107 protein-coding genes (2 of these 107 running past the window's edge) are annotated in these 115,343 nt (G+C 33.3%); 51 read left to right on the forward strand and 56 right to left on the reverse strand.

Annotated elements, in window-relative coordinates; translation table 11 throughout:
* Together CXF54_RS01210 and CXF54_RS01215 are read left to right on the forward strand one after the other, a co-directional pair.
* Positions 1-95: the end of an arsenate reductase family protein gene (locus CXF54_RS01210; protein WP_101202111.1), read on the forward strand. Its footprint begins 262 nt before the window's first position; the window shows 95 of its 357 coding nt (coding positions 263-357); its start codon lies off the left edge, out of view; its stop codon occupies positions 93-95.
* Positions 85-981, forward strand: a complete 897-nt coding sequence (locus CXF54_RS01215; protein WP_101202112.1) for a DMT family transporter — start codon at positions 85-87, stop codon at positions 979-981. The genes CXF54_RS01210 and CXF54_RS01215 overlap by 11 nt, the downstream gene beginning before the upstream one ends.
* On the opposite strand, the gene CXF54_RS01220 is transcribed toward CXF54_RS01215, so the two are convergent.
* Positions 962-1,441, reverse strand: a complete 480-nt coding sequence (locus CXF54_RS01220; protein ID WP_090836772.1) for an acyl-CoA thioesterase — start codon at positions 1,439-1,441, stop codon at positions 962-964. The two genes, CXF54_RS01215 and CXF54_RS01220, sit on opposite strands and share 20 nt — an antisense overlap.
* A gap of 116 nt (positions 1,442-1,557) precedes the next feature.
* Here CXF54_RS01220 and CXF54_RS01225 point away from each other — a divergent pair, with 116 nt between their 5' ends.
* The 13 genes from CXF54_RS01225 to CXF54_RS01285 all read left to right on the forward strand — a co-directional run bounded on the left by CXF54_RS01225 (position 1,558) and on the right by CXF54_RS01285 (position 10,714).
* Positions 1,558-2,418 carry a YicC/YloC family endoribonuclease gene (locus CXF54_RS01225; RefSeq protein ID WP_232782552.1) on the forward strand — a complete coding sequence of 287 codons (861 nt, stop codon included), beginning with the start codon at positions 1,558-1,560 and terminating at the stop codon, positions 2,416-2,418.
* Between the two features lie 11 nt (positions 2,419-2,429).
* The gene (gene gmk / locus CXF54_RS01230) at positions 2,430-3,017 is read left to right on the forward strand and encodes a guanylate kinase (RefSeq protein WP_090836775.1); all 588 of its coding nucleotides are present in this window, start codon (positions 2,430-2,432) and stop codon (positions 3,015-3,017) included.
* 98 nt (positions 3,018-3,115) lie between these two features.
* Positions 3,116-3,694, forward strand: coding sequence for a nicotinate (nicotinamide) nucleotide adenylyltransferase (gene nadD / locus CXF54_RS01235; protein ID WP_090836776.1), 579 nt, complete (start codon positions 3,116-3,118; stop codon positions 3,692-3,694).
* Between the two features lie 286 nt (positions 3,695-3,980).
* Entirely contained in the window at positions 3,981-4,934 is a 954-nt protein-coding gene (locus CXF54_RS01240; protein ID WP_101202113.1) for a Fic family protein, read from the forward strand.
* A gap of 150 nt (positions 4,935-5,084) precedes the next feature.
* Positions 5,085-5,474 carry a hypothetical protein gene (locus CXF54_RS01245; protein ID WP_101202114.1) on the forward strand — a complete coding sequence of 130 codons (390 nt, stop codon included), beginning with the start codon at positions 5,085-5,087 and terminating at the stop codon, positions 5,472-5,474.
* 248 nt (positions 5,475-5,722) lie between these two features.
* A complete protein-coding gene (locus CXF54_RS01250) occupies positions 5,723-6,184 on the forward strand; it encodes a mobile mystery protein A (RefSeq protein WP_101202115.1) in 462 nt (153 codons plus the stop codon).
* A complete protein-coding gene (locus CXF54_RS01255) occupies positions 6,175-6,771 on the forward strand; it encodes a mobile mystery protein B (RefSeq protein ID WP_101202116.1) in 597 nt (198 codons plus the stop codon). Before CXF54_RS01250 ends, CXF54_RS01255 begins: the two co-directional genes overlap by 10 nt.
* Before the next feature lie 154 nt (positions 6,772-6,925).
* Positions 6,926-7,546, forward strand: a complete 621-nt coding sequence (locus CXF54_RS01260) for a hypothetical protein (RefSeq protein WP_101202117.1) — start codon at positions 6,926-6,928, stop codon at positions 7,544-7,546.
* 135 nt (positions 7,547-7,681) lie between these two features.
* Positions 7,682-8,239, forward strand: coding sequence for a hypothetical protein (locus tag CXF54_RS01265; protein WP_157823368.1), 558 nt, complete (start codon positions 7,682-7,684; stop codon positions 8,237-8,239).
* 151 nt (positions 8,240-8,390) lie between these two features.
* Positions 8,391-8,945 (forward strand): hypothetical protein, encoded by a 555-nt coding sequence (locus tag CXF54_RS01270; protein ID WP_101202119.1) that lies wholly within the window; start codon positions 8,391-8,393, stop codon positions 8,943-8,945.
* Between the two features lie 155 nt (positions 8,946-9,100).
* The gene (locus tag CXF54_RS01275) at positions 9,101-9,496 is read left to right on the forward strand and encodes a hypothetical protein (RefSeq protein ID WP_101202120.1); all 396 of its coding nucleotides are present in this window, start codon (positions 9,101-9,103) and stop codon (positions 9,494-9,496) included.
* A 230-nt stretch (positions 9,497-9,726) separates the two neighbouring features.
* Positions 9,727-10,527, forward strand: coding sequence for a hypothetical protein (locus CXF54_RS01280; RefSeq protein WP_101202121.1), 801 nt, complete (start codon positions 9,727-9,729; stop codon positions 10,525-10,527).
* A gap of 4 nt (positions 10,528-10,531) precedes the next feature.
* A complete protein-coding gene (locus CXF54_RS01285) occupies positions 10,532-10,714 on the forward strand; it encodes a hypothetical protein (RefSeq protein WP_101202122.1) in 183 nt (60 codons plus the stop codon).
* Positions 10,715-11,044: 330 nt separating this feature from the next.
* Here CXF54_RS01285 and CXF54_RS01290 read toward each other — a convergent pair whose 3' ends face one another.
* A complete protein-coding gene (locus CXF54_RS01290; RefSeq protein WP_101202123.1) occupies positions 11,045-11,485 on the reverse strand; it encodes a hypothetical protein in 441 nt (146 codons plus the stop codon).
* Positions 11,485-11,919, reverse strand: a complete 435-nt coding sequence (locus CXF54_RS01295; protein WP_101202124.1) for a helix-turn-helix domain-containing protein — start codon at positions 11,917-11,919, stop codon at positions 11,485-11,487. The genes CXF54_RS01290 and CXF54_RS01295 overlap by 1 nt, the downstream gene beginning before the upstream one ends.
* Before the next feature lie 615 nt (positions 11,920-12,534).
* On the opposite strand from CXF54_RS01295, the gene CXF54_RS01305 reads away from it, so the two are divergent.
* Positions 12,535-12,876 carry a hypothetical protein gene (locus CXF54_RS01305; RefSeq protein WP_101202126.1) on the forward strand — a complete coding sequence of 114 codons (342 nt, stop codon included), beginning with the start codon at positions 12,535-12,537 and terminating at the stop codon, positions 12,874-12,876.
* A gap of 113 nt (positions 12,877-12,989) precedes the next feature.
* On the forward strand, positions 12,990-13,490 hold the full coding sequence (locus tag CXF54_RS01310) for a DUF4440 domain-containing protein (protein WP_157823369.1): 501 nt from the start codon (positions 12,990-12,992) through the stop codon (positions 13,488-13,490).
* 133 nt (positions 13,491-13,623) lie between these two features.
* Here CXF54_RS01310 and lysM read toward each other — a convergent pair whose 3' ends face one another.
* Together lysM and CXF54_RS01320 are read right to left on the reverse strand one after the other, a co-directional pair.
* Complete coding sequence (gene lysM, locus CXF54_RS01315) at positions 13,624-14,118, reverse strand: peptidoglycan-binding protein LysM (protein ID WP_101202128.1); 495 nt, start codon at positions 14,116-14,118, stop codon at positions 13,624-13,626.
* A 194-nt stretch (positions 14,119-14,312) separates the two neighbouring features.
* Positions 14,313-15,254: a nicotinic acid mononucleotide adenyltransferase gene (locus CXF54_RS01320; RefSeq protein WP_101202129.1), complete on the reverse strand. Its 942-nt coding sequence runs from the start codon at positions 15,252-15,254 to the stop codon at positions 14,313-14,315.
* A gap of 130 nt (positions 15,255-15,384) precedes the next feature.
* On the opposite strand from CXF54_RS01320, the gene CXF54_RS01325 reads away from it, so the two are divergent.
* Entirely contained in the window at positions 15,385-16,386 is a 1,002-nt protein-coding gene (locus tag CXF54_RS01325) for an NAD(P)H-dependent glycerol-3-phosphate dehydrogenase (RefSeq protein WP_090836800.1), read from the forward strand.
* A 237-nt stretch (positions 16,387-16,623) separates the two neighbouring features.
* On the opposite strand, the gene CXF54_RS01335 is transcribed toward CXF54_RS01325, so the two are convergent.
* The 6 genes from CXF54_RS01335 to CXF54_RS01360 are packed head-to-tail and all read right to left on the reverse strand — an operon-like array spanning position 16,624 to position 22,539.
* The gene (locus tag CXF54_RS01335) at positions 16,624-17,019 is read right to left on the reverse strand and encodes a hypothetical protein (RefSeq protein ID WP_101202131.1); all 396 of its coding nucleotides are present in this window, start codon (positions 17,017-17,019) and stop codon (positions 16,624-16,626) included.
* A 60-nt stretch (positions 17,020-17,079) separates the two neighbouring features.
* On the reverse strand, positions 17,080-17,436 hold the full coding sequence (locus tag CXF54_RS01340; protein ID WP_101202132.1) for a DUF6686 family protein: 357 nt from the start codon (positions 17,434-17,436) through the stop codon (positions 17,080-17,082).
* A gap of 15 nt (positions 17,437-17,451) precedes the next feature.
* Positions 17,452-19,650 (reverse strand): PepSY domain-containing protein, encoded by a 2,199-nt coding sequence (locus CXF54_RS01345; protein ID WP_101202133.1) that lies wholly within the window; start codon positions 19,648-19,650, stop codon positions 17,452-17,454.
* Positions 19,651-19,660: 10 nt separating this feature from the next.
* Positions 19,661-20,146 carry a DUF2271 domain-containing protein gene (locus CXF54_RS01350; protein WP_101202134.1) on the reverse strand — a complete coding sequence of 162 codons (486 nt, stop codon included), beginning with the start codon at positions 20,144-20,146 and terminating at the stop codon, positions 19,661-19,663.
* Positions 20,147-20,155: 9 nt separating this feature from the next.
* On the reverse strand, positions 20,156-21,619 hold the full coding sequence (locus CXF54_RS01355; protein ID WP_101202135.1) for an ankyrin repeat domain-containing protein: 1,464 nt from the start codon (positions 21,617-21,619) through the stop codon (positions 20,156-20,158).
* Between the two features lie 5 nt (positions 21,620-21,624).
* The gene (locus tag CXF54_RS01360) at positions 21,625-22,539 is read right to left on the reverse strand and encodes a DUF6607 family protein (RefSeq protein WP_101202136.1); all 915 of its coding nucleotides are present in this window, start codon (positions 22,537-22,539) and stop codon (positions 21,625-21,627) included.
* 92 nt (positions 22,540-22,631) lie between these two features.
* On the opposite strand from CXF54_RS01360, the gene CXF54_RS01365 reads away from it, so the two are divergent.
* Both CXF54_RS01365 and CXF54_RS01370 read left to right on the forward strand, forming a co-directional pair.
* Positions 22,632-24,773, forward strand: coding sequence for a TonB-dependent receptor plug domain-containing protein (locus CXF54_RS01365; protein ID WP_101202137.1), 2,142 nt, complete (start codon positions 22,632-22,634; stop codon positions 24,771-24,773).
* An 11-nt stretch (positions 24,774-24,784) separates the two neighbouring features.
* A complete protein-coding gene (locus tag CXF54_RS01370) occupies positions 24,785-25,876 on the forward strand; it encodes an HmuY family protein (protein WP_101202138.1) in 1,092 nt (363 codons plus the stop codon).
* Positions 25,877-25,939: 63 nt separating this feature from the next.
* Here CXF54_RS01370 and CXF54_RS01375 read toward each other — a convergent pair whose 3' ends face one another.
* The 7 genes from CXF54_RS01375 to CXF54_RS01405 all read right to left on the reverse strand — a co-directional run bounded on the left by CXF54_RS01375 (position 25,940) and on the right by CXF54_RS01405 (position 34,470).
* On the reverse strand, positions 25,940-26,533 hold the full coding sequence (locus CXF54_RS01375) for a TetR/AcrR family transcriptional regulator (RefSeq protein WP_101202139.1): 594 nt from the start codon (positions 26,531-26,533) through the stop codon (positions 25,940-25,942).
* 11 nt (positions 26,534-26,544) lie between these two features.
* The gene (locus tag CXF54_RS01380) at positions 26,545-27,963 is read right to left on the reverse strand and encodes an efflux transporter outer membrane subunit (RefSeq protein WP_101202140.1); all 1,419 of its coding nucleotides are present in this window, start codon (positions 27,961-27,963) and stop codon (positions 26,545-26,547) included.
* A 5-nt stretch (positions 27,964-27,968) separates the two neighbouring features.
* Entirely contained in the window at positions 27,969-31,106 is a 3,138-nt protein-coding gene (locus CXF54_RS01385; protein ID WP_101202141.1) for an efflux RND transporter permease subunit, read from the reverse strand.
* A gap of 21 nt (positions 31,107-31,127) precedes the next feature.
* Positions 31,128-32,261 carry an efflux RND transporter periplasmic adaptor subunit gene (locus CXF54_RS01390; RefSeq protein WP_101202142.1) on the reverse strand — a complete coding sequence of 378 codons (1,134 nt, stop codon included), beginning with the start codon at positions 32,259-32,261 and terminating at the stop codon, positions 31,128-31,130.
* A 12-nt stretch (positions 32,262-32,273) separates the two neighbouring features.
* Positions 32,274-32,777: a GbsR/MarR family transcriptional regulator gene (locus CXF54_RS01395; RefSeq protein WP_101202143.1), complete on the reverse strand. Its 504-nt coding sequence runs from the start codon at positions 32,775-32,777 to the stop codon at positions 32,274-32,276.
* A 173-nt stretch (positions 32,778-32,950) separates the two neighbouring features.
* Positions 32,951-33,970, reverse strand: coding sequence for a phenylalanine--tRNA ligase subunit alpha (gene pheS / locus CXF54_RS01400; RefSeq protein WP_101202144.1), 1,020 nt, complete (start codon positions 33,968-33,970; stop codon positions 32,951-32,953).
* Between the two features lie 143 nt (positions 33,971-34,113).
* Entirely contained in the window at positions 34,114-34,470 is a 357-nt protein-coding gene (locus CXF54_RS01405; protein WP_101202145.1) for a hypothetical protein, read from the reverse strand.
* 51 nt (positions 34,471-34,521) lie between these two features.
* Between CXF54_RS01405 and CXF54_RS01410 the strand changes: the two genes are divergently transcribed.
* Positions 34,522-35,067: a CvpA family protein gene (locus CXF54_RS01410; RefSeq protein ID WP_101202146.1), complete on the forward strand. Its 546-nt coding sequence runs from the start codon at positions 34,522-34,524 to the stop codon at positions 35,065-35,067.
* Positions 35,068-35,070: 3 nt separating this feature from the next.
* Here the strand turns inward: CXF54_RS01410 and CXF54_RS01415 are convergent, their stop codons facing one another.
* The 15 genes from CXF54_RS01415 to CXF54_RS01485 all read right to left on the reverse strand — a co-directional run bounded on the left by CXF54_RS01415 (position 35,071) and on the right by CXF54_RS01485 (position 51,159).
* Entirely contained in the window at positions 35,071-35,697 is a 627-nt protein-coding gene (locus tag CXF54_RS01415; RefSeq protein WP_101202147.1) for a carbonic anhydrase, read from the reverse strand.
* 11 nt (positions 35,698-35,708) lie between these two features.
* Positions 35,709-37,571, reverse strand: a complete 1,863-nt coding sequence (locus CXF54_RS01420) for a SulP family inorganic anion transporter (protein ID WP_101202148.1) — start codon at positions 37,569-37,571, stop codon at positions 35,709-35,711.
* Between the two features lie 105 nt (positions 37,572-37,676).
* Entirely contained in the window at positions 37,677-38,360 is a 684-nt protein-coding gene (locus CXF54_RS01425; RefSeq protein ID WP_090836836.1) for a DUF2490 domain-containing protein, read from the reverse strand.
* A gap of 15 nt (positions 38,361-38,375) precedes the next feature.
* Entirely contained in the window at positions 38,376-39,002 is a 627-nt protein-coding gene (locus CXF54_RS01430) for a carbonic anhydrase family protein (protein WP_101202149.1), read from the reverse strand.
* A 32-nt stretch (positions 39,003-39,034) separates the two neighbouring features.
* Positions 39,035-39,838 (reverse strand): universal stress protein, encoded by an 804-nt coding sequence (locus CXF54_RS01435; RefSeq protein ID WP_101202150.1) that lies wholly within the window; start codon positions 39,836-39,838, stop codon positions 39,035-39,037.
* 10 nt (positions 39,839-39,848) lie between these two features.
* Positions 39,849-41,426, reverse strand: coding sequence for a SulP family inorganic anion transporter (locus CXF54_RS01440; protein WP_101202151.1), 1,578 nt, complete (start codon positions 41,424-41,426; stop codon positions 39,849-39,851).
* Positions 41,427-41,510: 84 nt separating this feature from the next.
* A complete protein-coding gene (locus CXF54_RS01445) occupies positions 41,511-41,798 on the reverse strand; it encodes a hypothetical protein (protein WP_101202152.1) in 288 nt (95 codons plus the stop codon).
* Positions 41,799-41,858: 60 nt separating this feature from the next.
* The gene (locus tag CXF54_RS01450; RefSeq protein ID WP_101202153.1) at positions 41,859-42,614 is read right to left on the reverse strand and encodes a tetratricopeptide repeat protein; all 756 of its coding nucleotides are present in this window, start codon (positions 42,612-42,614) and stop codon (positions 41,859-41,861) included.
* Positions 42,615-42,653: 39 nt separating this feature from the next.
* Complete coding sequence (locus tag CXF54_RS01455; protein WP_101202154.1) at positions 42,654-44,438, reverse strand: BatD family protein; 1,785 nt, start codon at positions 44,436-44,438, stop codon at positions 42,654-42,656.
* A 25-nt stretch (positions 44,439-44,463) separates the two neighbouring features.
* Positions 44,464-45,309, reverse strand: coding sequence for an aerotolerance regulator BatC (locus CXF54_RS01460; RefSeq protein ID WP_101202155.1), 846 nt, complete (start codon positions 45,307-45,309; stop codon positions 44,464-44,466).
* A 57-nt stretch (positions 45,310-45,366) separates the two neighbouring features.
* Positions 45,367-46,404 (reverse strand): vWA domain-containing protein, encoded by a 1,038-nt coding sequence (locus CXF54_RS01465; RefSeq protein WP_101202156.1) that lies wholly within the window; start codon positions 46,402-46,404, stop codon positions 45,367-45,369.
* 95 nt (positions 46,405-46,499) lie between these two features.
* The gene (locus tag CXF54_RS01470) at positions 46,500-47,504 is read right to left on the reverse strand and encodes a vWA domain-containing protein (RefSeq protein WP_101202157.1); all 1,005 of its coding nucleotides are present in this window, start codon (positions 47,502-47,504) and stop codon (positions 46,500-46,502) included.
* Entirely contained in the window at positions 47,504-49,177 is a 1,674-nt protein-coding gene (locus tag CXF54_RS01475; RefSeq protein WP_232782554.1) for a hypothetical protein, read from the reverse strand. Before CXF54_RS01475 ends, CXF54_RS01470 begins: the two co-directional genes overlap by 1 nt.
* A 14-nt stretch (positions 49,178-49,191) precedes the next feature.
* Positions 49,192-50,058 (reverse strand): DUF58 domain-containing protein, encoded by an 867-nt coding sequence (locus tag CXF54_RS01480; protein ID WP_090836856.1) that lies wholly within the window; start codon positions 50,056-50,058, stop codon positions 49,192-49,194.
* A 99-nt stretch (positions 50,059-50,157) separates the two neighbouring features.
* Complete coding sequence (locus CXF54_RS01485) at positions 50,158-51,159, reverse strand: AAA family ATPase (RefSeq protein ID WP_101202158.1); 1,002 nt, start codon at positions 51,157-51,159, stop codon at positions 50,158-50,160.
* 159 nt (positions 51,160-51,318) lie between these two features.
* Here CXF54_RS01485 and CXF54_RS01490 point away from each other — a divergent pair, with 159 nt between their 5' ends.
* Genes CXF54_RS01490 through CXF54_RS01505 form a run of 4 tightly spaced genes read left to right on the forward strand, consistent with a single transcriptional unit; the run spans position 51,319 to position 54,747 of the window.
* The gene (locus tag CXF54_RS01490; RefSeq protein WP_101202159.1) at positions 51,319-52,194 is read left to right on the forward strand and encodes an aldo/keto reductase family oxidoreductase; all 876 of its coding nucleotides are present in this window, start codon (positions 51,319-51,321) and stop codon (positions 52,192-52,194) included.
* Between the two features lie 13 nt (positions 52,195-52,207).
* Positions 52,208-52,963 (forward strand): SDR family NAD(P)-dependent oxidoreductase, encoded by a 756-nt coding sequence (locus CXF54_RS01495; protein ID WP_090836862.1) that lies wholly within the window; start codon positions 52,208-52,210, stop codon positions 52,961-52,963.
* Between the two features lie 3 nt (positions 52,964-52,966).
* The gene (locus tag CXF54_RS01500) at positions 52,967-53,593 is read left to right on the forward strand and encodes a hypothetical protein (RefSeq protein ID WP_232782557.1); all 627 of its coding nucleotides are present in this window, start codon (positions 52,967-52,969) and stop codon (positions 53,591-53,593) included.
* Positions 53,594-53,616: 23 nt separating this feature from the next.
* Positions 53,617-54,747, forward strand: a complete 1,131-nt coding sequence (locus CXF54_RS01505; RefSeq protein ID WP_090836864.1) for an ATP-binding protein — start codon at positions 53,617-53,619, stop codon at positions 54,745-54,747.
* Positions 54,748-54,890: 143 nt separating this feature from the next.
* On the opposite strand, the gene CXF54_RS01510 is transcribed toward CXF54_RS01505, so the two are convergent.
* The 5 genes from CXF54_RS01510 to CXF54_RS01530 all read right to left on the reverse strand — a co-directional run bounded on the left by CXF54_RS01510 (position 54,891) and on the right by CXF54_RS01530 (position 60,891).
* Entirely contained in the window at positions 54,891-56,081 is a 1,191-nt protein-coding gene (locus CXF54_RS01510) for a DUF1501 domain-containing protein (protein ID WP_101202160.1), read from the reverse strand.
* 2 nt (positions 56,082-56,083) lie between these two features.
* Complete coding sequence (locus CXF54_RS01515) at positions 56,084-57,460, reverse strand: DUF1800 family protein (RefSeq protein ID WP_101202161.1); 1,377 nt, start codon at positions 57,458-57,460, stop codon at positions 56,084-56,086.
* Between the two features lie 86 nt (positions 57,461-57,546).
* Positions 57,547-58,191: a hypothetical protein gene (locus CXF54_RS01520; protein WP_101202162.1), complete on the reverse strand. Its 645-nt coding sequence runs from the start codon at positions 58,189-58,191 to the stop codon at positions 57,547-57,549.
* Positions 58,192-58,205: 14 nt separating this feature from the next.
* On the reverse strand, positions 58,206-59,153 hold the full coding sequence (locus CXF54_RS01525; RefSeq protein ID WP_101202163.1) for an OmpA family protein: 948 nt from the start codon (positions 59,151-59,153) through the stop codon (positions 58,206-58,208).
* Between the two features lie 184 nt (positions 59,154-59,337).
* Entirely contained in the window at positions 59,338-60,891 is a 1,554-nt protein-coding gene (locus tag CXF54_RS01530) for an aldehyde dehydrogenase family protein (protein WP_101202164.1), read from the reverse strand.
* Between the two features lie 270 nt (positions 60,892-61,161).
* Between CXF54_RS01530 and CXF54_RS01535 the strand changes: the two genes are divergently transcribed.
* Positions 61,162-66,735, forward strand: coding sequence for an Ig-like domain-containing alpha-2-macroglobulin family protein (locus CXF54_RS01535; RefSeq protein WP_101202165.1), 5,574 nt, complete (start codon positions 61,162-61,164; stop codon positions 66,733-66,735).
* A gap of 27 nt (positions 66,736-66,762) precedes the next feature.
* On the opposite strand, the gene CXF54_RS01540 is transcribed toward CXF54_RS01535, so the two are convergent.
* Positions 66,763-68,568 carry a T9SS type B sorting domain-containing protein gene (locus CXF54_RS01540; RefSeq protein WP_101202166.1) on the reverse strand — a complete coding sequence of 602 codons (1,806 nt, stop codon included), beginning with the start codon at positions 68,566-68,568 and terminating at the stop codon, positions 66,763-66,765.
* Positions 68,569-68,734: 166 nt separating this feature from the next.
* Here CXF54_RS01540 and pbpC point away from each other — a divergent pair, with 166 nt between their 5' ends.
* Positions 68,735-71,086: a penicillin-binding protein 1C gene (gene pbpC / locus CXF54_RS01545; RefSeq protein ID WP_101202167.1), complete on the forward strand. Its 2,352-nt coding sequence runs from the start codon at positions 68,735-68,737 to the stop codon at positions 71,084-71,086.
* A 14-nt stretch (positions 71,087-71,100) separates the two neighbouring features.
* Here the strand turns inward: pbpC and CXF54_RS01550 are convergent, their stop codons facing one another.
* The gene (locus CXF54_RS01550) at positions 71,101-71,577 is read right to left on the reverse strand and encodes a CYTH domain-containing protein (RefSeq protein WP_101202168.1); all 477 of its coding nucleotides are present in this window, start codon (positions 71,575-71,577) and stop codon (positions 71,101-71,103) included.
* Between the two features lie 96 nt (positions 71,578-71,673).
* Between CXF54_RS01550 and dinB the strand changes: the two genes are divergently transcribed.
* Entirely contained in the window at positions 71,674-72,777 is a 1,104-nt protein-coding gene (dinB, locus tag CXF54_RS01555) for a DNA polymerase IV (protein ID WP_090836877.1), read from the forward strand.
* On the opposite strand, the gene CXF54_RS01560 is transcribed toward dinB, so the two are convergent.
* From CXF54_RS01560 to CXF54_RS01585, 6 genes are all read right to left on the reverse strand, one after another.
* Positions 72,774-73,058 carry a hypothetical protein gene (locus CXF54_RS01560; protein ID WP_090836878.1) on the reverse strand — a complete coding sequence of 95 codons (285 nt, stop codon included), beginning with the start codon at positions 73,056-73,058 and terminating at the stop codon, positions 72,774-72,776. The genes dinB and CXF54_RS01560 overlap by 4 nt on opposite strands.
* A gap of 251 nt (positions 73,059-73,309) precedes the next feature.
* Positions 73,310-74,752 carry a pyruvate kinase gene (gene pyk / locus CXF54_RS01565; RefSeq protein WP_101202169.1) on the reverse strand — a complete coding sequence of 481 codons (1,443 nt, stop codon included), beginning with the start codon at positions 74,750-74,752 and terminating at the stop codon, positions 73,310-73,312.
* A complete protein-coding gene (locus CXF54_RS01570; RefSeq protein WP_090836881.1) occupies positions 74,752-75,237 on the reverse strand; it encodes an IPExxxVDY family protein in 486 nt (161 codons plus the stop codon). Before CXF54_RS01570 ends, pyk begins: the two co-directional genes overlap by 1 nt.
* Before the next feature lie 138 nt (positions 75,238-75,375).
* Positions 75,376-76,122 (reverse strand): ribonuclease III, encoded by a 747-nt coding sequence (gene rnc / locus CXF54_RS01575; protein WP_101202170.1) that lies wholly within the window; start codon positions 76,120-76,122, stop codon positions 75,376-75,378.
* Between the two features lie 8 nt (positions 76,123-76,130).
* A complete protein-coding gene (gene fabF / locus CXF54_RS01580; RefSeq protein ID WP_090836884.1) occupies positions 76,131-77,381 on the reverse strand; it encodes a beta-ketoacyl-ACP synthase II in 1,251 nt (416 codons plus the stop codon).
* 11 nt (positions 77,382-77,392) lie between these two features.
* Positions 77,393-77,626 carry an acyl carrier protein gene (locus CXF54_RS01585; protein ID WP_013869581.1) on the reverse strand — a complete coding sequence of 78 codons (234 nt, stop codon included), beginning with the start codon at positions 77,624-77,626 and terminating at the stop codon, positions 77,393-77,395.
* Positions 77,627-77,808: 182 nt separating this feature from the next.
* Between CXF54_RS01585 and CXF54_RS01590 the strand changes: the two genes are divergently transcribed.
* The 4 genes from CXF54_RS01590 (at position 77,809) to CXF54_RS01605 (ending at position 82,091) form a co-directional block, all read left to right on the forward strand.
* Positions 77,809-78,372: a phosphoribosylglycinamide formyltransferase gene (locus CXF54_RS01590; RefSeq protein ID WP_101202171.1), complete on the forward strand. Its 564-nt coding sequence runs from the start codon at positions 77,809-77,811 to the stop codon at positions 78,370-78,372.
* A 99-nt stretch (positions 78,373-78,471) separates the two neighbouring features.
* A complete protein-coding gene (locus CXF54_RS01595; RefSeq protein ID WP_090836888.1) occupies positions 78,472-79,113 on the forward strand; it encodes a viroplasmin family protein in 642 nt (213 codons plus the stop codon).
* A 78-nt stretch (positions 79,114-79,191) separates the two neighbouring features.
* The gene (locus CXF54_RS01600) at positions 79,192-80,118 is read left to right on the forward strand and encodes a PfkB family carbohydrate kinase (protein ID WP_101202172.1); all 927 of its coding nucleotides are present in this window, start codon (positions 79,192-79,194) and stop codon (positions 80,116-80,118) included.
* 74 nt (positions 80,119-80,192) lie between these two features.
* Positions 80,193-82,091, forward strand: a complete 1,899-nt coding sequence (locus CXF54_RS01605) for a hypothetical protein (RefSeq protein WP_101202173.1) — start codon at positions 80,193-80,195, stop codon at positions 82,089-82,091.
* Between the two features lie 265 nt (positions 82,092-82,356).
* Here CXF54_RS01605 and CXF54_RS01610 read toward each other — a convergent pair whose 3' ends face one another.
* Positions 82,357-82,965, reverse strand: coding sequence for a superoxide dismutase (locus tag CXF54_RS01610; RefSeq protein ID WP_090836898.1), 609 nt, complete (start codon positions 82,963-82,965; stop codon positions 82,357-82,359).
* Between the two features lie 193 nt (positions 82,966-83,158).
* Here CXF54_RS01610 and CXF54_RS01615 point away from each other — a divergent pair, with 193 nt between their 5' ends.
* The 5 genes from CXF54_RS01615 (at position 83,159) to CXF54_RS01635 (ending at position 92,791) form a co-directional block, all read left to right on the forward strand.
* Positions 83,159-86,302: a UvrD-helicase domain-containing protein gene (locus CXF54_RS01615; RefSeq protein WP_101202174.1), complete on the forward strand. Its 3,144-nt coding sequence runs from the start codon at positions 83,159-83,161 to the stop codon at positions 86,300-86,302.
* A gap of 71 nt (positions 86,303-86,373) precedes the next feature.
* On the forward strand, positions 86,374-87,567 hold the full coding sequence (gene kbl, locus CXF54_RS01620) for a glycine C-acetyltransferase (RefSeq protein WP_090836902.1): 1,194 nt from the start codon (positions 86,374-86,376) through the stop codon (positions 87,565-87,567).
* A gap of 125 nt (positions 87,568-87,692) precedes the next feature.
* Positions 87,693-89,126, forward strand: a complete 1,434-nt coding sequence (locus tag CXF54_RS01625; RefSeq protein WP_090836903.1) for an OmpA family protein — start codon at positions 87,693-87,695, stop codon at positions 89,124-89,126.
* Positions 89,127-89,195: 69 nt separating this feature from the next.
* Positions 89,196-91,943, forward strand: a complete 2,748-nt coding sequence (locus CXF54_RS01630) for a PD-(D/E)XK nuclease family protein (protein ID WP_101202175.1) — start codon at positions 89,196-89,198, stop codon at positions 91,941-91,943.
* Positions 91,943-92,791, forward strand: coding sequence for an alpha/beta hydrolase family protein (locus CXF54_RS01635; protein ID WP_101202176.1), 849 nt, complete (start codon positions 91,943-91,945; stop codon positions 92,789-92,791). The genes CXF54_RS01630 and CXF54_RS01635 overlap by 1 nt, the downstream gene beginning before the upstream one ends.
* 35 nt (positions 92,792-92,826) lie before the next feature.
* On the opposite strand, the gene CXF54_RS01640 is transcribed toward CXF54_RS01635, so the two are convergent.
* Complete coding sequence (locus tag CXF54_RS01640) at positions 92,827-93,624, reverse strand: universal stress protein (RefSeq protein ID WP_101202177.1); 798 nt, start codon at positions 93,622-93,624, stop codon at positions 92,827-92,829.
* A gap of 95 nt (positions 93,625-93,719) precedes the next feature.
* On the opposite strand from CXF54_RS01640, the gene CXF54_RS01645 reads away from it, so the two are divergent.
* A complete protein-coding gene (locus CXF54_RS01645; RefSeq protein ID WP_101202178.1) occupies positions 93,720-95,054 on the forward strand; it encodes an MATE family efflux transporter in 1,335 nt (444 codons plus the stop codon).
* A gap of 22 nt (positions 95,055-95,076) precedes the next feature.
* Positions 95,077-95,247: a hypothetical protein gene (locus tag CXF54_RS15760; RefSeq protein WP_177183495.1), complete on the forward strand. Its 171-nt coding sequence runs from the start codon at positions 95,077-95,079 to the stop codon at positions 95,245-95,247.
* Positions 95,248-95,332: 85 nt separating this feature from the next.
* Here the strand turns inward: CXF54_RS15760 and CXF54_RS01650 are convergent, their stop codons facing one another.
* Positions 95,333-95,974, reverse strand: coding sequence for a 2OG-Fe(II) oxygenase (locus tag CXF54_RS01650; RefSeq protein ID WP_101202179.1), 642 nt, complete (start codon positions 95,972-95,974; stop codon positions 95,333-95,335).
* Positions 95,975-96,067: 93 nt separating this feature from the next.
* Between CXF54_RS01650 and CXF54_RS01655 the strand changes: the two genes are divergently transcribed.
* Together CXF54_RS01655 and CXF54_RS01660 are read left to right on the forward strand one after the other, a co-directional pair.
* Positions 96,068-96,520, forward strand: a complete 453-nt coding sequence (locus tag CXF54_RS01655) for a 6-pyruvoyl trahydropterin synthase family protein (protein WP_090836912.1) — start codon at positions 96,068-96,070, stop codon at positions 96,518-96,520.
* A gap of 144 nt (positions 96,521-96,664) precedes the next feature.
* Complete coding sequence (locus CXF54_RS01660; RefSeq protein WP_101202180.1) at positions 96,665-97,420, forward strand: UDP-2,3-diacylglucosamine diphosphatase; 756 nt, start codon at positions 96,665-96,667, stop codon at positions 97,418-97,420.
* On the opposite strand, the gene CXF54_RS01665 is transcribed toward CXF54_RS01660, so the two are convergent.
* From CXF54_RS01665 to CXF54_RS01675, 3 genes are read right to left on the reverse strand one after another with little or no spacing between them, the layout of a single operon-like run.
* Complete coding sequence (locus tag CXF54_RS01665; protein WP_090836915.1) at positions 97,417-98,688, reverse strand: MFS transporter; 1,272 nt, start codon at positions 98,686-98,688, stop codon at positions 97,417-97,419. The two genes, CXF54_RS01660 and CXF54_RS01665, sit on opposite strands and share 4 nt — an antisense overlap.
* 1 nt (position 98,689) lies before the next feature.
* Positions 98,690-100,381 carry a single-stranded-DNA-specific exonuclease RecJ gene (gene recJ / locus CXF54_RS01670; protein WP_101202181.1) on the reverse strand — a complete coding sequence of 564 codons (1,692 nt, stop codon included), beginning with the start codon at positions 100,379-100,381 and terminating at the stop codon, positions 98,690-98,692.
* A 47-nt stretch (positions 100,382-100,428) separates the two neighbouring features.
* Entirely contained in the window at positions 100,429-100,848 is a 420-nt protein-coding gene (locus CXF54_RS01675) for an OsmC family protein (RefSeq protein WP_101202182.1), read from the reverse strand.
* Positions 100,849-100,908: 60 nt separating this feature from the next.
* On the opposite strand from CXF54_RS01675, the gene CXF54_RS01680 reads away from it, so the two are divergent.
* The gene (locus tag CXF54_RS01680; protein WP_090836920.1) at positions 100,909-101,499 is read left to right on the forward strand and encodes a carboxymuconolactone decarboxylase family protein; all 591 of its coding nucleotides are present in this window, start codon (positions 100,909-100,911) and stop codon (positions 101,497-101,499) included.
* 63 nt (positions 101,500-101,562) lie between these two features.
* Here CXF54_RS01680 and CXF54_RS01685 read toward each other — a convergent pair whose 3' ends face one another.
* Genes CXF54_RS01685 through CXF54_RS01700 form a run of 4 tightly spaced genes read right to left on the reverse strand, consistent with a single transcriptional unit; the run spans position 101,563 to position 103,799 of the window.
* Positions 101,563-101,913 (reverse strand): HopJ type III effector protein, encoded by a 351-nt coding sequence (locus tag CXF54_RS01685; protein WP_101202183.1) that lies wholly within the window; start codon positions 101,911-101,913, stop codon positions 101,563-101,565.
* Between the two features lie 21 nt (positions 101,914-101,934).
* Entirely contained in the window at positions 101,935-102,609 is a 675-nt protein-coding gene (gene rsmI / locus CXF54_RS01690) for a 16S rRNA (cytidine(1402)-2'-O)-methyltransferase (protein WP_101202184.1), read from the reverse strand.
* Between the two features lie 24 nt (positions 102,610-102,633).
* On the reverse strand, positions 102,634-103,017 hold the full coding sequence (locus CXF54_RS01695; protein WP_090836927.1) for a DoxX family protein: 384 nt from the start codon (positions 103,015-103,017) through the stop codon (positions 102,634-102,636).
* A gap of 50 nt (positions 103,018-103,067) precedes the next feature.
* On the reverse strand, positions 103,068-103,799 hold the full coding sequence (locus tag CXF54_RS01700; RefSeq protein WP_101202185.1) for a hypothetical protein: 732 nt from the start codon (positions 103,797-103,799) through the stop codon (positions 103,068-103,070).
* 120 nt (positions 103,800-103,919) lie between these two features.
* Between CXF54_RS01700 and CXF54_RS01705 the strand changes: the two genes are divergently transcribed.
* From CXF54_RS01705 to CXF54_RS01745, 9 genes are all read left to right on the forward strand, one after another.
* A complete protein-coding gene (locus tag CXF54_RS01705; protein ID WP_090836931.1) occupies positions 103,920-104,567 on the forward strand; it encodes a thymidine kinase in 648 nt (215 codons plus the stop codon).
* Positions 104,560-105,666 (forward strand): alanine racemase, encoded by a 1,107-nt coding sequence (alr, locus tag CXF54_RS01710; protein WP_101202186.1) that lies wholly within the window; start codon positions 104,560-104,562, stop codon positions 105,664-105,666. The genes CXF54_RS01705 and alr overlap by 8 nt, the downstream gene beginning before the upstream one ends.
* Positions 105,667-105,761: 95 nt before the next feature.
* The gene (gene mscL / locus CXF54_RS01715; RefSeq protein WP_101202187.1) at positions 105,762-106,163 is read left to right on the forward strand and encodes a large conductance mechanosensitive channel protein MscL; all 402 of its coding nucleotides are present in this window, start codon (positions 105,762-105,764) and stop codon (positions 106,161-106,163) included.
* Positions 106,164-106,312: 149 nt separating this feature from the next.
* A complete protein-coding gene (locus CXF54_RS01720) occupies positions 106,313-107,302 on the forward strand; it encodes an aspartate-semialdehyde dehydrogenase (RefSeq protein ID WP_101202188.1) in 990 nt (329 codons plus the stop codon).
* Between the two features lie 127 nt (positions 107,303-107,429).
* Positions 107,430-109,601, forward strand: a complete 2,172-nt coding sequence (locus tag CXF54_RS01725; protein ID WP_101202189.1) for a prolyl oligopeptidase family serine peptidase — start codon at positions 107,430-107,432, stop codon at positions 109,599-109,601.
* A 102-nt stretch (positions 109,602-109,703) separates the two neighbouring features.
* A complete protein-coding gene (locus tag CXF54_RS01730; protein WP_101202190.1) occupies positions 109,704-110,960 on the forward strand; it encodes a hypothetical protein in 1,257 nt (418 codons plus the stop codon).
* A 141-nt stretch (positions 110,961-111,101) separates the two neighbouring features.
* Complete coding sequence (locus tag CXF54_RS01735) at positions 111,102-111,512, forward strand: hypothetical protein (RefSeq protein ID WP_101202191.1); 411 nt, start codon at positions 111,102-111,104, stop codon at positions 111,510-111,512.
* Between the two features lie 149 nt (positions 111,513-111,661).
* Positions 111,662-112,744: an efflux RND transporter periplasmic adaptor subunit gene (locus tag CXF54_RS01740; protein WP_101202192.1), complete on the forward strand. Its 1,083-nt coding sequence runs from the start codon at positions 111,662-111,664 to the stop codon at positions 112,742-112,744.
* 25 nt (positions 112,745-112,769) lie between these two features.
* Positions 112,770-115,343 carry the 5' portion of an efflux RND transporter permease subunit gene (locus CXF54_RS01745; RefSeq protein WP_101202193.1) on the forward strand. 678 nt of this gene lie beyond the right edge of the window, so only the first 2,574 of its 3,252 coding nucleotides appear in the window; the start codon lies at positions 112,770-112,772; its stop codon lies off the right edge, out of view.

A 115,343-nucleotide genomic window follows, 5' to 3' on the forward strand; every position in this document is an offset into this window, starting at 1 on the left:
TAAGTAGACCTGTTATAGTTATTGATGACGCCATCTTTATCGGAAATGCTAAAAAAACAACAGCATCCACAAAACTAGCATTAAATGAAAGCTAGATATTGGGCACTATTAGCAGCATTGTTTGTACAAATATTATACGGCTTAAACTACACATTTGCTAAAGACGTTATGGTTGGAGGTTTTATAAAACCCTCAGGATTTATTGTACTTCGTGTTGGTGGTGCGTCTATTTTATTCTGGCTATTCAGTTTTTTGGGACCCACAGAAAAAATAGAAAAAAAAGACATTCTAACGTTAGTCTACGCAGCCTTTTTTGGAGTAGCTACTAATATGCTTCTGTTTTTTAAAGGATTGGAGTTAACTACACCTATACATGCCTCGGTAATAATGATTATTAGTCCCATAATCGTATTATTACTATCATCATTCTATTTAGAAGAAAAGATTACAAAAATCAAAATACTAGGTGTTATTTTTGGTTTTGCTGGCGCAGCTATATTAACCGTTTACGGTAAATCCGCAAGCCCTGGAGACAATGTGTTTTTGGGTAACATTATGATATTACTTAATGCTATTTCGTATAGTATTTACATTATAATAATCAAGAAATTAACCTATCGTTACCACCCGTTTACATTTATTAGATGGTTGTTTTTAATAGGATTCTTTATGGTACTCCCATTTGGATTTAATGACATACTAGCCATAAACACAGTCACGTTTACACCGTACATTTGGTTTTCTGTTGTGTTTGTAATTGTCGGTGCCACTTTTGGAACCTACTTATTAAACCCACTTGCCTTAAGACATCTTAAAGCCTCTACAGTAACCGTGTTTATATACTTGCAACCATTAATTGCAGGTATTTATGCAGTAATTGCGGGTAGTGATGCTGTAACAGCAGTAAAGCTAACAGCATCATCCCTAATATTTTTTGGTGTGTATTTGGTAACTAAAAAGCCTAAAGCTCTAAATGCTTAGGTAAACGTCCATGCAAGCGCATGTCCTCCTTAGTTAATATTTTATAGTCTTCCGTTTTTGGAAACTTACTGGTCATGTCTAATAAATCTTGTGGTAACCCAATAAGTTTTCTTGTACCAAGGTCAATCCAAGCGCCAACAATTTCGCAAAACGCTAAATTTTGGCCTTTACTGTTATAAAAGTTATGATCAAATTTAAAAAACATACCATCTTCACTTAAACCAGACACTTCAAGACTAACCGTTATTGGTTGTCCTAAAAAAGCCTCTTTAAAGTAATGTACATGTTCATGAAAAACAACAGGACCAACACCAGCTTTACTTAAAGCCATTAAAGAAAACCCATGGTCTTGTAAAAAAGCGGTTCTGGTATGAGACATGTAGTTAATATAAGCCGAGTTTGCTAAATGTCTGTTAGCATCAATATCACTCCATCTAATTTCAAATTCTTTTGTGTACATAGTGTTAGCGTTTGTTACTTCAAAACTACAATAATTACTTCTGCACGCATAATAAAATTTCGATTTCTTAGGCGTTAACATTTTACTTACCTTTGTAGCAATTAATTAGTGTTTATATGATTTATTCAATGACAGGTTATGGCAAATCTGTATTACAATTGCCAACAAAGAAGATAACTATAGAGTTAAAATCGCTTAACAGTAAAAACCTAGATTTGAATGCGCGTATGCCTTCAATTTACAGAGAAAAAGAACTGGACCTACGTAAACTAATGGCTAAGCAGTTAGAACGTGGTAAAGTAGACTTTTCTATCTACGTAGAAACTACTGCAGATGATACCTCAACACAAATAAACGCACCTGTTGTTAAGCAATATATGCAACAACTAAAAGCGGTTTATAATGATGGTAATGATATTGAATTGCTAAAAATGGCGGTTCGTTTTCCTGACGCTTTAAATACTGTCAGAGAAGAAATTGATAATACAGAATGGGCACAGATTGAAACCGAAATCCATACTGCTTTAAATAGCCTAAAAGACTACAGACTAAACGAAGGAAAAGTTTTAGAACAAGACTTTAACGACCGTGTAAAAAATATTGCTGACTTATTAGAGCAAGTTATTACTATGGATCCGGAGCGTGTAGAAGGTGTTAAAGAGCGTTTAAGAAAAGGCGTTGATGACCTTAAAGAAAAGTATGACGAAAACCGTTTTGAACAAGAACTGGTGTATTACATAGAAAAATTTGATATTACTGAAGAAAAAGTACGTTTAAACAATCACTTAAACTACTTTATTGAAAGCATAAACAGTACAGATTCTAACGGAAAAAAATTAGGCTTTATCGCTCAAGAAATTGGTAGAGAAGTTAATACTATTGGATCAAAAAGTAACTACGCACCAATGCAACAATTGGTTGTACAAATGAAGGACGAATTAGAAAAAATTAAGGAACAATTATTAAACGTCCTTTAAACATTAGCACATTGACTGAACACACCAAAACACAAGGTAAACTAATAGTATTTTCAGCACCTTCTGGATCTGGAAAAACAACGATAGTTAGACATTTATTAAAGCAAGAGCACTTAAACTTAGCCTTTTCTATTTCTGCAACTTCTAGAGAAAAACGTGGTACAGAACAGGACGCTAAGGATTATTACTTTTTATCTGCCTCAGACTTTAAACAACACATCAAGGACGACGACTTTTTAGAGTGGGAAGAAGTGTACAGAGATAACTTTTACGGAACTTTAAAAACCGAAGTCGAACGCATTTGGGCATTAGGTAAAAACGTAATTTTTGATATTGACGTCTCTGGCGGATTACGTATAAAACGTAAATTTCCAGAACAGACTATCGCCATTTTTGTTAAGCCACCTAGTATTGACGAGCTTAAAATACGTTTAAAAAAGCGCAAGACAGAAAGTGATGACAAAATAAACATGCGTATTAGTAAAGCTAGTGCAGAGTTGGCAACAGCGCCTTTATTTGATGTTATTATAGAAAATGACAATCTTGACAAAGCATTACTAGAAGCAGAAACCACCGTTAGCGACTTTATAAAAAAATAATAACATACTGTAAATTTTGGTCGTTTCTGAGGTGTAAAAAATGCAGCTTTCAAACACCAAAAGCACTTCGACTGCGCACAGTATGATACTTTTAAAAAATGAAAATAGGCTTATACTTTGGATCCTTTAACCCAATACATATTGGGCATCTTGTAATTGCTAACCAAATGGTGGAAAATAGCGATTTAGATCAAATTTGGTTTGTAGTAACACCACACAACCCATTTAAAAAGAAAAGCACACTGCTAGATAACCACCAACGCTTAGAAATGGTATATCTAGCCACAAAAGACTACGATACGCTTAAAGAGAGCGATATCGAGTTTAACTTACCCCAACCCAATTACACCGTTAATACCTTAGCGTATCTAACCGAGAAGTATCCTGACAAGGATTTTTCTTTAATTATGGGAGAAGACAACTTGAAAAGCTTCCATAAGTGGAAAAACTATCAAGTTATTTTAGACAACCACCATATTTACGTCTATCCAAGAATAAGTACTGGCACAATAGAAACCCAGTTTGACAACCACGCTAAAATACATCATGTTGAAGCACCAATCATGGAAATATCTTCAACCTTAATACGTAATAGTATTAAAGCCGGAAAAAACATTAAACCATTATTACCAGAGCATGTTTGGGCATATTTAGATGACATGAATTTTTATAGATAGTAAAGCTGCTGTAATTAACTTTCTAACAGCTTTTAACCAATTATAATTTATAATAAGAGGCATTAAAACCACCTAATCAGGTGGTTTTTTTTATGCTTTTTTTACAGCCTTACGGAAAGCCTTAAAATTTAATTAGTAGACCATTGTAACTTAGTCCAAGCAAATAAATTTATGCAGTTATACGCATTTTAAACACGTAATAACAATTGTAAGTTTATGGAAGAGTACTAAGGTAAATCAGATTAAATGATTGTATCTTTGGTAGTATCAAATGATAGTATCACAAATGAAACCACCTTACGAAATAACATCTTCTATTTTAAAATTAATAACTTCTATTTCAGAGAAAATAGGAGAAGTAAATGCTAATTTATTAAACAAACCTTCTCCGAAATTAAGAAAACAGAATAGAATTAAAACTATTCATTCTTCGTTAAAAATAGAAGGGAACACACTTACAGAAGAACAAATAACAGCACTTCTTGAAAACAAAAGAGTTATCGGTCCTAAAAAAGATGTTCTTGAAGTTTTAAATGCAATTAAAATATATGAAAAATTAGAAGATTACAATCCTTCAAATGAAAAATCCTTTTTAAAAGTACATGAAAACTTAATGGAAGGTTTAATTGAAAATTCTGGAAAATATAGAAATCAAAGTGTCGGAATTGTAAAAGGCTCAAAAGTTGAGCATTTGGCACCACCTTTTGAAAATGTTCCGTACTTAATGAAAGACCTTTTTGAATATTTGAAAAAGTCTGATGAAATTGAATTAATTAAAAGTTGTGTTTTCCATTACGAAATGGAATTTATACATCCATTTTTAGATGGAAATGGCAGAATGGGAAGATTATGGCAAACTTTAATTTTGATGGAAAAATATCCAATATTTGAATTTCTACCCTTTGAAACGTTAATTAGCAACGACCAAAAAAAATATTATAAAGCCTTAGCTGAAAGTGATAAATCAGGAAAATCTACTAAGTTTATTGAATATATGCTAAACGTGATAGACATTTCAATTAGTGAACTATTAGATTTTAATAATCGAACTTTAAATGAAAAAGACAGATTAGAATATTTTGTTTCATTAAATAAAACTGAATTTACAAGGAAAGATTATATGAATATTTTTAAAGATATTTCTTCAGCAACAGCAAGTAGAGATTTAAAGAAAGGTGCTGAATTAGGTTTATTTGAAAAAATAGGAGAAAAAAATAAAACAATCTACCGTTTAAAATAACTGGGCACAACACCACATATAATTAATTGCTAGATTTAAACCTACTTACAACCATTCCTGCGGAATATCTTATCTGTAATTTATTTGCTAAATTAGTTACTTAAAACACGCAACAAACCATATATAACACGATAGCAATAATTTGACAAAATGAACCGAATAATAATATTGATATTCTTTTTTAGTGTCGTTTCTTGTCAAAATGGACAACGGAAAGAAAATATAAATAACGGAATTGTATCTGACACTATTCAATTTCCTCTGAGAATATTACCTGACAATGGTTGGTTTCTGAAATTATATCCCAACTCAAAATATGATTACGTTTACTTTTCAGGATTTAGCTCTGGTTTTGATACTATTGAAAACGGAACATATAAACTAGTTGAAAAGCAGATTATTTTTAATAGTGGAATAAATAAAAGCGAGTTTGACTCAAAGAATTATTATCTTTTTGAAAACAATGAAAACGGAACTGATAGCACAAAATGTTTAAAAGATAAAACTAAAAAATATTGTCTAATAATAGAAACGGAATAAAAACTACTTACAACACCGTATAAAAACAATTGCGGTTTAGTGCTTAATCAAAGGGCACTATCTGCTTACTAACTCTAAACTTTTTTTGAAAAACCCTCTCAAGCAAACCCGTAATTTTCTATACACAAGCACGCTGTCATTAATTTTACAGAATAACCAAAAGTAAACTCAATTGTTTACTTTTTGTGTTTTTTGTAAACATATGCGATTACTTTTTTATATATTTGTAAACTTAAAGCGTTACAAAAATGAGAAATAAGCAAAAACTGTTAATTGAGCAATTGGACCAAAAACTTCAGCCATTCTCTGAAACCAGAAAGGTCCTGGTCCCAGAACGTGGATGGGTAAATACAATTAGGACATCACTTAATATGACAATGGCACAACTTGGTGCCAAATTAAATATAACAAGACAAGGCGTAAAAAGAATAGAGGAAAGTGAAGCTAATGGTACAATAACACTCAATTCTTTAAAAGATCTAGCCAATGCAATTGACTTAAAATTAGTCTATGCGCTAGTCCCAAAAAATGGTACCATTGATGAGTTAATACAAACTAGAGCAGAAACTCTGGCCCGAAAAATAGTTTTAAGAACCAATCAAAATATGAAATTAGAGGACCAAGGTATTGGAGATGAAAAGCTAGTCAAAACAATAAAAGAGCTTGCTAGCGAAATAAAACGAGAGATGAAAAAATCATTATGGGATTAGATTTCGATTATAAAGATGGACAAACACCTTTGGATGAAGAAGAAAAGGAAGGTCTTAAAATAAAGTCTATCACAACTCAAGGAGAACTAGATGAATTTGAGCAATTAAACATTGAAAAAGCAGTAGAATGGACTATTCATTCAAAATTTAAACTTGAAAAAATTTTAACTGAAAAATTTGTGAAAGGCTTACACAAAAAAATGTATGGTGATGTATGGAAATGGGCAGGCGATTTTAGAAAGACTGAAAAGAACATTGGAATTCCGTGGACAAAAATTGGAATTGAATTAAAAAATTTATTAGACGACACTAAATATTGGATAGATAACAACACTTTTCCACCCGATGAAATAGCTATAAGATTTAAACATCGCATAGTATCCATACATTGCTTTCTAAATGGAAATGGAAGACACTCAAGGATGATGGCTGATATAATTATGGAATCTATATTTAGAACTGAAATTTTTTCTTGGCATCAATCAAATATGGTTAAAGTTAACGAAACAAGGAATAAATATATAAAAGCTTTAAAAGAAGCAGATAAAGGAAATTTTACACCGTTAATTGCATTTGCAAAACACTAATACCAACAACCTCTATAATGCATTGCTAATTCTAGCCTGCTTACGACAATCTTCGCCTCGACTTTATATCTGTAATTTATTTGCTAACTTAGTTCCTTAAATCACGCCACTAATCACACACAAAAACGTTGTGCGTAATTAAAAATAAAATCATATGTGGAAAACACTATTTGGAAAGAAAAAATCAAACGAAGAAATTGAAAAAATTAAAGAAGAGTCCGAAAGCGGAAAACACAAAATTTATCCTATCCTAAAACCAGGAGATTGGGCCGGAATTAAAGCTGGAGCAATAAAGCAAACTTTAGTTGGAAATGAACAAAATCCGAAAGTAGTAATTGGTTTTGGTTATGACACACCTGAAAACTTTGTCTTTCTAACTAACCAGCATCTTGAAAAAATGGATTCAAACCAAATTTTAAAAGAAGCATATCAAAATTTAGAAGATTATAAAACAGAATTTGAATATTCTAAAACACTAGAAAATAAGGCTTTGACATCAAGTGGTTTGGATTTTTCAAGTGAGCGAATTTTATCAAAAAATCATATGCTCAAAGCACATAAGATGTTGAATTCAGAAGAAATTTTAGTTACAATTCCTAGAAGAAGATGTATGATGGTAGTTGCAAAAAATTCTGAAAAAAAATTACTGAACACATTTATTGGATTACATCAAAATGCATGGCAAGATGACAGTTTTGGAAATGCACCAATTGCGAATATGCTGTTTGTAATGAAAGACGGAAATATAGTTGGAACTTTTCCATTAGATAAATAATAACACCATCTATAATTAATAATTGGTTCTCGGCCAATTACGTAAATCTTCGCCCCAACTTTCTATCTGTGATTTATATGCTAAATTAGTTACTTAACCATACAACGTAAATTATACAAAACCATTTTAAGCAATTTGAAAAACTTACTCATAATATTAATTCTGTCAATGACTTTTGTTTCTTGTAAAAAAGATAAGCAAACTGAACTGCCAAAATCTGATTTTAATCTAAAAAGTGATTTTACTGAATTAACAAACAAAATGACTGAATTAGATACAATAAAAATATGGACGAATTTAAGCCAATGTATGTATGAAGGAATTGAAAAGTTGAAAATAACTCGAAAAGGAGATTCTTTAAAAATTCAACCAGAATTTACAGAATCTATGTTTGTTGGTGCTGAATATACAAAGACAAAACCTATAAAAATTTCTGTTAATGACACTGTTTGGAAGTTTAACTCATTTCTTAAAAGAAATTTAAAAAGAGTGAATATGGATAGTCTAGAATATGGTCGATTACAAATCACTTTAAAGAAAGAAAGAATAAATTTTATGACTAACGGACTAGGAGATTCTGCAATATTTTTAATCGATTATTGCAATACAATGATGAATTTAATTCCCGAAAGCGAAAATCACATTTATGCTGGAACAGAAATCATAGAAGAACCAGAATTAACAACTGAATAAAAACCACCTACAAAAACATATATAATTAATTACTCGTTTTAAGCCGACTTGCAATCATTCCCGTGGATTATCCTATCTATAATTTATTTACTAAATTACGTGCTTAACCTACGCCACTAACCATACACAAAACCGTTAGGACTTAAATTTCATGACAGAACAAGAAATAAAATCTGAAATAACCGAAAAACTTAATCAAGGAACTTCGAAGTCAATTCTATATAATGAATTCAAAGGGAAAATCAAGGATGAGTCTTTAAGAAAAATTTTAGCCTCAAGACCATCTTATGAATTAAAGTTGAAATTCAAAAAAGCGCATCTGATGCTTTCAATTATTTGGGGGTTCTTTATTCTGTTAGAATTAATCGGAATAATAGATTTAATAGTATCTTTTGATATAAAATACTTTATCTCGCTGCTTTTATCAATTTATATCACAATCAATATTTGGAAATTTGATGGTCGCTTTTTTCTACCAGGAATTATTTGGTTCATCTTTACGATTTTCAATTCTTTTAGTGAATTAAATAGTATGTACGAGTATGATTCTGACTATGGTATAATTTTAATCATCTCATTCGTATATAGCTTAATTTTAGTCTTCGGAATTTATTTAATGTACCATATTAAAAAAAATGTATTTGATTACTATAATTGGTTTCTACTAATTTTAAATCAAGACGATGAAATACAATTTGAAAAATAACCACACCAAACACCTTATATAATTAATTGCTAGATTTAAACCTAGTTACAACCATTCCTGCGGAATATTCTATCTGTGATTTATTTGCTAACTTAGTTGCTTAAATTACTCAACCAATCATACACAATCACGTTGTAAAACATTTGACAAAAACCTTGAAGGACATATTTAAACTTGAGAAAAATTACGAAATCAACAGTTCTTTATCTAAAACTGATTTAGAGAAACATTTGAACAGTTTAAAGAACTTTGAATTTTATGACAATGGATTTAATATAAATGGTTCATTCGTACCTGATTTAGGTTGGGATGATTTTGCAAACCCAAAACTGATTTCTATAAGATTTGAGTTGGAAAACAGTAATTTGAAAAATATAAGAATTCGACCATCCATAGTTCTGAATATTTTCCTCACAGGTTTACTGTTAGGAATTATAATTATTCCAATAAAAGCAATTACTGAAACTGAATTGAATGATAAAATTGGTCTCGGAATTACAGCTTGTGGATTTATATTCATTTTTTTAATTATTCGCTTTTTTACCAACTGAAAAATTAAGTTGACAAAGAAAAAATTAAAGATTGAGCATTGCTGAATTAAAAAGAATAAGAAGATAAAAACTACACACAACACCGTATAAAAATAATTGCGGTTTAGTGCTTAATCAAAGGTCGTTGTGTGTTTGTAACGTCTGAATTTCCTTCGGAAATTCATCGCATACAAACCCACAACTATTCTTACACATAAACGTTAGGTATTACATAAAAGCAGACCCAAAAAATGATAAACCCAAATGAAATTGACAAAATTGTAAATTATTTAAAACAATATAAAAATCAACTTTCTGAATATTATAATTGGAACGCTAATACAGAAAAATTAGAAGAGTTAAAAGTCTTTTCAAAATCTGAACTTGATGAATTAGTAAATGAAAAACCTTTTGAAAAAGAAATTAAATTAAAAATAAGGATTTGCTTAAAATTAAACGAATTTTTAAAGAATTCTAAAACTGATTTTAATAATTTGAGTTTGTGGATTATTAAAAATTGGGGAGGAATCAATAGTCCAAATGACAGTAAAACACTTAATTTAATTGATGATTATTTAGATAAAGGAATAATAAAATTTGACCGAATTGCAAGCCTATCAAAAGTTTTAGCATACTTAAAGCCAAAAGAATTTATTATATACGATTCTAGAGTTGCTTATTCTCTTAATTGGATTTTACTTTCTAACAAAATAGAAAGTAAGTTCTTTCCAATCCCCGAAGGTAGAAATTCTAAAATGATTGCATTCGATATGAACGTACTAATTAGAATGAATCATTTAAATAGTTATAAAGTAAATAATGAGATAGAATTTAAAAACAAACAGTTTATTAGTAAAATTGATAAGAAAGTATTTATACCAAAAAATCAAGCGTATTTGGAACTGAATAAAACTATTAGCCAAATCAGCAAAAAGCTTTGGAGTAATGAAAAAACTAAGTATTTGTATTATACAGAAATGCTTTTATTCGCAATAGCTGATACAGAAATTTATAAAGACATAACAAACCGAATTAATCTAAATATTATCTAGAATTATGGAAAAGCCAATCAGTAATGAAAACGAAAACCAGAAAATAATTGCAGATTGGAATGCTGTAATTCAGCTAAAAAGTATCAACTATGACAATAAAGCAATTTGTAAACATTTATCAATAACACAAGCTGATTTATCAAAATTAGAAAAAGAATATATAGAATCAACACAATCGAAAAAATAAAAACTACGCCTAACATAAGTATAACTAATCGCTAGTTTTTAGTTACTTTTAAACCCCAAGCAGATTACATACCCCCTTTTTTTATGCTTTTTTTAAAGTTTTACGGAAACCCGTAAAATTTAATTAGTACACCATTGTAACTTAGTCCAAGCAAATAAATTTACGTAGTTATACGTATTTTAAACACGCAATAATAATTGTAAGTTTGTGAAAGAGTACTTAAGTAAATTAGGAATAATAATTCCACATATCCCGTAATTCTTATGGGATATTTGCTATTTTAGTCCTCATAAAACTAGTTGGCAGTAATTTAGCGAAATGCATCCGAAGTTAATTTTTATCTTTAAAAATATTATCAAGATTTATTAAAGGATAGACTTCTTTTTGAGCTATTGTTCCTTTTAACTTCTCTGAAAGAATTCCACGAACTGTTGAAATTGATTGCATAACTAAATTACGTAAAAGTGGATTTGGAATATCATAATTATTTTCAGATTTCTTCTTAATAACTTCGCTGAAAGGATGAATTTTAAAGAAATTCTCCACTTTTATTTCAGCAAACGCTTCTTTAGTTTCAAGAATAACTAATCGAACATCAACTGTACAAACTATTTTTTCTTCCTTTTCTAAAATTCTAAAATTAAAATTACTTTGAAACTCAATTAATCCTTTTGCCTCCGCATCAAAATCTTGTTCTAAATCAAATTGAGAATATTTGTTTAGTTTTATTTCATCAAACCTTAAACCAAATGTTAATTCTTTTTCTTCCATTACTCTTCTAATGTTAAATATTGTGAATCAAATTCTAAAAACTCATTTGCTCTACTTTGTAAAGAAAATAATTTATTGGAATGAGTCAAGTGTAAAATATTCAAATTAATTTCAATGTGCGTATTTGATATTTTTGATATAAAATCAAAAGATTTTTTAGATCTAATTTTAAAATCTATTTTTATTTCATAAGTCTTTTCAAACTTATTTAAAAATGACGCATTAAATTTTTTTGTGCCAGACATTAATTGGCTAATGTAAGCCTCTGAACATCCTATATTACTTGCGAAATCACGCTGACTAATTTGATTAACGTCTAAAAAGTCATCAACTTCTTTCATTAATCTTAAACTAACTAAAGCCTCATCAATTTTAGTTCTATTATTCTCTCTATAAGAAGATAATGAATTTGATTGTTCGATTAATTCTTTCATTTTAATAATTTTTGAATTGAAATTTTATGAATTGATTCAATTGTTGTTGTTAATTTTTTGGTGTTTTGTTGAGATTGTTTTCTTCCATACCTACAAATATAAAGTTCCCTATAACCTCCCGATTTACAGCACAAGGTGTAAAACCTATGAACATCAACTTTGATGGCGTAAATATCACCTAAATCACATTTGGACTCGAAATTAAATTGTGTTTTATTCGCTATATTTTGTTTAACCGCTTCAAGTATAAGTACGAATTTATTTATAAACTTATCGTTCCTATTTATTTCTGTGAATTTTTTTGTAACATCAGAGTTACTTAAATTCAAGTATACCCTGAATTTATATTCATCGCAGAAATCAATTAAATAGAAATTTTCCAAAAAACTTAACCTATTAGTTAAGTGCAAATGTATAATATTAAAATGAATTACAAAATATCTAATGTTAAATAAAAGAAAAACTACTGCCAACACCGTATAAACTTTATTGCTATTAAGTGTCTATTTGCGAAAATCTTCGCCTAAATTTAATTTGTTTTTTATTTAGTAACTTTACTGCTAAACCAACGCAACAAAGCTTATACAACAACGTTAGCAAACAGTTGCCCATAAAATGAAAACAGGAACAATATCGGTAATAATAGCTCTAATTGGAATTTTATTTGTGATTTGGTTTAACATTCAAACATCGGAATTATTTCTAACTGAATTATCTAAAATGCAAAGTGGTTCGGGTTTAAGCCCTACAATAGTTACAAGTGGAAAATTGAATAAATTGATCGCAATAGGAATTGGATTACTCGGACTTTTTCTCGGAATCAAATCTTTAAGGAATAGAAAACGAATAGGAATACTTGGAATATTTCTTTCGGTTTTTTTAATCGTTTTAACTTTTATACCGATTTGGGAATATATACTTTCTGATTCTGCTCTTGATATAAATTTCAGGAATTAAAAATCGATTTGCCATCAACCTATATAATTTACTATTGAGCTTCTTACCTAATTACTAAAACAAGCAACAAACCAAATACAACAACGTTGACAATCATTAAAAAAATGAAAATTATGAAGAGGTTTCTAATAGTACTTGTTATTTGTGCTTTCTATTCTTGTAATAACAAAATAAGTCCAGATTCAATAAATTATATTGAATTAAATGAATTTCAAAAACAGGCGGATATTGATTCCGTTAAAGGATTAATATCAAAATCATTTCAAGATATTTGGTCTGATTTAGATTCAACAAAAATAAAAAAACATCATACAACTGATTATTTTCTTCTTGAAAATGGTGTAGTATGGAATAATGATTCTATTTCTAATTTTATGATAAGAGCACGGATAAGAGACGCCAAACAACAATCCCTTAGAATAAATCGATTTGATTTCTTAAAAACCGTACATAATAAAAGTACAATATGGATTGCGTATGATAATTTTGGAACATGGATAAAAGAAAACGACACTCTAAACACTGCCCATTGGCTTGAAAGTGCAGTCGCAAAAAAGGAAGGTGGCAAATGGAAAATTCAACAATTACATTCTACTTATGTAGGAAAAAAATAGAATGAACTGCCCACAACGTGCACAACAATTAACTAGTATAAGTTACTTGCAATTCACCCAAAACCAACTTCAAATAAACCCACAAAAAAACGCCAACTTCACAGTTGGCGTTTTTTATATATAAAAGTATACTTTAGTCTAAAGCAGGGATACGTAATACTTGTCCAACATAAATTTTGTCTGGATCTGTAAGCATTGGTTTATTAGCCTCAAAAATCTCAGTATATTTCATGGCATTACCATAATATTTTTTGGCAATTTTACCTAAAGTGTCTCCGCTTACTACTGCATGAAACTGTGCTTCTGGCACAACTACTGCTGCTACTGCAACCGTCATTTTATCGTCTACTGTTGCAATACCGTCGCTGTTACCAACTAAAAGTACCATTTTTTCTTTTGTTGCTTGATCTGCTGCTTCACCAGAAATGGTTGCTGCATCATCATCTATAAAAATAGTTAAGCCTTCTACGTGTAAGTCTAAGTCTCTTGCAGTCTCTTCTAGCTTACTGGCAGCTAATGCTTCCATTTTAACTTCAGCTGCAGCTGCTTCTGCCACTTCTTCTTTATCTGTTTTTCCTATTCCAAAAACTTTAGCTCCTGCGTTTTTAATAAATGAAAATAATCCCATAATTGTTTGTGTTAGTTTAATTGTTATTTAATAATTCTAAAGTTAAAACATTAGTTGCCCAACTCCAACTTATGTTAACAAATCTTATGCCAAGCCTTTGTTAAATTAGGATTTTTCACCCTAATGTATACAAACAGAAAAACCGTTAAAAGCTCTCGCTTAAAACGGTTTTTACTAACTAACTAATTCACTCTTTATGCTCTTGTATTCTCTCTATCGTTATCTTGTTTTTTGGTGTGTTGCACACGCTTTTTAAGTCCTGAAGTTTTAGATGTATTAACGTCTTTACCCTCTTTTAAAAATTCGATATAACCACGCCCAGTAAACTCGTAAGTCGTTCCAGAATTTGGGTGGAATAATTCAATACGTTGGTCGTTAAGGATACTTAACTCAAATTGTTCGTTATCAAAATAATCATAATCTAAAACCAATGTCTTTAAGTACATGTTACCACTAACGTTTCCTACGCCATATATTCCTGTATAATCCCAATATAAATTGTTAGGATTTATTCCGTTTGGATCTTGACTGCTCTGGAAAGTGTTATCGTTTCCGCCTGATAAAAACTGTAAATAGTTTTCGTTATCAAATTCATTTAAAGCACCATAATTACTGGTATATGTTTTTTCCCAAGCATTATATTCTTGTAAAAAATATTGGATATTGTCATAAAACACAAAGTCATAATCAAAATTACTACGTTGGTAACCATGTAAAAAATACGATGTATCTGTAAATGGGTTGTACAACTCTATAGTGTTATTATTAACTTGGTATACATCAAAACTATCATAACCATCAATATCATGATCTATATCTAAGATGTTGTCATAAGCGTTATAATACCCAATCGGGATACCAAAACCGTTACCTTGACTACCAATACCAACTAAATTATTATTAGCGTAAAGCGTCCCGTTTCTAAAAGACACGGTAAAGGCTATTTGTAAAAAAGGCGACTCGCCATAACCAATAGTCTCATCCACCGCAACGTACCAAAGCTCGTTAGCGTTAAGCATTTGATTAATACTGATAGGTAGTGGATCGTTATAATTATCTACCGCTACTTCTGTATAACAAGATGTAAATAATGTTGCTATTAAAGCAAAACCTGTAAGTAGTTTTATCGTTTTCATAATCTGTCGTTTTAAGGATTGATACTAAGTGTGTTTCAAAAGCTGTGCCAAAAACAAAATAACATTGCTAAACCATTAACATAAAACATTAAAATTTTGCGTATTTTTGATATAGAATAGAAAGTTATTTATGAGTCAACAATTAAAATACGCTGTTTTTGGATCCGGAAGTTGGGCTACTGCAATTGTAAAAATGCTGTGCGAAAACTTGGATGAAGTAGGATGGTACATGCGTAGCGTTTACACCAAAGAGCATTTATTAAAAGAACAACATAACCCAAGTTACTTAAGCTCTGTCGAGTTTCATTTAGAGCAATTAAAACTAAGTAATGATATTAACGAAATGGCAGAATATGCTGATGTACTAATTTTTGTAGTACCATCTGCCTTTATACATTCTGAGTTACAAAAACTAACCGTAGATATTACCAATAAAACCGTAGTGTCTGCTGTAAAAGGAATACTTCCAGAAACGGGTATGCTTCTTGGCGAGTATTTTCATGACAGTTACAAAATACCGTTTGAGAACATTGCAGTTATCGCAGGGCCATGCCACGCAGAAGAGGTTGCTTTAGAGCGTTTATCCTATTTAACCATATCTTGTGCCGATCAGAAAAAAGCGCAAGCCATAGCGGATGTATTGTCAAGCGATTATATAAAAACCAAAACTAGTGATGATGTAATTGGTACAGAATACGCTGTAATGCTTAAAAACATTTACGCTATTGCTGCCGGAATTGCACACGGATTGGGTTACGGAGATAACTTCCAGAGTGTATTAATGAGTAACGCCATCCGAGAAATGAAGCGTTTTATTAAAAAAATGCACAAAATGAAACGTAACATCAATAACTCAGCCTACTTAGGCGATTTATTAGTTACCGGATACTCTACCTTTTCTAGAAACCGTTTATTTGGAAACATGATTGGTAAAGGCTACACCGTAAAATCTGCACAAATGGAAATGAGTATGGTAGCAGAAGGGTATTATGCCACTAAAAGTGCCCATATATTAAACGAAAAAAACAAAAAGAAAACACGCTTACCAATTATAGAAGCGGTTTACGATGTGTTATACGAAGGTAAGGACGCCAAAAAGGTGTTTCAGAAACTAACCGATAAATTAGATTAAAAAAAGTCCCTTTGTATATAGTATATAAAGGGACTTTTTGCTTTTTGCTTGTTATCTTTCTGCCTGTTACTTTTTAAATCTATTTGGGCGTTACCCAAGGGTCGCGCTTTACGTTGCAATCTTTTTAATCGTGCCTCATAAAAAGGATTTACACTACAATCGCTAACGCAGGCATCAGTAAAGGTGTAGGCACAAACAGTATGTGTTTTACACGCTGCAATCTGCCCTAAAAACAAACTACTTAACCAAAACACCGCGCGCTTCCATTAACGGAACTGCCTGCAAAGCGTTTAAGTTAATCGTGTTTTTTCTAAAGGTATAGGTTTTATCAAACATTTTGTTACCTTCAAAAAAAGTGACTTTAAATTGATTGTTTAAAGTAAATAAATCCTCTTGCATCAACTCTATTTTAGCATAACTCTTTTTAGGTAGTTTGTCTAGTTTTTTTCTGAAAATAGAAGTCATTTTATCATCAGAATACCCACTAGTTACAATTAAAACCATTTCTAAATCTACGTCTTTATCGTTAATGATATAAGCATTCCAATCTTGGGTCTTGTAAATGTCGTTATACTCATTTACTACTGCTATATAAACGTTTTCTACTGAAGGTATTTGGATGTCTTTTTTCATTACTTAATTACGCTCTTAGATATTTTAAAATACAAATTTAATATTAAATTCTAAGCTATTCTAGTTTACAATACAAGTATAATCTATATCGTCAACATTTAAAAAGGTATTAAAAACGCTGTTGTTTTGTGTGCTAACCAATGTTTTAAGCTCTTTAATTTCCTGTCTATTAAACATCAACACTAAATTATCTTGTTTTGTTGGCACGGGTATTTTACGCTTTACGTTAGCATTAGCATACTTTTGTTCCCAATATTCCGCTTCAATAAACAGCACGTAGTTTCTAAAAATAGTATACTCGTCTGGAGTAAACTCAAAATAGATGTTATTAAATTCTAAGTGAAACTGTACGCAGTTTTTACAAAAATTTAATTCGCCTTGAGATGTCTTATTAATTGATTGTATATGCTTACACATAGTTTAAATTTAAGATTAATAACAGTCTGTTACAATCTGATTATTGTGTTCAAAAACACTTAAAGGTTGCTGTAGCCTGGATGTTGTTATTTGATTTAAAGTGTCTAATACTTGATTTTGCATTGCTATTGATCCACAAATCATAATCACTCCGTTGTTTTTTAAAACTTCGGCAATAATAGACTGTTGTTTGGCAATGACATCTTGAACATATAGTCTAGTATTGTTTTCTTGCGATAATGCCATATTAAAACTAGTTAAAGACCCGCTATTTAAACTCGCATCAATACTGGTTTTATACAACTGTAAAGACTGTGTGGTACGTCCACCCCAAAACAAATGCTTAACTACAGGATTTGTGTCTTGCATCATTCCTAAAAATGGACCAATCCCTGTGCCATTAGCAATCAAAACCACGCTTTTAACACGTTTACTTTTAGGTAAATTAAACGTTGGATTTGGCTTAATTACACCTTTGATTTGGTCGCCAATAGTCAGATTATAAAAATAATTTGAGCACACACCAAATTCGTGCTTTTTAATACTTATTACTATAGCACCTCCTATTTTTCCGATAGAATACAGACGCGCTACGCCATCCTGTTCAGGAATAATGGATAGTAAATCTCCCGATTTAAACGACAACCTTTTATTAGGTTTTAAGGTCAAAACAAAGGTATTGTCTATATTAATTTCGGTTTTACTCACCACCGTAAATGCTTGTTGCTTCCTTTGTTTACTAGATACTTTTATACTTGCTACATCTAAATCCAAACCAATAGATTTAGACCATTGCAATGCCCACTTTTCAAAATCCATTTCTGACTGGTTGTGTATTTTACACAACTCTAGATTAGGCTGAAACTGGGGATGTAATTGCAAATTAGCATCTACTAATTGTGCGTATTTACAATACGCTGCATAATTTAAAGATCCAAATCCAACAACTGCGTACTGTATTTGTTGTTTTTGCGGGACCGTATTTAATACCGATAAAAACTGCTTTGCATTTATAGGTGCTTCTCCTTCTCCATAAGTAGAGGTTAAAACAATTAATTGCTTTGCATTTTTATAGGTTGTGTAACTGTTTAAATCTGTAATAAAAACAGACTGTCTATTAGCTAACAGCGCGTTATAAAAGGCGGTTGCTAATCCATAAGTACTCCCTGTTTCTGAGCCCACAAGAATGATATATTCGGCTGTATCCTTTGCTATTTTATTTTTAGGCAGTACAGCATTTTGTCTTCTTTTAATAGTCATTTTAAACCCTGAATAGATAAAAAACAGAATGTTTAAACAAGCAATCAATAAGACTATAGACCACCAAACACTGCCTTTTCCGGTATGTAATACTAAACTCCAATCTGATAAGAAAGTCGTCATTGGATAATTTACTTGACTTAAAATCTGACCTGAATATTGATGCACCAGAAGCTCCTTACTATCCTGTTTTAAAGTGTAATAATCTTCTTCATCTTCGGAAAAAGGAAACTCTAAACTAACAACCTCAGCCAATGTCGTCGCATTAAAAACGGTTCCGTCTGGCTGTATTTCCGCGAAAGCGTTATTATTAAAATCGATGTTATGCGCAGGCTTATTTTCTGTAATAACATCAAATTTTAGCAGCGACAAATAGACGCCTGTAAGGGTTATAATTACAATAGGAATAAGGGATAACCGACCCAAAACAACATGCCAATATTGCGAAAAATCTTCTTTTACAATTTTAGCAAAAAACCGTTTAATACCGCTTTGGCGTTTAATAATTAAAATGGCTCCTGAAAAAGCAATTAGAAACAATAAAAACGAACCCAATCCAACCAAAAAGCGCCCCGTACTTTTTAAAAATAACGAACGGTGTAAATTGGTTGTAAACTTAAAGAGATTGGATACTTCAGGTTTTTCGCCTAAAAAGGCAGCTGTTTTTGGATTAAAATACCCATTTAAAGCAGTCCCTTTTTTAGTAATTACAGAAGCAGACACAAATTGATTTGCATCTACTTCTATAGTAATAACTTCTGGATATTGACGTTTAAACGTCGCGACCGTTTGATCTAAATCAAGCTGATCTAAAGCTTCTATTTTATAGGATTGTAGTTGTTCTGATATAGGCTGAAACGCTAATACAATACCCGTTATAGTTGCTAAAAAAACAAATACAAACGATGCTAGTGCCAATGTTAAGTGACTATACCTCCAAATAGAAAGGGTCATAAATACGCGATTAGTTTGGCATTAAACGTACGTAACGTATAAATCCGGTGCCTTCTGTTTTACTTTTTACGCTTTCTGATGTTAGTACAAACTGGACATCTTTAGTGTAATATTCTTGATCCTCTACTGCCGACTCAAAACGGATGCTGTACCCTGCATTGATTTTAGAATCTTCAATCTCAATAACACTTATTGCACGCTCTCCGCCAGAAATAGTTGCACCTGTAAAGGCATCAATTTCTGTTCTAACTTTGCCTTGAAACTTCCACCATTCTGTAATGTCATGATACCACTCTTCATCATCTCCTTGGACGTATAATGTTTTTTCATATGCTCCCTCAGGATTAATTAAAGAGATGGCTATATACGCCCCTTCTCCGCTATAATTGGTCATTTGTACCATACACTTATATTTGGAAGTTGTTGGTAATGCGGTAAAAGAGAACAGTACTAAACACAGGACTGCAAGGCTAACTATTAGTTTACTTTTTTTCATTTTATAAATTTATTTTAAAAAACTTAATGCCACTTTATTATGAATTAAAATTTCGTTTTCAGATGCTAAATCATAAGCTGTTTCTTCAAAACTTGTTGTTGCTTTTTTATCCGCACCAATAGATAATAAGTATCTTATAATAGTCGTGTTTGTTGCCTTCATAGCAGCCAAATGTAAAGGTGTATAACCTTCAGTATTAGCTGTATTTACATCCACTTGAAACTGATTAATTTGCTTTAAAAAATCAACATTGTTTTTATCTAAGGCTAAATGTAATAATGTGTTTCCGTTTTTCTGAGGTTTAGTAAACTCAAAATTGGCTTGTTCTAACACTTGTAATTTAGCGGTAAAGTCTTTTTCCGTTCTTGGACTAAAAGCGTTGATTAAATAATATGCTAAATTATTTCCGTTAGCATCCACCAACGTTGTACTAGCCTTTTTAGATAATAGTAGTTTAACCACGTCTGTTGTGTTATTTTGTACTGCTAACATTAAAGCAGATTGCCCTTTTTTATTAGTATAATCAATAGTATCCACATGTTTTAAAAGCGCTGCAACAACCTCAATACTATTATTACTTACTGCGTTTAAAAATGGTGTATTTCCGTTTTTGTCTGCTGCATTTACAGCAATACCTTTTTTAATAAAATAATTAATAACCTCTAAATCTTGACTTCTAGAAGCGACATTATGTAACGGTGTAATATTATCTGTTGTTTTAGTATTTGGGTTTAAACCAATACTTTCTAAATAATTGTAAACCTCTAATCCGTTAGTTTTACCTCTAGTACCTTGGCTAGCAAATATAAACGCTTGATCGGTACCTTTTTTACCTTCTTTGATTAGTCCTTTAAGCAACTCTAAATTACCTGTTCTAGCGACGTAGTTAAAAATTCCGTTTCCGTTATTATCAACACTTTTATCGCTTAAACCTTTGTAAATAAAGTAACCTGTTAATCTAATATCATTAGGTGCTGCTAGTAATAACGCGTTAGCACCATCATGATTAACATCGTTTTTTAAATCTGCTCCATTTGCAATACAAACGTCATACACCTTAGTGTTAGTCTGTCCTGCGTTTGCTGCAAAATTTAAAGCAGTTAAACCGTGATCATCTAAAATATCTGTCTTGGCACCTTTGCTAATAAAATACTCCATTATTTTATCGTTACCAGCGTACGCTGCCCAAAAAATATAAGTACGCCCATCGTGCGTTAATTTGTTAACATCATTCCCTTTTAAAGACACTAGATATTCTAAAACCTCATTTGGTGCCTGCTGTAAAATAGCGTAGACAACAGGATCAAAATTGTTATCATTTAACTCCGTTGGATTATTACCTGCATCTACTTGTGCCTTAACAGCATCAATAGTTACGGTAGGATTCCAAAACCCTCTATTTAAAAACACATTGTCTTGCGCACTTACTGTTATGCTTACAAGTAGTAAACTTATTGCTATTATTTTTTTCATATTAATTATATCTGTTTTTTAATAAAACGTTCAATTATTGGATCTATTTGCTCTGATGTCGAGTAATTTTCGTCATCAAACAAATATTTGAATAACACTTTATTATCCACTTTTGCTTCTAACGCTAAATCTTGGTGTCTTGCAAAAACAGACGCCCACTTAGTACGGACTTTAGCCCACTTTTCTTGCCCTTCTTTCCACCAGTCTTGTGCTGCTTGACACTTACTATCGTCTACCTTTACATAAGTATTATAGCCTTTTTCTTTGGCTAAAACCACATCTTCTTTTCCTGCTTCTCTAATAATTTTCTCATTGTCTTGATCATGTACCCAACCATAATCCATAGTTTGATGCCTGTTACCTCTTAAGGTAATATTATAATCGCTTCTTTTAGTGTATTCGCGTCTTGGTAATGGTGCTGTTGTAGTGTTTTCCCAAAAGCTTTTTCCATCTACATGTACCCATGTTGCAGACCCTTCGTAACGTGGACTATCATCCACCTGATATACTTTTTGTGTCCATTGGTTTTTTACGTCGTCTTTAGATTTTGAAACATACGTCCATTGGTTATCGCCATTAAACATATAAAAATCTGTGTTTTCAAACAACCAGTCTTGTCTCCAATGCTTTACAATATATGGCGCCTCAGGAGTACCTACTTGTAATAAATGCTGAATTACAATTTTATCGTCACTATCCTCAACCAATTGTGCCCACTCCAAACCTTTATCCACTTTAGTTTCTGATGGCTTGTATAAAGAGTCTTGGCTATAGTTAAAAGTCTCTGTAAAGTTAAAAGTTACCTCATAACACCCACACATGTTTTTAATGGCGTTTTGATCTAGTTTTTTCTTGTCTTGCGCATGTAGTGCTATAGAAAATGCTAAAAGTAATACTGGTAAAACTGCTAATTGTTTCATTTGTAATGGTTTGTTTTTTTTATTAAAAAAATGTTGTTCTTATTTAGACTGAATTAAAATAAGATATATATTTGCAGCAAATTTAATCAAGAATGATTCTAAATAAAAACTATTTAACGATTTATTTTTCTTTTTTTTTAGTCGGAATAACTATCGCTCAAAAAAACAAAACGGTTGTTAATGATTCCACAATAATCGAAACACTAGACGAAGTTGTTATTACTGGTCAGTATAATCCACAATCGATAAAAAAATCTGTGCATAACGTGATCGTTATAGACCGAAAAAAGATTGATCAACAAGCTGCTAATAATTTAGCCGACTTACTAAATTTTAACCTTAATTTAAACATTATTCCTAGTGCCCAAACGGGACGTTCTACTATTTCATTTTTTGGCTTAGACTCGCAATACTTTAATATTTTAGTGGATAACATCCCTTTAGTCAGTGATAATGGTGTGGGGAACAACATAGATTTAACGCAAATAAATTTAGACGATATAGAGCGTATCGAAATCGTCGAAGGTGCAGTAGGTGTCGACTATGGTGCCAATGCAGTCTCTGGTGTTATTAATATCATTACCAAAAAATCTATTGCCCATGACTGGGAAATCCAAGCCTTTGTCCAAGAAGAAACAGTAAGTGATGAATATAGCTGGTTTGACCAAGGACGCCACATACAAGCATTTAATATTGGTCATAAAATAAACGAAAAATGGTCCGCTAAATTAGGCTTTAACCGTAATCAATTTGCAGGGTTTTACAACCAACGCGAAGGACAAAACCATTATATAAACGATGGATTACGGGGTTATGATTGGTTACCAAAAACCCAATTAACCTCTAAAGCCAATCTTAATTACTCTGGCACCAACTTTAGATTGTTTTATAAGTTCGAATATTTTAATGAAGACTTAAACTATTACGATGCTGCCGTAAGAGCAAATATAGATACACAGTCACAAACCAGTAATCCCTCTGCAACAGATAGAATATACACTACTAATAGGTTTGTAAATAACTTAAGTTTAAACGGTAGTTTAACTTGTGGAGCTAATTATAATGCGTCATTTTCTTACCAAACACAAAAACGAGATTTAAACGAATTTAACTACTATATCTTAACCAAAGAAAAGTCTAATCAGACCGATGAAACCTACCAATCAAGTGATGTATTTTTCTCTAAAGGAACCATTAATAATTTATCAAAAAGCGATACGTTTAACTATCAATTGGGTTACGAAACTAGATTTATAAAAGGATTTGACACACAGGCTTCCGGAGAAGTTACACAGCAAGATAAAACACAACAACAGAATAATTATGCTGTGTTTATGTCTTCAGAATATAAACTATCTAATAAACTATCACTGCGTCCTGGAGTACGATATGAGTATAACTCAAAATTTAATTCGCAAGTATTAGGATCATTTAGCGCTAGATATTTACTAAACAAAGGGTACGAGCTAAGAGCAAGTATCGGATCGGCTTACCGTACTCCAAATTTTGAAGAGTTGTACTACTATTTTGTAGACTCTAACCACGATGTAAGAGGAAACCAAGACTTAACTCCAGAACAAGGGTTTTCTACTTTTTTAAATCTAAAAAAACGAAGTTGGTTTGGCGAGACTTCTATGACCAACAATCTAAAATTAAGTTATATCAACTTAACAGATAAAATTGAACTAGCTGTAGCAAATACAACCCCCTTACAATACCAATATATAAATATTGATGCGTATCGTTTAATTGGATTTACATCCGAAAACACCATAAAACAAGATAATTGGACTTTTAATTTAGGTGCAACACTACAAGGTGTCTCTAGAATTATGAACACTGAGGTTAATGCAGAAAACGACTTTTTATACGCCTTACAGCTTAATACAAGTGCTACGTATTTAGTTAAAGATTGGGATACTGCGTTTACTGTACTTTTAAAACATAACGGAAAACAACAAAACTACATTGCCGAAGGTAGCGATACTGAAGGTCGCACACTATTTAGAAAATATACCACTGATGCTTACAGTTGGATGGATGCCTCAATAAAAAAGTCCTTTTTAAACAACAAACTACAAGCTACAATTGGAGGTCGAAACTTGCTAGACGTTACGACTGTTGCTACTAATGGCAACACGACAACTGGCACCCACAGCACAAACAACAGTAGCCTTTTACTAGGTTACGGAAGATCATATTACCTAAAACTATTATATAATTTAAATTTTTAAACAACAATACCATGAAAAACAAACTATTTACTTTAGCCCTTTGCATGACTGCATTAGTTTTTACTAACTGTAGTAGCGATGACGATAATACACCATCACAACCAATAAGCGTTGTCATTGAAGGTGCTGCGGTAGCGCCAACAGTTGGTGGACCAAACCAACAAAATCAAGTGTATGTAGACTTAAGTACAAACACAACTACAAGTGTACAACGTGATACTTGGGATTTAGGATTTTATTCTGGATCTGATTTTAAAGTCGTTATTAATGGATCACTTTATATGGCAGCCGCACAATTAACAGAAACTAATATTGATGCTATAAGCAGTACTAGTCAAGAAGTACAAGATTTACAACCGCAAGTAGCGGTTGGTACTTTTGATGCTTCAAACATGGCTTATGTTGATGCTCCAAATGGCGATATAGCAACTACAGCTATTGCTGAAATTTCGGCTACAGCCTCTAATAACAAAGTCTACCTAGTTAATTTAGGAGACACTATTGGAACTGATACACCTGCAACTGGAAGTGTAGATATTTCTGATGATAGTAGAGGTTGGAAAAAAATAAGAGTCCTACAAAATGCAGGGAATTATGTATTACAATATGCAGATTTAGACGCTACAACACACCAAGAAGTAACCATCTCTAAAAATGATAATTACAACTTTACTTTTTTTAGTTTTGATGCTAATAGCACTGTGAGTGTAGAGCCAACAAAAACCGAATGGGACTTGAATTTTACTGTATTTACTAACGAGATTTCTGGTTATGGATCATATGGTTATTCTGATTATGTAGTAAATAACGTCAAGCAAAATGCATTAGCTTATATGATTGATACGGATGTGGATACTGCATTAAGCTATGAAAACTTTTTGCTATCGGATGTTGTCAATTCTAACTTTACAACAGACCAACGTAATATTGGAAGCAGTTGGAGAAACGGTGGTGGACCAGGAAGTTTACCATCTTTAAAAGACAATGTTTTTTATGTTGTTAATGATACAGACGGAAACTTATATAAATTAAAGTTTTTAGCATTAACAAATAATGATGGAGTACGTGGTTACCCAGAATTTGTATATAGTTTACTACAATAAACCCACTATAAAACACATAAAAAAGCCTTAACATTAGATGTTAAGGCTTTTTTTATAATTTTACTATTCCATATACTGGTTAGTGTAATTACTGCTAATTATTCCTTTTAAATTATAAATAACTAAGTGTTTAAACAAGTCTTCTTCAGTATATAATTCGAATAAATTAGTGGACTTAAACAATAAATTGTCCACTCTAAAAAAGTAAATTTTTACTACCAATTCTATATTGACATCTGCTTCAATATAGCCCTCAGCTTTAGCTCGGGTTAGAAGTTCAAACACTGTTTTATTAGACAGGTCTTCTATAAAACCATCAAACAACTGGCTAGCTTTTGGGTAATACTTCTCTAATCCAAATAAAAAAGAGGGCTTAAAGTATTTTAAATACTCAAACCCTCTACGGTAAATTAATATAACACACAAAATAGGATCTTTACCATTGCTATTAACAATCCCATTTATATCCTCTCTAAACTCATTTAATAAACCTTCAAGACTAGCAGTTACTAAATCTTCTTTGTTTTTAAAAAAAGAATAGATTGTTTTTTTTGATATCCCAAGCGAACCTGCTAACTCATCTAACGTCACATGTTTACTACCACATTGCGTAAACTTAGTAATAGCATGTTTTAGCAACTCCGCTTTGGTTATCATTGTTTTCTATTTTATCTCCATCCACCACCAAGTGCTTCGTATAAATCGACGATAGACACTAGTTGTTGTAATTTACTATCAATTATATTTAGCTCTGCGCTTAAGGCACTTTGTCTTGCAGTTAATAAATCTAAGTAGTTAGCATATCCGTTTTTAAGTAAAATATCAGAGTTGCTTTCCGCTTGTCGTAAAGCTTCTACTTCATTTTTTCTAAATTGAAATTTCTTAGTTTCAGATTTATATGAAAATAACGCATTTGACACTTCACTTCCTGCAATTAATAACGTCTTTTTAAACTGAAGCAATGCCTGTTCTTGTTGTGCAATTGCAACTTCCTTTTGTGTTTTTAAAGCACGTTTATTAAATAATGGTTGCGTTAATCCGCCCACTATATTTGCAAAAATTGAGTTTGCATTAAATAATTTATCTATTTCTAAACTTTGTAATCCACCTGAAGCCGTTAATTTTAAAGAAGGATATAAATTACTTTTAGCAACATTTGTTAACTCAAAAGATTGAATCAAATTATACTCTGCAGACATCACATCTGGTCGGTTACTTAATAGTGTTGCAGGAACACCAAGTTTAAGTTGCTCGTCAATTTTCTGAATATCTAAATTACTTCTCTCAAAATCTTGTGCCGATTTACCAAGTAAGATACTTAGCATGTTTTCTGTTTTGAAAATCGCAGTTTCAATATCTACTTGCAACGCTTGTGCACTATTGTATTGCGCCACATTTTGATCTACAGCAACTTGTGTTACTTGTCCCGCTTCTTTTAAAGCTTTAATAGTTTCTACACTTGTTTTTCTAGTCGCAATAGTTTGTTTAGTTACTTCTAATTGTGCATCTAAAGCTAATAAGTTGTAATACGTATTTGCAATGCTTGAAATCAATTGCGTTTTAACCGCTTGATGTCCTGCTACACTTTGTAAGTAAGCCGCTTGCGTTGCTCTTTTATTACTACGTATTTTACCCCAAATATCTGCTTCCCAAGATAAATTTGCAGTAACGTCAAATTGATCTGTAGACGTGTCCGTTAAAAACGCACCAAATTGTGTGTTTTTAGACAACTCTTGATGTGTCCAATTAGTCCCAACACTTACAGATGGTAAGTATCCTGCTTTACCTTGCTTTGCATAAGCTTGGGCAGCTACCATTTGTTGTATTGCAATACGCACATCCATGTTATTTTGTAAACCTTCCTCTATGTACTGTTGTAAATATTGGTCTGTAAATAAGGTTTTCCAAGACACATCTGCAATAGACACGCTATCAGCTGGTAAATTATCTGTTCTGTAAAGCGCATCGCTTACTGGCAGCTCTGGTCTTACATAATCTTGTGCAACAAAACAACTTTGTAATGTTAGCGCAACGACTAATATTAGTGCTCCTTTACTAAAATTTCTATGTTTTATATTAACTTTCATTGTTCTTATTCTTGAATAGTTTGTACTGCTGGTTTACTAGAAACTTTTTCTTGTAACCACTGAAATAATATAAATAGGACAGGGATTACAAAGACCCCTAAAATGGTTCCGATTAACATACCTCCTACAGCTCCTGTACCAATAGAATTGTTTCCTTCAGACCCTACACCTTTTGCAAGTACTAATGGCATCAATCCTAAAATAAAGGCGAAAGACGTCATTAAGATTGGACGTAAACGTGATTTTGCACCATCAATTGCTGCATCTACAATACTTTCTCCTTGTTTACGTCTGGCTAATGCAAACTCTACAATAAGAATTGCATTCTTGGCGAGCAGACCAATAAGCATTATCAGGGCAATTTGGAAGTAAATGTTGTTTTCTAAGCCAAAAAGATAAGTACTGATATATGCTCCAAAAACACCAAATGGCAATGATAATATTACTGCAAATGGTAGTAAGTAACTTTCATATTGTGCACTTAATAAGAAATACACAAACAAGATACTTAAAGCAAAAATAAAGGTGGTTTGGTTACCTGCACTAACTTCCTCTCTAGTTAAACCAGAATAAGCTACTGTGTAATTACTTGGTAGTTTAGCAACTTCCTCTTCAATAACTCTAATCGCGTCCCCTGTACTGTATCCATCATTGGTAGCACCTGATATACTTGTCGAGTTAAATAAGTTGAAACGCGTTACCGATTGTGGCCCATACACACGTTTTAAGTTCACAAACTGTGTAATTGGTGACATTTCTCCAGAATCTGTTCTAACAAACATGCTATTTAAAGCATCTACATCTGCTCTGTCATCTGGTAATGCTTGAATGTATACTCTAAATTGTTTACCAAATTTAGAGAAATCCGAAGCATAAACCCCTCCAATATACCCTTGTAATGTTGAAAATATACTATTAATTGGCACCCCTTTTTCTTTAGCTAAAGGCACATTAATTTCCATTTCGTATTGTGGATAGTTAGTACTAAAAGACGATTGCGCATATTTAATTTCTGGATGACCCATTAACGCCATAGAGAAATCTTTATTTGCTTGATCTAAATCTGTAAACTCGCCACCAAACTTATCTAATAAATTGACTTCAAAACCTGCCGAGTTACCAAAACCACGGATACTTGGAGGTGAGAAGAAAATAATTTTGGCCTCTGGCATTGTTGCTACCACACCAAATAGTTTTCCTGTAATAGCTTGTACTGATGTCGAAGGATCTTCACGATCACCCCAATCTGCTAATTTTATAATACCAAAACCATAGTTACTACCTGCACCACTAATTAAACTACGTCCTTTAATAAAGTTTACTGCGACAATACCATCAATACCATTGATTTTCTCGTATAAATCTCTTGACACAGCATCGGTTCTATCTAAAGACGCACCAGCTGGCAACTCGATGTTAGCGAAAATGATTCCTCTATCTTCATTAGGAACAAACCCTGTAGGTGTGTTTTGTGATGCCCAGAAAATTCCAACAATAGCTAATCCTAATAACACCACTGACACCCATTTTCTTTTGTATAAAAAATGAAGTGATTGACCATAACGTTGTATTGTTGCATTAAATCCACGGTTAAATAATCTATAAAAACGTTTTAATGGACTTTTACCTTTTAGCTCTTCGTCATCCTTGTGCGATTTTAATAATAAAGCACATAACGCAGGACTCAAGGTCAAGGCATTTACTGCCGAAATAAGAATCGCAATAATTAGTGTCACCCCAAACTGTTCGTAAAAGACACCCGTTGGTCCCGTTATAAACGTTACCGGAATAAATACCGCTGCCATTACTAAAGTAATAGATATGATGGCTCCTGATATTTCATTCATAGCAGTTAGTGTCGCTGTCTTAGGATCTTTTTCTCCTTCATCCAATTTAGCATGTACGGCTTCCACAACCACAATGGCATCATCCACAACAATACCAATAGCGAGGACTAATGCAAATAGCGTTAATAAGTTAATAGAATACCCAAACACATTTAGGAAAAAGAATGTACCAATAATAGATACTGGTACTGCAATTGCCGGAATTAATGTCGAACGGAAATCTTGCAAAAAGATAAATACCACTAAGAATACCAGTAAAAAGGCTTCCATTAATGTGCTTATTACCTTCTCGATAGACGCATTTAAAAACAAACTCGTATCATAAGGTACAAACACATCCAATCCTTCAGGCAGGTCTTTTTTAACACCTTCTAAAGTTGTTTTAATGTTTTCAATAATTTCTCTTGCATTAGATCCTTTAGTCTGGAAAATACCCATAAATACGGCAGGATGACCTTTACTCATCGCGTTAGACGCATAAGATTGCGCATCCAACTCGATAGTAGCTACATCACTTAAACGTAAAAACTGTCCGTTACCTAAAGCTTTTATAACAATATCTTCATATTGTTTTTGTTCTTTAAAACGTCCACTATACGTTAATGTATAAGAAAATGCTTCTCCGTTATTTTGTCCTAAAGATCCTGCTGCTGCTTCTAAGTTTTGCTCTGCTAACGCTGCAGAAATATCTGAAGGTATTAATTTATAGGCTGCTAATTTCTCAGGCTTTAACCAAATACGCATAGCATAATCTTGTTGCGAGAATACACTAACATCACCAACACCACTAATACGTTGCATTGCAGGAATTACGTTAATTTTTAAGTAATTCTGAATATATGTAGCATCATAATCCTTGTTCTCCGAGTACATTGAAATAAACATCAAGGCACTTGTTTCTTGCTTTTGAGTCGTTACACCTGTTTGAAGTACTTCTTGAGGTAATAATGAACTTGCTCTAGACACACGGTTTTGCACGTTTACGGCTGCAATATCCGCATCCATCTCCTGATTAAAATACACCGTGATTTCTGCTGTTCCTGTATTTGAAGCTGTAGAGGTAATGTATGTCATTCCTTCTACACCGTTAATTTGTTCTTCAATAGGGACAATTACACTTTCTAATACTGTTTCTGCATTGGCACCAGGGTATGATGCAGTCACTTTAATCGTTGGTGGTGCAATATCTGGATACTCCTCTATAGGTAAGCTTGTTATACTAATAACCCCTAGTATGACTATGATAATAGAGATTACTGTTGAAAGCACTGGTCTTTCAATAAATGTTTTTAACATGACTAATATATTTGTTAGTTACTAGTTTTTAAATAATACGGCTACTGGCTTAATCGCTTCCTCAAAAGATGTTTCTTGTGGCGCAATTGCCATTCCAGCTTTTAATTTACCAACACCAGATACGATAATCTTATCCTTTAAGTCTACTCCAGACTCAACCACATATAAATTATCAATTGTTGCTTTTATTTTTACTATTGAAGTCACAACCTTATTATCCTCTCCAACTTTAAATACCATCACATTTCCTTGTTGCTCATATGTTGATTGCTGAGGGATAACGATTGCATTCTCATATACTGATGGAATTTGGATTGTACCACTATTTCCATTAGTTAACAATTGGTTTGGGTTATCAAATACAGCTCTTAAACTTACTGTACCCGTATTTTTATTAACCTGACCTGTACTTGTTTCGATTTTACCTTTTTCGGAATAAGTGCTTCCGTTTGCTAAAACCAAATTGATATCAGCATAATTAGCTAATTTCTCTTTTAAGTTTTTACCTTCTGCGTTTTGTAAGAAGTCTAAGTATTGAGATTCTGTTAAACTAAAAAACGCATACACTTTACTAATATCACTTACACTAGTTAAAGGTGTTGGATCTGCAGGGCTAACTAAAGCACCTTCTCTATAATTAATAGCACCAACGTAACCATCTACTTGACTTCTAATTGTACCATAACCAATACTTGCAGAGACACTACTATAATTAGCTTTTGCTTGTGCTAAATTAGCTTTAGCAGTTTCTAACTGTACCCCACTAATAATGTTTTTTTGCACTAATGGAATTAATTTATCAACCTCTACTTGTGCTACATTAACACGTGCCTTTGCTGCTCCAGCATCTTGATTTAAAGACTGTGTTTCTAATTTAAATAACACTTGACCTTTACGTACTTTTTGACCTTCGTCAACCATTACTTTTTGAATGTAACCAGATACTTTAGCTCTAACATCACTGTTAACTACACCTTCTAAATTTGTTGGATACGCCTTAAAACCTGTTACGGTTTTAGTTTGTACTTCTGTTACAGGAAAAGGTGAAGCTGGCGCTTGAGCTGCTGCTGCTGGAGCCTCTTGCTTTTTACCACAACTTAAAATGACTAAAAAAGCACTTAATGCTAGTAACGTTACTATTTTATTATGTTTCATTTTTTACTTAGTTTATATATCGAATTGATTGTCTGTAATTTTTTCTCTTAAATCTTTAATAGAAGCACTAGCTCCGTCTATAAATTTGATGTAATCATCATGAAAATTTAAATCAAATTTTTCATCTTCATTTTCTATTTTAGTGTTGTTTATAGTCTCTTTATAATCCTTGATTTCGAGATGTATTATGCGTTCTTCGTTCCAATGATTTACCATTTTATCAATATGTTGAATTATGGTATCTTTTTTAATTACAAAATACTTTTTACGGTCTCCTGTTTTTGTGAAGTATTGAATCTTGTTTAAATCCTGTAAATGATTTAAATGTGTAGAGATTGTACTTTTACTAGCACATAGTACGGTAACCATATCTTCAAATGTGGTTCCTTTTTTACCCGTAAGAATTATATAAGCCAATATACGCGCAGCAACAGGCGCTAATTGCTCTCTGTTTTCTAAATGGACGCCTAGCTTTTCTACTAATGCCATTTTTTCTTTGCAGATATCTTCTTTCATTTTTAAACAATTTAATTTCTAAAATCTTAAACACAGCTTTTTTTTAAACTATATCCTGTGCAAATTTATAACTTAGTTCGGAACTAACCGAACTAACCGAAGTTAAAATGTTGTTAAATAAAAAAGCCAACTGTTAACAGTTGGCTTTTAATTGTAATTAATTGACGTTTAGACTATAATGCAGATTTAAACTGATTTAAGAATCTAACATCGTTTTCGCTTAATAAACGAATATCGCTAATTTGATGTAGTAACATTGCTATACGATCGATACCTACTCCAAAAGCAAATCCAGAATACGTTTCTGCATCAATACCGCAATTGGTTAAGACATTTGGATCTACCATACCACAACCTCCAATTTCTAACCAACCGGTTCCTTTGGTGATTTTGTGATCTGTTTCTGTTTCTAATCCCCAATACACATCTATCTCTGCGCTTGGCTCTGTAAACGGGAAGTATGATGGGCGTAATCTAATTTTAGATTTCCCGAAAAGCTCTGTTGTAAAGTATTGTAAGGTTTGTTTTAAATCTGCAAAGCTTACGTCCTTATCTATATATAACCCTTCCACTTGGTGGAAAAAACAGTGCGAACGCGCAGATATTGCTTCGTTACGGTACACACGTCCTGGTGATATTGTACGGATTGGTGGTGGATTATTTTCCATATAACGTACTTGTACACTACTGGTATGCGTACGTAATAAGATATCTGGATTAGTTTGCACAAAAAAGGTATCCTGCATGTCTCTTGCTGGATGATATTCTGGCAAATTAAGTGCTGTAAAGTTGTGCCAATCGTCTTCTATCTCTGGACCTTCGCTTACATTAAATCCAATGTTAGAAAAGATATCGATAATTTGATTTTTTACGATAGATATTGGGTGGCGTGATCCAATAGTTATTGGTTCTCCTGGTCTTGATAAATCCCCACTTATACCAGCGTCTTGTGTATTATTATCTAGCTCTTCTTTTAAAGCGTTGACTTTATTTTGAGCGGTATTTTTTAAGGTGTTAATTACTTGACCAAATTCTTTTTTCTGGTCGTTTGCCACATTTTTGAATTCGGCAAAATAGTCATTAAGTAATCCTTTTTTTCCTAAATACTTTATACGAAACGCTTCAACCTCTTCTTTGGTTTGTGCCTTAAAGGCTTCTGCTTCTGCTATAAGTTCTTTTATCTTGTCTATCATGATCTTCTAAATGATTGGCAAATTTATGAATTTTATCGTGATTTGCGTTAGCGATGGAGGCATTTGTTGAAGCTCTTTTATTTGCCAAAAAGCAAATTAAAAGCGACTGCCGATAGCGCGACCCTTGTGGTAACGCCCAAATATTACTTTATATATTCTGTTTCTAGAAAGTAGTTAACTATTGCTTCTTTCATTAAAACACTTTGTTCTCCTGCTTTTAGGTTTGGTAACTCGCCTATTGTTTTATAGTGTGGCCAACCGTCTTCATCCACAAACTCAAACTCATAATATCCGTAAGGCACCAACAATTTACAGATTGCAATGTGCATTAAATCTAGTTTGTGGTCTTTTTTAAACGTACGCTCTAACTGACCTAATTCTTGCACTCCTATTAAATAAATTATTGCATCTAAGTCTAGTGTGTCTCCGTCTGCAAATTGGTTGGATAGTTTAGTCACTATCTCCTGCCATCTCTCTTTTAACTGTTCGTCTCTTGCCATAATAATTTTAAAGTCGCAAAGTTAATTTATATTTGCCTAAAATCTAACTTTATGGCTGTTATTGATATTGTTTTAGGTGCTTTGCTATTATTTGGTTTGGTGCGCGGATTGTTTAAGGGACTTTTTGTAGAGCTTGCCTCTATAGTTGCCTTAATTGCTGGTGTGTATGGCGCCATCCATTTTAGCTATTTTGTTGCTGAGTTTTTGACGGATAAAACCTCTTGGAACGAGAAAACAATTAACACCGTTGCGTTTGCTATTACTTTTGTAATTATAATTTTAGTAATTAGCTTAGCCGGTAAAGCCTTAACAAAGTTAGCGGATTTTGCCTCTTTAGGAATTTTAAATAAGCTTTTAGGTGCCGCTTTTGGAGCACTAAAAATTGGGCTTATCTTAAGTGTTTTATTAATTGTTTTTGATAAAATGAATAATGCTATCCCGTTTGTACAGGATGAGGATATTGAAGATTCTATATTTTATGCGCCAATTAAGTCTTTAGCGCCTATGGTTTTTCCTAGCATTATTAAATCTGATGCTGATGAGGAAGACAACCAAATTATTGATCCTGCAGAGCCTACAGATGAGTCTGAAGCTTAGGAATTAATCTAGGTGGTAGATTTCCATAATGTCTTCTAAATAGTGCTCAAAATCTATTTTTAAGTCTATTAACTTACCGGTGTGCACATCAAATACCCAACCGTGTACTTTTAGGCCTCTATCTCTGTATGCTTTTTGTACTGCTGCTGTTTTTAGCAAGTTTACACATTGCTCCTTGACGTTAAGCTCTACCAAACGATCGTACTTTTTCTCTTCGTCTGTAATTGCATTTAATTCGTCTTTATGTATACGATACACATCACGAATATTACGTAACCATGAGTTTAAGATACCTAAATCTGCAGATTGCATAGCTGCTTTTACACCACCACAGGCGTAATGCCCGCAAACTACAACATGGTTAACTTTAAGATGCACTACTGCATACTCTACAACAGACATGGCGCTTAAGTCATTACCTGACACCATGTTTGCAATGTTACGATGTACAAAGACTTCTCCTGGGCCTAAACCCATTAAATCTTCGGCTGTTACACGACTATCACTACACCCTATATAAAGTAATTCTGGGCTTTGTCCTTTTCCTAAATTTTCAAAATAGTCTTTGTCTATGGATAGTTTTGCTTTTACAAATCTTTGGTTATTTTCAAACACTTTTTTTATATCCATAAGATCGCTTTTTAGAATTGGTCTTTTACATTAGTTTTAACCCATTGTAGACATGAATTAAAGTCTTTAAAAATATGTTCCTTTTCTACTAAATCTGGAATAATACCGATACGTTCCATCATATATCTTGGCTGCTTTAACAGATTTACAAATAACACGTCTATGTTTTGTTTTCTTAAATCCACTAATACATCTTCCATTGCATAAAGCCCAGACTGATCCATATACTGCATACGTCCTAACCTAATTACAACTGTTTTAGCAGTACTTGGTATTTGCTTTGCCAATTGCTGAAACTCTGACGTTGATCCGAAAAACAAAGGTCCTTTAATATGCTTGATAAATACTTCTTCTGCTAAGTTTGAAGGAAAACCAATCTCATCCGACCAAGCTTCTTCCTTTAATGGCTTAACGTCTGAACGTTGTGCTGTTAAATCTCCGATTTTTTTCATGAATAATAACGATGCGATAACCAACCCAATACCAACTGCATAAATTAAATCCCACATACTAGATAACACTAATACAACCAACATGATTAATACTTCAGAGCTAACTTTTACGGGTCCAATCTTCATGTCTTTTGGTAATGCTGGAATAGCTTTTAAGCCTTTGTAATCCATTACTCCAATACCTACCGTAAGTAAAATACCTGCTAACACTGCTGCCGGAATTTTTGATGCTACAGGTCCAAGTGCTAACAAAATAAATAATAACATAACCCCAGCAATCATACCTGATAACTTTGTACGCCCTCCTGCATTAATGTTTACTACGGTTCTAATTGTTGCTCCTGCTCCTGGAATACCTCCAAAAATAGAGGCGATACTGTTACCAATACCTTGCCCTATTAATTCTTTATTTGGGTTGTGCTTTGTTTTAGTCATATTATCCGCAACCACACTTGTTAATAACGAATCTATTGCTCCTAAAAGCGCTAAAGTAATGGCTGTAAATATATAGGGTGTAATGCTTTTTAAGCTAAATCCTGTAATAATTTCAAAATTGGGCATTGGCAGTCCTGAAGGGATTTCCTCTATTGGACGATAGCCTAAATTAAAACCATATGCCACACCAGAAACCACAACCAAGGCTACTAATGCACTTGGTATTTTTGTTGTTATACGTTTAAAACCATACACTATAAAAATGGTTGCTAATGCTAATGCTAGCTCTAACCAATTAATATTCTGAATGGCTCTTGGTAATATTTTTAGTGTCCCTAAAACCCCTGAAGCTTCTGTTTTTGCTAATGTTTTAGATTCTTTTGCAATATCTTCTGGTTTAAGTTCTCCTGCTCGTTTAATGGTTTCTTTAAAATCTTCTAAAACCAAAATCCCTTCGCCTGCTTCTTCTTTAAGTATGTTTTGTAAAATCAACTCTTCCGCTTGCGGCTTAAATTGACTAACATACTCTGTATCTTCTTTTGGATAATATCCAATAGATGGTAATATTTGCGTGACTAAAATTATAACACCTATAGCAGTCATAAAACCAGAGACCACAGGATAAGGTATGTATTTAATATACTTTCCAAAACCTAACACGCCTAATCCAACTTGGACTAATCCTGCCAATAAAAAGACGGTTAAAATGTATGGTAAGGCTTTAGCTACATCGCCATCGTGTGTTGCAATAATACTTGCAATAACAACCATACTTACGGCTGTCATTGGTGCAGTAGGCCCCGAAATTTGTGTTGGTGTTCCTCCAAAAAAGGCTGCGAAAAAACTGATAAAAATAGCACCATATAAACCTGCGCTTGGTCCTAAACCAGACGACACACCAAATGCTAATGCTAGTGGCAAGGCAACAATACCTGCTGTTATCCCTCCAAAAGCATCTCCCTTTAAATTTGCGAAAAATTTCTTCATAGCGTAATAGTTGGTTTTATACTAAATTAACATTTTTTCTTTACAAAAAAAGCGCAGTACTTTGTAACAGTACTAATTAACAGTAAATTATGATTTTAACGGTCTCTAAAAATTAACGAATGCAATAACGTTTATTTGATCTCTGCTTGAGGTTTCAAAAAACTGATTCATATACCCGATTTCTAACCTTAATTGCTTTGAAAATTGATATCCTAATCCACCATACAATCTGTTTCTGTCAAAGATTGCACTTTTAGTGTTTAGAAAAATCTCATTATAAGCGGAAAGGTACAATGGATTATTACCATCTTCGTTGTTTTGCAACGAAACTTTTAAGCCTAGAAAATACCTGAATCGCATTTTAAAGTCAGACTCTACAAAACGTTGTTCAAATCTATAACGGTGACTTAAACTAAGTATCCCTACCTTCTGTTTTGTTGTAAACTGCTGAAAGATTCTATGTTCGTTTACAGCTACTTTTTGATCCGTGTCTCCAACATAGTTTTCAGACAAAATATAGCCATAACCTAGTAATAGATTATTATTGTTTTCGGTTAAATTATAACCTAACCCTGTTCTTAATAGCAATTGCTCTAAATCTCCAATTGCATCGTAATTACGGTATTGGACTTCGTTATGAATATTCCAACCGTTTTTAAGTTCTTTACTTCCAATATAGATCAACCAGTTTCCTAGATTACTGTCTTGGCTTAGCCCATAAAAAGGCAACACCAGCGATAGAGCTAGTGTTGCGATTATATTTTTCTTCTTCAATTTACTTATTCTCATCAAATAGGTTTGTTATTAGTAAAACGCTACAGCACCTGTATTAATATCATACATAGCACCAACAATTTTAATTTCACCGTTTTTCTCCATCTCTGTTAAGATTGGACTTTCCGCGTGAATACGATCCATTGTTAACTCAACATTTTTCTTTGATACCTCATCTACAAACGCTAAGTTTTTAGACGTACGTAAGCTTTCATCTTTAGGCGCAGTCACTGCGTTTACTGCTGGTGTGATTTTTTGGATTAACTTGGTAAGGTTACCCATTTCAGCATGATCACAAGCACCTTTTACAGCACCACAACTTGTATGGCCTAATACCACGATAACTTTTGTACCTGCTAATTTACAAGCAAATTCCATACTCCCTAAAATGTCTTCGTTTACAAAGTTACCTGCAATACGCACACTAAATACGTCTCCAAGACCTTGATCAAAAACTAACTCTGCAGAAACACGAGAGTCAATACAACTTAAGATTGTAGCAAAAGGGAATTGCCCTTCACTTGTATCATTTACTTGTTCTAAAAGGTTACGATTTGCTTTTAAGTTATTTTGAAACCTTTCATTTCCTTCTACTAAAAACTGTATTGCCTTGTCAGGTGTTAATGTTGCCTGCGTTTCTTTTGTATGTGCTTTCATATGTTTTTAATTTTTTATTAGTTAATTAAATACTACCTGTGTAGCATCGTTGTGTTTTTTCCTGTTAGTAATAACGAAACATCAAGTTTGTTAATTACATTTTTTATACTTGTATTAGATTTATCATGATTTGAATTATCAAAACACATTAAATTAATATTGCTTTTTGAAGCGTACTTAGAAACATTATCTACTGCCGAATCGCCTTTTTCAAAAACAAATTCTACTGTCTTATTAGCCTCTGCATTTTCTAATCCAGACAACTGAGATACTATTTTAAATGATTTTATAGGTTGACTGGTTTTAGTAATCAATCCTGCTATAAAATTAGCATCCAAAGGGTGATCGTTGGTGTTTAAAACACCTAAAGTTGCTTCTTGGTTAGGTTGTAACGCCTTATTTTGATTTGCAATCATAATAGACCCTTTATGCGTTTTTAAGACATAATCTGTAATATTATCTCCCATAAAGTTAAGAGTTTTAGATTTTCTTTTCCCTAAAACAATAATATCAGGTTGATAAGCATTGATATATGTTTCTATTTCATGCTTTACATTACCAATAGCCACATTATAACCAATATTTAATTTAAAGTCCTGACTAATAGGATTAATTAAATTTTCAATAGCTTTATTAGTTACAATATGCTCTTCGTTAATAGATCGCATGGCAGATAGCTGACTTTCTCTCTCTACAATGTCTGTTGGTTTTTTAACATGAAACAATGTAATGTCCCCATCAATCATTTTTGCTAAACTTACCGCACTTTTTAATTCTGAAGTTGCAGACTTATTTAAATCCGAAAGCAACAATATTTTGTATTTATTGTTTTTCATGATTTTAAGTTTAAGCTGATTTTGGTCTCAGTTTAAAAAACTCGATAAAACTATCTGGATTTTCAACAACACCGCGTTCAGAAGTTAATTGAATATCGATATTACGTTCTTTCGCTTTAAAAGCGAAATCATCCAAAATTTCGATAATATCATTATCTAAATAACGTGTTTTTCTAACATCTAATTCTAAGTAAGTATCTCTTGGTAAACTATCTAATTCTTTTAAAATAGCACCTTTGTTAAAGAAAGTAACCTCTTCTGCAAAAGTCATTTTTATTTTATGCTTTCCATTACTCTTATCTTCAATATGTAAAAAGTGAGAATTCTGGTAACTCTTAATTAATATTACAACAATACCAACTAACAATCCTAAACCAATTCCCCATAATAAATCAATAAAAACAATACCTAAAACAGTAACCACAAATGGCACAAACTGCTTCCATCCCATGTCGTACATTTTTTTGAATAATCCTGGTTTTGCTAATTTATATCCTACAATTAAAAGTATAGCTGCTAACACCGATAAAGGAATCATGTTTAACAACTTAGGAATTAATACTACTGAGATTAATAGTAAAAACCCGTGAATAATAGCAGACATTTTACTACGCCCACCTGACTGGATATTTGCAGAACTACGTACAATTACCTGTGTAATTGGTAAACCTCCAATTAAACCAGAAATAATGTTTCCAGTACCTTGCGCTAATAGCTCTCTATTTGTTGGTGTAACATTTTTATCTGGGTCTATCTTATCTGTTGCTTCAACACATAATAACGTTTCTAAACTTGCTACTAATGCAATTGTAAATGCTACAATCCAAACCTCTGGGTTTGTGATGGCACCAAAATTAGGAAAACTAAATTGACCTAAAAAAGAATCTAAACTATCAGGAATTGGCACACTTACTAAATGTGATTGATTAATACCTAAGCTAGTCCCTTGTGTTACTGCAAAATAAACAATACCCAATACTACTGCTACTAAAGGACCTTGTACAATTTGGAAGATCTTACCTTTTTTAGATAATACCTTATCCCATAATAATAAAATGGCTAATCCAATTAAACCTATAACCATAGATCCCATAGTTATATTATCTGTAATATTTAAAATTGCAGAGAATGTGTTTTCTCCAGACATTTCTACAAAACTATCTGCACCTTCTGGCTCTGAATCGTAACCAAAAAAGTGAGGGATTTGTTTTAAAATAATAATAATTCCAATACCGGTTAACATCCCTTTAATTACAGATGACGGGAAATAATACCCAATAACTCCGGCTTTTAAAATTCCAAATACTATTTGAATAACTCCACCTAATACTACTGCTACTAAAAAATTTTCATACCCTCCTAAAGATCCAATTGCAGTTAATACAATAGCTGCTAATCCTGCTGCAGGACCACTTACTCCAATTTTAGAACCACTTAAAGCTCCAACAACAACTCCACCAATAATTCCGGCAATAACTCCTGAAAAAAGTGGTGCACCACTAGCTAAAGCAATACCTAAACATAAAGGTAATGCTACAAAAAATACAACGATACTTGCTGGCAAGTCGTTTTTTAACGTTTTAAACATATATAAATTCATTTTGACCATTGAGCGTTCTCAATGGTTATATTTTAATAATTTTTGAATGGACTAAGTCGTCCGCCTAATAAATTACAAAATGAATTCGGGAGGTGGGGAAATTAAATTAAGATGTGGTTTAGGATACGTTTTGAAGTGGTACCTTAAATAATCAGTAGTTTTTAAGGTCTCAAAAAAGGCATCTTCTAAGTTTTCTATAACAAAAGTTAACTTTAGATTTTTGTTTTCTTCCTCTTCTTCTGACAAGCTGTAAAACACAGAAACATCCACAGAATCATCTATAGTAACAATTATTGATGGAGCCGTAATAAGCGCCAAAAACAATACTGTAAAGAAGATGGAAACTAACTTTCTGTGCATATATTTACTTTGAAAAAAGCAAATATATAACTTAAGACATATAAAAGTGTTAAGGAATAACTAAAAATTATTCAACAACTTTATATCTTTTGCCGAGATCCAACCGGTTTTACCATCTGCTAATTTGATTTTTTTCCAATTATTAATGGTGTCTAGAACTAATACTTTAGTTCCTTCATGTAGTGTAAAAGCTTCGTTACCGCTCAAATTCGGTTCGGTTTTAACTTCACTTTTTTGCGCAAATACAATTGCTGGATTATCTCTATTATTTAGTGCTTGTTTCTGAAAAGCTAATCCTACACTAGATAAACTTAAAAACAAAAACACAAATCCTAAGATAAAAGAAACACGCTTACTTTGCGTACTATAGGTAAAGTAATAAACTAGTAATAGCACCACAAAAATAACCATCAGTGCAATTGCTAATTTTGCCCAATCATCAAAAGAAAAAAGGTTAGTTACTTTATTGAAAAATCTAGAAAACCCCAATTCAGGAACTTCCTGAACAGCATCTACCGTCATCTGTTTAGCATACTCCATATTATTTAAAATATCAGCATCCTCTGGTTTAAGCTGTAACGCTTTTTCGTAATAATAAATACTTGGTCCTACATTATTAAGCTTGTAATGCGCGTTTGCTAGATTAAAATAGACTTCTGCCGAGTGTTGATTACCGTCAACAATAGACTGGTACTTATCAATAGCGTCCTGAAATTTTCCGTCATTATACAATGCATTAGCTTGATCAAAAACAGATTGGTCTTGAGCTGTAATGCTTCCGCAGAAAAATAAAAATATGTAAAGTATGTATTTCATTTATACTAATTTCCGCTTTAGCGAAACTAAAAATAAGCGTTATTTAATTTGTTTATCTATCTGATTAATAGTCGTTGCTGCCTTGTCGTAATCTTGTTGCATTGTTACGTCTGTAATTGGCGTGTAACGGGCTAAATCACAATTTTCAAGTATAGCCTCAAAGTCTAACACAACAGCTGTATCTACACCTCTTTGCGTTAATAAGCCTGTTATCTTGTCTTTACTTAAATCTGACGTTGTGATACTTAAACGCCCTTTTAAGTAATTATGCAATGCTTTTTCTAAAGCGATATAAAAAGATTCTTTTTGTCCAAGTGCCTTTTTAGCTTCTGACAAATACTTTTTAGCTAATCGGTCTGCTTTACGTTTTCTATTACCAGAAACATCGGCTTGCCTTTCGTCACGTTTTCTTCTATAAAATAATGCTAAAGGAATTGCTAATAATGGTCCTAATAGGCTTGTCCAAAATATAGGAGAATTTAAAAATGTTTCGTTTTCCTTAGACACAAAACTAGTTTGCGTTTTGATAGAAGCAAAATGCTTTTGGTTTAAAACATTAGAATCTTTACCATTAGTTGCTAGTGGCAAATTGTTATCTGCTTCTGCATAAATTGGCCCTTCTAATACATTAACAACAATGTCTTGAGACGTTACTTCTACATATTTTTGGGTTTTTAAATCAAAATAAGAAAAGCTTATTGGCGGAATAGGAAACTTACCTTTATACTGCGGAATTATAGTATAACTATCAGAAATCTGACCTTGCATACCCGCTAAATTAGTACGTACATTTTCCGCATGTTCTGGATCGTAAACCTCTAATGTGCTTGGTGTTGTTAATTTTGGTAATTGAAACAATTTCAAGTTTCCTTTTCCTGAAACTTCAATTTTTGCTTGTAACGACTCCGTGGCATTTAGACTGCTTTTTGATGTTGTTACATTAAACTTAAAATCTCCAACAGCTCCAGTAAAATTAGCTGGTTTACCCTCTTCTGGAAGTGCTTTTACAGTGACACTTCTTGTACTTGCAGTAATGGTTCTATGTGCTTGATTTTTGATTTGCCTACCGTAAATATCACGTCTATTAGTTGGCACTTCTAGTGTAATATCTAAACTTAAAGGCTCAATAATTAGCTCACCCGTTTTTTGCGGATACAAGACTGCCTTTCTTAACGTCACATAACGATATTCTTCACCTTTATATGTTCCGTTTTGTATTTTAAGACCTCTGTCTTCTATGTTTTGACTCCAAAACCCATTAAACTTAGGGCTTTCAATCTCTCTGTAGTTACTAATACCAGCCTTAGGCGCCACGTATAATTTATAAACAACGGTAATGGGCTCGTTTAAATAAGGATTAGTCTTAGAGACCTCAGTAACTAAATGGATGTTTTCCTGTACAATATAATCCGGATCGTTTGGATCGTCTGGTTTTTCTTGTGCTTTGGTAACCTTAACCGTTATTGGATTGGTCTTAAAAACAACACCATCAATCTCAATTGTTGCTTCGGCAATGGTAAACACACCCATTTTTTTAGGTGCTAAAAAGTAGCTATAAATTTTAGTAAAGCGACGTTGTTTTCCATCCCAAGAGTTACTAACCGATTGATTAGGCCCTCCAACAACCACAAAATCCGAAAAGCTTGGCGTTACAAAGTTATCGCCATCCTTATTCATTTGAAAGTCGACACGTAACCGCTCATTCAATGCTAGTTTTTTCTTACTAACTTTAGCTTGAAACGATACTGCGTCTGTACCTTGCGCCATTACTAAAGTAGTAGAACAGGTTATAAAAATTAGGAGTATGTATTTTAGTAATTTCATTTAATTTTCAAATATAAAGATTTAACTACCAATCTTTATCTGTCTGTTGTTTTGCTCCTTTAACTTTTTGGGCATTTATTTTTTCCTGAACCTTTTGTTCTTGATTATTCATGGCCTCTAGTAAGTTTTTAATTTGCTGAGGCGACATTTGACCTGGTTGTGGTTGATTTTGCTGATTCTCTTTATCACCTTCCTTTGGATCACTTTCTTTATCGTCCTTAGGCGCTCCTTCTTCATCCTTATCTTGATCACCGTCCTTTTTATCTTTATCGCCTTGATCTTCTTTATCCTGTTGGTCCTTGTCTTTATTATCCTCTTGTTCTTTGTCCTTATCTTTATCCTTACTATCGTCCTTATCTTTATTATTCTCTCCGTCCTTATCGTCATCCTGAGGGTTATCATCTTCTTGCTGTTTTGCACACGCCTTAGCTAGCGCAAAATTATATCTAGTCTCATCATCAGACGGGTCACTTCTAAGCGCGCTTTTGTAAGCCTCTACAGCTTCTTTACACTTTTTTTCTTCCATTAAAATATTACCCATATTATGGAAGGCATTATGTTTTTCTTCTTTTGTAGTCGCATTTTTTGCAGCTTGTTGGTTGCGATATAGTGCTTCTTCAAAATTACCTTTTTTAATGTACTGGTGTCCTAAATTATACGCGCCAGCCACTTGCGTTGGCTTTATGGATAACGCTTTACGGTATTCCATTTCTGCCTCCACAAAAGCATCATTAGCAGCCAAATCATTAGCCTCTGCTACAAAACTTTGTGCCTTTAGCTTTTGTTTTAATGCTGCCTTCTCCTCTGTTTTGTCTTGTGCAACAACAGTTACGGATAGTAATAGTAATATGTAAGTTAAGACGTTTTTCATTTAATTATTGTGACTTGTAAATATACTAAAGACCTAGAATTGTTGATGTTAAGGGATTTATAAATTCTCGTTAAATAAGTTTAACTTTTTAAGCCAAGCTGTTTTTCGTTCTAAAAAGAAAATATCGCTAAATAATAACAAGATTGCTAAGCCTAAAAACCATTGGAATCTGCTTTCAAAATTAGCAACCTGCTTCGCTTCAAATTCTTTCTTATCCATTTTATTTAAAAGATCCTTAACCTGACTAACAACCTTATCTGTACTAGCGCCATTAATGTAAACACCGCCCGCTTGATTAGCAATCCCTTTTAAGGTCTCTTCATTTAATTTTGTAACTACAGTTTCTCCTTGTTTATCTTTTTTATAACCTAGCAAAGTCCCATTTCTTTTTAATGGTATTGGACCTCCTGTTAACTCTCCAACACCAATGGTAAAGATTTTTATACCTTCTTCGTTAGCTTCCTCTGCAACTCTTAATGCACCTTCACCATGATCTTCTCCATCAGATATTATTACTAAAACGCGGTTGGTTTGCTCATCATCGTCGTAATAGGTTTTAGCTAAAATAATCGCTTCGTTTATAGCTGTACCTTGAGAGGATAACATGTCTGTATTAAGATTTTGCAAAAACATTTTTGCTGCCGAATAATCCGTAGTAATTGGCAACTGCGGAAACGCTTTTCCTGCGTAAGCAATAATACCTACACGGTCACTTCCAAGGTTATCAATAACTTTAGACACCAATTGCTGTGCTTTTTCTAATCTGCTTGGTTTAATATCTTCTGCAAGCATACTTTTAGAAACATCCACTGCAAATACAATATCAACACCTTCGCGTTTAACAGTTTCTAAACTTGTCCCTACTTTAGGATTTACCAATGCTAAAGACAAACTTGCAAAAGCCAAACACAATACTATTAATTTTAAAACCGATTTAAATACGGACTGATTAGGACTTAAACGTTTTAACAACGCCTTATTAGCAAACTTTTTTTGTGTGCGTTTTTTCCAAAACTGAAGCAACAAAAAGAAGACTACCAATACCGGAATAACCAGCAGCGTCCAAAACCATATTTTTTCTTCTATTTGAAACATTATCTATACTATTCTATTATTAACCCTTGCCAATTATTTTTGCTTGGATGTTTTAATTAATCTTTTTTATTTCGCTTTCGCGGAATATTTGCCTGTTATACAAAACTCTTAAACAGCGTAATCCTTCCTATAAACTCTAACAATAACAACGCAGCTGCGACCCAAACAAACGGTCTAAAATGCTCGTCATAAGTTGTATATTTTATTTCGTCAATTTCTGTTTTTTCTAGCTTATTAATTTCAGCATAAATCTGTTCTAACTTTTGATTGTTAGTCGCTCTAAAATATTTTCCACCAGTCACCTTTGCAATATCTTTTAAAAGATCCTCATCAATTTCTACCTGAACTCTGTCATACTGAAACCTACCATTTGGCAAAATTTGAATTGGAGACAGGGCCATACCATTTGTACCAATACCAATAGTGTATACTTTTATACCAAACTCTACTGCCAATTCACTAGCAATTTTTGGATTTAATACACCAGAATTATTAACACCATCGGTTAATAAAATAATGACTTTACTTTTAGCTTTACTATCCTTTAATCTATTAACAGAAGTTGCTAACCCACTACCAATAGCAGTCCCTCCTTCTATAATTGTATTATACTTAATGTCCTCTAGAGAGTTTAATACAATAGATTTATCACTTGTTATTGGTGTTTTTGTATAGCTTTCTCCAGCATATTCCACCAATCCAATTCTGTCATTTGGACGCCCTATAATAAACTTGGCAGCCACTTTTTTTAAAGCTTCAAGACGGTTTGGACTTAAATCCTTTGCCAACATACTTGCAGAGACATCAATAGCCATTACAATGTCTATACCTCGTGTTGTTTTGGTTTTTGTATTAGTTTCTGATGTGCGTGGTCTAGCTAAAGCAACAATTAATATTCCTAATGCTAAAAGACGCAATGCAAACAACACGTGTTTTAGTTTAGGTAATAGAGAATTAGTAATCTGAAACCCTTTAAGACTAGATATTTTTAACTCGGCAGTCTGCTTATTGTTTTTAAAAACATACCAAGCAATAGCCAATGGTAATGCTAAAAGCAACCAAAAGAATTCTTTATTCAAAAATGTAATTCCGTCTAACATTAGTTTTCTTTTTGATTAAGTTCTACAGATGCCAAAATACGCTCCACCACTTGATCCAAGTAAATGTCATCTTTTAAATAGGTTATCAAAATTTGCTGCATGACCTGTTTGTTAGCAAAACTTAATATTACAAACTGACCGTTTACATAATCCGATTTAGCATCGTCAACAGGAAAATCTAAAGTTCCAGAAGTCTTAACACCTTCTGCACCATTTGGTGTTTTAAACTTATCTTTATTAGATATTATGTTTCGACCACCTTCAGCTTCAATAGCTTTTAAATTACCTTCAATAGCCTGTAACAGATTATCCTCTGCAGATGGTCCTTTTTCGCCTGTAGGCGAATCCATAAAGGTTGTTGTTACCGTTGCAATTGTAACTTTACCTTCTAACTCATAACCAAAAGCAGACACTTTAATTTTATCTTTTAACTCTTCCGGAATTGGTGTGTTTTGTCTTTTTAAAACTTCTGGAGTAGAAATTGTTATCGGAGGAAAACCATAATCGCTATCTACCCAACCACCTTCTAACAACTGCTTTGTTTCTTTTTGAAATACCGTGTCTACCACATAATCAAAACCATATCTATAGCTAAACGCTGCAAACGTCAATCCTAGCATAAATACTAGTGCAGCAATAGTGACCCATATTTTTTGAAGATAATCTTTACGCTCTTGTTGCTTTTTGTATTCTAAATCTAAAAGTTTCTCTTCTTCAGTTGGTTCTGGCAAGGCTTCTTTTACATGATCAATCTCTTGATCAATAACTGTTCTGTCAATTTTTGCCAACTCTACGTCTGGAGCAGATTTTGCAAATTTTACTAAATCGGCACGTTTTAAAACGGTTTCTAGTTTTTTAATATCCGCTTTAGACAGCTCTATTTGACTACCATCACTTAACACTTCTAATCTTGTAATTAACTCATCTGTTGTGCTTTCTAAAGCCCTATCATAAACCTTCTCGTCTAAATATGTACGGATAGCTAATGTTAACTCTGAGTAGTACTCTTTATAGTTGTCCTGTGATAAGTAATTGCTTTCGTCTAATTTCTGTAATGCTAATTTTGCTCTATCATATGGCGGTAATAGTGCAATTTGCTCTTCTTCTGTTAATGGTTTTTTTCGCCAAACAAACCAATAAATAACAAACCCTAATAGTGCTAAAATAGCTAAAATAAGTAGTACATATTTCCACCAATCACTAGCTGGTTTTTCAACTTCAAGCATTGGTTTTATATCAAACAATTTTTGTTTTGTAGTATCTACAACTATATTGTTAACCTCAACCAATAAACTGTCTGACACGTATTGCTTTCCTGCAATAATTACTTTTTGCTGCGGAATAACGTAACGTCCAGAATCGAACTGTGTTAAACCGTATTTTTTAATTAGTTTATACTTAGCGTCTAATTTAGTTGTGTCCGTTTTATAAGACTCAATCATTTCTAGAGGTAAAAACGTTTGCCCAACCGGAAAAACAACCGAGTTTAAGGTATCCGTCTCTACTTCAATTTTGTAAGTGATTTGCGCTCCAATTTTGATGGAAGTAGAATCTATTGTTGTTTTTACTTGACCAAAAGACGTTGTAGGTAAAAGCAGCAAGGCAATCGCCACAAGACAAAAACCTATAGCTTTGATTGTATTTACTGTATTAAAATGTATTATTTTTTTCACTTTTAACTAATTAATTATCCTCTTGTTTTAAAGTAACCTAATAACTTTCTTACATAACTTTCATCTGTTCTACAAGCTATACTACCTGCTCCAGACTTTGCAAAACTATCTTTAAAATAGGCTACCTTTTCGTTGTAAAACTTAGCGTAATTTTTTCTTACAGATTTAGAACTGGTATTAACTAACATTAACGCTCCTGTTTCTCCATCTTGCATTTGTACCATTCCTAAATTAGGGATGTTTTCTTCGTGTCTATCAAAAACTCTAATACCAGTAATATCATGTTTTCCAGCTGCTATTTTAAGTGTTTGTTGATAATCATCAGCAATAAAATCACTCATTACAAATACAATAGCTTTCTTTTTCATGACACTGCGTAAAAACTTTAAAGCTTCGACAATATTGGTCTCTTTACTTTTAGGTGTAAACTCAATTAATTCTCTGATTATTCTTAAGACGTGAGAACGTCCTTTTTTAGGCGGAATAAATAATTCGACTTGATCGGAAAATAAAATTAATCCAATCTTATCGTTATTCTGAGTGGCAGAAAATGCTAATGTTGCAGCTATTTCTGTTACAATTTCGTTTTTAAACTGATTTTCAGTACCAAAAAACTCTGATCCTGAAACGTCCACCATAAGCATCATGGTCAGTTCACGTTCTTCTTCAAAAACTTTAATGTGTGGCTGACTGGTACGTGCGGTAACATTCCAATCTATATTTCTAACATCGTCTCCAAATTGGTATTGCCTTACTTCAGAAAAAGTCATACCACGACCTTTGAAGGTAGAATGGTATTCTCCTCCAAAAATATGATCAGACAAACGACGTGTCTTAATCTCAATTTTACGTACTTTTTTTAGTAGCTCTTTAGTATCCATTTTTTTTAGTATGCTATGTGCAGTCTTCAGTAAGCAGTCAAAATATAATCAGTATTAATTTAGCTCAAAGCCTATAAATACTAATTACTGCCAACGCATCTATGGTACTTCAATTTCGTTTACAATCTTGTTTATAATATCTTCAGAAGTTACGTTTTCTGCTTCTGCTTCATACGTAATTCCAATTCTGTGACGTAATACATCGTGTACTACAGCACGTACATCTTCAGGTATTACATAACCACGACGCTTAATAAACGCATAACATTTAGCAGCTGTTGCTAGGTTAATACTACCACGCGGAGAGGCTCCAAAAGATATTAATGGTTTTAAATCTGCTAACTTGTATTGCTCTGGATAACGTGTAGCAAAAATAATATCTAAGATATATTTTTCGATCTTCTCATCCATGTATACTTCTCTAACAGCGTCTTGTGCTTTTAAAATTTGCGCAACGGTTACAACAGGATTAACCTTCTCCCAGTTTCCTTTTAAGTTAGCACGCATAATCAACTGCTCTTCTGCTTGCTTAGGATAATCGATAACGGTTTTAAGCATAAATCTATCAACTTGTGCTTCCGGCAACGTATAAGTCCCTTCTTGTTCTACTGGGTTTTGAGTTGCCATTACTAAAAATGGCTTATCTAATTTAAACGTTTCGTCTCCAATAGTCACTTGCTTTTCTTGCATCGCTTCTAATAACGCAGATTGCACTTTTGCAGGTGCTCTGTTAATCTCATCTGCTAAAACAAAATTGGCAAATATTGGTCCTTTTTTAATAGAGAAGTCATTTTCTTTCATATTAAAAATCAACGTTCCAACAACATCAGATGGTAATAAATCCGGTGTAAATTGGATACGACTAAAACTAGCATCAATTGCTTGAGACAACGTATTAATAGCTAAAGTTTTTGCTAATCCAGGTACACCTTCTAATAAAATGTGACCTTGACCTAAAAGACCAATTAATAATCGCTCAACCATATGTTTTTGGCCAACAATCACTTTATTCATCTCAAGCATAAGTAAATCTACAAATGCGCTTTCTTTCTCAATTTTCTCGTTAATTGACTTGATATCAATTGTACTTGTTTGTTCCATTATATGTTGTTTTTTAAGAAAATGAACCGTTATTTAAATTCAAGTGGTGCAAATTGTTAAATTTTTCGCTGTAATCGTGTTAATAATTGGTTAAAAATAGGGTGTTTATTGCACTTTTAAGAGTAATTTATGTTTTACTTTTAATGCTCAATTAACACTATGACAAAAAATAAGTATTCAAAAGTTATTGCAGGAACAATGACTTGGGGACAATGGGGCAAGCAGTTAGACAAAAAAGCCTTTATACAACTAATGCATCATTGTATTGAAAATCAAATAACTACATTTGATCACGCCGATATTTATGGTGACTACACAACGGAAGCCCAATTTGGTAACGCTTTCGCGGAATCTAATATAAACCGTGACAATATTCAGTTAATTTCTAAGTGCGGTATTCAATATATTGGACAAACACGCCCAGAAAACCAGGTCAAGCATTATAATTATAGTAAAGATTATATTATTTGGTCAACCGAGCAATCACTTAAAAACTTAAAAACAGACTACCTAGACCTACTGTTATTGCACAGACCTAGCCCATTACTAAACCCAGAAGAAGTTGCAGAAGCCATTACTATTTTAAAACAACAAGGAAAAATTAAAGACTTTGGTGTTTCTAATTTTACAGCATCACAAACAGATTTATTATCCAAACATACCGCTGTTTCTGTAAATCAAATAGAATTTTCGTTAACACAACATACCGCTATGCATGACGGTATTTTAGACCATATGCAATTAAACAATACACAACCTATGTGTTGGTCTCCTTTAGGTAGCGTATTTAGAGAAGATACAGAGCAAACTAGACGCATCCACAAACAATTAGGCCTTTTATTGCAAAAATACAATGCAACAGAAGATCAATTATTATTAGCATGGATTTTAAAACATCCTGCTAACATAAAGCCCGTTGTGGGCACCACAAATACCAAAAGATTAACAGATGCTATAGCGGCAACACATATTACATTAGAATTAGAAGATTGGTTTTCAATATTAGTTGCTAGCCAAGGACATAAAGTACCATAAAAAAAATACAACAATGAGTAATACAAAAACTGCATTAATTACTGGTGCAACTAGCGGAATAGGTCGCGCAACAGCACATGAGTTTGCTAAACATGGCATTAACCTTATCCTTTGTGGTCGTCGCCAAGAACGTTTAGACACCATACAAAAAGCACTATCAAAACAAACCAATGTACATACTTTAAATTTTGATGTTCGCGATAAAAAAGCAGTCTTTGCTGCTATTGAATCGCTTCCTGAAAATTTTAAACAGATAGATATTTTAATAAACAACGCTGGTAATGCACATGGTTTAGACCCAATTCAAGATGGTAATTTAGACGATTGGGATGCCATGTTAGACATAAACGTAAAAGGTTTATTATATGTCAGCAAAGCCATTATACCTCAAATGACTGCGCGTCAATCGGGACATATCATCAATATTGGATCTTCTGCCGGAAAAGAAGTGTATCCAAAAGGTAATGTGTATTGCGCAAGTAAACACGCAGTTGTTGCAGTAACTGAAGGTATGCGCATTGACCTTAATCCATTTGGAATTAAAGTAACTGCCATAAATCCTGGATTAGTGGAGACTGAATTCTCTCAAGTTCGTTTTAAAGGAGATGCCAAAGCAGACACTGTTTACAAAGGTTACAAAGCATTACAACCTGAAGATTTAGCAGACGTTATTTACTTTGCAGTATCACGTCCAGCACATGTTAACATTGCAGATGTACTTATGTTTTGTACCGCTCAAGCTAGCTCTACAATTGTAAAAAAGGAGTAAGAAATGATTAATTGGCTTAAATCCGAATGGCATTTATTAACTAAAAACTATTGCAATAGTACTTTAGCAGAATCGCTTTGGGCAGAAATTGAGTCTCAATACATTATAAAAAACAGGCATTACCATAATCTTTCTCATATTTTTAATATGTTGAAACAACTTGATGAGACCAAAACAGAAATCAAAGATTTAGATTCTTTAAAGTTCGCCATTTGGTATCACGACATTATTTACAAGTCAACAAATAAAGATAATGAGGAGAAAAGTGCTCTTTTTGCTTTAAATGGACTCAAAAAGATTGATTTTAATCTAAAAAGAACACAAAACGTTCAAGAATTAATACTATCTACTAAAAAGCACACTATATTTAAAACACAGAATAATGATAACGCTGTCCTTTTGGACTTAGATTTATCTATTCTAGGAACCGATTGGAATACATATAAAAAATACATTTCAAACATTAGAAAAGAGTATAAAATATATCCTAATTTTATGTACAATCCTGGTCGTAAAAAAGTGCTAAATCACTTTTTAGAAAGAGAAACATTATATTTTACAGAGCACTACAAAAAACAATACGAAGCACAGGCAAGAGACAATCTAAACCGTGAGATAAAATTACTTTAAAATATTAACCCTGAAAATAAGTCATGATTAATAAACGCTTACTTATCAAAAACTTACTCGCACATAACGACGAGAATAGTTTTTACGATAAAAAGCGAAAAATTGACATTGGCCAAAAAGAAGGTAAAGCTAAGTTTTTAAAACACGTTTGTGCACTATCAAACTCTAACCCTAAAAACAATTCGTTTATAGTAATTGGCGTAGAAGATGAAGACAACCAAATTATAGGTGTTGACTTTTTTGACGATTCTAAAATTCAAAACCTAATCAATGCCTATTTTAATAATCCTCCTATAGTACAATACGAGAATATTCCGTTCCCACATTTACCCGACCACAAAGTTGTTGGACTAGTCACTATAAGGCCAAAAGAAGGGCTAACTTCTCTTAAAAAAAACATCTGGAAGTATTATGGCGGCTCTGTATTTTTTAGAGATGGCAGCATTAGTATGCCCAAGGTTTTTAAAAGTGAAATTACAGACGTAAATTCTAAAATTGTCGAAGCTATAGAAAGTCACGCGCAAAACAATATTGAATACACATTAGATGGTGTTTTTGATTTTATGAAAAAGCGCCAAGACTACAACCCTAAATACATTGTTTTCAAGGAGTACTTTGTTTTATGTTGGTCAGGCGAAAAAAAACAGGTTAAAAACGAAACCTTTTACTCTAGAGTAGATATCGAGTTAATAAATGAACAAGTCCGATTGTTTTTTTCTACTTTAGACGAAGTTTCTATTAGTTACACAGAACATTCTTTTACCATAATAGAATATTTACAACTCGGACTTCAAGACGCTTATAAATACTATCCATTAGAAAAAACAACCATAAGTTTTTCTGACAATGCTAGCTACAATATAGATTCCACCTTGCTTTTTAATGCGCCTCAATTTGATAAAAAAATTCTACATCACATATATAATAACAATAATGCGATTTTAGAAAAGTTAAAAAAAGGACAAATTTTAAATAATAACGAAACAAAAGATCTAAACAACCTACCTGATACGTATCTTATATGTTATCTAAATTTATTTCACGAAGCATTAGATAAATTAAATGAGGCTAAACCCTTTCTAAAAGCGCTTCCTGAAATTTATAGAAAATACAAAGACGTCTTACGTATTTTACGAAAAGTAAAATACAACTAAGACTAAAATGGTTAGCAATAGTATACATAGCGCACCATTACAAAGAGTTAATTAAGAACACATTTACAATGAAAGACTAAATTAATTAACTTTAAAAACCTTGATTCTCCCGACAAAGCTCGGCATTGAATCAAGGTTTCTTTTTAAATAAAATCTAACTTACTAAAGGATTTATTTAGCACCTTTTTATCGCTTACATTTAGCCATTTATCAAGTATTGTTGCATAAATAGTCCTAAAATCAATTTCATATTTAATGTCTCCGTTGTCATCTAAATTTTGCAACGTATCTAAATCATTGTATAAGCCAGGTTTTTTTAATTGATCACCAATTACATACAAGTTATTTGCAGCACCATGATCTGTACCGTTACTGTAATTTTGATCTACACGTCTACCAAATTCTGAAAAAGTTAAAATCAAAGTATCCTTAAACGTATTATTCTTTTTTAAATCCTGAACAAACACCTCCATACTATCTGCATAATTAGCCAATAAACGTTCTTGTCTAGCAACTTGATTAGAATGTGTATCAAACCCAATTACCGATGTATAAAACACTTTTGTAGCTACTCTGGAATTAATAAACTGAGCCACTGTACGCAACTGGTTTCCTAATGAGCTTTTAGGGTAATTTGTTGCTAAAGCTGTATTACTTGTTTTTTCGTAAAGATACTTAGCGGATGATTTTACATCAATCATTGTCCTGTAGAGATAACCTAAATTATGCTCATTTAGATGTTTTTGAGAGTTTTGATACGCCAAAATAGTATTAAAATCGGACTCTTGTAACGATCGATATAACTCCATAGCACTCTTAGTAGCAATACCATTTTTATATTGTCCTTTAAAGGCTAGGGTTAAGTTTTTATTTATATCTATTGCCTCATGGGCATTAGTACCATAATGGTCTAAATAACGACCAATCCAACCTACTTGTTGATATTTATCTCTACTTGCTGTATGCCAAATATCCGAAGATCTAAAGTGTGACCTAATTGGATTTGGATAACCTACATTATTAATAATACACAATTCTCCTTTATCATATAACCTCTTTAAAGGTTTTAAGCTTTTATGAAAACCTAAATCATCATTTAGCTTTATGGTTTGATTTTTTGGTATGGCAATTTTTGGTCTTGACTTGTAATAAATATCATTTCTAACAGGGACTATTGTATTTAAACCATCATTCCCTCCAGTTAACTGAACAATAACTAGTCTTTTATAACCTATACTTTCGACATCTATAGTTTCAAACGCCTTAAGGAAGCTTGGCATAAAAGTTAATCCACTCGCTAAAACAGAATTTTTTATAAATTTTCTTCTATCCATAATTAACACATTTGATATTCTGGTAATGACATAATCTTAACTAAATTTTTCTTTTTTGGTTTTCGTCCAAAAGTTGAAATATATCTTGCGGTACCTGGATTTATATCACATAAAATCAAGGTATCAACCAGCGTAGATAAAGGTAGCTGCTTAACTCTTTTTTTATAGGTTTTCCAATCGACATAAACATCTAATTTATCTTGGTATTTATTTTTAACACTAACAATTCTTAAATTTCTACTATTAATATTACCCTTTGTTTTAAATGTATACGATTCCTTTTCAAAAATCATGGATGGCATTTTTATTCTCAACACCAAACTACTAGTAGTAATCCAGCTTTTACCCCCTTCCCAACCTGCTACATTTGGCGGGTATAATAATACTTGATCTAAAAGTGTTTGTAATCGGTATAACTCCTGTTCTTTCCTAAATTTAATAGGTACAATTTTATGCATACCCACCAAATAGTCAATTGGAGATTTTATTTTATTTCCTACATTATTTTTATCATAAAACCAATCAGATAAAAACACATATCTCATTAATTCTTCAATATTATAATTTTTAAAAAAAACAGTTGTCATTTCTTCTATGCGCCTTTTGTTTGGCACATCATTTACAAAATGAAGATAGATTTTTTCACAGATGTATCGTGCACATTGTTTTTTAGAAAGAATAAGATCTAAAACATCATCACCATCAAAATTACCTTTTTTACCAAAAACTGTCTTATCTCCGGTGTCATGTTTCCCTTTTGACAAATTAAAATCTCCTTCAAAATTAAAAGAGTAACCTGTAAACGCTCTAGCACATTCTTTAATATCCTTTTCTGTATAATTACCTTCTCCTAAAGTAAAAAGCTCAAGTAGTTCTCTTGCAAAATTTTCGTTAGGATTTTTCTTATTATTCTGATTAAGATTTAGATACTTAATCATTGAAGCTTCTTTAGACATTGCTTTCACAAAAACTCTAAAATCTCCTAAAGCATTTATACGTAACATATTGTTATAGCTATAAATATACCTGGTATTAACATCTTTACAAACAAAATGATTTGCCCAAAACAGAACCATCTTCTCCCTTAACACGGTCTTTGATGATGCAATATTCTCTATCCATTTTACATTAAAATGTTTTGTTTGCTTACCATTTAACTGGGACAATTTTTTTCTTCTTTCTTTATTTTTATAGACATACTTTTGAGTAAACAGATTAAATACTGAAAGATTTAAAGAAATTTGGTTTATTGGTTTAGAAGCCTCAAATATTTCTTCGACAATTTGAGCTTTACTTTTAGATTCCTTTTTTAAAATTTGTTTCGGAGTCAAACCAAAACCTGCTCTCCAATATAAATGTTGAATGTCTCTAGTGGTCATAAAAAAATTTAATTTAATGTAATCAAAAACCCTTCCATAAAAGTAAAAAAAACCGTTTTTAATAAAACGGTTTCTTTTTTTAATTATTACTTACCTCCATCCAATTGGTCCTGCCAATCATTTAATTCTTTCCATAAGCCTTTAGCTGCTAAATCCGCCTGTCTTGGCCAAGTCCCTGGTTTGTGCATTTCAAAACGCTTACCACCACTTTTTAAAACCTCTTGACATTTTTCTACACTACAACTTGCTAATGCTGCCCAAGTAGTTACCTCGTGATTATGAAACAACTCTTTTATTTTTGGCCCAATACCTTCTACAACAGTTAAATCGTCTTCCTTTATCTTTTTACCAAAAACTGCTTTTGCTGCTACTGCATCAAAAGTGCTTTTTGGAGGAACAACCTCAACAGGTTTACTTTGCTTTACAGGTGCTGCACTAGCTGCAACCTCTGTTTTAACCGCAGCGCTTGTTGCTGCTCCTGCTGCAAAAGAAGACACCGTATTGCCCGCTCCAGAAGATCGTGACACAGATGCTTTACTTGACTGGCAAGCAGCCAAATCTGTTTCTAGTTTACTAATTCTATTTTTATAAACATCTAAGTCAACAGTATTAGTATTACCGCTACCCGATAGTTTTCCTAAAAGATAACCTAAAATAGCACATATTGCACCCACTAATAAAGGGATTAACCAGCAAGGAATGCTACTAAATATATTTAATGATAAATTCATGATTTTAATTTTTGTTAGTTAATGGTTACGACAACGCGTCTATTTTTTGCTTTACCTTCTTCCGTTGCATTACTAGCAATTGGCGAGTCCGGTCCTTTTGATGCACTATTAATTTTATTGGCAGCAATGCCATTTTCTACTAAATAACTTTTAGCAAAATCAGCTCTTTCTTGTCCAAGTCTAACATTAGTTGTTCTACTTCCACTACTATCCGTATAACCTGTCACACTAAGTAAAGCGCCATCTACTTTATCCGTATACCTCACCATATCTGCTACTTTTTGACGTTGCGCTGTTGTTAAATAAATAGATGCTTCTGCAGTGTTAAAATATAAAACTAAAGGATCTGCTTTAATAGCCTCTCCTAATGCTTTTAACGCATCTGTTTCACTACTATCACCTTCTGTCATGGTATTAATACTATAGCCCAATGGTCCATGCAGTACGGCATTACTATCTGCTATAAAATTATCATCTAGTCTACCAAACGTATTTATGTTTTTAGACGACAGTCCTTTTGAGATTAAATAATTTTTAACAGTATTAGCACGTGCTAATCCAAGGTTAGGAAAAGCAGAAGTATTTGTTTCATCACTTCTAAAATGTCCAGTAATATCAATAGACTTATCTGGGTTTGTCCCTAAATAATCTACAAGTTTTGTCAATCCATTGTCCACCTCAACTGATAGTGGTTCTATGTAATGATAGTCTGATGTTTTGAAATTAATATTATCATTAATATCAAAACTTAAATTCCCATTTGCATCGCTTATAGCAAATGCATTCATGGTAGTATCTAATTTTGCAGGAACTTCACTCTTAGTTTCTATTGTATTGGCTTTAGAATTGGCATCTGCATCCGCAGTTCCAGTATCACAATTACAACAGAAAAACCAGTACAGAATTGTACCTAGAATAATAGTCAGCAAAATACCTAGAAGATAACCGGTTTTTTTACTCATTATGGTTTGGTTTTTAAGTTAATGACTATCAAGTTATTAAAAATTTAAAAACCTTTTAACATTTATTATGATTAAAACTAATTTTAGCCGAAAAAAATCGATAAACGACACAATTTGAGACCTTAAAACATAAAAAAGCCACATCTTTCGATGTGGCTTTAGTTCCGCGAAAGCGAAAAAAATATTATAAATCAAACTTAATACCTTGAGCTAAAGGTAATTCGTCTGAGTAATTAACTGTATTTGTTTGTCTTCTCATGTATACTTTCCAAGCATCAGATCCAGACTCACGTCCACCACCTGTTTCTTTTTCTCCTCCAAAAGCTCCACCGATTTCAGCACCTGAAGTTCCAATGTTTACATTTGCAATTCCACAGTCAGATCCTGCAAAGGATAAGAATTTTTCTGCTTCTTTCAACTCGTTAGTCATAATTGCAGAAGACAATCCTTGCGCAACACCATTTTGAGTATCAATTGCATTTTCTACATCACCAGAATATTTAATTAAATATAATATTGGAGCAAATGTTTCTGATTGTACGATTTCAAAATCGTTTTTAGCTTCAATAATAGCTGGCTTAACATAACATCCAGACTCATAACCTTCACCTTCTAAAACACCACCTTCAACTAATACTTTACCACCTTCAGCTTTTGCTTTTTCAATTGCAGCTAAATACGTGTTTACAGAGTCTTTGTCTATTAACGGTCCAATATGATTTTTTTGATCCAATGGATTACCAATTGTTAATTGCCCGTAAGCACCAACAATAGCATCTCTTACTTTATCGTAAACTGATTCGTGTATGATTAGTCTCCTTGTAGATGTACAACGTTGACCACAAGTACCAACTGCACCAAATACAGCACCAGGAACAACTACTTTTAAATCTGCTGTTGGTGTGATAATAATGGCATTGTTTCCTCCTAATTCTAATAACGATTTTCCAAAACGCTCTGCTACTGTTGCACCAACAATACGTCCCATTCTAGTAGATCCTGTTGCAGATATTAACGGAATTCTATGATCTGTTGTCATAAATTCTCCTACTTTATAGTCTCCATTTATAATTGCCGAAATACCTTCTGGTAAATTGTTTTCTTTTAAAACTGATGCAATAATGTTTTGACAAGCTACTGAGCAAAGTGGTGCTTTTTCTGAACCTTTCCAAATACACACATCACCACAAACCCACGCTAAAGCCGTATTCCAAGCCCAAACTGCTACAGGAAAGTTAAATGCTGAGATTATTCCAACAACACCCAAAGAGTGCCACTGCTCGCGCATAACGTGTCCTGGACGCTCAGACGGAATTGTTTGCCCGTTAAGTTGTCTTGATAACCCTACTGCAAAATCGCAGATGTCTATCATCTCTTGTACTTCTCCGTATCCTTCTTGTAAAGACTTACCCATCTCATAAGAGACTAACTTTCCTAAAGGTTCTTTTAACTCTCTTAATTTATTTCCAAATTGTCTTACAATCTCACCTCTTTGTGGTGCTGGCATTGCTCTAAAACCTTTAAAAGCTTCTGTTGCTTTAGTGATTACCTTTTCGTAATCGGCTTTAGTTGTTGTAGATACTTTTCCTATTAATTTACCATCTGTTGGCGAGTAAGATTCAATTAACTCTCCACTTCCAAAGTTATTTAAACCTGTCGATGTTCCTTCATTTATATCTTTTAAACCTAGTTGTTTTAAGGCTTCTTTTATTCCGAAATCAGCTGAAACTGCTTGCATATTATAATGATTTTTACGAATTATTTAATTTTTAGCCAATATACTAATATTTCATCGATTTTTTACGACTTTTATTAGGTTAAAATTGATTTAAAATTCGATTAAATTTAAGCCTTAATTTTTGAATTTTAGTCTTAAATTTACTCCTCGAAGTTATATTTTACCATAACTTTAACACACTCTAAAGCACTAATAATCAAAAACCAAACGTAATTAAATTAACAAGTATCTTCTCGTTAATTTTTTTAACCCTATAAATTGTCAACTTCTATGCAACCAAAATCGCTATTTACCATTCTTATTATTTTTTTACTAGCTCTTTCTTGTAAACAAAAAGACACCGAAACCAACAACCTTTTTAAGTTTAGAGATTATATTAGTTATACCACCTCTGGACGTGTCTCTATTGCAGATAATATCAAAATAAATCTTGCAAAGGATGTTGAAGGTTGGGAACCAGAACAAGCGTTAGACAATAGCATTTTTAGTATTTCTCCGCATGTAGAAGGTAAAGCACTTGTGGCTAATAGTCATTCCATAAGTTTTATTCCGGATGAAAATTTAGACGCTAACACGGAGTATACAGTTACTATTAATTTGGGCGAGTTATACAACTCTATTCCTTCAGAGTTTGGTAAATACACTTTCCAATTTAAAACTATTACGCCTAATTTTAATATTCAAACTAACGACTTACAATCCTATTCTAAAGAATGGCAATACCTTTTAGGAGTAGCAAAATCTTCAGATGTTATTACGTTACAGCAAGCCAAGCAATTGATATCTGCGACACAACAAGGCAAGGATTTAAAAATAGAATGGAATGAAAAAAGCATGCCTTCTAAATATTTCGAATTCAAAATAGATAGTATTAATCGCTTAGTTGAAGACACGGAAATACTTGTAAAATGGAATGGAAAATCAATCAAAGCAGATAACTCTGGAGAAAACACATTCCCAATTCCTGGAAAAAACAATTTTAGTATTTTGTCTGTAAACGTAGTTCAAACGCCAGAGCAATACTTGTCAATAAACTTTTCTGACCCTATAAAAAAACAACAAAATTTTGATGGCTTAGTGACTATTCAGAATAGTAAAAACCCAAAATTTATCGTTAATGGAAACGTTTTAAAAGCGTACCCAGAATCTAAAATCACAGGTAATGTACAAGTTGATGTTTTTCAAGGAATAAAAAATACAGACGATTATAAATTAAAAACACCTTTTAGCGAAACCATTGCGTTTGAAGATGTTAAACCACAAGTTAAACTAGTAAACAGTGGTGTAATACTACCTAATTCGCAAGATTTAAAATTCAATTTTGAAGCGGTTAACTTAAGCGCAGTAGATATCAGAATTATTAAAATCTATGAAGATAATGTTCTTCAGTTTTTACAAGACAATAACTTAGAGAGCAGTAATTCTAATCAAATAAGACGCGTTGGTAGACGTATCGCAAAACACACAATAACACTTATTGAAGACCCTGTAGAAAATGATGGTAAATGGAAAACCTATAGCGTTGACCTTTCTAAATACATCAAATCAGATCCTGGATCTATTTACCGTGTAGAATTAGATTATAAAAAAGCATACTCCTTATACGATTGCGATGCTAATGCCAATGTTAGTAGTAATGATGACGAGGACGATTATTATGAAGACGACTATTATTACGACGATTATTACGGTGATGGCGACTACACCTATACAGATACGGAAGACGAAGATTTAAAAGAAGAAGAATATTGGGACAACATCACTTACAGCTACCGCAATAACAACTACAATTGGAGAGAGCGCAACAACCCTTGTAATGATGCCTTTTATAACAATAAGGTTATTTCGCAAAATTTAATAGGCTCTAATTTAGGAGCTATTGTAAAAAAAGGAGCTGGTAACACCTATCATTTTGCTATTACAAACATCCTGAATACTAATCCGGAACCTGCGTCAAAAATTACACTTTACAGTTTCCAACAACAAGAATTAGCTTCAACATCTACAGATAGTGACGGGTTAGCAAAACTTAAAACAGATAAGCTTGCTGCTTTTGCAATTGTGTCTAAAGGTAATAATACCACTTACGTGAAATTACGTGACGGAAACTCACTGTCACTAAGTAAATATGATGTTTCAGGAACTACATTACAGCGTGGGCTTAAAGGTTATATATATACAGAAAGAGGTGTGTGGCGACCAGGAGATTCTATTCATTTAACTTTTATGTTAAATGACATCGCAAATAAACTTCCAAAAGAGCATCCTGTAAAGTTAGAAGTCACCGATGCTAATGGAAAACTTGCATTTAAAAATATCACTAATCAAGGCGTAGATAATTTTTACCAATTTAATATTCCGACTGCAACCGAAGATAAAACCGGAAATTGGAATGCTAAAATCAGTGTAGGTGGTGCTACATTTTACAAAGGACTTAAAGTCGAAACTGTAAAACCAAACCGACTTAAAATTAAAATAGATTTTGAAGATAAAGTACTTAAATCTAACGCACCATTAAACGGAAAACTAGCAGTAAACTGGCTACATGGCGCACCTGCTAAAAATGTAAAAACAGAAATAAAAGCTAAATTTACAACCTCTTATTCTAGTTTTAAAAATTACGAAGACTACCAATTTAGAGACCCTTCCAAAAAATTTAACACAGAAGAAATTACCATATTTGATGGTAAAGTAGATGCAGAAGGCTTGGCAGATGTAACCAAAAACTTAAGCATTGGAGAAGATGCACCAGGAATGCTAAACGCACAGTTTTTAGTTCGCGCATTTGAAAACGGAGGTGACTTTTCTATGGATGCTTTTACAATGCCATATGCACCCTATAACTCTTTTGTTGGTTTAAAATCGCCTAAAGGAAAAGCTTACGGTTCCTTTTTTACAGATGAAAACCACACCTTTGATTTAGTAACAGTAGACGACCAAGGAAACCCAATTAAGCGTAATAATTTAGAAATAAAAGTCTATAAAATTGAATGGCGTTGGTGGTGGAACTCGTCTTACGACAACCTATCACAATACACCTCTAGCAGCTATCACAAGCCTTTTTTAAATAGTAAAGTAAATACTAGTACTAGCGGTAAAGCATCGTTTGACATCAAAGTACCAGAAAACGAAGGCGGACGTTATTATATCACCATAAAAGATCCTATTTCGGGCCATATGACAGGGCGTACAGCATACTTTTATAAAGACTGGTGGAAACGTCAACCTTCTGGAGACAAAGAAGCTGCTAAAATGCTAGTGTTTGCTGCAGATAACGAAAATTATAATGTTGGCGAAACTGCAAAAATCACATTCCCATCAGGTACAGAAGGTCGTGCTTTAGTTAGTATAGAAAACGGATCTGAAGTCTTACAAACTACATGGGTAAAAACAAAAAAAGGAGAAACTACTGTAGATATCCCTATTACAAAGGATATGGCTCCAAATGTATTTATCAACATCTCATTACTACAACCACACGCTTCCGTTGCCAACGATTTACCGTTGCGTTTATTTGGTGTTATTCCGTTATTAGTAGAAGATCCAAATACGATATTAGAACCAGAAATTAGAATGCCAAGTGTGTTGCAACCTGAACAAGAATTTGAAGTATTTGTCTCAGAAAAAAACAACAAAGCCATGACCTATACTATTGCTATGGTGGAAGAAGGCTTATTAGACTTAACACGATTTAAAACACCAAATGCATGGCAATCCTTTTATGCAAGAGAAGCTTTAGGTGTTAAAACCTGGGATGTTTTTGATGATGTTATAGGTGCTTATAGCGGAAGCATAGAACAAGTTTTTGCTATTGGAGGTGATGGAAATGCTGCTGATGGAAAAAACAAAAAAGCAAACAGATTTAAACCTGTCGTTAAATTCTTTGGACCATTTAAATTAGAATCTGGTGGAAGAAAAACACATAAAATAAAAATGCCAAATTACGTTGGTGCAGTAAGAACAATGGTTGTTGCTGGTAATAATACGACTGAAGCATATGGAAGTACTGACAAATCTGTACAAGTCAAAAAACCATTGATGGTATTAGCAACGCTTCCAAGAAAATTAAGTCCAGGAGAAAAAGTAACACTACCAGTTACCGTTTTTGCAATGGAACCTAATGTAAAAAACGTATCCATTAAATTAAAATTAAGCAACGGAATTACAGTTGTTGGAGACCAATCCAAAGCATTGACTTTTGCCCGTCCAGATGAGCAAATGACTTATTTTGAATTAGACGTTAGTAAAGCAAAAGGCGTAAATACAGTAGAAGTTATTGCGACTGGAAATGGTGAGTCGTCAACTTATAAAGTAGAGATAGATGTCGAAAATGTAAATCCGATATCTTCTAAAAGTTTAGACGCGACATTAGATCCAAATGGGTCAAAAACAATAGATTTTACTACCTTTGGTGTCGTCGGCACAAATAGTGCTAGTGTTGAGTTTTCAACATTGCCTCCAATGGATTTTACTAGAAGATTACAGTACCTAATACAGTACCCTCATGGCTGTGTGGAGCAAACGACGTCTAGTGTATTTCCACAGTTATTCTTACAAGACATTTTTGATTTACCGTTTAATAAAAAGCAAGAAATACAAACTAACATAGAAAACGGAATCAAACGTTTAGGTCATTTTCAAAGACCAAATGGCGGTATGAGTTATTGGATTGGAGAAGGTAGCGCTAACGATTGGGGAACCAGTTATGCCGGGCACTTCTTATTAGAAGCTGAGAAAAAAGGATTTGTACTACCATTAACTTTTAAAAGTAATTGGATTAAATACCAAAAACAAGCTGCACAAAGTTGGAGACCAAGCTACAAAACATATAACTCGGACTTAGCGCAAGCCTATCGTTTATACACTTTAGCATTAGCCGGAAGCGCTGATTTAGGAGCTATGAATCGCTTACGCGAATTTTCAGAAATTTCTAACGAAGCCAAATGGCGTCTAGCAGCAGCTTATGCATTAGCCGGTCAAGTCGAAGCTAGTAATAAAGTATCTAGTACTGCAAACATTAATTTTAAGGCACAAAAATACAATTACTACACTTACGGTTCTGCTGACAGAAACAGAGCCATGGCATTAGAAACTATGATTTTAACTAAAGACAAACGCGCTAAGGATTTATCCGAAACTATAGCAAGAGACCTGTCTAGTCAACGTTGGATGAGCACACAAACTACAGCTTATAGCTTATTAGCAATGGCTAAAATGGTTAATGCTAATGGCGGTAAAGCAATGAAGCTAAGCTATACTATTAATGGTAAAACAGAAACGATAGACACTAAAAACGCCATTGCACAACGTCCTTTAATAGTTAATGATGGCAGCAACAATGTAACCATTAAAAACGAAAGAGAAAATGTTGTTTACGTCCGTATTTTAAACTCTGGAAAGCTACCATTAGGTCAAGAACTAGTTGAGCAAAGAGGGTTTACTACAAACGTTATTTATAAGGATTTAAAAGGTAATAGAATTGACATCTCAAAACTACAACAAGGTCAAGACTTTGTTGCAACAGTCCAAGTAACCAATACTAAAGATTATAGCGTTAATGATGTTGCGTTGACACAAATTTTTCCGTCAGGTTGGGAAATAGTAAACACCCGTTTTACAGCTTTTGGAGCGTCTACAACAAGCCAAGCAAGATTTACAGACATTAGAGACGATCGTGTTAATTTCTATTTTGACTTAGGTCCGAAAAAAACGAATACCTTTAATGTCATGCTTAACGCATCGTATTTAGGTCAATATTATTTACCAGGATTACAAGCAGAAGCCATGTATGACAATACGTTTTTAGTTAGAAATAAAGGACAATGGATTGTAGTGGAGAAATAATATATTCCCACGAAAGTGGTAAAAAAATTAACGTTTTAAAGTAAAATGACCAACACGACGTTGCCCATTAATTATTAAAACATACCAGTAATCTGATGTTGGTAAAGGACTTCCATTAAACGTACCGTTCCAAGCGAATGGTGCGTTTTTTGTGCTTTTTAGAAGCTTACCAAACCGATCAAAAAGATACACTTCTGATGTCTCAAAATGTGCTATACCTTTTAAATCGAAGGTATCATGATAACCATCGTTATTTGGTGTAAAAAACTGAGGGACGTAAAAGTGTAAAAAACGAGTGGTTACAGCATCTGTACAATTATTACCTTTAACATAAATAGTATATAGACCGGCTTCCATATCACTAAACACGTTTGAATTTTGGTAGTTAACACCATCTACAGAATACTGAAAATCACCAATATTACTAGTGTTAACTATAATGGCACTTTCAATGGACTCCACAGATTCTATAATAGGAATTTCAATTTGTGTTACTGTAAACGTTATAATAGTACTCAAACACCCATTTTCCACTTGAACAGCATAAACACCTGCTGTACCAACCTCTAAAAAAGAAGTTATCTCTCCTGCACCCCAAAGGTAAGTTGGACTAGTTATGGCTGTAAGCGCTTGAAGACTTATGTTTTCTCCTTGACATAAAGTTAAAAATTCTTCTTGGTTATCAATAGGTTGATCACCAAAAACATCCCAAGTACAAGATGTTGTATTAAAAATTGCACTTTCCCAACATGCCAAAACAGGCTGATTAGGTTGTACACCTGCAATATCCCAACTACAAGTTACCGTATTAAACGTAGTACTTTCCCAACACGCTAAACCTGTCGGAGCTATAGGTTGTGTCCCTGTAATATCCCAACTACAGGTTGTTGTATTTATAGTAGCCGTTTCCCAACATGCCAAAGTTGGAGCTATTCCCAAATCAGTAACAACCACTTCAAAAACTTCTGAAACCACATTACAAGAACTATTATTGACATTGGCTGCAGACTGCGCAACTTTTGCTCTGTAATACGTCGTTGTATTAATACCAGAAATAGTAATGTTTTGATTAATTTCTCCAATAATATCAGACCATATTGTCCCATCACTACTTTCTTCCCATTGATAAAAATGAGTACTAAAAACAGTATTATCGGGCGTTACAGTTAAGCTAGTGCCATACGGTGTTTGATTGCTACACAAATTAACGGTGGCATTATTAGACGCATCACTAATAGTAATATTATCACCGCAGCTTTTAAAAACAATATCATCAATAGCCAAGTCATTACCACAACCACCGACACCATTATTTTTCATTTTTAAAATAACAGAGGTTTGACCAGGCAATGTCTGAAACACCAAACCAAATTGCATCCAATTGGGCGTTGTAGTACTGCCAATATCTCCTGTACTTCCTGAAGCTAAAAGATTAGTATCCGTGTTATCCCAAATTTCAAAACTGACATTTATCGGAATTGCATTTGCACCACAAAAGCCGGTAGAAGGCGTTATATTTACTAACCACGACGAAAACTCATAAGTCGTATTAACACATAACCCGCTAATTGGAGTATTATAAAATTCGCCAGACGTAAAATCAGAATTAATTACCAGCATTTTCCCGTTAGTATCGTCAGGCGTATGATCAGGAATTGTAAACCAATCAAAATAATTAGTAGTGTTACTTACAGTGTAAAACCCATCATTTGGTTCTGCTCCGTTAGCGTAGGCATAAGTTGTTGTTCCTGCTGGTAAAGCACTTTGACCTGTACCGACTCCAAAATTTTCCGTAAAAATAGGGTCACCAGAATTTCCATTACAAAATCCCAATTGTGCTATCGCGATTTTTGTAGAAAAAAAAGCAACGCAAATTATGATTGTTTTAAGAGTCTTAAAGTACTTTTTCACGTTTATTATTTAAATAATCTTATCAAGTATAAATGTATTTATTTAAATTCACAATTATAAAAGCAACTAAACCACTTCTGTAGTGTTTATGTATAGGTTAATTAACTTTATTAAAAAAAACAAGATCAAATCCGTAGTGCTTTTAGCGCTATTACTAGCGTATTTACTCTGCTTACCTAAGCAACTTTTTAAAAATCCAACAGCAACCGTAATAACCAGTAATACAAACGTTTTACTTGGTGCACAAATAGCAAAAAATGGGCAATGGCGTTTTCCGGAAAGCGATAGTATTCCAGAAAAATTTAAAACTTGCATCATTGCTTTTGAAGACGAGTACTTTTACAAACATCCGGGATTTAATCCTATTTCAATTGTAAAAGCGCTCAAACAAAATGTTAGTTCTGGTCATGTAAAACGCGGTGGAAGCACTATTACACAACAAGTTATTAGACTATCTAGACAAGGTCAATCTAGAACTTATTTAGAAAAATTAAAAGAACTTATTTTAGCCACACGTTTAGAACTACGCTATAGTAAAGAAAAAATATTAGCATTATATGCTAGTCATGCACCTTTTGGCGGAAATGTAGTTGGAATTGATGCTGCTTCTTGGCGTTATTTTAATAGAAATGCTAACGATTTATCTTGGGCCGAAAGCGCTACACTTGCAGTTTTACCTAACGCACCAAGCTTAATTTATCCAGGGAAAAATCAAAAGCGATTATTAGAAAAACGAAACCGATTACTTAAAAAATTAGTAGACAATAAAACTATAGATGAATTAACATACAATTTATCTATTGCTGAAGGTTTACCGCAAAAACCTTATGCGCTACCACAAATAGCACCTCATTTATTGCAAACCATTTCAAAAACAAATAAAGGAGAGCGCATAAAAACGACAATAAAGAAACAACTCCAAGAGCAAGTAAATACCATTGTTTTAAATCATTATAACACATTAAAACAAAACGAAATTTACAATATCTCCGTTTTAGTTTTAGATGTTAAAACACGACAAGTACTGTCTTATGTTGGTAATTCTCCAACAGATAACAAACACCAAAACAGTGTGGATATTATCAATAAACCAAGAAGTACGGGTAGTATTTTAAAACCATTTTTATATGCTGCCATGTTAGATGCAGGTGATATTTTACCTAACACATTAGTGGTTGATATCCCCACTCAATTTGGAAACTACTCTCCAGAAAATTTTAATAAAACATTTGATGGTGCTGTACCTGCAAAACGTGCATTATCTAGATCTTTAAATGTGCCCGCTGTTAGAATGTTACAAGAGTTTGGTTTGGACCGGTTCCATCATTACTTAAAAGATTTAAACCTAAAAGATATTAGATACAATGCCAATCACTATGGTTTATCATTAATTTTGGGTGGTGCAGAAAGTAACCTTTGGGATTTATGTAAAAGTTATGCTGCCTTCTCTTCCACAATCAATCATTTTAACGACACATCAAGCGAATACTTTTCTAATGAATTTTGTGAACCCACGTATTTTGCTTCCAAAACGATAGATTTTGGTAAGAAATCTAACGAAAAAACAGTATTTGATGCAGCATCAATATACTTAACATATCAAAGTTTAAAAGAAGTCAACAGACCTGAAGGTGACGATAATTGGCAGTTTTTTGACAACTCAAAACAAATTGCTTGGAAAACAGGAACAAGTTATGGTTTTAGGGATGCTTGGGCAATTGGAACTACCAAAGATTATGTTGTTGGTGTTTGGGTTGGTAATGCAGATGGAGAAGGACGACCTGGTTTAGTAGGTGTCCAAGCTGCTGCCCCTATATTATTTGATGTTTTTAGTTTACTACCCAATAGTCAATGGTTTAAAAAACCGTTTGATGAAATGCAAGAGGTCGATATTTGCAGTGTTAGTGGTTACAGAGCTTCTGTTAATTGTCAAGAAACCGAATTACAACACATCCAATTAAGTGGTTTAAAAACAAAACCATGTCCATATCACACCTTAATACATGTGGATAATACAGGATCATTTCAGGTTAATACGTCTTGCGAAGATTTAAGTGGCATCCATACTAAATCATGGTTTATACTGCCACCTTTAGTGGAGTATTATTACAAAAAAAAGAATCCTTTTTACAAACCTTTACCACCTTTTAGAGCAGATTGCTTAGGACATGACGATGTCAACATGCAATTTATTTACCCTAAAAATGCAAGTACCATCTTTTTACCAAAAGACTTTAATGAAACGATTAATGAGTTGGTTTTAAAAGTAGCCCATTCTGAAAAAAGCAGTACTCTATTCTGGTATATAGACCAAACGTATATTGGTCAGACTACAGATATACATGATATTGCCATTATACCTGAAGTAGGCCCACACACCATTATTGTTGTTGATAATTATGGAAATGAACTAAAACGAAAGATTACCATTTCTAAATAAATGGCACACCAACACTACGCCTTATTCCAAGTAATAAATGGGTTATTACTTAATTGCGAATTATAATACCTAACATCTCCTGTTACCTCTTGACCCAACCAGCTTGGCTTAGTAAACTGTTCGGTTTCAGAATTTAGCTCTACTTCTGCTACGACTAAGCCCTTATTATCTCCAAAAAACTCATCAACTTCAAAAATATGCCCGTCCACTTTTACCTCGTAACGTATTTTATCAATAACACCTTCTTCGCATAATTGTAGTAATTGCTCAGCTTCCTCTTTTGGAATACTTTTTTCCCATTCAAACCGTGATAAACCACTACTAGAAGACGCTCCTTTTATTGTTAAAAAACCGTCGTCACCTTTTAAGCGCACTCTAACCGTTCTTTTTTTATGAGTGCTTAAAAACCCTTGAACAATTCTGCTATGTTTAAAAGCTTGATCTTTAAAAGCATTAGATTGGACTAAAAATTTACGTTCTATTTCTATCATTTTCACTTTCCGTGATCACGGAACTATTTTTATAGATTATTAATATTCTTTTTTTATTGAGATTACTGCCTGCGTAGGAATTAGTAAATTTACAAGATGCAAAACGATTTACCAATAAGAAAAATTATTCATGTGGATATGGATGCCTTTTACGCGTCTGTTGCACAAATGGATAATCCAGAATTAATTGGTAAAGCTATTGCTGTTGGTGGTGGCGGACCACGCGGTGTTATTAGCGCAGCAAGTTATGAAGCCAGGAAATTTGGTGTAAAAAGCGCCATGTCTGGACGCTTAGCTATAAAATTGTGCCCCCATCTTATTTTTGTAAAAACAGATTTTGAACGTTATAAAGAAATCTCTAACCGCATTAGAAAAATTTTTTATGACTACACAGATTTAGTAGAACCTTTATCTTTAGATGAAGCGTATTTAGATGTTACGGAAAATAAAAAAGGACATCCAAGTGCTTCCATGCTTGCAGAAGAAATTAGAACACGAATTTTTAACGAAGTTGGACTAACCGCATCGGCAGGTATTAGCATTAATAAATTTGTAGCAAAAATTGCCAGTGATTATAATAAGCCTAATGGTCAAAAAGTAGTTAATCCAGAAGAAGTTTTAGACTTTTTAGAAGCTTTAGATATTAGAAAATTTTACGGTATTGGAAAAGTTACCGCCGAAAAAATGTACCAAAAAGGAATCTATACCGGATTAGATTTAAAGTCTAAATCGCTTGCATTTTTAGAATCAAATTTTGGTAAATCAGGCACCTCATATTATTATATTGTAAGAGGCATCCATAATAGTCCGGTTAAACCGAACCAAATACGGAAAAGCCTAGCTGCAGAACGTACATTTAATGAAAACTTATCTTCTGAAGTGTTTATGCTAGAAAAACTACAACTTATTGCTGACGAAGTTGCCAAGCGTTTAAGTAAAAGTAAAGTAGCAGGAAAAACGGTTACTTTAAAAATAAAATATAGCGACTTTACACTTCAAACACGCAGTAAAACACTGCCTTATTTTGTGGCTGATGCTGCTGTAATTTTAGAAACTGCAAAGGATTTGTTGTATCAAGAAAAGATGAGCAACTCGGTACGATTACTAGGTATTTCTTTATCTAATTTAAATACTGTGAAAAAACCAAAAAAGACAGAAGAGGACAAAGCCATTAGTGTCCAATTAAGTTTTAGATTTTAGGCTACGGACAAAATACGTTCTAACGGAATAATAGTGGACGTTTTTAAAATTACATATTTTTCTGTCACACCCCAAATAGTAGTATTTACCCTTTTTAAACCTTCGTTATCTGCAAATAAGATGCGTACTTTTTCGTGTTCTATGTTTCCTAAAACCATGGCTCTAGTTAACGTTAGGCAACGCTCTGCTTTTTCTGTTTTAGATGCTAGTAATTCTTCTTTAGGAAACTTTAAATATTTAATCTCTTCTTTTTCTATTGTTTGTATCGCTAGGTTTCTCATGTTGTTTAATCTTTAGGGTTTAGTAGATTAAATTACAAAATCATTACGTATTAAACTAAAAAAAGCATGGATTTGATACTTTTTTAACACTTCTTGTAAGTGTTTTAAAACAAAAAACCAGCTATATCTCTATAACTGGTTTTAATTTATTTTACTAGCCTTTATTTTGCGTTAGGGATGGAACGGTTTGTCTGAGCTCCTCGCAGAGAGCGAGTAGTGACAGCGCGACCCTTGTGGTAACGCCCTAAAGATTAAAAGTTACAACTTTCAATTTCTGTTACTCTTAATGTATTTACCATTCCTTTATCTTGAATTGGCATGGCTGCTAAACTAATTAACATGTCGCCTACTTCTAAGAATCCTTTTTTACAAGCTATTGCATTTACGTCCTCTATAGTTTCGTCGGTGCTTACGTATTTATCATAGAAAAATGCAGTAACACCCCAAAGCAAACTTAACTGCGTTAAAATACGCTTATTAGAAGTAAATACTAAGATATGTGTGTTTGGTCTCCAAGCCGAAATTTGGAATGCTGTATACCCACTATTTGTTAATGTAGATATTGCTTTTGCATTAATATCGTTTGCCATATGCGCTGCGTGATAGCATATAGATTTTGTGATATAACGCTTAGTACGGATATGTGGTGGCGATTGCGGAACTTTAATTAAGTCTGAATCTTCTACACTTTTAATAATATTTGACATCTGGCGAATGACTTCTACCGGATATTTTCCAACACTTGTTTCTCCTGATAACATTACTGCATCTGCACCATCCATTACACTGTTTGCAACATCGTTAACTTCTGCTCGTGTTGGTGTTAAACTTGTAATCATTGTCTCCATCATTTGAGTGGCAATAATTACTGGTATTCTAGCACGCTTAGCACGAAGTACTAATTGTTTTTGTACTAATGGCACTTCCTCTGCAGGGATTTCTACTCCTAAATCTCCACGAGCAACCATTAAACCATCACAATAAGCTACAATTTTATCGATATTTTCTACAGCTTCTGGTTTTTCAATCTTAGCTATAATCGGAATTTTATGATCACTATGTTTTTTAATTAACTCTTCTAATTGCATTAAGTCTTCTGCATGACGCACAAATGATAATGCCATCCAGTCTACTCCAATCTTACATGCGAAAATAGCATCTTCGATATCTTTTTCTGTTAATGCAGGTTGTGATATGTTTGTATTAGGCAGGTTAACTCCTTTTTTAGATTTAAGTGGTCCACCTTGTATTACTTTGGCTTTTACTTCAGACACACCATCTGTAGATATAACTTCAAAATGTAATTTTCCGTCATCTAATAGAATACGTTCTCCTGGTTTTGCATCCTGAGGAAACTTATCGTAAGTCATGTAAACACGCTCCTTGGTCCCTTCAAAACGTTCTCCAGTAGCAAAAATAATTTCGTCTCCTGGATTAACAACAACCTCACCCTTCATGACACCAACACGTAATTTAGGACCTTGTAAATCTCCTAAAATTGATGCATTATAACCAAACTCTTCGTTTAGTTCTCTAATCATTTGTACACGTTCTTCAACGTCTTTATAATCTGCGTGAGAAAAGTTGATTCTGAATACATTAGCTCCTTCGTCTAACATACCTTTTAATACCTCTTTACTACTGGTTGCAGGTCCTAGAGTTGCAACGATTTTGGTCTTTTTTCTGTTTGGCATTAGTTGAATATTAAGTTGTCTTTAGATTTTAAGGTGTCTACATCTATTGTGTAAGCTGTAGCAACTTGTGGAATCTTTAGAATGTTATTTAAAATGATTTTTTCTTTATTCTGAAATTCGGTTTCGATTTTAAGCAAGAAATTGACTTTCTTATACTCTGGTAGCAAATAAAAATTAGTTGCTCCCGAAGTGTCTTCTCCAAATAACGAATTTGATTGCTGTTCTAAGTTAGTATATTGCACCTTGCATGTATTAGCTACCAAATGGTATGTAGTTAATTGTTTGCAGTCAAACCACTCAAAAAGCGCGTAATTTGTATTTAAACTTGGATTGGTAATATCATCCTTTCTCCTTTTAAGAGTAATATCCAATGCTCTGTTTATTAAAAATGCTAATCTATAATCTTCTATTACGCAATGAATTCCAATTAATGCGTAATGCTCTTCTTCTAAAAAGTCGTCTAAAGAGAGTTTTCGAATAGCCATTTTAATTACAAAATTAAATGTAAATATAGCATTTAAACACTAAGTATTGGTGTGTTTTACGTAATCTTAACATGAAATTATTACGAAAACGTTATAGTAAAGTACTGAATAATAAGAATTAAAGCGTTGTAGATTTATTTAAATAAATCCTGCTTTATTGATTTGAGATTGTAATGCAAAGTAAGCACGTTTTGATGCTTTTTCTTCTGCTTTTTTCTTAGACGTTGCTCTAGCTTTAGCTATAACTTTTTTGTCTAAAGATAATTTTACAGAAAAATGTTTAACATCGTCATTACCGGTATCTTCATACACATTGTAATCAAATACTTTTTTCTCTTTTTGACACCACTCAATCAACAGACTTTTGTAACTAATTACTTTGCCTTCTAATTTCTCGATATCAACGTAAGGATTAATGACGCGCTTTTGGATAAATTTATCGCAGTTTTTATAACCTCTATCTAAATAAATGGCTCCAATTAAAGCTTCAAAAAGATTACCATGGATATTATCGCCAAATTGGCCTTTAGGTATTTTACTTTCTACTAATTTAATTAATCCTAAATCCTTACCAAGTTCATTTAAATGCTCTCGACTTACAATTTTAGATCTCATTTTAGTTAAGTAACCTTCATCACCACCTGGTACTTCCATGTATAAATGATGTGCAATAACAGCGCTAAGCATAGCGTCTCCTAAAAACTCTAAGCGTTCGTAATTAATAATATGCCCTTTGTCATCTTTAATGTTCATGGAACGATGCGTAAAGGCAGTCTGATAAAACTTTAAAGTCTTAGGTTTAAATTTTAAAATCTTAGAAATAGCAATAAAAAAATTCCCATCTTGATTAGATTGGGAATTAAATATGTTACGAATTCTTTTCATTTAAAAACTTAATCTAATTTTTTAAACAATACACAAGCATTGTGACCTCCAAATCCAAAAGTATTGCTCATAGCAACTTTAATCTCTCTTTTTTGTGGGGTGTTAAGTGTCAAGTTTAATTCAGAATCTATGTTTTCGTCTGGTGTAACGTGATTAATTGTTGGCGGAACAATACCATGTTCCATTGCTAAAATAGCAGCAATAGACTCAATAGCACCAGCTGCACCTAACAAGTGACCAGTCATAGACTTTGTAGAATTTATATTGATGTTTTTAGCATGATCGCCAAAAACCTCTTTAATCGCTTTTAACTCGGCAACATCACCTAAAGGTGTAGATGTTCCGTGTGTGTTGATGTGATCCACATCTTCTGGTTTTAAACCAGCATTTTCTAAACAGTTTTTCATAACTGCTATTACACCAATTCCTTCCGGATGTGGTGCTGTCATATGATAAGCATCAGAAGACATTCCGCCTCCTAAAACCTCTGCATATATTTTTGCGCCTCTTGCTTTTGCGTGCTCATATTCTTCTAGAATAATTGCTCCGGCACCTTCACCTAAAACAAAACCATCACGTGTACCATCAAAAGGTCTTGATGCTGTTTGTGGGCTTTCGTTTCTAGTTGATAAAGCATGCATAGCATTAAATCCTCCCATTCCAGCAATTGTCACTGCTGCTTCACTACCACCTGTTACAATAACATCACAATGTCCTAAACGTATATAGTTTAAGGCATCAATCATTGCGTTAGCAGAAGAAGCACATGCAGATACAGTTGTGTAATTAGGCCCCATAAAACCATTCTTAATAGAAATGTTTCCGGGTGCAATGTCTGCAATCATCTTAGGGATAAAGAATGGATTAAATCTAGGTGTACCATCACCAGCAGCAAAATTTAACACTTCATTTTGAAATGTTTCTAAACCACCAATTCCAGCGCCCCAAATAACACCAACTCTTAATTTGTTAACGGTCTCTAAGTCTAGTTTAGAGTCCGCAATAGCCTCATCAGATGCGACCATTGCGTACTGCGTAAACCTGTCCATTTTGCGGGCTTCTTTTCTATCTAGAAAATCAGTTGCCACGAAATTTTTTAACTCGCAAGCAAAGTTTGTCTTGAACTTTTCAGTATCAAAATATGTAATAGGTGCGGCACCACTTTTACCACTAATAAGACCAGACCAATACTCGTCCTTAGTGTTTCCAATTGGCGTTAACGCTCCTAACCCTGTAACTACTACTCGCTTAAGTTCCATAAATATTGTGCTTATTTAGCAGCTTCAATATAAGATACAGCCTGACCTACTGTTGCAATGTTCTCTGCTTGGTCATCTGGAATCTGGATATCGAATTCTTTTTCAAATTCCATGATTAATTCTACAGTATCTAATGAATCTGCTCCTAAGTCGTTCGTGAAGCTAGCTTCAGTTACAACTTCGTTTTCATCAACACCTAATTTGTCTACGATAATCGCTTTTACTCTTGATGCAATGTCTGACATAATTTTAATTTTTTTAGTTTTAATTAAGGGGCAAAAATAAAAAACTTTATTTTAAAACACACGTTTACTTTAAAAATGTGCTACGAATTTAATTATTTAAATCGAAGAATTTCGATTTTAGCCCGTAATTGTTAATAATTATTGCTTTTTTTGTTTGAAGAATTTAACATTGAAAATAGAAAATGAAACGTGTAGTAATTTTTGCGTCCGGTAGCGGAAGTAATGCTGAAAATTTAATAAGGTTTTTTCAAAATAGAGACAATGCGTCTGTTATTCAGGTATTAACTAACAATCCTCATGCCAAAGTCTTAGATCGCTGTAAAAAACTAAAAGTTAGCGGGTTATCGTTTAACAAAACAGCCTTTACAGCAACAGATGATGTCTTAAACCTATTAAAAGTTAACCAACCAGACTTAATTGTATTGGCTGGTTTTTTATGGAAATTTCCAGAAAACATCCTAAAGCACTTCCCAAACAAGGTTATAAACGTACACCCTGCATTATTGCCAAAATTTGGAGGAAAAGGCATGTACGGAATGCATGTGCACGAGTCTGTTGTAGCTAATAAAGAAACAGAAACAGGGATCACAATACATTATGTAAACGAACATTATGATGAAGGCGCTGTTATTTTTCAGGCTAAATGTGAGGTTTTAGCTTCAGATACAGCTTTGGACGTCGCAGAAAAGATTCATGAATTAGAAATGAAACATTTTCCGGAAGTCGTAAATAAATTATTAAGTTAGTAGATCAACTCTAATCAAAGTACTTTATACAGCGTATAGTATAACTTTAACTGATTTAAGATAAAACAATACCGTTTTCGCTTGAGCGGAAATTAAAAAATGGGTAAAAAGAAGAAAAAATATTACACCGTTTGGCAAGGACATCATAAAGGCGTTTTTGAATCCTGGAATGATTGCAAAGCACAAATCAAAGATTATCCTGGAGCGCAATACAAATCCTTTGCTACGTTTGACGCTGCCAAAGCCGCCTTAAAAGGAAATTACTTTGACTACATTGGAAAAAAGGAAGGCTTTAAAAGCGAGTTAAGCCATGAACAGCTTAAAAAAATTGGGCGTCCAAATTATAATTCTATTTCTGTAGATGCAGCCTCTTCTGGTAATCCCGGGATAATGGAATATCGTGGCGTAGAAACAAAATCTAAAAAACAACTATTTAAACAAGGTCCTTTTGCTGAAGGCACCAATAATATTGGCGAATTTTTAGCTTTAGTACATGGCTTAAGTTTTTTAAAAAAACATAATAGCGACTTACTTATATATACAGACTCTAAAACCGCTATGAGTTGGGTGCGCAAAAAAACGTGCAATAGCAAACTAGAACGTAACGCAAAAAACAAACCGGTGTACGATTTAGTAGACCGCGCAGTTAATTGGCTAAAAGAAAACGATTATAAAACCACGATAGTTAAATGGGAAACCAAAGCTTGGGGTGAAATCCCTGCAGATTTTGGTCGAAAATAATTAGCGTTTCTTTCAATAGATTCCACTTTTTTACAGAATATATTTTACGTAAGTTTGCACTAAATTTTAAAGCCATTTATGAGCAAGTTAGTAATAGTAGGTACAGTAGCATTTGACGCTATAGAAACCCCTTTTGGTAAAACCGATAAAATTCTTGGTGGAGCAGCAACATATATAGGGTTGTCTGCAGCAAACTTTAATGTAGATCAAGCAGCAGTATCTGTTGTTGGAGGAGATTTTCCTCAGGAATATTTAGATCTTTTAACAGAAAGAAACGTAAATATTGAAGGTGTCGAAATTGTAAAAGACGGTAAAACCTTTTTCTGGAGTGGAAAATATCATAATGACATGAACTCTCGTGATACGTTAGCTACAGAATTAAATGTATTAGAGCATTTTAATCCTGTAGTTCCTGAAAATTATCGTGATGCAGAGATCGTGATGTTAGGTAATTTACACCCTTTAGTACAGCAAGGTGTTTTAGACCAAATGACTAAAAAGCCAAAATTAGCTATTTTAGACACTATGAATTTCTGGATGGACATCGCTTTAGATGATTTAATTTCAGTAATTAAAAATGTAGATGTTATTACTATTAATGATGAAGAGGCAAGACAATTAACTGGAGAATACAGTTTAGTAGTTGCTGCTAGAAAGATTCATGAAATGGGACCAAAATATGTAGTTATTAAAAAAGGAGAGCACGGTGCTTTACTTTTCCATGATGACCATATGTTTTACGCACCTGCTTTACCATTAGAAGAAGTCTTTGATCCAACAGGAGCTGGAGATACTTTTGCTGGTGGATTTGCTGGATATTTAGCAAGCACTGGAGATATTAGTTTTGAAAACATGAAAAACGCAGTAATCTACGGATCTACTTTAGCATCTTTTTGTGTGGAGAAATTTGGAACAGAGCGCATGGTAACCTTGAAAAAAGAGGAAGTCAACAAACGTTTGCTGGAGTTTAAAAAACTGACACAGTTCGATATAGAATTAACATAAACTAACGCGCTCATAATTATGAGCGCGTTTTTTATTTTTATTATTTTAATAAAACAACTCACAACACAACAACAATGAGTGATGCTTTAAAACACGAGTGCGGAATTGCACTTATTAGATTACGTAAACCGTTAGAATTTTACAAAGAGAAATATGGTAGTGCATTTTATGGTGTAAATAAAATGTATTTAATGATGGAAAAGCAACACAATCGCGGTCAAGATGGTGCTGGTTTTGCAAGTATTAAAATGGACACATTACCAGGAGAACGTTACATTAGCCGTGTACGCTCTATCGCACAACAACCTATTCAGGATATTTTTGCTCAAATTAATGACCGCATTAATAAAGAATTAGCAGATCATCCAGAATACCAAGATAGCGTTGCGCTTCAAAAAAAGCATATTCCATATATAGGCGAGCTTTTATTAGGTCACGTACGTTATGGTACTTTTGGTAAAAACAGTGTAGAAAGTGTTCATCCTTTTTTAAGACAAAATAACTGGATGCACCGTAACCTTATTTTAGCTGGTAACTTTAACATGACTAATGTTAAAGAGCTTTTTCAAAGTTTAGTCGATCTTGGTCAACACCCAAAAGAATATACGGACACCATTACTATAATGGAAAAAATAGGTCACTTTTTAGATGATGCGGTAAGTAAAATTTATAAAGAACTTAAAAACGAAGGTTATGGTAAGCATGAGTGCTCTCCATTAATAGCAGAACGTTTAAAAATTGCTAAAATATTAAGACGTGCTGCAAAAAACTGGGATGGTGGCTATGCTATGGCTGGTTTAATTGGACATGGAGATGCTTTTGTGCTTCGTGATCCTGCAGGAATACGCCCAGTGTACTATTACACTGATGACGAGATTGTTGTTGTCGCTTCAGAGCGTCCAGTAATACAAACGGTATTTAATGTAGAGTTTGATGATGTTAAGGAGTTAACCCCAGGTCATGCTTTAATCTCTAAAAAATCCGGTGCTGTTTCAATTAAAAAAATATTAGAACCTTTAGAACGCAAATCATGTAGTTTTGAGCGTATTTACTTTTCAAGAGGAAGTGATGCCGAAATATATCAAGAGCGTAAAATGTTGGGGCGCCTATTAATGCCTAAAGTTTTAAAGGCAATTGATAATGACACAGAAAACTCGGTGTTTTCATACATACCAAATACAGCAGAAACATCATTTTACGGAATGATTGAAACTGTAGAAGAGCATTTAAATGAAAAGAAAACAAAGGCTATTTTAAACGGTAATGGAAAATTATCTGCAGATGAAGTGACTTCTATTTTAAAAGAAAGACCTCGTATCGAGAAAATAGCTATAAAGGATGTAAAACTAAGAACCTTTATTACGGAAGACAGTAGTCGTGATGACTTGGTTGCACACGTTTACGATGTCACTTACGGTGTTATCAAACCAACAGATAACTTGGTTATTATTGATGATAGTATTGTGCGTGGTACAACCTTAAAAAAGAGTATTATTAAAATGATGGACAGATTACATCCTAAAAAGATTGTAATTGTATCCTCAGCACCACAAATACGTTTTCCTGATTGCTATGGTATTGACATGGCTAATCTAGAAACTTTAGTTGCTTTTAACGCTGCTTTAGCCTTACTTAAAGAAAACGGTAAGTATGACTTAGTAGAAGAAGTGTACCACAGGTGTAAAGCACAAGAAACATTAGCAGATAAAGATGTTAAGAATTTTGTAAACGAAATATACGATCAGTTTACTACAGAGCAGATTTCGGCTAAAATATCTGAGCTATTAACAGACGAATCAGTAAAGGCGGAAGTAGAAATTATTTTTCAACCAGTATCTAATTTACATAAAGCCATCCCTGATCATTTAGGAGATTGGTACTTTACAGGAAATTATCCAACTGCTGGAGGTAACAGAGTGGTTAACAGAGCATTTATTAATTTTTACGAAGGAAATAAAGAACGTGCTTATTAAACCAAGCTATTTTCTTACATCAAATCAGTTAACCGATTATATTTACGTTTTAACCATAATATACAACAAGTCAATTTAATTGTCGTTATATTTGAGCTTACCATAACATAAGTAGGTTAAGTTCATGGTAGATTTGGGGCAAAAAAGGAGAACTCTCGTTCTCCTTTTTTATTTGCCAAAAATTAAGCAAAACATACAATTTATAGCATAAAAAAAAGCAGATTCAAATGAATCTGCTTTTATATTTTATAAACGTTTTAAAAGCTTATTTAGCTTCTGCGTAACGTCTTTCAACTTCGTTCCAGTTAATTACATTAAAGAAAGCATCAATATAATCAGGTCTTCTGTTTTGGTAGTTTAAGTAGTAAGCATGCTCCCAAACATCTAATCCTAAGATTGGAGTTCCTTCGCAAGTTACACCTGGCATTAATGGGTTGTCTTGGTTTGGAGTAGAACATACTTCAACCTTACCTCCTTTATGCACACATAACCAAGCCCAACCTGAACCAAATTGTGTTGCTGCTGCTTTACTAAAAGCATCTTTAAAAGCTTCAAAAGATCCGTAAGCTGCTTCAATAGCATCTTTTAAATCTCCTGACAAACGTCCTTTTCCCTCTGGATTCATAACTTCCCAAAATAATGAGTGGTTATAAAAACCTCCACCATTATTTCTAACAGCCATATTTTTCATATCTAAGTTAGCAAGAATATCTTCGATAGATTTTCCTTCTAAATCAGTTCCTTCTATAGCAGCATTTAATTTAGTTGTGTAACCGTTATGGTGCTTAGTGTGGTGTATCTCCATTGTACGTGCATCGATATTTGGTTCTAATGCATCATACGCATATTTTAATTTTGGTAATTCAAATGCCATGATTGTATGTTTTAAATATTAATATTCAATTTTATCAAAAATAAACATTAAAGCTTTCAATCAAAAATATTTAAGGACTCTATTAATTCTATTTAATAATATTTTAACACCAGAAATTAATTATTACAGATTGTTTTGAAATAAATTTAACAACCATAATATTGTTATTATCTTGTCTAAAATTAAAAATTAAATGTCTGAAACAACTCCTTTTAAAGTTTACGATGCCTCCGCAGGAAGCGGAAAAACCTTTGCATTAGTTAAGGAGTATTTAAAATTATTATTTACCGCAACTTACAACGATGGCTTCAAACAAATATTAGCTATAACCTTTACCAACAAAGCGGTTGGCGAGATGAAAACTAGAATTTTAGACACCTTAAAACAGTTTTCTGACCCAGAGATTAGCGCAGACACAAATGGGATGTTTAAAGCTATTACAGAAGAGTTAGCATTGCAACCAAAAGATGTCCATCAAAAAGCCATTGTTTTGCTAAATACAATCATGCATAATTATGCCGCTTTTGATATTTCTACTATTGATGGTTTTAATCACAAATTAATTAGGACGTTTGCACATGATTTAAAGATTCCGATAAATTTTGAAGTCGAGCTAGACACACCTTCTTTACTAAGTCAAGCTGTAGACAGTTTAATTGCTAAAGCTGGAACAGATAAAAAGCTAACCAAAGTGTTAATAGATTTTGCTCTAGAAAAAGCAGATGACGACAAGAGCTGGGATGTCTCTAGAGATTTTAACACCATTGCAAAACTTTTAATTAACGATAACGATTTACCACATTTAGAAAGCATAAAGCATAAAACGCTAGAAGATTTTAGTGGCCTGAAGTCGCAACTTATTAAACAGATTGCTAATCAAGAGGTGCTAATTGCAGAATTAGCCAACAATTTATTATCTGTATTTGAAGCCAATGGATTAGATCAAAAAAGTTTTTCTAGAGGAACACTATTTAATCATTTTGTAAAGATTTCTAATTTAGAATTTTATAAAATTTACGACAATCAATTAGCAAATAACATAGCAGAAGGCAAACTCTACACAAAAACATTAGATTCCGCGAAAGCGCAAGCAATAGATCAACTTTTACCACAAATAGAAACCGTTTATCACAAAATAAAGGCGACCGTTTTAGATGTCAAATTCTTAAGAGCGGTGTACAAAAATGTAACACCATTATCTGTCCTAAATGCTATTAATAAAGAGTTAACACTAATAAAAGAAGACGAAAACAAATTACTAATATCAGAATTTAACACCTTAATTAGTAAAGAAATAAAAAACCAACCGACGCCTTTTATATATGAGCGTTTAGGCGAAAAGTTTAGACATTATTTTATTGACGAGTTTCAGGACACGTCACAAATGCAATGGGAAAACTTGATTCCGCTAATAGAAAACACGCTTACCGGACAGAATCTAAAAGGAGAACAAGGAACCGCTATGTTAGTCGGTGATGCTAAACAAGCCATTTATAGATGGCGAGGTGGAAAAGCAGAACAGTTTATTGGCCTAACAAAAGAAGAAAACCCTTTTCCTGTCGAAAAAGAAGTAGTAAGACTAGAATATAATTATAGGAGTTATAAAAATGTTATTGAATTTAATAATCAGTTTTTTGATTATTTATCGCAAACCAGCTTTAGCAGTCCTGACTATTCTGACTTATACAATAAGGCCAAACAAAAACCAGTAATAAAACATGAAGGCTATGTAAACCTAAATTTTCTGGACATACAAAGCGAAGATGATATAAACCAATTATATCCGGAAACTGTATTTGAAACCATAAACAAGTGTTTAGAAAACAATTACAACCTTAAGGATATTTGCATATTAGTTAGAAAGAAAAAAGAAGGTGTTGCAATAGCCGAATATTTAAGCGACAAAGGCGTGCGTATTACATCCTCTGAAACCATGCTTATCAACAACTCTGAGGATGTTAGACTTGTTGTAAATATTTTTAGATTACTAGTTAACCCTAATAATCTTGAGGTCAAGATTAAAGTCTTAGACTATATTGCTAGTCTAAATGCTATTGAAGATAAACATCAGTTTTTTAAAACACATTTAAATTTACCGCTCCAAGCGTTTTTTGAGAGCTTTAAGTTATTTGATATTGATTGTGACCCAACACAATTAGTTCAGTTGTCTTTATACGATTTAACAGAAAGTATCGTGAGGGGGTTTAACCTGACAAAAAACTCGAATGCCTATATCCAATATTTTTTAGATATCATTTTAGAGTTTTCTCAAAAGAAGATTTCGGACATTCCTGGATTTTTGGACTATTACGATACTAAAAAAGACAGTTTAAATATCGTGTCGCCAAGTAATCAAAATGCCATTCAGATTATGACGATTCATAAATCAAAAGGGTTGGAATTTCCGGTAGTAATTTTCCCGTATGCACAATTAGAAATTTATAGAGAAATGGAACCTAAAGAATGGTTTCCGTTAGACCAAAGCCAATTTAATGGCTTTTCAAAAACACTAATTAACTTTAATAAAGATTTTGAAGACTTTGGTGACATAGGAGAATCTATCTATTTAAAACATAGATCGGAACAGGAATTAGACAACATGAATCTGTTATATGTAGCCTTAACACGACCAATCGAACAATTATATATAATTTCTAAAAAAGAAAACCAAACTAAAACCGGTGTTAAATTTGACAGTTACTCTGGACTATTAATGAATTACCTAATGCAACAAGGGTTATGGAATGATAGTCAATTAGAGTATAGCTTTGGACAGCAAAACCGTGAGGTAGTACCAGAAGAAAAGCCTGAAACAACTCAAGAAACAGAACAGTTTATTAGTGTTGCCAAGCAGGATCATGATATTAAAATTATCACCAAATCTGGATACTTATGGGATACAGAACAACAAAATGCAATTGAAAAAGGTAATTTAATTCATGATATTATGGCAGAAATTAATACTAAAAAAGAGGTGCCTGCCGTAATTAAAGATTATATCAACTCTGGAATTATTAATAAAGAACAAACTTTACTATTAAAAGACACCATAAATACTATTATTAACCACCCAGAACTCAAAGATTATTATAGCACAGACTACACTATATATAATGAACGTGATATTATCTCTAAATCTGGAACAATAATAAGACCTGACCGTTTAGCTATAAAAGATAACACAGCCACTATTATAGATTATAAAACAGGATTACCAGATCCCAAATACCAACAACAATTAGAAACGTATTCTGATATTTTAAAAGAGATGAATTTTACAGTAGACAAAAAAATACTGATTTATGTTAATGACGCTATAAAAATAGTGACGTATTAACATAAAAGAAAAATCACAACCATTATCTTAAAGAAAAACATTACTAAATTTGCAAAACTAAAATACGACATATGTACAGCAATATAAAAGAACATCTCCAAAAAGAAATACAAGACATAAAAGACAATGGGCTTTTTAAAGAAGAACGCATTATAACTTCTGCTCAAGGTGCAGAAATTACTTTAAACACAGGAGAACGTGTTTTAAACTTTTGTGCTAACAACTATTTAGGACTATCCTCACATCCAGACGTTATAAAAGCTGCACAAGACACAATGGATACTCATGGATTCGGGATGTCTTCTGTACGTTTTATTTGCGGTACTCAAGATATACACAAAACTTTAGAGCAAAAAATATCTGATTTTTATGGAACTGAAGACACAATACTATACGCTGCAGCATTTGATGCTAACGGTGGTGTGTTTGAACCTTTATTAGGAAAAGAAGATGCTATTATATCAGATTCTTTAAACCACGCCTCTATTATAGACGGTGTTAGATTATGTAAAGCAGCGCGCTATCGTTACAAAAACAATGACATGGCAGATTTAGAGCAACAACTAATTGATGCAAATAAAAATGGAGCTCGTTTTAAAATCGTCGTAACTGACGGAGTGTTTTCAATGGACGGACTTGTAGCACCTTTAGATCAAATAACAATCTTAGCAGAAAAATATGATGCTATGATTATGATTGACGAGTGCCACTCTGCTGGATTCATAGGAGAAACTGGTCGTGGTACTTTAGAAGAAAAAGGAGTAATGGGTAAAATTGACATTATTACCGGAACGTTAGGAAAAGCACTTGGAGGTGCGATGGGCGGTTATACAACTGGTAAAAAAGAAATAATAGAAGTACTTCGTCAACGTTCTAGACCGTATTTATTTTCAAATTCTTTAGCCCCAGCAATTGTTGGTGCTTCGATTAAAGTCTTTGATATGTTATCTAATGACAATACTTTACGTGATCAATTAGAAGAAAACACTGCTTTTTTCAAAAAAGGAATGAAAGCAGCAGGATTTGATATCATAGATGGAGACTCTGCAATTGTACCTGTAATGTTATATGACGCTAAATTATCTCAGACTATGGCAAACATGTTATTAAAAGAAGGAATTTATGTCATTGGATTCTTTTTCCCAGTAGTACCAAAAGATAAAGCAAGAATACGCGTGCAACTATCCGCTGCGCATACAAAAGAACAATTAGAAAAAGCCATTGCAGCCTTCATAAAAGTAGGTAAAGCACTGGAAATTATCTAGAAAGATTCTATAATAGATAAACAAAAGCACTAAATAATCAATATTTTTATATATTTGTCTTTGTTAATAATATATAACAACTTATTTTTGCTTTTAATTAACACTTAAAAATTAAACTTTTGAATATGAAAAATCTTAGCAGATTATTGTTCACAATGTTACTACTTACAAGTATGGGTAACGTTATGGCTCAAAATGAAAACAATCCGTGGGCAATCAACTTCGGTATTAACGCAGTAGATGTTTATCCAGTAGGAGAAAACATGCCTCAAGGAGATTACTTTGATGAGTTCTTCAATGCTGAAGATCACTGGAGTATTTTACCTTCTTTATCTACTATCTCTGTATCTAAGTATGTAGGAGACAACTTTTCAGTACAAGCTGGAGGTTCTTTAAACAGACTTACAAAATGGGGAGAAAATACTTCAAACCCTAGTTTAGGAGTTAGTGATTTAGCTTACTATGCACTTGATGCTAATGTAAGATACCACTTAGGAGAAGTTATTGGTTCAAAAAAATTAGATCCAGCTATCGGAATTGGTGGTGGTTACACATGGATTGAGGAAGGAACTTACAATACGTTTTCTACAGTAGCAGGTTCTAACAATGCTGTTGGAGCAGGAACTTTAAATGCTTCTTTAGGTTTAACTTACTGGTTCTCTGATAACATTGGTTTATTTGTTGAGTCTAAATATAAGCACTCTTTTGAAGACTACTTAACTAAGCATTTCCAACACTCTGCAGGTCTTACTGTAAGATTTGGAGGAACTGATACTGATGGTGACGGAATATATGACAAAAACGATGCTTGTCCTGATGTACCTGGATTAGAAGCTTTCAACGGTTGTCCTGATGCTGATGGTGATGGAATCGAAGATTCTAAAGATACTTGTCCTGAAGTAGCTGGTTTAGCTGAATTTAACGGATGTCCAGATACTGATGGTGATGGTGTTTCTGATAACAACGATGACTGTCCACAAGTAAAAGGATTAAAATCTTTAAAAGGTTGTCCTGATGCTGATGGTGATGGTGTAACTGACGCTAAAGATAAGTGTCCAAGTGAAGCTGGTCCTGCTGCAAACAGTGGATGTCCTTGGCCTGATACTGACGGAGACGGTGTATTAGACAAAGATGATAACTGTCCTAAAGTTGTAGGTACTGTTGCAAACAAAGGTTGTCCTGAAGTTGCTGCTGCTCCAACTCAAGTTGTATTAGACAAGTTAAATAGCTATGCTAAAACTATCTTATTTGATACTGGTAAATCTAGCTTTAGATCAGAAACTTTTTCTGTACTACAGTCTATTACTGCTATCTTAAAAGAATACCCAGAGTCTAACTTTACAATCGAAGGTCACACTGATAGTGTTGGAAGCAAAACTTCTAACCAAACTTTATCTGACTCTAGAGCTAACGCTGTAATGGCTTACTTAATCGAAAACGGAATTAGTTCTCAAAGATTAAACGCTTACGGATTTGGTGAAGATTACCCAATCGACAGTAACACTACTAAGGCTGGAAGATTTAACAATAGACGTGTAGAAGTTAAACTTAGAAAATAAGTTTAAACAAAACATTAAATTTTATAGAAAAACGCTTCGGGAAACCGAAGCGTTTTTTATTTTTATATAATGACAAACTTTATTCAAGACGTACTAATAGACCTGAAAAATAAACACGCTAATTTTAGCGAACTTATTTTTATTTTACCCAGCAGAAGAGCTGGAGTATTTTTAAGACGTGAACTAAGTTTAATTTTAGACCAAACACTATTTGCTCCTAAAATAGTAAGTATAGAGTCTTTTGTAGAAGAGCTGTCTGAGCTAAAATCAGTATCAAATACAGAACTACTATTTCAATTTTACAACACTTATATTCAATTAACACCAAAACCTGAAAGAGAGGATTTTGACACGTTTTCAAAATGGGCTCAGATAATTTTACAGGATTTTAATGAAATTGATCGTTATCTGATTCCACAATCAAAAATATTTGACTATTTAAAAGCAATACAAGATTTAGAACATTGGTCGTTAGAACCAAACCAAACAGAAGTAGTTACCAACTATCTAAAGTTTTGGAACAAGCTCCCTATCTATTATAAAAACTTCACACAAAATCTAATAGAAAACAAACAAGGCTACCAAGGCTTACTTTACAGAGAAGCCTTTAATAACATCAAAAACTACATTGATAATACAAATCAACAGCATATATTTTTAGGATTTAATGCCTTAAATGCTGCCGAAGAAAATATAATTCAAGATTTACTGCGTGAAAATTTAGCATCGATTTATTGGGATACAGACCAATCCTTTTTAGATAACAAAATACATGATGCTGGATTATTTATTAGACAACATCAAAACAATTGGGAGCATTTTAAAACAGCACCTTTTAATTGGAAAAATAACCATTACAAAAGTCAGAAAAATATATCTGTCTTTGGAGTACCCAAAAATATTGGTCAAGCAAAAGCTATTGGATCTATATTACAAGATTTATCAAAAAACGATCCTTCCTTAAAAAAAACAGCTGTAGTTTTAGGAGATGAAAACTTACTTATTCCTGTATTAAATTCTATTCCAGAATCAGTAAAGACATTAAACATCACTATGGGGTTCCCTTTAAAATCAATCCCGCTAGCATCTTTGTTTGAACACCTTTTTAACTTACAAAAAAAGAACAGTTTAACCTATTACTATAAAGATGTAATAAGTATACTAACGCATCAATTTATACAACCACTGTTTAAAAATGGAAGTGCTATTGATTTGGTGGAGTTAATAAACAAAAACAATCTAGTTTATTTAACTGAAGCTGATTTAAAAGCTATTTGCAAAACAGAAGCGACGCTTTTACCCTTACTGTTTAGTAATTGGAATAACGATGCAAATACCGGCTTAAATAGCTGCTTTAAGCTTATAGCGACTATAAAAGAACACTTGTCTGAAGACAAAAAACAAAACCAACTAGGATTAGAATATCTATATCGATTCAATACGTTGTTTAATGAGATATTGCGTCTAAACGATGCCTATAAACACATCAAGGATATCAAAGGTCTTTATAGTATCTTTAAAGAACTACTAAGCTCAGAAACCTTAGATTTTCAAGGAGAACCACTACAAGGTTTACAAATCATGGGAATGTTAGAATCTAGAGTATTAGATTTTGAGACCATAATAATCTCTAATGTTAATGAGGGGATATTACCGTCAGGAAAATCCAACAACTCTTTTATACCGTTTGATGTTAAAATAGAAAACAAGCTACCTACTTATAAAGAAAAAGATGCAGTGTACACCTATCACTTTTATCACTTATTACAACGGGCTAAAAATGTATATGTACTTTACAATACAGAAATAGACACCTTAGTTGGAGGAGAGAAAAGTAGATTTATAAATCAATTGGAGTTAGAAAACATCCATAACATAAATCATAAAATACTCACACCAAAAGTTCCCAGCTATAAAAAAGAACTCGCTATAATTACAAAAACAGAAAGTGCCATTTCTCAGTTAAAAGAAATAGCACGTAAAGGATTTTCACCATCATCCTTAACCAGCTACGTTAGAAATCCAATAGATTTTTATTACCAAAAACTACTAGGCATATCAGATCTAGAAGAAGTAGAAGAAACCATTGCGGCAAACACTTTAGGTACAGTAGTGCATAACACCTTAGAACAATTATACCTACCATACAAGCAACAACTACTAACTGTAGATATTGTAAAAAGCTTAATCCCTCAAATAGATAAAAATATCACTGCCTTTTTCAAAGAAGAATACAAAGAAGGCGATATGACCAAAGGTAAAAACCTTATTGTTTTTGAGATTGCAAAACGCTACGTCCTTAACTTTTTAAACCTTGAAATTGAAGATTTAAAAAAAGGGAATACCATCAAAATAATTGACTTAGAAGCCGAAACAAATAATGTTGCTATCAAAATTGAAGGCTTAGATTTTCCGATACAATTAAGAGGAACAGTTGATAGAATTGACGAGTTTAATGGTGTTACTAGAATTATAGATTATAAAACGGGAAAAGTCGACCAAAGTAAAGTGTCTATAGTAGATTGGGAAGACTTAACATCAGATTACGACAAGTACAGTAAATCATTTCAAGTTTTAATGTATGCCTACATGCTTCATAAAAAGAAGATCACAGAACTGCCTTTAGAGGCTGGTATAGTTTCGTTTAAAAACTTAAGTGAAGGGTTGTTAAAATTTACTAAAAAAGATCAAGTTAGAGGCGGAAACAAAGACACTTTAATCACAGAAGATACCCTAGTCGAATTTGAAATTCAGCTTAAAAAATTAATCTTAGAAATATTTGACCCAACTATAGATTTTATTGAAAAAGAACTATAATGATTGAAAAAAACCTCGTTTTAGATAGAAAAAACCAAAAACCAATTGTTTTTGATGTGTTTTACAACAAAACAAGTACACCAAAATCATTAGTTGTTTTTTGTCATGGCTATAAAGGCTTTAAAGATTGGGGCTCTTGGGATCAAGTAGCAGAGCAATTTAAAAACGCTGGTTTGTTTTTTGTTAAATTTAACTTCTCTCATAATGGGGGTACAGTAAATCAACCCATAGATTTTCCGGATTTAGAGGCTTTCGCAGAAAACAACTACACAAAAGAATTACAGGATTTAGATGATATAATTACGTTTCTAAATTCGGATAAAAACCCACTATCTAACCAAATTAACACACAACATATTACAGTAATTGGCCACTCTAGAGGTGGTGGTATAGCGACTATAAAAGCTAGCGAAGACAACCGTATTACTAAGTTAATTACTTGGGCAAGTGTTTGCGCCTTTGGAAAACGCACCTCCACAACCGGAGACTTAGAACAATGGAAAAAAGCAGGTGTAAAATATGTGCTAAATGGCAGAACAAAACAAAAAATGCCACATAACTATCAGTTTTATTTAGACTACAAAGCACATGAAGCAAGATTAAATATAGAAAACGCATGTAAACACATCGCTATTCCACACGCAATCATACATGCAATTGATGACCCATCAGTTAGTTTTGAAGAAGCAAAACAATTACATAATTGGAACCCTAAAAGCACGCTATTAAGTCTTAAAAACAGTAATCACGTATTTAACGCAAGCCATCCTTGGAACAGTAATACATTACCAGAAGCACTTCAGACTGTTGTAACTGAAACCATTACTTTTATAAATACAAAAGCTTAAAAAGAACGGCATCTAAAATCTAATTGGAATTATTTCTATTTTAAACCACTAAGGACTAAAACAGGTAACGTTGACACATAAAAGTCTCTTTTAAGGATATTATTTTTCTCCCATATCTTAGTAAAGAATCCTCTTTTACGTCTAACAACACACAATAAATCAGGATTAAAATCTTTATAGTGCTCTAAAACACCTTGAAAAGTTGTTGCGTTTTCACTTTCTTTTATAGTAGAAGCAATGGCTTTTAAATCGTCATTTACAAGTATATCTTCATCGCTATGCATTGGTGTTTTTACTAACAGTAAGTTTACTGTAGCATTAAACTGTTTTTTAAAGCTCACTAACGGTGCTAAAGCATCTGTTTTATTAATAACAGCAGATTTTATAGCCATTAATATAGAATTAATAGATTTGTACTGATAGCCTTCAGGTACAATCAATGCTGGTATATTAGTTTGCTTAATAATCTTCCCAGATGTTTTACCTAAGTACACCTCATCTTTAATAGAGTTTGTTCTTGGTTCTAACATGATCAAATCAATATCTAGTGTTTTACAAACCAACTCTAAAGTATCTACTAATTTACCTTTAAAAGTCTTTACAACAACCTGAACATTTTTAGTATTTACTTTAGCCACGTGATTGTTTAAAAAATCTAAACTTTCGCGTTCTAAAATATCATCTACTTTAATCATAGTTCCGGACTTAGTGTATACATTGTAAATTTGTACTACATACACTTTTGCCCCAAAAGCTTCGGCAAAATCAACTGCGTATTGTAAATGACTTTGTGCGTTTTTGGAAGACCCAACAGGAACTAAAATAGATTTCATATAAAGTAAATTTAGAAATCAAAAATACAGATTTTTATTCACAAAAACTTCGATAATCTTTTACGACCTTTGTAAAACCAATCTTAACGTCTATTTTGAGCACTTCTATTAGTTTAAAACACATAAATAAACTCGCAATTCCAGCCTTAATTGCGGGTGTATCAGAGCCTATTTTATCGTTAACAGATGCTGCAGTAGTTGGTAATGTCCAAAATAACCCAACAGAGGCTTTAGCTGCAATTGGTATTGTAACTACCTTTTTATCCATGCTAATCTGGATATTGGGTCAAACCAGAAGCGCTATTTCGTCCATAATATCACAACATGTTGGGGCTAATAAACTAGATCAAGTAAAAGATTTACCAGCACAAGCTATTTTTTTAATCACCTCGTTAAGCTTAGTAATTATAGCCACTACCTACCCTTTTGCTTCGCAAATATTTGCGTTATACAATGCCTCAGATTTAATCTTAGACTATAGTATTGATTATTATAAAATTCGCGTATTTGGCTTTCCGTTTACCCTATTTGTAATTGCTGTATTCGGGACATTTAGAGGGCTTCAAAACACGTTTTACCCAATGATAATAGCTATAATTGGAGCAGGACTAAATGTAATATTAGACTTTGCTTTTGTTTATGGTATCACAGGATTAATAACCCCTATGCATATCAAAGGTGCTGCGTATGCAAGTGTTATTGCTCAGATTGTAATGGCTTTAATTTCGGGATATTTATTATTGACCAAAACAGCAATACCCTTGCGCATTACATTTCCGTTTAATAAACAAATTGGCAATTTTGCCCTCATGATTTTAAACCTATTTATACGGACATTAGCACTAAATATCACGCTTTATTTTGCTACAAAATTCGCAACTGGATATGGTAAAAATTATATTGCAGCCTATACAATAGCCATAAACTTATGGTTTTTAGGGGCGTTTATAATTGATGGATATGCTAGTGCAGGAAATATCTTATCTGGTAAATTACTAGGAGAAAAAAATTACGGAACACTGCTACAACTTAGCAATAAACTAATAAAAATAGGCATTTTACAAGGCTGTATCATTGCTGTTTTGGGTGCTATTTTTTACTATCCTATTGGACACATATTTACTAAAGAGCCCGAAGTCTTAAAGCAGTTTTACAACGTCTTTTGGATTGTTTTAGCCATGCAACCCCTGTGTGCGTTAGCGTTTATATTTGACGGTATGTTTAAAGGACTAGGTAAGATGAAGGATTTACGCAACCTTTTATTACTATCTACTATCCTAGTGTTTTTACCAATACTTTTTATCGCAGATCATTATGATTTTAAACTAAAGGGTATATTTATAGCCTTCACCTTTTGGATTATAGCACGTGGTTTTCCGTTAATTATAAAATTTAGAAAACAATTTTCACCTCTTGCCCAAAACAACTAACTTTACCGCTTAATAAAAATATATGTTTTTAAGCTTATTACAACAAGTAAATATTGAAGAAAAAATCAAGAATGCTCCTGACGATGAATATCAGATAGGGATTCTTATAGGATCTTACCTTCCATTATTTGCATTAATTGTTTTGGCTTATATCCTATACAGGTACAACAAAAACAGAAACAAAGATCAATAACATTATGAGCGATTTAATTTTTCCCCTATTAGCATTATTTGTAATACTAGCGTACTTCTACAACAAGTTTCGTAACCGCAGATAATTAGCGCGTTTTTAGCCAACCAGTAATGCTTAATCTTTTAGTATTTACTGGTTTGACTTCGTGTTCTAAAATTTGACTTTCAAAAATCACCACACGACCAGGAAAAGGGTACACCACTTTTTCTACCTCCTGCCCATTATCATCTAAATACAATACCAATTCACCACCATTTTCAGGTTGCCAATCTTCGTGGTTTAAATAACACACAAAAGACAACTTACGTCTATCATCATTTTTAAAAGTATCTAAATGGCGTTTATAAAACGTTGCTTTAGGATAAATAGCATAATGAAACTCCTTATGTAAAATTCCTAAAAAACACGTTTTATTTAAATACCCAACCAGATTATTTATCTTATTAAAAAACAACCCTTCCGCATAATTAGATTTAGCCTCTTCAATCCACAAAATCACATCACCTCTAATGGATTTAACAATTAGCTCATCAAATTTATTACCAATAGCAGCCTTCTTAAAAGAATCCTCCTCATGTTTCTCTAGTATAGACGCCCTTAAGGCATCAACTTCTTCAGTAGAGAAAAAATGGTCAACAATCGCGTATTTCTGTTTCCCAATATCGTCTATGATTTGCTCATAAAGCGGATTTTCAACAAAATCTAAAGCTTCAAAAAGCTGATTCATAGTACATTTATATTTAAAAAAGTGCGCAAATGTAACCTATTAACCATTCGCTTTTACAAATTCAATATCTTTGCACCCTAAATACTTTGGTTAATGAGCAATATTCGCATTACAAAACAATTCACTTTTGAGACAGGACACGCACTTTATGGTTATGACGGAAAGTGTAAAAACGTACACGGACACAGTTACAAATTAGATGTTACCGTAATCGGGACACCAATATCTGACTCCGATAATGCTAAATTCGGGATGGTTATAGATTTTACTGATCTTAAAAAAATAGTAAAAGAAGAAATTGTAGACGTCTTTGATCACGCCACAGTATTTAACAAAAACACACCACACGTCGAGCTTGCCAAAGAGCTAAAAGACAGAGATCACAATGTGTTATTGGTAGATTATCAACCAACCAGCGAAATGATGGTTATTGATTTTGCACAAAAAATAAAAAACCGCTTACCAAACGCAATCAAATTACACTCCCTAAAACTATCCGAAACCGCAACCAGTTATGCCCAATGGTATGCTAGCGATAATGGATAAATAATTAGGGCGTTACCACAAGGGTCGCGCTTTCCACTATATCTTTTTTGCGCATAAGCGCGCACAAAAAAGGATGCCGTATCAATCGCTAACGCAACCGTCAGCCAACACAAGGCATTATCAAGAATTAAGTATCTTTACAGCATGCAAATTCCAAAAGGAAAAAAAATATATTTCGCCTCAGACAATCATTTAGGCGCACCAACAAAAGCACTGTCTTTACCACGCGAAAAAAAGTTTGTCGCATGGTTAGACATGGTAAAAGAAGATGCAGCAGCTATTTTCTTACTAGGAGATATGTTTGATTTTTGGATGGAATACAAACGTGTAATACCAAAAGGATTTACAAGAACATTAGGTAAACTAGCTGAAATTAGTGACTCCGGAATCCCAATCTATTACTTTGTTGGTAACCATGATTTATGGATGGATGGTTATTTTGAAGAAGAATTAAACATCCCTGTTTACCACAAACCAAAAGAATTTACCTTTAACAATAAAACCTTTTTTATAGGACATGGAGATGGTTTAGGTCCAGAAGACAAAGGGTATAAACGCATGAAAAAAGTGTTTACCAATCCTGTTGCTAAATGGTTATTCCAACGTTTATTGCACCCAGATTTCGCTTTGCGTTTAGGACAATATATGTCCGTTAAAAACAAAATGATTTCTGGAGACGATGATGCTAAATTTTTAGGAGACGATAAAGAGTGGTTAGTACAATACTGCAAACGCAAATTAGAGACTAAACACCGCGATTACTTTGTCTTTGGACACAGACACTTACCATTAAACATAGACTTAGGTAACGACTCTAAATACGTTAATCTAGGCGATTGGATACAGTATTTTACTTATGGGGTTTTTGATGGCGAAAATATGGAGTTAAAAGACTATTAATCTTCCTTTTCATGGTCCTCAATATCCTTAGTTAAATCTAAGTTTCTTAAAGTTTTATTTTTTGCTCCAATAGCAACTACAGTCAATAAGGTCATTACACCTCCAAAAATTACAGCTCTAGCAGCACCACCTAAATATTTGGCAGCAATACCGCTTTCAAAAGCACCAAGCTCATTAGACGACCCAACAAACATACTGTTTACTGATGCTACACGACCACGCATGTGATCAGGCGTTTTTAATTGTAATATGGTTTGACGTATGACCATGGATACACCATCTGTTACTCCAGAAAAAAACAAGGCTGCAACACTAACCCAAAACAGTTCTGACATTCCAAAAATAATAATACAAATTCCAAAACCAAAAATAGAAATTAATAACTTTTTACCTGCATTTTTACTAACCGGTAAGTAGGTTGTAATAAACATAGTTAATATACTACCAATAGATATTGACGCATTTAAAACACCAAACCCTTTTGGTCCAACATGTAAAATATCTTGAGCAAAAACAGATAATAAAGCAACTGCACCACCAAATAATACAGCAATCATATCTAAAGACAAAGCCCCTAAAATAGCTTTATTATTAAACACAAACTTAAGTCCAACCTTTAGACTTTCCTTTACAGACTCACCAATATTAGGGTTTAAAATAGGCTTCTTTTCTATCTGAAACGTGATAACAAAAGCTAAAGCCACTAACACAAACACAATACACAATGTGCTAGCCACACCAATCCATCCTATAAAAAAACCTCCAAATAATGCTCCTAAAACGGTTGCTGCTTTCCAAGTACTACTACTCCAGGTCGCCGCATTAGGATAGATTTTTTTAGGAACCAATAACGCTATTAAAGAGAAAATAGTAGGACCAAAAAACGATCGTAAAAAACCTCCAAAAAAGACCAAAGCATAAATACAGTATAAAATAGTATTGGTTTCCCAATGGCCAACAACCGTATCCCAAGTCAATAAAAACAAACCCAAACTAATTAAAGAAAATGCTGCGATACATAGCGCTAACAAATTTCGTTTTTCTCTTTGGTCTACAATATGACCTGCAAATAAAGCCATAGTAAAAGCAGGAATAATTTCCATTAAACCAATTAACCCTAGATACAAGGGATCTTTAGTTAAAGTATACACCTCCCACTCAATAACAATAAACTGCATGGACCAACCAAAAACTAAGGCAAATCTTAATAATAAAAAGATATTAAACTCTCTTATTCTTAATGCTGCGTATGGATCATTTTTAGCCATATTACTCTTTTAAATCTCTTAATTTTAATTGCAAAGACACATTGCCTTGCCAATGATTTTCGTCTACAGAATAGACCGCTTTAAAACGTTTTCTATCTTTTATAAGGTTTAATTTATCGCCTAAATTAAAACCAATACACACAAATTTTTCTCTACCAGATTGCGTCACTGTGCATCTAATATGCTTATCGTCTTCTCCTACACATTTTCCATAACCAGTGTCTTTTAAATCTTCTGACATAAAAATAGGTGTCATGTTTCCAGGTCCAAAAGGTGCAAACTGTTTAACAATACGCCAAAATTTATCGTCAATAGCACTTAGTTCTAAAGTGGTATCAATTTTAATTTCTGGTGTTAATAAATTTTTATCTATGGTTTTGGAAACCTCATCTTCAAACGCTTGTTTAAAGGCGTCATAGTTTTCTTCTTTAAGCGTTAAACCTGCAGCATACATATGACCTCCAAACTGTTCGATATGCTCACTACAAGCCTCTAAGGCATTATAAACATCAAACCCAGAAACGGATCTTGCAGAAGCTGCTAATTTGTCTCCACTTTTAGTAAACACTAATGTTGGTCTGTAATACGTCTCTATTAATCTTGAGGCCACAATACCAATAACCCCTTTGTGCCAATCTTCTTGATACACTACAGAAGTTAGTCTTTGTTCCTCTTTGTTTTCTATAATTTGTGCTAACGCTTCAACCGTAATGGTTTTATCCGTATCGCGTCGGTCTGTATTAAACTCTTCTATTTCTTCAGCATAAGTCACCGCTGTAGCAAAATCAACTTCAGTTAATAAATCTACCGCATATTGTCCATGTTTCATTCGCCCTGCGGCATTAATACGTGGCGCAATAGTAAACACAACATCCGTAATAGTTAACGTGTCTTTTTTAAGCTGATTGATAATAGCTCTAAATCCAGCTCTCGATTTTTGATTAACCACTTTTAATCCGTGGTATGCCAAAATCCTATTTTCCCCAGTAATGGGAACAATATCAGCACCAATTGCTGTGGCTACTAAATCTAAATATGGCAGTAAATCGGCAATAGTTTCACCATCTTTTCCTGCTAAGGCTTGGATTAATTTAAATCCAACACCACAACCACATAACTCTTTATAAGGGTAATTACAATCGGCTTGCTTAGGATCTAAAACAGCGACAGCATCTGGCACAACTGCTCCTGGTCTGTGGTGATCACAAATTATAAAATCTATGTTTTTTTCTTTCGCATAAGCGACTTTGTCTACCGCCTTTACTCCACAATCTAATGCTATAATAAGACCAAAATCATTGTCTTCCGCAAAGTCAATTCCTTTATAAGAAACCCCGTAACCTTCGCCATACCTATCAGGAATATAAGTCGCAACTAAAGGTGTTTTTGTTTTTAAATACGATGACATCAATGCTACAGAAGTTGTGCCATCTACATCATAATCGCCATATACCAATATATTTTCATTATTAGCAATAGCGTGCTGTATTCTAACCACAGCTTTATCCATATCCTTCATTAAATACGGATCATGCAAATGGTCTAAGCTAGGTCTAAAAAAAGATTTAGCATCCTCAAAATTTTCAATGCCACGCTGTACTAAAAGAGACGCAATGGGTGCATCAATTTGTAAACTATCTGCTAAAGCATTAACAGTTTCAGGATTGGGTTTTGGTTTTAAGGTCCAGCGCATGTAGTGGATTTAGAATAAAAATTAGACTCTTTTCTAAGTAAATAATATTACTTATTATGAAAATGCACATTAGTTTTAACTTCCGCAAATCGTCTAAACATCTCCATAACACCACAGTATTTTTCAACTGATAATTGTACTGCTCTATTTATTTTTTCTTCATTTAAATCCTGGCCAGTAAAATGATAATCTAAAATTACGGTATGATAATATTTAGGATGCTCGTCAGTTAACAAACCTTCAACTTCCATTTTTAAATCATAGGTATTAATTTTCATTTTATCTAAAATAGACACAACGTCTAATCCAGAACAACCCGCTAAGGATGATAGCATTAAGGCTTTAGGAGATAATCCTTCACGCGCTTTACCTTCTACATCTGTATCCATTAAAACATGGTGACCACTTGGGTTATCAGAATCGAATAACATGTTTCCTTTCCAATTGGTTGTAATTTTATGCGACATAATTGAATATTTTTTCGTTTATTGATATCAATCAAAAATACTACTTAAAAACAAAAAACAATGCCTTTAATAACACCTTTAACAGCAGATCACGATTTAGAAACTAAAGAACTGGCAACATTCTTTAACGAGACCCTTGGATTTTGTCCAAATTCGGTTTTAACCATGCAACGTAGACCTGCTATTAGTAAAGCCTTTATCAATTTAAACAAAGCGGTTATGGCTAATGAAGGTCGTGTAACCTCAGCTTTAAAAAGAATGATTGCATGGGTAAGCAGTAATGCTACAGGTTGTCGTTATTGTCAAGCACACGCCATTAGAGCTGCCGAGCGTTATGGAGCAGAACAAGAGCAATTAGATAACATCTGGGAATACAGAACACACCCTGCTTTTAATGATGCAGAGCGTGCTGCTTTAGATTTTAGCTTAGCTGCTAGTCAAGTACCAAATGCTGTTGATGGCGACATTAAAACACGTTTACACGACCATTGGGATGAGGGAGAAATTGTAGAAATGCTTGGTGTAATCTCTTTGTTTGGATACTTAAACAGATGGAATGATAGTATGGGAACAACCTTAGAAGAAGATGCTATTGATAGCGGAAACCAATACTTAGGCAAACACGGTTTTGAAGTTGGAAAACACGTATAATTAAAGCTTATTTATAATTATTATATATCAAAAACCTTACTAGAAATAGTGAGGTTTTTTTTATTAAATAGTCTTTTTAGTTAACGGATTTTTATTAAAATGCAACCCTTCAAAACCTGTTATCATAAAGTTTCTGATATTTTGATGACCTGTTCCGTTGGGATCGTTTAAAACCTCATCAAAATAATACTGCCCAAAACAGGCCAAGGTTTCGGTTTTAGATAAAGCTTCTGTTTTTGCAAAAGCAAACACTTTACATGATCCCGAATTTTCTCCTTCAGCATTTTGCACCAAACCATTTGTAAAAGCTGTTGGTGTAAAATCAAAATACGTGTCTACTACTTGCATCGTTTCCGCGAAAGCGATTGTATTTGGTGTGTTTTTTAATTTGAATTTAAACGCTGTTATAGTCATCGTTATGCTTTAATCTATTTACTATTTACTTTTTCCGCCTACCACAATTACAATTTCCCCTTTAGGTGGTTTATTAGTGTAATGTTCTAAAACCTCTTTTGCGGTTCCACGAATCGTTTCCTCGTATAATTTAGTTAATTCTCTAGAAACAGAGACGGGTCTGTCTTCTCCAAAATACTCACAGAAATGACCTAAGGTTTTGATTAACTTATGCGGACTTTCGTAAAAAATGATGGTTCTGGTCTCTTCGGCTAATAGTTTTAATCTTGTTTGGCGTCCTTTTTTTACGGGTAAAAAACCTTCAAAAATAAATTTATCATTTGGAAAACCACTATTTACTAATGCGGGTACAAAAGCAGTTGCCCCTGGAAGGCAATCTACCTCAATACCATGTTCTATACACGCTCTAGTTAGTAAAAATCCTGGATCAGAAATGGCTGGCGTACCTGCATCACTTATTAGAGCAATGGTTGTTCCTGCCTTTAATTTTTGCACCAAATTATCCACCGTTTTATGCTCGTTATGCATATGGTGGCTTTGCATTTGCGTACCGATTTGGTAGTGTTTTAATAACTTCCCAGAGGTACGTGTGTCTTCTGCTAAAATTAAATCGACGTCCTTTAAAACCTCTACAGCTCTAAATGTCATATCCTTAAGGTTTCCAATTGGCGTTGGAACTATGTATAATTTACTCATTTCTCGATTAATTAGAGCTCAAATTTAAACTATTAATTTGTTTTTTTGACGCACATCTTTACCCAAAAAATAAGACACTAACACTATAAAAATAGTATAAAAAGACATCCCAAAAAGACCATGTCCTGCATTGTAATGCGCAACAGTAGCTAATATGACATCAAAGAAAAAGCCTGCATAAGCCCATTCTGTTAGCCAAGCACTTTTACGCCATAAAATCATGACAACACCTAAAACTTTAATAATAGCTAAAGGAATTACAATATAAGTCGGATAATTTAAACTTTTAAAATAGCCTTCTATCATTGCTGTATTGAAAAAGTACATTTGAGCCGAGTACAAAAACATGGCGCAAACCAAAATTGTACTAACCCAATATAATATGTTTTTTATAGATGTTTGTTTCATGTAATTATTGTGTGATTTTTAATTATTTTAAGCAGATACTTGCAACCAGACTACTCAAATCTAGCACCAATAATTGCCATAAAGCGGATTTCGTAATCTTCTTTACCTTCCCAATTATTATAATCTGGCTTAACCACATTATTAATTAAATTACTTGCTTCTTCTAAAGAAGACGATGTGTTTAATTGTGATAACACTCTGTTATAGTCGTCAACTTCTCCATCAAACAAATGTTTGATAAAAGCTAACTTATCATTTAAACCTATATTTAATCCAGATTTCAATCTATCGTTTAAACTCTTTTTCTCATTAGCATCAGACTTTGCTACCGGTTCAAAAACAGGAATATCATCAAATCCAGCAGTGATATCTTCAAAATCGTTTTTACTATAGTTTTCCTTTGGTAAAACTGAAGCAAGCAAATCGTCCACCTGATGGGTTTCGTCCGGCATTTGAGCAACCATATCCTTAATTTTCTCCATTAATGGCTCCATTATAGCATCATCTTCATCATCATCTAAGTTAATGTAGGTTTTATTATCAACTTCAATATTATCGCTTACCTTATTATTAAAAGCAGAGTCTAACATATCAAAAAACGAGGAGTCATTTCCTATAGTTGGCAAAGCGTCGTCTAAATTTTCGCTTGCAAACTTCAAAACAGTTAATTTTTCATACAAAGCAGCAACCTCAGCATGCATTTGGTTAACATCCTCTTTACCACCTAGCTTTAGAATCCTATGTGCTATACTCATTAATTCTGATTCTAATTTCTTCTTCATGGTTTTATTTTTTTTTATAATTTTTGAATTTATTGCAAGTTAGCCTTTTGATTTTTAATAAATTTGACCCACCTTTATACAAAACGTAAACACATTACGTTTTAGTGCTAAATTTACAAAATGTTTCTCGAAAATACAGTAAATCAAAAAGAACAATTTGGATGGATTGAAGTCATCTGTGGATCAATGTTTTCTGGTAAAACAGAAGAGTTAATCCGTAGGCTTAAACGTGCTCAATTTGCTAAACAAAAAGTTGAAATTTTTAAACCAGCAATCGATACACGTTATGACGAAGAGATGGTTGTCTCTCACGATTCTAACGAGATCAGATCGACTCCCGTACCCGCTGCTGCCAATATTCCAATATTAGCAGACGGTTGCGATGTGGTTGGTATTGACGAAGCTCAGTTTTTTGATGACGAAATTGTTAGAGTATGTAATGACCTAGCAAACAAAGGAATTCGTGTGATTGTTGCCGGACTAGATATGGATTTTAAAGGAAACCCCTTTGGACCAATGCCTAATTTAATGGCGACTGCAGAGTATGTTACAAAAGTACATGCGGTATGCACTAGAACAGGAAACCTTGCACAATATAGTTTTAGAAAATCTGCTAATGACAACTTAGTTTTATTAGGTGAAACTGAAGAGTATGAGCCACTGTCTAGAGCTGCTTATTACAAAGCAACCATGCGAGAAAAAATAAAAGACATAACTGTTCAGGATGCACAACAAGTAGATCAAAAACCTAAAACAACAAATGGTTAACGCTCAAGAAACCGTTTTAGAAATAGATTTAAATGCCCTAAAACATAATTTTGAGTATTTAAAATCTAAACTATCAGGAAACACAAAATTTCTGGCAGTAGTAAAAGCATTTGCTTACGGTAGTGATGCTGAAGAGGTCGCTAAATATCTAGAAACATTAGATGTTGATTACTTTGCGGTTGCTTATACCTATGAAGGCGTTGCACTTCGCGATGCTGGTGTAACAACCCCAATTTTAGTGCTACACCCTCTTCCGATTAGTTTTGACACCATTATTGAGCGCTGCTTGGAACCAAGTTTATACTCCAAACGTTTATTGGATCTTTTTATCGCTTGCGCTGAAACACATAAACAAAGTAACTACCCTGTTCATTTAAAATTTAATACAGGCCTAAACAGGCTTGGTTTTGCAGATCAAGATATTACTGAAATTTCAGAAGCACTATCTAAAACTGAAACTATAAAAGTAAAAAGTCTATTTTCTCATTTAGCAGAAAGCGAAGAAGTGGAGCACCCAGATTTTACTTTAAAGCAAATAGAAGGTTTTACAGCTATCTATAAAAAAGTATATCGTTATTTAGATTACAAACCTTTCCTACACCTATGTAATACATCAGGACTATTAAATTATCCTGAAGCACATTTTGATATGGTTAGAAGCGGAATTGGTCTTTATGGTTTTGGAAACGATCCCCGATTTAATAAACACCTAAAACCTATTGCATCTTTAAAAACAATTATATCTCAAATACATCATATAAAACAAGGCGAGAGCCTAGGATATAATAGAGCCTATACAGCAGCAAAAGATACAAAAACAGCAACATTACCTATTGGCCATGCAGATGGTATTAATAGACAATATGGTAATGGACATGGTTTTGTGACTATTAATAATCAAAAAGCATACATATTAGGTAACGTTTGTATGGACATGATTATGGTAGATGTCACAAATATAGACTGTAAAGAAGGTGATCAAGTCGTCATTTTTGATACAAATCACACTGTAGATACTTTAGCAGAAAACGCCAATTCTATCTCATACGAATTGCTTACTGCGGTATCTCAGCGAGTAAAACGCGTAATTTGTCGATAAGTTAGTACCCAACCGACCTGTTTTTTCCTGTTTATGTTAAAAAATTAACTAAATTCGAAATAATAAATATTAACTAACATTTAAAATTAAAAATTATGCTTAAAGAATTTAAGAATTTTATCATGACAGGAAACGTAGTTGAATTTGCGGTTGCTGTTATTATGGCTGGAGCAATAGGACTTGTAATTAACGGTTTTGTTGGAGACATCATTATGCCTATTGTAGGTCATTTTGCAGGAGGAATGGACTTCGCTAACTTAGCTTACCAATTAGACCCTGCAGTATTAGCTGCTGACGGAACAGTAGAAAAAGCGGCTAACAGTATCCGTTACGGTGCATGGGTTAACGCTATAATTAACTTACTAATTGTTGGTTTTGTAATGTTCTTAATGGTTAAAGCTTACAATAAAACTAAGAAGCCAGTTGAGGCTGCTGCACCAGCAGGACCAACTGACAACGAATTATTAATGGAAATCAGAGACGCTTTAAAAAAGTAATCTAAATTCTATTATTAGTATCAAAAACCGATTTTATATTTAAAATCGGTTTTTTTTATGCCTAATTTTTACGAAAAAATTAATACATTTTATATTCTTTCTTTACTTAAATACCCTAATTTTAAACCTTAATTAAATTAATAGTAAAAATGAGAGTAGCAGTAGTTGGAGCAACCGGAATGGTTGGAGAAGTAATGCGTAAAGTACTAGAAGAAAGACAGTTTCCTATTTCAGAATTTATTCCTGTAGCATCAGAACGTTCTGTAGGTAAATCTATCTCATTTAATGGTAAAGATTATACCATTGTAAGCTTACAAGATGCCGTAAATGCTAAGCCTGATATTGCTTTATTTTCGGCAGGAGGAAACACGTCTTTAGAGTGGGCTCCAAAATTTGCGGAAGTTGGTACTACCGTTATTGATAATTCTTCTGCGTGGAGAATGGATCAAAGCAAAAAATTAATTGTTCCAGAAATTAATGCGGATCAATTAACTACATCAGATAAAATTATAGCAAACCCAAATTGCTCTACCATACAAATGGTAATGTGTTTGGCTCCGCTTCATAAAAAATACAAAATCAAACGTATTGTTGTTTCAACTTACCAATCTATTTCTGGTACAGGTGTAAAAGCAGTACAACAATTAGAAAACGAATTAGCCGGAATTGATGGAGAAATGGCATACCACTATCCTATCTTTAAAAATGCAATTCCGCATTGCGATGTCTTTGAAGACAATGGTTATACTAAAGAAGAATTAAAACTAGTAAACGAAACTCAAAAAATATTAAACGATAATACTATAGCGGTAACAGCAACTGCGGTAAGAATACCTACTGCCGGTGGACATAGTGAGTCTGTAAATATTGCTTTTGAAAACGACTTTGACTTAACAGAAGTTAGGGAATTACTTAGCCAAACAGACGGTGTAGTTGTACAAGACAATACAGACGTAAATACATACCCAATGCCTTTATATGCTAATGGTAAAGACGATGTTTTTGTTGGTCGTATTAGACGTGATTTATCTCAAGCAAACACAATTAACATGTGGATTGTAAGTGACAACCTTCGTAAAGGCGCTGCAACAAACACAGTCCAAATTGCAGAATATTTAGTAAAAAACAAATTGGTTTAATATAAAACCAAAAAGCGTACTGCTATCTATTATAGCGTAACGCTTGAAATCTTAAAAAGTGCTTGTTTATTTTAAACAAGCACTTTTTTGTTTAAATTTATAGTCGCAACCAAAACGTATTTATAACATGAAAAAAATAGCACTTTGCCTATTAACCCTTTCCATAATTATGTCGTGTAAAGAAGAAAAAAAACAACAAGCAGTAAAAAGAGATATAGTCGTTGACTATCCTGATACTAAAAAAGCAGATACAGTAACCAATTATTTTGGAACGGATGTAAAAGACCCATACCGATGGTTAGAAGATGATAAAAGTGCTGAAACGGAAGCTTGGGTAAAAGCAGAAAACAAGGCGACACACTCATACTTAGACAATATACCGTACAGAAAAGCACTTAAACAGCGTCTTGAAAAACTATGGAATTACGAGAAAATTGGTGCTCCTTTTAAAGAAGGAGATTACACTTATTTTTATAAAAACGATGGATTACAAAACCAATATGTTATCTATAGATACAAAACCGGTGAAGACCCAAGTACAGCAACAGTATTTTTAGACCCAAATACTTTTAAAGAAGACGGAACCATCTCTTTAGGTGGGACAAGTTTTTCTAAAAACGGTAGCGTTTTAGCCTACGCCATCTCTGAAGGAGGTAGCGATTGGCGAAAAATATTAGTTATGGATATCGAATCTAAAAAAATTGTCGAAGACACTTTAGTCGATATTAAATTTAGTGGGATGTCTTGGTATAAAAACGAAGGCTTTTACTACTCTAGTTACGACAAGCCTAAAGGTAGTGAGCTGTCTGCAAAAACAGACCAACACAAAGTTTACTATCACAAATTAGGAACACCTCAAAAAGAAGATCAATTAATTTTTGGAGGTAAAGCTTCAGAAAAACACAGATACATTTACGGGTCAGTAACAGAAGACGACCGTTACTTAATAATTTCTCCTCGTGTTTCTACCTCAGGAAACAAATTATATATCAAAGATTTAACGCAACCTAATTCTAAACTAGTGGAGATTATTGGTAATACCGATAACGACACCTATGTATTAGTTAATGAAGGGTCAAAATTATTTTTAGTAACAAACCTTAACGCGCCAAATAAAAAAATAGTTACAGTTGACGCGTCTAATCCTACTCCAGAAAACTGGGTAGATTTTATACCAGAAACTAAAAATGTGTTAAGTCCATCAACAGCTGGCGGATACTTTTTTACTGAATATATGGTTGACGCCGTATCTAAAGTAATGCAATATGATTACGATGGTAAATTGGTTAGAGAAGTTAAATTACCAGGTGTAGGAAGCGCAGCTGGTTTTGGTGCTAAAAAAGAAGAAAAAGAATTATACTATTCGTTTACAAATTATGTAACTCCAGGAAGCATTTACAAATACGATATAGAAAACGGAACTTCAGAATTATTCCGTAAACCAGACATCGATTTTAATCCTGAAAATTACGAGAGCAAGCAAGTTTTTTATGCTTCAAAAGACGGTACAAAAGTACCAATGATAATCACACACAAAAAAGGATTAGAGCTTAATGGTAAAAACCCAACTATTCTTTATGGTTATGGTGGTTTCAACGTTAGTTTAACGCCTAGTTTTAGCATCGCTAATGCGGTTTGGATGGAACAAGGTGGTATTTATGCTGTACCAAATTTACGTGGTGGTGGAGAATACGGAAAAGCTTGGCATGATGCAGGAACGCAATTAAAAAAACAAAATGTTTTTGACGATTTTATCGCTGCTGCGGAATACCTTATTGATCAAAAATATACCTCATCAGACTATTTAGCAATCCGTGGTGGATCAAACGGTGGGTTATTAGTTGGTGCAACGATGACGCAACGTCCAGATTTAATGAAGGTTGCTTTACCTGCAGTTGGTGTTTTAGACATGTTACGTTATCATACTTTTACTGCAGGAGCAGGTTGGGCTTATGACTACGGAACAGCAGAAGACAGCAAAGAAATGTTTGATTATTTAATGGGGTACTCTCCTGTACATAATGTAAAAGAAGGTGTAGAATACCCTGCAACTATGGTAACCACAGGTGATCACGATGACAGAGTTGTACCGGCGCATAGTTTTAAATTTGCTGCCCAATTACAAGACAAGCAAACAGGAAGCAATCCAACGTTAATACGTATCGAAACTGATGCTGGTCACGGTGCCGGAACACCTGTAAGTAAAACAATAGAGCAATATGCGGACATCTATGGTTTTACACTTTTTAATATGGGATTTGATGTTTTACCAACAGAAATCGAAGATTTTAAAGACTAATAATATTACTTAAAAAAATAGCAGCAAGTGGTTAGCAAAATAGATTAACCGTTTGCTGCTATTTTTTATTTCAACCATAACAATTCCCCAACATTTAAACTTATGAAAAAAATACTTTTACTAGCATGTGTTGCTTTTGCCTCACTAACTGCAACAGCTCAAAAAGCGGATGTTAAAACGCAAGACGTTAAAGCTACTTTTGAGCAACCAGAGATTCTAAAAAACACTAAAACGTATAGCTACACCATTCAAGATGATGGAAAATACTGGAATTATACTGCTACTGAAGCAAATCCAACAATAGCATCCAATACAGAAGGCATAAACCTAAGTGGGTTAGAGCGTGTTACTGAAAATGCAGACTTACAGGTAATTGTTGGTTTTTCTGGTAACCAATTAAAATCTAGTCCAGGATTAATTGTTTTACAAGGCACATACAATATCATGGTGTTAAATAAAGAAAACAAACTACTCTTGAACATTAAAGAAACTGTAGAAAAGAATGTATCCGCAGCAAAAAGCGAATACAGTATAGTAAACAGAGATACAAGAAACATAACAAAAGCACTTATTGTTACAGAACACGTACAGGATTTACTTAAAGAATATGAGCATTTATTCTCAGGTAGTGCAGACCTAAAAGTGCCATTTGGATTGTTTAAAAAAACAAAGGACGGTGCTGCAGAAAGTTTTAACACGTCTTCTAAACCTTTAATAGATGCCATTGTTGCTAACAGTAACGATACGGAAGCACTAGATAAAGCTATTGCTTTTTGGACCGCTCAATTAAATGTTGATTTTGGAAAAAAAGTTAAAGACAAGATAAAAAATCGCGTTATTTACGCCAATTTAACTTCTGCAAGTTTATTAAAAAAAGACATAAACGCTGCTAAAACCTATTTTGAATTAGTTAAAGAAAACACTGGATTCTTTGATACTTGGACTTCAAATTACAAAACGATATTTAGTCGTTTTGAGAGCTCTAATTCATTAGAAAATTCAGACAACTTAGTAACTGTTGCTGTAACACCAAATAGTGCATATTTAATTACACTACCTGCAGGAAAATACACTTACAAATCTAAAGACCCAATAAACTATTCTAAAATAGAGATTCAAAATTTTGTTCCAAATGTTAAGTCTGGTATTGCATCTTTAGACTCTAAAATAAAGCCAGAAATTTACATTTACGAAAATGATGTAAAAACACTTCGTCATTTTGGAGACGGAAATAACACTATTATTACTAATGATGGTGAAGAAATAATCTTTAAAGTTTACAAAGGAGAATATAAGGCTTGCGTCAAACAAGCGGATGGTTCTTATAAAATGTATAACAGTAATATTGTTATAGAATAGTCATAAAACTAATTTTAAATTAAAGAGTCGCTCTAAATCAGAGCGACTTTTTTAATACATTATTTTTCTTCTTAAAGAAGACTTAAAAAGCAATCTTTAGTTTGGTAGTAATAATCAATTACTCTAGTTTTGCACTCGTAAATGAACAAAATAGTCACTAAATATTTACCCTTATTAGCACTCTTGCTATTGACAGGACTAACTAACGCACATGCAGATACTGCAATTGATGCGGACTATGCTTTAGCTGGTAATCATGAAAATAAAGCTTCAGTAGATGCCAACTTAGGTACTATATCTAATTTTACAATTCAACAAAACGAAACAGCAGAATGGTTTTTCGATTATACCGAAGCCGAAGAAGCAGAAAACGAAGAAACCGTTAGTAGCACGACTATTAACTCTTTTAGTAGTTATATTTCAAAACTGTTTCATACTCAATTATTAAGTGATTTATCTTCTAAACTTCAAAAAGAAGCTAACAGTTTCACCTATATCGTTTGTCAACCTTCGACAAAACTTCATGTTAGATTAGAAGTCTTTATAATCTGATTTTTTCTTTCTATTATAGACTAATTTTTATTGGTTTATTACATATTTCAAAAAAAATAATATAACACAAACAGCCTGTCTTGTGCCGTATTGGCAATGACTTGCTGCAATCACATTTTATTTTACCAATTTATTTTAAATAAAAAATTATGAAAAAAATCTTCATTTTCATGGGTTTATTCGCATGTCTAATTCATACAAGTTGCGAAACTAAAAAAGAAGAAAAGAAAGAACACGTTGCTTTTCTTGTTACCAATCCTATTAAAAAAGACACCACTATAACTAAAGATTATGTTAGTCAAATACATTCTATTAGACATATCGAATTAAGAGCCTTAGAAAGAGGTTATCTAAAAAGCATCTCTGTAGACGAAGGGCAACATGTTAAAAAGGGACAAGCCATGTTCCAAATAATGCCAAATATTTATCAAGCCGAATTACAGAAGGCTAAAGCCGAATCTGACGCTGCCAAAATTGAGTTTCAAAACACGAAATTATTGGCGGATGGTAATGTCGTTTCTCAAAACGAATTAGCCATGGCAAATGCTAATTTAGATAAAGCTAATGCTGAAGTAACTTTAGCACAAACACATTTAGGTTTTACTAGAATTACAGCGCCTTTTGATGGTATCATGGACCATTTAGAAGCAAGAGAAGGGAGCCTTTTAGATGAAGGCGAATTACTTACAACATTGTCTGATAATAGTCAAATGTGGGTCTATTTTAATGTCCCTGAAGCAGAATACCTAGACTATATTACTAGCGCCGATAAAGACACTAAAAAAGAAGTTGGCTTACTAATGGCTAACAACAAACAATTCAACCAAAAAGGAATTGTTGAAACTATTGAAGGAGAGTTTAACAGCGAAACAGGAAATATTGCTTTTAGAGCCACGTTTCCAAATCCAGATGGAGTCCTAAGACATGGCGAAACAGGTAGCGTATTAATGGCAGTACCTTTTAAAGACGTTATTATTATTCCTCAAAAAGCAACGTTTCAAGTCTTAGATAAAACCTATGTTTTTATAGTAGATCAAGACCATATCGTAAAACAAAAAGAAATTACTATTGGTGCAGAGTTACCACATCTATTTATTGTTAGTAAAGGACTATCTGAAAACGATACTATCTTACTAGAAGGTATCAGAATGGTTAAAAACAATGAAGAAATAGAAACCAAATTTTTAGAGCCAAACAAAGTAATGTCTGAGTTAGACTTATACGCTGAATAATTTTAGAATTTAATCTACAAAAGACATGTTTAAACAATTTATAAAAAGACCCGTTTTGGCTATTGTCATTTCGGTTATCATTCTATTTATAGGGGGACTTGCCATCAAGCAACTTCCTATATCTCAGTTCCCACAAATAGCACCAACAACGGTAAATATCTTTATCGCTTATCCTGGTTCTAGTTCTGAAGTATTAGTTAATTCGACATTAATCCCATTAGAAACAGCCATTAATGGTGTACAAGATATGCGCTATATCGCGTCCGATGCAACCAGTGCCGGAGAAGCAACCATTCGTGTTATTTTTGAACCTGGGACAGATCCAAACGAAGCTGTTGTCCGAGTAAAAACACGTGTGGATCAAGTAATGCCACTATTACCAGAATTGGTACAACGTGAAGGCGTTATTATATCCCCAGTCCAACCTAGTATGTTAATGTACGTTAACCTATCTAGCACAGATAAAAATAATGATGAAAAGTTTTTATATAACTATGCTTACACTAAGGTTATACCAGAAATACAACGTATTAAAGGGATTGCAAGCGCTCAAATTTTAGGAAGCAGAAAATACGCCATGAGAGTTTGGCTAAAACCAGACCGTATGCGTGCGTATAATATTTCTGCAGAAGAAGTATTAGAAGCCATGGAGGAGCAAAGTATTTTAGCTAGACCTGGACGACTAGGACGTAGTTCTGGTATGACTGCACAATCTTTAGAATATGTACTAACTTATGAAGACCGCTATAACGAACCAGAACAATACGAAGAGATTATAATCCGTGCCAATAAAGAAGGAGAAATCATTCAATTAAAAGATATTGCAGAGGTTAATCTAGGAAGTGAGTTTTTTGATATCTACTCCAACTTAGACGGAAAACCTTCCGCGTCAATAGTATTAAAACAAACGTTTGGAAGTAACGGTAGCGATGTAATAGATGCTGTAAAAGTAAAATTAGCAGAATTAGAAGTAGAACTACCACCGGATGTAGACTTTCAAATTAGTTATGATGTGTCTAACTTTTTAGATGCGTCTATAGAACAAGTATTACACACCCTTAGGGATGCTTTTATCTTAGTTGCTATTGTAGTATTTCTATTTTTAGGGGATTGGCGTTCTACATTAATCCCGATTATAGCCGTACCCGTATCTTTAATTGGAGCCTTTTTTGTAATGCAATTATTTGGATTGTCCATCAACTTAATAACATTGTTTGCATTAGTACTAGCTATTGGTATTGTCGTCGATAATGCTATTGTCGTCGTGGAAGCCGTCCATGTTAAAATGGAAGAAGAACATCTCACCCCCTACAAAGCATCGTATGAAGTGTTGGGTGAAATTGGAGGCGCTATTGTCGCAATTACTTTGGTGATGGTTTCTGTTTTTATTCCTATTTCATTTATGACGGGGCCTGTAGGTGTTTTCTATCGTCAATTCTCTATTACTATGGCTGGTGCTATTGTTATTTCAGCAATTGTTGCATTAACACTAACACCTGTATTATGTGCCATGTTACTTAAAAACAACCATGGAAAAACTAAAAAATCACCAATAGATAAATTTATCAACTGGTTTAATAATGGTTTTGAAAAACTAACAGGTAGGTATGTCAAAATACTTAATAAAATTGTAGCAAGACGCGTAATAACCTTTGGAATATTAGCTGCTTTTTGTGCCGGTATTTATTTTACCAACAAACTATTACCAGCAGGATTTATACCTAATGAGGATCAAGGTATGATTTACGCTATTATTCAGACACCGCCAGGTGCAACGTTAGAACGCACAAACGAAGTCGCTAAAAAACTTCAGAAAATATGTGAAGAAACAGAAGGTGTAGAATCAGTATCCTCTTTAGCCGGTTACGAAATCATGACGGAGGGTCGTGGATCTAATGCCGGAACCTGTTTAATTAATCTTAAATCTTGGTCAGACCGTGAGCATACCGTGCACGAAATCATGGAAGAACTAGAAGAAGAGACTAAAGATTTAGGTGCGGTTATCGAATATTTTGAACCACCTGCTGTTCCTGGATTTGGATCTTCTGGAGGGTTTGCCATGCGTCTATTAGACAAAACGAATTCAACGGATTATCATCATTTTGAAGAGATTAACAACAACTTTATAGAAGCTCTATCTAAACGTAAAGAGCTTACAGGTTTGTTTACCTTTTTCTCTGCAAATTACCCACAATATCAATTAAAAATAAACAACAAGATTGCTATGCAAAAAGGGGTAACCATTAGCAAAGCAATGGAAAATTTGAATATTTTAATTGGTAGTACTTACGAGCAAGGTTTTATTCGTTTTGGTAGATTCTTTAAGGTTTACACACAAGCAGGACCAGAATATAGACGCTTACCATCCGATCTTGAAAAGCTTTTTGTTAAAAATGAAGAAGGAGAAATGGTACCATATTCTGCATTTATGACCATCACTAAAAAACTAGGACCTAATGAGATTACAAGATATAATCTTTACAACTCAGCATCCATTAGAGGCTTACCAGCTTCAGGATTTACAAGTGGAGATGCCATTAATGCCATTAAGGAAGTTGCTGCTAAAGAACTTCCTAGAGGTTATGATATTGCTTGGGAA

Source organism: Olleya sp. 1-3, from assembly GCF_002836085.1.
Classification (GTDB): Bacteria; Bacteroidota; Bacteroidia; order Flavobacteriales; family Flavobacteriaceae; genus Olleya; species Olleya namhaensis.

Coding starts and splice junctions, on each gene's coding strand:
- CXF54_RS01290 (WP_101202123.1), bottom strand. CDS start 11,485: ATGGAAGAAAAAGAATTAACATTTGGTTTAAGGTTTGATGAAATAAAA.
- CXF54_RS01730 (WP_101202190.1), top strand. CDS start 109,704: ATGAAAAAAATACTTTTACTAGCATGTGTTGCTTTTGCCTCACTAACT.
- CXF54_RS01560 (WP_090836878.1), bottom strand. CDS start 73,058: ATGAGAAACCTAGCGATACAAACAATAGAAAAAGAAGAGATTAAATAT.
- CXF54_RS01500 (WP_232782557.1), top strand. CDS start 52,967: ATGATTAATTGGCTTAAATCCGAATGGCATTTATTAACTAAAAACTAT.
- CXF54_RS01675 (WP_101202182.1), bottom strand. CDS start 100,848: ATGTCGCATAAAATTACAACCAATTGGAAAGGAAACATGTTATTCGAT.
- rnc (WP_101202170.1), bottom strand. CDS start 76,122: ATGAAAAGAATTCGTAACATATTTAATTCCCAATCTAATCAAGATGGG.
- CXF54_RS01350 (WP_101202134.1), bottom strand. CDS start 20,146: ATGAAAAAAAGTAAACTAATAGTTAGCCTTGCAGTCCTGTGTTTAGTA.
- pbpC (WP_101202167.1), top strand. CDS start 68,735: ATGTATAGGTTAATTAACTTTATTAAAAAAAACAAGATCAAATCCGTA.
- fabF (WP_090836884.1), bottom strand. CDS start 77,381: ATGGAACTTAAGCGAGTAGTAGTTACAGGGTTAGGAGCGTTAACGCCA.
- CXF54_RS01340 (WP_101202132.1), bottom strand. CDS start 17,436: ATGTGTAAGCATATACAATCAATTAATAAGACATCTCAAGGCGAATTA.
- CXF54_RS01515 (WP_101202161.1), bottom strand. CDS start 57,460: ATGACCACTAGAGACATTCAACATTTATATTGGAGAGCAGGTTTTGGT.
- CXF54_RS01245 (WP_101202114.1), top strand. CDS start 5,085: ATGAACCGAATAATAATATTGATATTCTTTTTTAGTGTCGTTTCTTGT.
- CXF54_RS01520 (WP_101202162.1), bottom strand. CDS start 58,191: ATGAATTTATCATTAAATATATTTAGTAGCATTCCTTGCTGGTTAATC.
- CXF54_RS01380 (WP_101202140.1), bottom strand. CDS start 27,963: ATGAAAGTTAATATAAAACATAGAAATTTTAGTAAAGGAGCACTAATA.
- CXF54_RS01685 (WP_101202183.1), bottom strand. CDS start 101,913: ATGACTATAACAGCGTTTAAATTCAAATTAAAAAACACACCAAATACA.
- CXF54_RS01605 (WP_101202173.1), top strand. CDS start 80,193: ATGAGTGATGCTTTAAAACACGAGTGCGGAATTGCACTTATTAGATTA.
- kbl (WP_090836902.1), top strand. CDS start 86,374: ATGTACAGCAATATAAAAGAACATCTCCAAAAAGAAATACAAGACATA.
- CXF54_RS01650 (WP_101202179.1), bottom strand. CDS start 95,974: ATGAATCAGCTTTTTGAAGCTTTAGATTTTGTTGAAAATCCGCTTTAT.
- CXF54_RS01405 (WP_101202145.1), bottom strand. CDS start 34,470: ATGGCAAGAGACGAACAGTTAAAAGAGAGATGGCAGGAGATAGTGACT.
- CXF54_RS01735 (WP_101202191.1), top strand. CDS start 111,102: ATGAACAAAATAGTCACTAAATATTTACCCTTATTAGCACTCTTGCTA.
- CXF54_RS01570 (WP_090836881.1), bottom strand. CDS start 75,237: ATGGCTATTCGAAAACTCTCTTTAGACGACTTTTTAGAAGAAGAGCAT.
- CXF54_RS01700 (WP_101202185.1), bottom strand. CDS start 103,799: ATGAAGAAGAAATTAGAATCAGAATTAATGAGTATAGCACATAGGATT.
- CXF54_RS01385 (WP_101202141.1), bottom strand. CDS start 31,106: ATGTTAAAAACATTTATTGAAAGACCAGTGCTTTCAACAGTAATCTCT.
- CXF54_RS01615 (WP_101202174.1), top strand. CDS start 83,159: ATGTCTGAAACAACTCCTTTTAAAGTTTACGATGCCTCCGCAGGAAGC.
- CXF54_RS01490 (WP_101202159.1), top strand. CDS start 51,319: ATGACAAAAAATAAGTATTCAAAAGTTATTGCAGGAACAATGACTTGG.
- CXF54_RS01720 (WP_101202188.1), top strand. CDS start 106,313: ATGAGAGTAGCAGTAGTTGGAGCAACCGGAATGGTTGGAGAAGTAATG.
- CXF54_RS01455 (WP_101202154.1), bottom strand. CDS start 44,438: ATGAAATTACTAAAATACATACTCCTAATTTTTATAACCTGTTCTACT.
- mscL (WP_101202187.1), top strand. CDS start 105,762: ATGCTTAAAGAATTTAAGAATTTTATCATGACAGGAAACGTAGTTGAA.
- CXF54_RS01465 (WP_101202156.1), bottom strand. CDS start 46,404: ATGTTTCAAATAGAAGAAAAAATATGGTTTTGGACGCTGCTGGTTATT.
- CXF54_RS01590 (WP_101202171.1), top strand. CDS start 77,809: ATGAAACGTGTAGTAATTTTTGCGTCCGGTAGCGGAAGTAATGCTGAA.
- CXF54_RS01640 (WP_101202177.1), bottom strand. CDS start 93,624: ATGAAATCTATTTTAGTTCCTGTTGGGTCTTCCAAAAACGCACAAAGT.
- rsmI (WP_101202184.1), bottom strand. CDS start 102,609: ATGAGTAAATTATACATAGTTCCAACGCCAATTGGAAACCTTAAGGAT.
- CXF54_RS01530 (WP_101202164.1), bottom strand. CDS start 60,891: ATGCAAGCAGTTTCAGCTGATTTCGGAATAAAAGAAGCCTTAAAACAA.
- CXF54_RS01345 (WP_101202133.1), bottom strand. CDS start 19,650: ATGACCCTTTCTATTTGGAGGTATAGTCACTTAACATTGGCACTAGCA.
- CXF54_RS15760 (WP_177183495.1), top strand. CDS start 95,077: ATGTTTTTAAGCTTATTACAACAAGTAAATATTGAAGAAAAAATCAAG.
- CXF54_RS01250 (WP_101202115.1), top strand. CDS start 5,723: ATGAGAAATAAGCAAAAACTGTTAATTGAGCAATTGGACCAAAAACTT.
- CXF54_RS01625 (WP_090836903.1), top strand. CDS start 87,693: ATGAAAAATCTTAGCAGATTATTGTTCACAATGTTACTACTTACAAGT.
- CXF54_RS01695 (WP_090836927.1), bottom strand. CDS start 103,017: ATGAAACAAACATCTATAAAAAACATATTATATTGGGTTAGTACAATT.
- CXF54_RS01510 (WP_101202160.1), bottom strand. CDS start 56,081: ATGGATAGAAGAAAATTTATAAAAAATTCTGTTTTAGCGAGTGGATTA.
- CXF54_RS01635 (WP_101202176.1), top strand. CDS start 91,943: ATGATTGAAAAAAACCTCGTTTTAGATAGAAAAAACCAAAAACCAATT.
- CXF54_RS01495 (WP_090836862.1), top strand. CDS start 52,208: ATGAGTAATACAAAAACTGCATTAATTACTGGTGCAACTAGCGGAATA.
- CXF54_RS01225 (WP_232782552.1), top strand. CDS start 1,558: ATGATTTATTCAATGACAGGTTATGGCAAATCTGTATTACAATTGCCA.
- CXF54_RS01595 (WP_090836888.1), top strand. CDS start 78,472: ATGGGTAAAAAGAAGAAAAAATATTACACCGTTTGGCAAGGACATCAT.
- lysM (WP_101202128.1), bottom strand. CDS start 14,118: ATGGGATTATTTTCATTTATTAAAAACGCAGGAGCTAAAGTTTTTGGA.
- CXF54_RS01395 (WP_101202143.1), bottom strand. CDS start 32,777: ATGAAAGAAGATATCTGCAAAGAAAAAATGGCATTAGTAGAAAAGCTA.
- CXF54_RS01655 (WP_090836912.1), top strand. CDS start 96,068: ATGAGCAATATTCGCATTACAAAACAATTCACTTTTGAGACAGGACAC.
- CXF54_RS01725 (WP_101202189.1), top strand. CDS start 107,430: ATGAAAAAAATAGCACTTTGCCTATTAACCCTTTCCATAATTATGTCG.
- CXF54_RS01365 (WP_101202137.1), top strand. CDS start 22,632: ATGATTCTAAATAAAAACTATTTAACGATTTATTTTTCTTTTTTTTTA.
- nadD (WP_090836776.1), top strand. CDS start 3,116: ATGAAAATAGGCTTATACTTTGGATCCTTTAACCCAATACATATTGGG.
- CXF54_RS01505 (WP_090836864.1), top strand. CDS start 53,617: ATGATTAATAAACGCTTACTTATCAAAAACTTACTCGCACATAACGAC.
- CXF54_RS01410 (WP_101202146.1), top strand. CDS start 34,522: ATGGCTGTTATTGATATTGTTTTAGGTGCTTTGCTATTATTTGGTTTG.
- CXF54_RS01435 (WP_101202150.1), bottom strand. CDS start 39,838: ATGAAAAACAATAAATACAAAATATTGTTGCTTTCGGATTTAAATAAG.
- CXF54_RS01320 (WP_101202129.1), bottom strand. CDS start 15,254: ATGAAAACGATAAAACTACTTACAGGTTTTGCTTTAATAGCAACATTA.
- CXF54_RS01375 (WP_101202139.1), bottom strand. CDS start 26,533: ATGATAACCAAAGCGGAGTTGCTAAAACATGCTATTACTAAGTTTACG.
- CXF54_RS01335 (WP_101202131.1), bottom strand. CDS start 17,019: ATGAAAAAAGACATCCAAATACCTTCAGTAGAAAACGTTTATATAGCA.
- CXF54_RS01480 (WP_090836856.1), bottom strand. CDS start 50,058: ATGGATACTAAAGAGCTACTAAAAAAAGTACGTAAAATTGAGATTAAG.
- CXF54_RS01705 (WP_090836931.1), top strand. CDS start 103,920: ATGTTTCTCGAAAATACAGTAAATCAAAAAGAACAATTTGGATGGATT.
- CXF54_RS01310 (WP_157823369.1), top strand. CDS start 12,990: ATGAAGAGGTTTCTAATAGTACTTGTTATTTGTGCTTTCTATTCTTGT.
- CXF54_RS01260 (WP_101202117.1), top strand. CDS start 6,926: ATGTGGAAAACACTATTTGGAAAGAAAAAATCAAACGAAGAAATTGAA.
- CXF54_RS01390 (WP_101202142.1), bottom strand. CDS start 32,261: ATGAAACATAATAAAATAGTAACGTTACTAGCATTAAGTGCTTTTTTA.
- CXF54_RS01445 (WP_101202152.1), bottom strand. CDS start 41,798: ATGCACAGAAAGTTAGTTTCCATCTTCTTTACAGTATTGTTTTTGGCG.
- CXF54_RS01255 (WP_101202116.1), top strand. CDS start 6,175: ATGGGATTAGATTTCGATTATAAAGATGGACAAACACCTTTGGATGAA.
- CXF54_RS01270 (WP_101202119.1), top strand. CDS start 8,391: ATGACAGAACAAGAAATAAAATCTGAAATAACCGAAAAACTTAATCAA.
- CXF54_RS01305 (WP_101202126.1), top strand. CDS start 12,535: ATGAAAACAGGAACAATATCGGTAATAATAGCTCTAATTGGAATTTTA.
- CXF54_RS01600 (WP_101202172.1), top strand. CDS start 79,192: ATGAGCAAGTTAGTAATAGTAGGTACAGTAGCATTTGACGCTATAGAA.
- CXF54_RS01415 (WP_101202147.1), bottom strand. CDS start 35,697: ATGGATATAAAAAAAGTGTTTGAAAATAACCAAAGATTTGTAAAAGCA.
- CXF54_RS01425 (WP_090836836.1), bottom strand. CDS start 38,360: ATGAGAATAAGTAAATTGAAGAAGAAAAATATAATCGCAACACTAGCT.
- CXF54_RS01325 (WP_090836800.1), top strand. CDS start 15,385: ATGAGTCAACAATTAAAATACGCTGTTTTTGGATCCGGAAGTTGGGCT.
- CXF54_RS01550 (WP_101202168.1), bottom strand. CDS start 71,577: ATGATAGAAATAGAACGTAAATTTTTAGTCCAATCTAATGCTTTTAAA.
- CXF54_RS01610 (WP_090836898.1), bottom strand. CDS start 82,965: ATGGCATTTGAATTACCAAAATTAAAATATGCGTATGATGCATTAGAA.
- CXF54_RS01360 (WP_101202136.1), bottom strand. CDS start 22,539: ATGAAACAATTAGCAGTTTTACCAGTATTACTTTTAGCATTTTCTATA.
- pheS (WP_101202144.1), bottom strand. CDS start 33,970: ATGATAGACAAGATAAAAGAACTTATAGCAGAAGCAGAAGCCTTTAAG.
- CXF54_RS01660 (WP_101202180.1), top strand. CDS start 96,665: ATGCAAATTCCAAAAGGAAAAAAAATATATTTCGCCTCAGACAATCAT.
- pyk (WP_101202169.1), bottom strand. CDS start 74,752: ATGCCAAACAGAAAAAAGACCAAAATCGTTGCAACTCTAGGACCTGCA.
- CXF54_RS01630 (WP_101202175.1), top strand. CDS start 89,196: ATGACAAACTTTATTCAAGACGTACTAATAGACCTGAAAAATAAACAC.
- CXF54_RS01280 (WP_101202121.1), top strand. CDS start 9,727: ATGATAAACCCAAATGAAATTGACAAAATTGTAAATTATTTAAAACAA.
- dinB (WP_090836877.1), top strand. CDS start 71,674: ATGCAAAACGATTTACCAATAAGAAAAATTATTCATGTGGATATGGAT.
- CXF54_RS01420 (WP_101202148.1), bottom strand. CDS start 37,571: ATGAAGAAATTTTTCGCAAATTTAAAGGGAGATGCTTTTGGAGGGATA.
- CXF54_RS01440 (WP_101202151.1), bottom strand. CDS start 41,426: ATGTTTAAAACGTTAAAAAACGACTTGCCAGCAAGTATCGTTGTATTT.
- CXF54_RS01680 (WP_090836920.1), top strand. CDS start 100,909: ATGCCTTTAATAACACCTTTAACAGCAGATCACGATTTAGAAACTAAA.
- CXF54_RS01485 (WP_101202158.1), bottom strand. CDS start 51,159: ATGGAACAAACAAGTACAATTGATATCAAGTCAATTAACGAGAAAATT.
- CXF54_RS01240 (WP_101202113.1), top strand. CDS start 3,981: ATGAAACCACCTTACGAAATAACATCTTCTATTTTAAAATTAATAACT.
- CXF54_RS01525 (WP_101202163.1), bottom strand. CDS start 59,153: ATGAGTAAAAAAACCGGTTATCTTCTAGGTATTTTGCTGACTATTATT.
- CXF54_RS01740 (WP_101202192.1), top strand. CDS start 111,662: ATGAAAAAAATCTTCATTTTCATGGGTTTATTCGCATGTCTAATTCAT.
- CXF54_RS01470 (WP_101202157.1), bottom strand. CDS start 47,504: ATGTTAGACGGAATTACATTTTTGAATAAAGAATTCTTTTGGTTGCTT.
- CXF54_RS01295 (WP_101202124.1), bottom strand. CDS start 11,919: ATGAAAGAATTAATCGAACAATCAAATTCATTATCTTCTTATAGAGAG.
- CXF54_RS01285 (WP_101202122.1), top strand. CDS start 10,532: ATGGAAAAGCCAATCAGTAATGAAAACGAAAACCAGAAAATAATTGCA.
- CXF54_RS01665 (WP_090836915.1), bottom strand. CDS start 98,688: ATGGCTAAAAATGATCCATACGCAGCATTAAGAATAAGAGAGTTTAAT.
- CXF54_RS01585 (WP_013869581.1), bottom strand. CDS start 77,626: ATGTCAGACATTGCATCAAGAGTAAAAGCGATTATCGTAGACAAATTA.
- CXF54_RS01535 (WP_101202165.1), top strand. CDS start 61,162: ATGCAACCAAAATCGCTATTTACCATTCTTATTATTTTTTTACTAGCT.
- CXF54_RS01355 (WP_101202135.1), bottom strand. CDS start 21,619: ATGAAAAAAATAATAGCAATAAGTTTACTACTTGTAAGCATAACAGTA.
- CXF54_RS01370 (WP_101202138.1), top strand. CDS start 24,785: ATGAAAAACAAACTATTTACTTTAGCCCTTTGCATGACTGCATTAGTT.
- CXF54_RS01460 (WP_101202155.1), bottom strand. CDS start 45,309: ATGAAAAACGTCTTAACTTACATATTACTATTACTATCCGTAACTGTT.
- CXF54_RS01220 (WP_090836772.1), bottom strand. CDS start 1,441: ATGTACACAAAAGAATTTGAAATTAGATGGAGTGATATTGATGCTAAC.
- CXF54_RS01430 (WP_101202149.1), bottom strand. CDS start 39,002: ATGAAAGCACATACAAAAGAAACGCAGGCAACATTAACACCTGACAAG.
- CXF54_RS01215 (WP_101202112.1), top strand. CDS start 85: ATGAAAGCTAGATATTGGGCACTATTAGCAGCATTGTTTGTACAAATA.
- CXF54_RS01450 (WP_101202153.1), bottom strand. CDS start 42,614: ATGAAATACATACTTTACATATTTTTATTTTTCTGCGGAAGCATTACA.
- recJ (WP_101202181.1), bottom strand. CDS start 100,381: ATGCGCTGGACCTTAAAACCAAAACCCAATCCTGAAACTGTTAATGCT.
- alr (WP_101202186.1), top strand. CDS start 104,560: ATGGTTAACGCTCAAGAAACCGTTTTAGAAATAGATTTAAATGCCCTA.